The sequence below is a fragment of the Telluria sp. PB2R4 genome (assembly GCF_059685695.1).
This window is the reverse complement of the sequence record NZ_JCASIC010000010.1, coordinates 1-114,545: the sequence shown is the minus strand read 5'-3', so window position 1 is coordinate 114,545 and position 114,545 is coordinate 1. Positions and strand designations below refer to the sequence as shown.

The window sequence follows — 114,545 nt, the reverse complement described above, 5'->3', positions numbered from 1 at the left end:
GACAAGAAAAACCCGAAGCCGCTCGACGTCAACGCCTTCAACACCCTGATCAAGACCGCGTCGGAAGTCATCCGCCGCCACGAGCAGCACCTGCACGCCATCCTGCACAAGAACACCACCGTCTCCACCGAACATGGTGAGCTGAAGGTCACGCTCGACATCGTGCCGGACGACGACGATCCCTACGCCATCCTCGCCGCGACCGACGAGATGGGTGAGCAGGTGGCCAAGGTGCGGGTGTCGGCGGGCTTCAAGCTGACGCCGGCGTCGGCCCATGCCTGGATCGAAAACAACTTCCGCGCCCCCCGCGGATAAGAGCGCCCAACAAATCCCCCGATGGCTGCGTTGCATCGTCTCGCCGTACTAGCGTACTGTTCGACGATGCGCCTTGCCCTCGGGGTTTTGTTAGGCGCTCCGGGTGGAAAAGCCACAACCGACGTAATAGGTCTTCGGCCGCCGGCCCCGAGCTGCTAATATTTCCCTTGTGTATTAATTACTCTGGGGAATCAATGGAACGTCTCGAACGGCTGGAAGCGGTCCAGTCGATGTTGCTTGAAATCGGGGAGCTCTCGACCACCTGCAGCGACATCACCGACTTCATCGGTGCCGTGCACCGTGCCATTGGCCGCATCATGTATGCAGCCAACTTCTACGTGGCGCTGTGCGACCGCGAAGAAGGCTTGATCTGGTTCCCGTACTTCGTCGACGAAGCCGATGACGAAGTGCCGGTGGCCGGCCAGAAAGTACCGCTGGCGGCGCCGGAACAGTCGCCGACCTCCTGGGTGGTGGTCAACAAGCGGCGCCTGATGATCACCGCCGACGACTTCGAAGCGCGCGAGCGCGAAGGCATGCAGTGGGGGCACGGTTCCGCGGCCGAGCACTGGATGGGTGCGCCGCTGCTCGACCGCCACCAGCAGGCGCTGGGCGCCATGGTCATCCAGAGCTACACCGAGGGCGTCACCTACAGCGAGGAAGACCAGGCGCTGTTCTCGCAGATCGCCAACCACGTGTCGAATGCCCTGCAGGGCCTGCAGAGCATGGATCGGCTCGAGCGCGCGGTGCACGAACGCACCGCGGCGCTGGCGATCGAAGTGGCCGAGCGCCGCCGCGCCGAGCAGGTGCAGCATGCGCTGTACCAGATCGCCAGCCTGTCGGCGCAGGCGCTGGATACCGCCACGCTGACCGCCAGCCTGCACGACATCATCGGCGAGCTGATGGTGGCGAAGAACTTCCTGATCGCGCTGCACCACCCGGATACCCAGGAAATCAGCATTCCCTATTTCGTCGACGAGAAGGATGGCGTGGCGCCGGTCGCGCGCTTCCCGGTGGGGAAGGGCATGTGTTCGTATGTCCTGGCGAGCAAGCAGGCGCAGCTCCACGACGCGACCAGCTTCCGCCACCTGGCCGCCAACGGCCTGGTGGCGGAGCCGTTCGGGAACCTCGACATCGCCAGCTGGATGGGGGCGCCGATGCTGGTGCACGACCAGCCCTACGGCGTGCTGGTGGTGCAGAGCTACGATCCTTCGGTCACCTACACCAAGGCCGAACTGGACCTGCTGGCCTTCATGGCCAGCCACGTCGCGGTGGCGCTGGCGCGCATGCAGGCCGACCGCAAGATCCGCAAGACCAAGGAAACGCTGGAAGTGCAGAACGCGGCGCTGAACCAGGCGCTGCACCAGCTGCAGGTGGCGCAGGGCGAACTGGTGCGCCAGGAGAAGATGGCGTCGCTGGGCGGCCTGGTGGCCGGCGTGGCGCACGAGATCAACACCCCGCTGGGCATCTGCGTCACCGCCACCAGCCACCTGGTGCAGGAACTCAAGCTCACGCGCGAAGAGCTGGCTCTAGGGGAGCTGACCGAGGAAAGCCTGAATTCCTTCCTCGACATCATCGACCAGTCGCTGCGCATCATGACCACCAACACCCAGCGCGCGGCAAGCCTGGTGCGCAGCTTCAAGCAGGTGGCGGTGGACCAGTCCTCGGGCGACATCCGCAACTTCAGGCTGTGCGGCTACCTGCAGGAAGTGCTGCTGTCGCTGCAGCCCAAGCTCAAGGGACGGAAGGTAGCAGTGGAAGTGGACTGCCCGCCGGACCTGACGCTGGACAGCTCGCCGGGCGCGGTGTCGCAGATCGTCACCAACATGGTCATGAACTCGCTGCTGCACGGTTTCGAGCGCGACCAGCCGGGGAAAATCACGATCCGCGCTGCGCTGGAGGGCGAGCAGGTGCTGTTCGAGTACGCGGACGACGGCGTGGGAATGGACCGGGAAACGCTGGGCAAGCTGTTCGACCCGTTCTTCACCACCAAGCGCGGCACCGGGGGCAGTGGGCTGGGGGCGCACATCCTGTACAACCTGGTGACGGGTGCGCTGGGCGGGACGGTGCAGGCGGAGAGCGCGCCGGGGGAGGGCTTGCGGTATCAGCTGCGCTTCCCGCGCTCGCTGAAAAAGTAGGGTGGTCGGCTTCGCCGACCGCGCGTTCAACCGCCGCGTGAACCATACGCGTCGCAACGATTCATATTGGATTTGAACGCGTGGGCGGCATAGCCGCCCACCCTACGAATATCAGTCAGGCCAATGCGCATTGATCTCCAGCGCCTTGTCCATATTCTTGATGAGCAGATCCACGTAGTACGGATCCAGGTGATGTCCCGCCACCTCGCGCAGGTGCTCGGTCACCTTCGCGGCCGGCCAGGCGTCCTTGTAGCAGCGCTTGTGGCTCAGGGCGTCGAACACGTCGGCCACCGCGACGATGCGGGCGTAGGGGTGGATCGCGTCGCCGCGCAAGCCCTGCGGGTAGCCGCTGCCGTCGAACTTCTCGTGGTGCTGGTGGGCGATCACGGCCGCCGCCTTCAGGATCGGGCGCTGGGAGCCGTCGAGGATCTGCAGGCCCACCGTCGGGTGCTGCTTCATGATTTCCCACTCTTCCTCGGTCAGCTTGCCCGGCTTGAGCAGCACCGCGTCCGGCGTGGCGATCTTGCCCACGTCGTGCATCGGCGCGGCGTGCATCAGGGTCGCGGTCTCTTCCTCCGGCATGCCGGCGGCCTGGGCCAGCAGGTGGCAGACCTGCGCCATGCGGCGCACGTGGTTGCCGGCTTCGTTGGAGCGCGATTCCACCACGTCGCCAAGGCGCAGGATCAGCTCCGCCTGGGTATCGGTGATCTCCTGGTTCAGCAAAATGTTGTCGAAAGCGACCGCCACGCCCGAGCAGAACACCTCGAGCAGCTGGGCGTCGATTTCCGCGATCTCTTCCACGCCCTTGAGCACCAGCAGCGACGCCTTGCCGGTGCGGTTCGGGAAGTAGCCGACATAGGTGTCGCCGTGCAGGCGCGAGATGCGGTTGTGGCGCGCGTCATCCAACTGGGCCACCAGCTCGGGGCCGATCTCGTGGCCTTCCATCTCGCCGATTTGCGCCAGCACCTCGTACTGGCTTTCTCCCGCGATCACGCTGGCGCCCTTCAGGCGCAGCAGCATGCTCTGCTCCAGTCGCAGCAGGGCCACCACCTGCTGCAGCAGGCCGTTGGCGAAATCCTTCAGGTTGCGCTGCTGGAAGATGTGGGTCGAGGCGGCGATCACGCGCTCCAGGCCTTCGCGGTAGGTCTGCTGGGCGCGGCGCGCATCTTCAACCTTCATGATGTCGCGGTAGGCGCGCAGGGCGGCGAAAGTGGTGGTGAACAGCTTGGTGCGATCGAGCTCGGTCTTTTCCTTGTAGTCGTTGATGTCGTAGTCCACGATCACGCGTTCTTCCGGCGCCTGGCCCGGCTGGCCGGTGCGCAGCACGATGCGGGTGAACTGGTTGTCCAGGTCCTGGCGCATCCAGCGCGCCACTTCCAGGCCGCTGTCCTCGCGTTCCATCACCACGTCCAGGAACACCAGGGCGATGTCCTTCTCGCGCGCCAGCACTTCCTTGGCTTCTTCGCCGCTATAGGCGTGCAGGAACTGGATCGCACGGCCGTCGAGGCGGAAGCGCGACAGCGTCAGCTTGGTGATGTCATGGATGTCCGGCTCGTCGTCGACCAGCAGGACTTTCCATGGAGCCAGCTTTGGCGCCGCGTTGGAGAGAAAGGACATAAGCTTACCGTTCGCTTGGGTTGATTATTCGCAACATGGAGCGGCAAAAACGCATAGGACATAGCCGCAAGTCAAATCGATTGTAGTACGACCATCAGCCATTAACAACAGGCAACATTAAAAGTGTTGGGGATTGATGTCACAAAGCATCATTCCGTGAACAAGCCGTTAATTCAATATGAATAGACGGGTTCAGTGATAGCGCTTCTGGCAGCGTTCGCAGTAGAAGCTGCGGCGCTTGCTGAGGCCGAGTTGGGCCTTGGAGAAGGGAATGTTGCAACGCGGGCAGATGCGCTTGGCATGCGCGAGCCAGTGCTGCTTGAGGACGTACTGGCGCTTCCAGGCCAGGAAGTCGAAGGAGTACTGCCGCGCTTCGTCGACGAGAAGCCGCAGCTTGGGGGCAGGCAGGGCGCCGACGGTCGACAGCGGATGCACCCGGATCCGGAATAGCACCTCGTTCTTGATGATATTGCCGACGCCGGAAAAGATGTCCTGGTCGAGCAGGGCGTCACAGGCCAGCATGTCGGGCCGGGCGCGCAGCTTCTTGCGCGCCTTCTTCGGATCCCAGGTATCCGACATGACGTCGGCGCTGAAGTCGTAGGCCTCGTAGGTGGCGCGGTCGATCTCGCGCACTTGGCAGGCATAGAGGTTGAGCGCGTCGCCCTTGGCCGTTTCGATCGACAGGCGCGGCATCTTGCCTTCGCGCCGCTCGTTGATGCGGTAGGTGCCGAACAGCAAGAAATGCACGCGCACCACCATGGCCGGGGTCTCGATCAGCAGGTGCTTGCCCCAGGTATGGATCGCTTCGATGCGCTGCCCGACCAGGCGCGCCGGATCGATGGCACGGACGTTGCCGTCGGCACGGACGATTTCCTGGCCGGTAAAGTCCCCGACCAGTTCCTTCAGAATATAAAGCGATGGTCCTTCCGGCATGCTCGGCCTCCTCGCCATGATTGTCGGTCGAGTCCGGAATATGCCCCGTGCGTAATCTAACGTCCGGATACAACTTTTCGATAAAAAGGAAGAGCGAAAGTCGGTTCAAGGCGCTATATTTGACGCTGGGTAATCTTGAACGACAACAGGGAGAGACAGATGAAGTCCATGCTTTGCAAAGCAGCCGTGGCAGCCGTGTTCGTGCTGGGCGCCGGCGTCGCCTCGGCCGAGGTTACCGTCAACTACGTCAACATGGAACAGTTCGCGGACCTGCCGAGCGGCGACTGGGAGCGCAAGGAAGTCCTGAACGGCATCGCCGACTATATCAAGAAGCTTGGCGCCGACCTGCCGGCCGGGCATGACCTGACCATCAACATCTATAACGTCGACCTGGCCGGCCGTGAATACCCCGGCAACCGCGCCAGCGGCGACATGCGCGTGCGCGAGGGCAAGACCGACTGGCCGCTGATCGAGCTGCAATACAGCCTGAGCGCCAACGGCCAGGTGATCGACAGCGGCACCGCATCAATCTCCGATGTGCGCTACATGAACCGCATGATGAAGCGTTCCCAGGAAACCGACATCCTGCGCTACGAGAAACGCATGCTGGGCGACTGGTTCAAGAAGACCATCCTGACCAGGAAGGCCGGCTGAATCCGGCCGATCGACAAGCGGCGCTGCGGCGCCGTTTTTTTTCGTCCCGCCCCTAACAATTGGATACAAAACTTCGACAATGGCGCACTCGAAAGGTGACGCAAAAGGCGTATATTCGGATAGTGAACCAGTCCGGAAGAATGAAAGGAAAAGCGATGAAAACGATAATTGGCAAGATGGCCTTCGCGGGCCTGCTCGCGCTGGGTGCCGGCGCCGCCTCGGCGGGCGTGACCGTCAATTATGTGGAGTCCGACAAGTTCGCGGACCTGCCATTCGCGCCGTGGGACCGCAAGGAAGTGCTGGACGACCTGGCGGCTTACTTCGCCGAGCTGGGCAAGTCGCTGCCGGCCGGGCAGGAGTTGACGGTGGACGTCACCGAGATCGACCTCGCCGGCCGCGAATACCCGAACACGCGCGGCCCACGCGACCTGCGCGTGCTGCAGGGAGGCGCCGACTGGCCGATCATGGAGCTGCGCTACACCCTCAGCGCCAACGGCCAGGTGCTCACCAGCGGCAACGCCAGGCTGAGCGACATGAATTACCTGGGCCGCATCAACCGCATGACGGACGGCGACCGCCTGCGCTACGAAAAGCGCATGATCGAGGAGTGGTTCAAGAAGACCATCCTGCAGACGAAGTCCTGATTCGCCTGCTTGTGCATGAACGAAAAACCGGCGCCCGGGTGAACCGAGGCGCCGGTTTTTCTTTGCACTGCCGGAAATCAGCCGTTCTTGTCAGCCTGTGCGCGTGCACTCGCCGCCTTCTCGGCCGCGGCCTTGGCCAGCGCCGCCGTATCCTTGACGGTGTAATCCGAAGGCACGGTGAACAGGGCGGCGGCCGGTTCCTCACGCTTCAGGCTCTCGGCGCGGAAGACGAATTCGCCGCTGCGCGGGTCGCTGCGCTTCTGGTACAGCACGGCCTGTAGCTCCGGCGAGGTCCAGGTCTCGGTGCTGACCACGATCGGGTTGCGGTTGCCGATCTCGCCGGCCGGTATCTCGTAGCTGCGCTGGACGCCGGTCGCCTTGACGCCGCTGAATTCGCGGGTGCCGAGGTCCTTGGTTTCCGCCTTGGCCGCCCACTTGCGCTCGCCGAGCGCGCCCGCGATCATCGGCGCCACGCGCGCCGCCGGAAGCGCCCCGGCCATCTGGGCGATGCGAATCTGCACGTCCTTGTGCGCGCCTGCGGCATTGCCGGAACGCTCGACCTGCTTGATGATGAAGCGCTCGCCCTCCGGCAGCTTGCCCTCGCGGCGCAGCTCTTCGATCTTGATGCGCGCCTGGTCGGCGGCGATGCGGGCGTGGCTGCCGGCGGCGCGTGCATCGGCGGCGGCAGCGCGGGCATGCTCGCGCATGGCCTTGACGTCGGGCGTCCTGATCTTGATCGCCGTCTTTTCTTGCGGACGCAGGACGTAGCGCACAGCTTCCACCGGGTCGTGGATCGTGACGGTCACGACCTCGCCGCTCTCGTTGCGCACTTCGGTGCGGGTGCGCCCGGCGCTGTCGCGGTAGCTCATCGAGCTGGTCTTGCGCACGATCTGGTTGCCGTCACCCAGGGTCTGGGTGCGTTCCGACACCATCTCGGCGCTGTAGGGGGCGTTCTTGACCATGCGCGCGCCGGACATGTGCACGATGGCGCCGCCGCCCATGGCGTCGACGAAGTTGATGCCGTCAAGGTGGCCGGCATGGATCTCGCCGCCGCTGCGGGTGACAATGCGGCGCTCGACGCGCGGCTCTTCTTCGAAACCCATTTCCTCGGCCAGGGCCGGGGCAAAGGCGCAGGCCAGCAGTGCGGCAATCAGGATCTTCTTGTTCATCATTGTTTCCTCTTCTGGTTGGATGGGGTGGACCTAGTTGGTGGAACTGAGCCGCACGGCCAGCGGATGGCCGTCGGCGGCGACAAGCATTTCGGCGCGCACGGTGTCGGCCGCGTTTTCCGGACTGACCGGCACGCCGAGCGAGGCCAGCGCGGTGCGCGGCATGTCGGCCTCGACCAGCTGCGCATCCGGTTCGGCTTCGATGCGCTCGAGCGAATCGAGTGCGACGAAGGCGCCGCCATTGTCGAAGCTGACCAGCGGCTGGCCACCCACGCTCACCGCGTCATGCGGCGACTGTGCCAGCAGCAGGACCACGGCCGTCAGCGAGCACAGGGCGCCGGCGGTGCCCCACTGCGGCAGGCTCAGGGCCTGGTACCAGCGGCGCTTGGGCTGGAACTGCCGCCCAAAGGCTTGCAGCAGTTCCTTCTCCACGCAGCGCGGGGTGTCGATGCCGGCCAGTTCGCTGCGCAGCGCGGCAAAGCAGGGGGCGAGATCGGGACCGGTTGCGTCCAGGTTGTCTTTGGTATCCATCATTGACTCCATCAATTCGCGAGGCATGCAGGGGCATGCGCCTGGAGGCGCTTGGCCAGGGCCGCCCTGCCGCGCGACAGGCGCGAGCGGACGGTGCCGATGTCGACCTGGCAGATCGCGGCGATCTCCTGGTACGACAGTTCATGCAGTTCAAACAGGATGACGACGTCGCGGTAGTGCGGCGGCAGCAGGCTGAGTGCGCGCCGTACCTCCTCGGCTGCCTCGTTGCCCAGCAGGCGGGTGAGCGGACCGGAACCCTCGCAGGTGATATCGAGATCCAGCTCCTTGTCCTCGTCGGATTCCGGCAGCGCCACCTGGCGCCGGCGCGCTTCTTCCAGCTTGAGGATCAGATTGCGCGCTACCCCGAACAGGAAGTGCTGCAGCTGGCCGCGCAGCGGGTCGAAGCCGAAGCGCCCGGTCAGCAGGCCCATGAAGGCGTCCTGCACCACATCGGCCGCCATTTCCGGCGCGCCGCAGCGCATCAGCGCGTAGCGGTACAGCGGACCCTGGTGGCGCCGGTACAGCGCCGTGAAGGCGTCGGCGCGGCCGGCATGCGTCTGGCGCAGCAGTTCGTGGTCGGCGGTATCGAGGAAATTGGCGGTCATGGTCGTCATCTTTCACCGTATTCCGCCCGAGCGAGCGAAAAGTTCCAATTATTTTTGGAACCGGTGAAGAACCATGCGCAGAGCGGCCGAAGAAATCGGCCTGCCCGAACTTCTCAGTCGATCCAGTTCACCCGGTCGAACTTGCTGCGGAATTCTTCCGGCATCATTACGACCTGGCTGGTCTTGTAGTTGAAGAAGACGAAGCCCGACTTGGCCATGGCGATCAGCTTGCGGTCGCGCGGACGGGTGATGCGGAAGATGATGTCGCCGCCGTATTTGTTGAAGTCCATGACCCCCACTTCGAACAGCAGCTGGTCGCGCGCATGCGCCTCGGCGCGGTAGGTGGTGGCCAGGTCGGTGACGATGATGCCGGTACCGTCGCGCTCGGTTTCAGCGACGCCGAACTCGAACAGGAAGCGCGCCCGCGCCTCGGAGATCATGGAGATCATCGAGTCGTTGCCGAGGTGGTTGCCGGCATTGATGTCGGTGACGCGCACCGACATCGGGGTGGAATAACAGAACTGGTCTTCGGGGAAGGAGAGTTGTAAGCGTGCCATTTCTCTATTCTAAGGCCTAGGGAGTGGTCGAACGACTTATTCTATAGACGATCCCGCGCGACGTCATGAGGTACAACTCACCCTGTCCGTCCTGCCCGAAGGACAGCACGTTGCCGATGCTGCCTGCCTCCCAGTCGCGCTGCTCGGTGACGGCGCCGGCGCCGGCCAGGAAGCTTTTCAGGAAGCCGCGGCAGAAGTCCGAGTAGAAATAGCGTCCTTGCAGCCCGGGAATCGCGCTGCCCCGGTAGACGAAGCCGCCGGTAATCGAGCAGCCATTGGTGTCGTTGGTCCCGTGCTCGTACTCGAAGGCGGGCAGGGTCAGGCCGCTGCGCTCGCAGGTGGCGGCGTTGTAGCACAGCGTGCCTTCCATCGTGTTCCAGCCGTAGTTGAGCCCAGCCGCATTGGCGGCGCCGATGTTGACCTCTTCGCGCTGGTCCTGTCCGACGTCGCTCAGGTAGAGCTGGCTGCCGTCGAAACTGAAGCGCCACGGGTTGCGCAGCCCGGCGGCCCAGATCTCGGCGCGCCGGCCGGCCTGGTTGGCATAGGGATTGCCGGCCGGGATCGCGTAGGGCTGCGTGGCGCTGGCATTGCGCACGTCGATCCGCAGCAGCTTGCCGAGCAGGGAATTCAGGTTTTGCGCGTTGCGGTTGGGGTCGCCCGCACCGCCGCCGTCGCCGGTGCCGAGGTAAAGGTTGCCGTCCGGGCCGAAGGCCACCTGGCCGCCGAAATGGTTGGTGAAGCCCGGGTGCGGGATGCGCAGGATGACGAGGCCTGAGGTCGGGTCGGCCAGGTTGGGATTGGCGCCGGCGCTGAAGCGCTCGATCACGATGTTCTGCTGCGGGTCGGTGTAGTAGACGTAGAAGTAGCGGTTGTTGGAAAATTGTGGGTCGAACGCCATCGACAGCAGGCCGCCTTCGCCGCCCGTGAAGACCAGGCCGCTGATATCGAGGAAGGGTGCGCTGCGCGTAGTGCCGTTCTCGACAATGCGGATGCGTCCCGCCCGCTCGACGATGAACAGGCGCGTGTCGCCCGGCGGCGCGGTGAGGTAGGTCGGGTTGTCGAGGTTGACCACCACCTCGCTCAGCGTGATGTTCACCGGGGCACTGGCATAGGCCACGGTGACGCTGGCGGTGACGCCGGCACTGACGACCGCGCTCTGGGTGGCGGGCGAGGGCGTGTAGGTGATGCCGCCGGCGGTGACGGGCGCCGCGGCGAGGTTGTAGCTGCCGGGCGCCAGGCCCGACAGGGTTTGCGTGCCAAGCAGGTCTTGCTGGTAGTTGGAGGGGCCGTTGATGCGCACCGAGGCGTTCACGCCCGTGGGCAGGCCGCTGGTGGTGAGCGCCAGCGCGCCGGTGGTGGCGGCTGGTGGTGGCGGTGTGGTCGGGCCCGTCGTGCCGGGGTTGCCGCCGCCGCCGCCGCAGGCGCTCAAGCAGAAGCAAACAACGATCATACACATCGCCCACGTACGCATGGCTGCCTCCGGTTTTCCACTTGTCCTCGGCACATCGGTACTCGCATTGTGCAGCGAACCGGCAGGCTTTGCCATTGGAATTCGCCAGCCGTGCGGGGTGCCTATCTCGTCAGGCGGTACATCAACAGTGCGGCGCGGATCGCCGAACGCTCCAGCGACGTCAGGTCCACACGTTCGTCCGGCGAATGCGCCGCGCCGCCGCTCGCGCCCAGGCCGTCGAGGCTGTCGACGATGGGCGCCACGAACTGGATGTCGCCGGCGCCGCGCGCGGTCGCCGGCACCGCGCCCACCGTGCCCAGGCCTGCATCCTGGCTGGCCTGCGAATACAGTGCGAGCAGCTTCAGGTTGCCGGGCGTGACCGCCATCGGCGGATAGGAGTCGCGGAAGGTAATGCTGGCGCTGGCGCCGGGCAGGCTCCGGGCGACGATCTCGCGCATGCGCGCGTGGGCGCGGTCGCGCTGGGCATAGTCGAGGTAGCGCAGGTCGCCGCGCACGGTCACCGTATTGGCGACGACATTGGTCTTGCCGGCAGCCGTGCCCCTGGAATTGGCTTCATCGATACTGACGTCGGTGCCGCCCAGGATCACGCCCGGATTGAAGCTCAGGCCCGGCTCGACCACCTGCTGGCGGAAGCCGTCGAGGATGCGTGCGGCCTCGTACACGGCGCCGTAGCCTGAACGGCCGAACACGCTGGAAGAATGACCCTGCCGGCCCTTGACGTCGAGGTCGAAGAAGGCGGTGGCGCGGCGTCCCACCGTCGCCATCGGCTGGCCGTCCGGCCCGCTGACGGCGCCTTCGAAGCTGAGCGCCACGTCGCTGAGCTTGGCCAGCTCGACCATGTCGCGGCGCGACACCTCGCGCGGGTGGCCGGCTTCTTCCTCGTCGCCCGTGAAGACGACGGTGATCGTGGCGCCGTCGAGCGCGCCCGCCCGGTGCAGCGCGCGCAGGGCGGCGATCGCGACCACGTTGCCGCCCTTCATGTCGGCGACGCCCTGGCCGCGCGCCGTGCTGTCGTTCTCCCGTTCCCACAACGGGGCGGGGGCGTCGGGTTCGAACACGGTGTCGAGGTGGCCGAGCAGGAGCAGCCGCTTTCCTTGCTTGCCCGTCCGGTTGGCGACGAGATGGCCGGCGCGCCCCATCTCGCGCGGCATGTCGATCCATGCGGTCTTGAAGCCGAGTGCCTCCAGTTCCTTGCGATAGACCTCGCCCACGGCGCGCACGCCGGGCAGGTTGAAGGTGCCGCTGTTGATGCGCGCGCTACGCTCGAGCAGCTTGATCGCATCAAGCTGCCAGGCCTTGACCTCGTCGGCGATGCGCTGCTCGGTAGGCGACAGGTTCTGGGCCTGGGCGGTGGTGGCGAGCAGGGTGGTCAACAGGGCTGGCAACATGAAGGAAAGGGAAAACGGGCGCGGCATGTCGGCATCCTGGCGTGGTGAAGACCAGGACTTTACTATTCCTGGCGGAGGTCAACAATGCCCTTGCCAAAATTGCTTGACATTAATTTTAGGTGATCTTAAAGTGATATCACTTTGATGTTACTGCCACGGAGGAGACAAACATGAATACAGCACACACTCGCCACGAGAAAGCGTTTTCGTCCGCAAATGGCTACTTGGCAGCCGGTGCCGGGATCGTTTTGCTGCTGGGCGCCGTCTACCTCTTTGCAACCGGGGTCGATACGACGGATGGCTTCCCCGCCATCATGGGCAGTTTCCTGATGGGGCTGGCCGGTGTCGTGTGCCTGGCCGGCCTGTTCATGCTCCAGCCGAACGAGAGCGCGATCCTCACCCTGTTCGGCAAGTACATCGGCACCGACCGCAACGAAGGCCTGCGCTGGGCGTTCCCCCTGTACGTCAAGCGCCGGCTGTCGCTGCGCGCCCGCAATTTCAATGCGCCGACGCTCAAGGTCAACGACAAGCGCGGCAACCCGGTCGAGATCAGCGCGGCCGTCGTCTGGCGCGTGCGCGACACCGCCCAGGCCGTATTCGAGGTGGACGACTTTGAACGCTATGTGTCGATCCAGGCCGAAGCCGCGCTGCGTCACCTGGCGTCGCAATATGCCTACGACGAAGGCGAGGATTTACCTGAAGGTGAAACCACGCTGCGCGCCGGCATGGACGTGGTTGCCGACGCACTCCAACGCGAACTGCAGGCGCGCTTCGAAGCGGCCGGCGTGGAGGTGCTCGATGCAAAGCTCACCCATTTGGCATATGCTGCCGAGATTGCCCAGGTCATGCTGCGTCGCCAGCAGGCCGAGGCGATCATCAGTGCCCGCTCCAAGATCGTGCACGGCGCCGTGAGCATGGTCGAAGCGGCGCTGAAGGGCTTGTCCGAGCGCGGCATCGTCGAGCTCGACGACGAACGCAAGGCGGCGATGGTCAGCAACCTGCTCGTCGTGCTGTGTTCGGACAAGGAAACCCAGCCGATCGTCAACACGGGCACCCTCTATAACTAGCACTCGACGAGCATGGCAAGCCCTGGCAAAAAAGCGTTTCCCCTACGAATAGACCCGACATTGTGGGAGGAATTGCAGCGTCTCGCCGCGCGCGACCTGCGCAGCGTGAACGCGGAGATCGAATTCCTGCTGCGTGAGGGGCTTGCCAGGCGCGGCATCAAGCATGTCGACACCAGGACCCAAAAGGACGGCGAGGAGGAGTAGCAATTATTTCTGACTAAATATTGCTCTGTTTCGCAATCGAAGTCATCAATACGAAACGCGGCAGCGCCAATGAAAACGGCCCGATCATCCATCGGGCCGTTGTGTACAGTCGGGTATCAGGCGCGGCGACGGGTCGCCATGAAGCCAAGCAGCCCCATGCCCAGAAGGGCCAGCGATGCCGGCTCCGGAACCGAACCAGTGCCGCCTTGGCCACGTTCGACCGAGGTGCTCAGAATTGCTCTGTCAAAGAAGAACTCGCCGCTCGTCGCCGAGATCGAACCGCTGATGATGCCGTCGGCCTTCAGGTCGGTCAGCGCATTCGGAAGCAACGTGACCATCTTGATATCGAAGTTTTGGCCATTGTTGACTTGGTTATTGCCACTGCCGGACGCGGTCTGGGTGCCGAGGGCGAGCGAGAATGCGATTTGATAGGCTTCCTGGCCTTGGTTCGTGTCGTAGAGGTATACATTCAGCGTCGACGAAAGGATATCGGCGAGCGTGTAGCCGTTCGTGCTCAGCAGCGAGTTGATGTCGAAGGTGAAGTTGATCGAACTGGTGCCATTAGCGCTCAGCTGAACATCGGTTGGGTTAAAGGTAGAGTCGAGTGGGATCGGGGCAGCAGATGCGGTCGATGCTAAGGCGAAAGCGATGCTTGCGGCAATCAATTTCAGGGTCTTCATAAATTATCCTAAATAAGTTTTGGCAATATCTCCTAAGCATAATTCGTACCACAGTAAATACGTCTTATAAATCAAAGAGATAAGCATGCTATGCAGGATAATTGAATAAAAGTGTAATCAAATCCGACATTAATTGTTAAGTTAAAAAATAACACATTTAACAAAACTTCATTGAGATTTTCCAGTTGAAATTTCACATTTACCACATGGCAATTATTTATATTTGAGTGGTGCAACTTATTTTTTGTTTTTACTCTTACTGCCGTCAATACCCGCTTCCGCCCATCGCATTGAGATATAGTTCCTGACAATATTGTGCTTGAATATTTTTATGAAATAAGTAATGCCGCGGGCGATGCAGTGGAATTTTGGAAAAAAAGGCAGTGTAAGAGAATTCGACACGCGCGCCTGACAAAGCGCGGAATCAACCCGCATTCAGGGTGACGTGCGCGACTTGGTGACAATGCCTGCAGGGTTGATGAGCACGACAAATTCCATGAAGCGTCCGTTGCCTGTAGGCGACTGGTAGACCCAAGTCTCATAGCCGCTATCGAACACCATTTTCTTCGTCGGTCCGAACGCAGCCAGCAATTGCGCCCTGGTCGTTGAGCCGGGGATGACAGATTGTTGGAAGCGCCCAGCCGCCACCTGCGTTCCCGGCGGCGCAGAGCTGGTAGCGCAGCCGGCGAGCAGCAGGGCTGCGCACAAGGCCGTCGACAGGCTTGTCAACCGCACCCGCGTCATGGCGCATCCTCCATGTACTCGAACTCCACCAGCGTATCGTCCGGCCAGGACCGGTCCCAGATCGGCGCATAGAAGGTGCGGTCGAGCATGACCTGGCAGTCGCAGAACTGCAGGTCGGCCTTGCTCAGCTCGCCACCCGCATACAGCATGTTGAAAGGCAGCGTTTCCACGCGCTCGCCGGCGCGCAGGCTCACCGAGAACACCGGCCGCTCGGCGAAGAACAGGTAATTGCCGTTCGGGCTGTTGCACACCTGCTCAGGCGAAGTGAGCGCATTCGATATCCAGCCGAAGAGCGGGGAACTGTTCGACACCAGGCCGGCCTCGACCCCGACCAGGCATTCCAGGCGCATGTCGCCCAGGCGGCGGGTGCCGGCGGGCAAGCCGGGCGTGATGATCCGGGCGCGCCAGGTCATGCTGGTGGTCTTGCGGTTGGCCACCACGGCCGCGTCTTCGCGCAGGGCCACGTCATTTCTTGGCAGGACGAAGCTGTTGTCCGGCGCTACCTCGACAGGCACGCTGACGCTGTCGCCGGCAATGCGCAGCGTAACGCCGCGCATGTCCACGCCCGGCAGGCGCGGTAAAAGCTGGAAGTGCAGGAGCGCGTTCGGCGCCAGCTCACGCTCGCGCGCGAAGCGTTCCATGCCCTTGATCATTTTTCTGTAGGATTTGTCGACCGGATCGCGGGTGGATTGCACCTTGACGGTCGCCGGCTGCCCCGGGCCTTGTGCCAGGGCAGCGGATTGCCCGGCCAGCGACATTGCGCTGGCCAGGACGAACATGACGCGGACCGGGAGCCGCATCATGGTGTCACCAGTAACGGACGCGGCCGGTGTCCATGTGGACGAACTGCGAGCTGGCGTAGTAGCCGACGCCGCCGCCCTTGAGGGACATGGCTGCCTTGTGCAGCATCTTCAGGTCCTGGCCCGGCAGGCGAATGTCGATCGCCTTCGCGTCCATGTGCAGGCTGCGCTTGGCGACACCGCCGCTGGCGGAGTGCAGCTTGGCGTTCGATTCCGGCGAACGGTAGCCGGAAATGATGTGCAGTTCGCGGCTGTTGTCCAGCTTGTCGTTGAGCTGGGTGAGCAGCAGCAGCAGTTCCGGGTCCATCTGCGCGATCTTGTTGCTGCGGTGGTCGCGCAGCACCTTGTTGATGTCCTTCATCGCATCGGGGATGAAATCGCCTTCTGCCCAGAACGTGGTCTTCAGCTTCTCGCCGGTGTGCGTGTTATACAGGCGCAGGACACGTTCGCCGGAGGCAGGTTGTGCTGTTTTGGCAAGTGCTGGAATGCTGAGGGAGGGTGCTGCAAGGAGGAGGGAGGACTTCAGGAATGCGCGTCGTTGCATCATCGGATGGGATCCTTATGGCTGGTTCGCTCAAATGTGAATTCTACGCCTCTTGTGTTAAACGTGCAGAGAAAATGCTGGAAAATGCGGTAAAAACACCACTTTATTAACGATTTAACCAATCTTGGGAGATATTTTCATGACGAGTAGTCAACGAATTGCTTCGGTTGTTGCCGCCTTGTTCACGCTCAGCCCGCTTGCGCTTGCCCAGGTCGAACCGGTGGCCGAACCGCTCGCTGCGAAAGGCTGGAAAGTCGAGACCGTCGTGGACAGCCTGCCGCAACCCTGGGGCATGGCCTGGCTCGCCGACGGCCGCATGCTGGTTACCGGCAAGAAGGGCAGCCTGCACCTGGTGGACGGCAAGCGGGTCCAGGACATCGCGCTCGAAGGCTTGCCCGCTCTGGTGACGAGCGGGCAGGGCGGCCTGCTCGACATCGCCGTCCACCCGGCGGACAAGGGCCCGAACCCGCGCGTCTACATGACCATGGCGGGCGGCACCGAGGACGCCAACCATACGGTGCTGGTACAGGGTGTCTTCGACGGCAAGCGCGTGCACGGCATCAAGACCCTGTTCACGGCCTCGCCCTCGAAGAGCGGCGGCCAGCACTTCGGCTCGCGCATCGCCTTCATGAAGGACGGGACGATCGTGATGAGCATCGGCGACGGCGGCAACCCGCCCGCGCGCGTGGGCGGCATGCTGGCGCGCGACCAGGCCCAGAACGTCAAGAGCCACAACGGTTCGATCCTGCGCCTTACCGCGGAAGGCAAGGCGGCGCCGGGCAATCCGCTGGCGGCGCAGCAGGGCGCGCTGCCCGAGTTGTGGAGCATCGGCCACCGCAACATCCAGGGCATCGTGGTCGACCCGAACGGCCGCGTGTGGGCCAGCGAGCACGGCCCGCGCGGCGGCGACGAGATCAATGTCATCGAAGGCGGCAAGAACTACGGCTGGCCGCTGCAGAGCTATGGACTGGATTACAAAACCCGCGAACCTGTCGGCAAACGGGTGGTCGCCGGCATGGTGCAGCCGGTGGTGGTGTGGACGCCGTCGACCGGCGCCTCGGGCCTGGCGTGGTACACCGGCCCGGCCTTCCCGGCCTGGCGCGGCAGCCTGTTCTCGGGCGGCCTGGCGACCGAAGACATCCGCCGCGTGGCCTTCGACGCCCAGGGCAGGGTGGTGAAGCAGGAACGCCTGGCGATCGGCAAGCGGGTGCGCGACGTGCGCCAGGGGCCGGACGGGCAGCTGTACGCGCTGACCGACGAGGCCAAGGGCAGCCTGCTGCGGATCGTACCGCAGTAAAAAATCCACAAGCTGATGCACCGCGCATGGATTCTTCCTCCATGCGCAATTTTTACTATGTTGCAATAACAAAAGCTGCCTAGAATGCAAGGATCGGCAACCCGCCGTTACCTTTGGAGGAGCAGCATGGCAGAATCTCTTCGTCACAGTCTCCGCCTGGCCGTAGCGCTCGCGCTCGCCACTGGCGCATTGAATACCATTCCCACCGCCAGCGCGGCCACGGCCTCGGGTAAATCCTCGGCCAGCACGCCGGACATCCCGATCCCCGACGTCAAGTACACCAGGTTCACCTTGAAGAACGGGCTGACGGTGCTGGTGCACGAAGACCACAAGACGCCGGTGGTGGCGATCAACACCTGGTACCACGTCGGGTCCAAGAATGAAAAAGTCGGCAAGACCGGCTTCGCGCACCTGTTCGAACACCTGATGTTCAGCGGCAGCGACAACTTCAAGAAGACCTACCTGAATGCCATGGAAGGCATCGGCGCAACCGACCTGAACGGGACTACCAACCAGGACCGCACCAACTACTTCCAGAACGTGCCGACCTCGATGCTGGACTACGCGCTGTTCGCCGAGAGCGACCGCATGGGCCACCTGCTCGGCACCGTCGACAAGAAGAAGCTCGACCTGCAGCGCGGCGTCGTGCAGAACGAGAAGCGCCAACGCGAGAATCAGCCCTACGGCCTGGCTTACGAGCTGCTGGTGACCAATACCTATCCGGTCGGCCACCCGTATTCCTGGACCGTGATCGGCAAGATGGAAGACCTGGACGCGGCCACGATGACCGATGTGCAGGACTGGTTCAAGACCAACTACGGCCCGAACAACACCGTGCTGGTGCTGTCCGGCGACATCACCCCTGAAGTGGCGCGCCAGAAGGTCGAACAGTACTACGGCCACATTCCTCCGGGCCCGCCGCTGGCCAAGCACGACGCCTGGATCGCCAAGCGTACCGGCACCCACCGCACGGTGGCGCAGGACCGCGTGCCGCAGTCGCGCATCTATCGCACCTGGAATGTGCCGGGCGCGCACACGCCGGAAGAAGCGCAGCTCGACCTGGCGGCCCTGGTGCTGGGCGGCGGCAAGACCTCGCGCCTGTACAAGCGGCTGGTGTACAAGGACCAGCTGGCCACCAGCGCGAGCGCCAGCGACGACGCCGCGGAAATCGGCGGCCAGTTCGACATCACCCTGACCGCGCGTCCGGGCGCCGACGTCGCCAGGATGGAGCGCATCGCGGACGAAGAGCTGCAGGCCCTGATGAAGAACGGCCCGACCGAATCCGAACTGCGCCTGGCCAAGACCACCATCCTGGCCCAGTACACCCGCATGATCGAACGCGTCGGCGGCTTCGGCGGAAAGAGCGACCTGCTGGCCTCGTGCCAGACCTACACCGGCAACCCGCACTGCTACAAGGTTTACCTGGAACGCATCAAGGCAGCCACCCCGGCAACGGTGAAGAAAGCCATGAACGACTGGCTCAGCACCGGCGACTTCGTCCTGCAGGTCGATCCGTACCCGACCGGCCTGGCTGCCTCCAAGCCCGGCGTGGACCGCAGCGCGGAGCCGGCGCTCGGCAAGCCGATGGCGCTCAAGCTGCCGGAAATGCAGAAGACCACCCTGTCGAACGGCCTGAAGGTGGTGCTGGCGGAGCGCCATGACGCGCCGGTGGTGAACTTCCAGCTGCTGGTGGACAGCGGCTACGCGTCGGACGCGGCCGACAAGCCCGGCGTCGCCAGCCTGGCCATGCGCATGCTCGAAGAAGGCACAAAGACCCGCAAGTCGCTCGAGATCGGAGAAGCATTCGCGGGCCTGGGCGCGCAGTTTGGCGCCGGCGCCAACCTGGACAGCGGCATCGTGTTCATGAACACGCTCAAGGCCACCATGCCGCAGGCGCTCAGCCTGTACTCGGACGTGGTGCTGAACCCATCCTTCCCGCAGAACGAATTCGAGCGCCTGCAGAAGGACCGCCTGGCCGCCATCGCGCGCGAGAAGACCGTGCCGCAGACGATGGCCCTGCGCGTGCTGCCGAGCATCCTGTACGGCCAGGATCACCCGTACGCCAAGCCCTTCACCGGCACCGGTACCGAAGAGGCGGTGCAGCGCATGCGCCGCGATGACCTGGTCCAGTACCACGCCACCTGGTTCAAGCCGAACAACGCGACCCTGCTGGTCGTGGGCGACACCACGATGGCCGAGGTCAAGCCGATGCTGGAGAAAGCCTTCGCCTCTTGGCGTGCGGGCGAGGTGCCGAAGAAGGTGCTGGCTGATGTGGCCGCACCTGCGAAGAGCGTCGTGTACCTGGTCGACCGTCCGGGCGCGCTGCAGAGCGTGATCGTCGGTTCCCAGCTGGCCGTGCCGCGCAAGCATGCGGATGCGCTGCCGCTGGAAATCGTCAACGACGTGTTCGGCGGCACCTTCAGCTCGCGCATCAACATGAACCTGCGCGAAGACAAGCACTGGTCCTATGGCGTGTACAGCCAACTGCAGCCGGCCCTGGGCCAGCGTCCGTTCATGAGCATGTCGCCGGTGCAGACCGACAAGACGCGCGAAGCACTGCAGGAACTGGTGCGTGAGTACCGCGACATCGCGGGCGGCAAGCCGATCGCGGCTGAAGAGCTGCAAGCCGCGGTCGCCAACAACACGCTCGGCCTGCCGGGCGGCTTCGAGACGGCCGGCCAGCTGACCAGCGCCTATACCAACATCGTGCAGTACGGCCTGCCGGACGACTACTACAACTCCTATACCCAGAAGGCCCTGTCGCTGAGCCCGGAACAGGCCAACGCCCTGGCGGCGCGCAGCTTCACGCCGGACCGCCTGGTGTGGGTCGTGGTGGGCGACATGAGCAAGGTCGAGTCGGGCATCCGTTCGCTGAATATCGGCGAAGTGCGGAAGATCGACGTGGACGGCAAGCCCGTGCAGTGATGCGTCACATGTCCTGCAGCAGCGCGGTCGCGATCTTCGCCTGCTCCGACTGCAGCATGTCGGTGTTGTTCAGCAGGACGACGGCCCGGCCATCCGCCGGGTCGTAGGCGAGCAAGGTCTTGTAGGCGCCGATGGCGCCCGCTTCCCAGGCAAGGGAGCGGGCGCCTTTTTTCGTGGTGATGGTTTTTACTTTTCCGCCCAGCGCGTAGTCTTCGGAGGCCACCACCACGGTGGACAGCTCCTTGCGCGCCTTGTCCGACAACAGCTTGGTGGCGTAGACGGTATCCGCGATCTTCACCAGGTCGCTGGCCGTGCTGTACAGGGTGCCGCTGGCCGCGATCATCGGCGGCACGGAAGAGGTCTTGCGCTGGCCCTCGGCGTTGTAGGCCACCGCCATGCCCACCTCGTCCTCGTAGCCGGTGGCGGCGAAGCTAGTGTCCTTCACGCCGCTCGGCGCCAGCACCAGTTCTTCCACGGTCTCCGTGAACGGCTCCTTGCGGGCGCGCTCGACGACGGCCGCGACCAGGATCCAATTGGTAAATGAATAATCCCAGCGCTCGCCTGGCGCGGACGTCGGCGCCCCCGCGGCGAAGCGCAGGGCTGCCTCGACCGGCCCGATCTCGAGTTTTTCGACTGTCCGGTCTTTCTTGAGTGCCTCGGCCAGGCCGTTGGGAATGCCGCTGCGGTTCGACATCAACTGGCGCAGCGTGACCGCGCCGTTCGCCGCCGGCAGTTCCGGCAGGTGGCGCGAGATCGGTGCGTCGAGGTCGAGCGTGCCCATGTCGGCCAGGCGCAGCACGGTGACGGCGGTGATCCATTTCGTCATCGAACCGACCAGGAAGCGCGTGTCCTTGGTGATGGGCTGCTTCTCTTCGCGCAGCGCCAGGCCGCTGGCGTGGACTACCAGCGGCGCGCGCGCATCCTTGCGCACGGCGACCACGCCGCTGTAGTCAGGGGGCACGTGGCGCGCGATCAGGGGGCCGGTGCTCAGGTTGGCAATGGCGGCGCAGCCGGACAGCAGCGCGGCGCTTGCTGCGAGCGAGGAAAGGCGGATGAACTGGCGACGTTGCATGCTTGCTCCAGAAAGAGGGTTCAGCGCATTGTAGCGGTGTGCGCCGGACTGGGCGCGATTCGGGAATACTGGACGCGCTTACTTCACAGGAACGCCGCAGCAGGAGAATGCCATGACTGAACCATCCCTGAACCTGGCGCGCACGGCGCTGGTGCTGATTGACTTGCAAAACAGCAATGTCGGCCGCGATCTGGCGCCCTATACCGCCGAGCAGGCCGTGGGCAGCTGCGTGTTGCTGGCGCAGGAAATGCGCGGCCGCGGGGCGATGATCGTTTATGTGCGGGTATTGCTGAACGAGCTGTCCACGCCCCTGGCCGACGCACCGATGCGTGCGCCCGGCGCCGCGGCGCCGCCCTACGACGCCTCGGAGCTGTCCGCGATGGCGGGCGTGGAGGCGACCGATATCGTGGTCGCCAAGCGCCAGTGGGGCGCCTTCTACGGCACCGAACTCGATCAGCTGCTGCGGCGGCGCGGCATCGACACCCTGGTATTGGGCGGCATCGCGACCAACTTCGGCGTCGAATCGACGGCCCGCGCGGCCTTCGACCGCAACTACAAGCTGGTGTTCGTGGAAGACGCGATGAGCAGCTTCGATGCCGAGGCGCACCGCTTCGCATGCAAGCACATCTTCCCGCGCATGGGCAGGGTACGCTCGACGCGGGCCGTGATCGATATGCTGCAGGCGGGGACCGGCGACGCGTGAATGACCGCGGCGCCGGGCGATATCGGTGGCGTATGCATTACCGAGGCACGTAGGGTGGTCGGCTCCGCCCGGCAATTGGATCAGCCTGTGACAACCCCGCCGCCCACGCGGTCAAGCGCAATGTGAATAGCCGTCCCGGCTGCTCTACGGGGATTTGAACGCGTGGGCGGCATTTACGACACGACGTCCCAACCGGTCAGGTAAAGCCGCCCACCCTACGGGTACATCAGCCTTTGCGGTGGATCTCGGCCGTGATCTCGTACGCGCGCAGCCGCGCCGCGTGGTCGAAGATCTGCGAGGTGATCATCAGCTCGTCCGGTTTGGTGCGCGCGATGAAGCTGCGCAGCTGGCTTTCCACCGTGGCCGGCGCACCGATCGCGGTGCAGGACAGCACACTATCGAGCATCATGCGCTCGGCCGTACCCAGGCTTTCCAGGTAACCCGGCACGGGCGGCTGCAGCTTGCCCGGACGGCCGCTGCGCAGGCTCACGAAGGCCTGCTGCATCGAGGTCGCCGCCAGCTGCGCTTCGGCGTCGGTGTCGGCCGCAAACACGTTAAAGCCGAGCATCACGTAGGGCTTGTCGAGCTGCTTCGAAGGCCGGAAGGTCGAGCGGTACATCTCGATCGCCTGCATCATCATCTGCGGCGCAAAGTGCGAGGCGAACGCATACGGCAGGCCGAGCGCCGCCGCCAGCTGGGCGCCGAACAGGCTCGAACCGAGGATCCAGACCGGCACGTCCAGGCCCGCACCCGGCACCGCACGTACCTGGCGTCGCGGGGCGTCGGCGAAGTAGTCCATCAGCTCGACCACGTCCTGCGGGAACTCGTCGGCATCCGAGGCCAGGTTGCGGCGCAGGGCGCGCGCGGTGGTGTGGTCCGAGCCCGGCGCGCGGCCCAGGCCGAGGTCGATGCGTCCCGGGTACAGCGATGCGAGCGTGCCGAACTGCTCGGCGATCACCAGCGGAGAGTGATTCGGCAGCATGATGCCGCCGGCGCCGACACGGATGCTGCTGGTGCCGGCGGCCACGTGGCCGATCAGCACCGCGGTGGCGGCGCTGGCAATGCCCGGCATGCCGTGGTGTTCCGCCAGCCAGAAACGGTGATAGCCCCAGCGCTCGCCATGCTGGGCGAGGTCTAGTGAACGTTGGAAAGAAGTTGCCGCATCGCTGCCTTCGACGATGGGCGAGAGGTCGAGGATTGAGAATGGAATCATCCATTTATCATACGCCGATGCGAATGTTCGCGTGCTCGGCCAGTCGGAAATTGCCTAAGCGTACGCAATCAGCGTAAAGATTGACCCGTAGCGGACCCGTCCTTATGATCGGTCGCACAATACAAACCACTCTCCCCCCGTCCATGTCCCGATTCCCAGCCCTGCCATGCCGCCGCACGACCTTCCTCGCCACTATTTGCGTCGCACTGCTGGGCGCCGGCTGTGCCCAGCTGCCGGGGCAGGGGAACGCCATGCGCGCTGAAGTGCTGCTCGATGCGGCAAGGTTGGCCGAGATCGACCGCGCCATCCTGGACAACATCGCGGCGCGCAAGCTGCCCGGCGCGGTGTTCCACCTGCAGCGCGACGGCGCGGTCTACCAGAAATCCTACGGACGCTTTACCTACGACGAGGGCGCCGCGCCGGTCACGCCGGACACGGTGTTCGATGCCGCTTCGCTGTCCAAGGTACTGTCGACGGCGCCCTCGGTGCTGCTGCTGGCCGAGGAAGGCAAGCTCGACCTGGAAGCGCCGCTGGTGCGCTATTTTCCGGAATGCGCCAACGGCGGCAAGGAAGCGATCACGGTGCGCCAGCTGCTGACACATTCGTCCGGATTGCCGGCGGGCCTGCCGGCCAAGCCGGCCTGGCAGGGCATCGAAGCGGCGCACAGGCTGGCCTGCACCCAGGTCGTGACCCATGCGCCAGGAAGTTTGTTCCGCTATTCAGACATCAATTACATCCTGCTCGGCCGGCTGGTCGAGCGCATCGCCGGCATGCCGCTGGAGCGCTTCGCCCAGCAGCGCATTTTCGCGCCGCTGGGCATGGTGGATACCGGCTACCGGCCGCTCGAACGCACGGCGGCTGCGCGTATCGCGCCGACCCAGCGTGGCGCGTCCGGGACCGGCGCCGAGGCGGAGGTCTCGCTGCATGAGGACCTGGCGCCGAACGCGTTGCTGGCCGGCGTCGTGCACGACCCGACCGTGCGGCGCATCGGCGGCGTGGCCGGTTCCGCCGGCGTGTTCTCCACCGCGCGCGACGTGGCCCGCTTCGGCCGCATGCTGGTCGGCGGCGGTCAACTCGACGGCGTACGCATCCTGAGCAATGATTCCGTGCGCCTGCTCACCACCGCGCAGTCGCCAAGCGGCCTGGCCCTGCGCGGCATGGGCATGGACATCGACTCGCCTTACGCGCAGCGTCCGCGCGGTACGGTGTTCCCGGTCGGCTCGTATGGGCACACCGGCTTCACCGGGTGCATCCTGTGGGTCGACCCGCAATCGCGGACCTTCTACGTGTTCCTGTCGAACCGCGTGTACCCGGACGACAAGAGCAATGTGCTGGCGCTGTATACGCAGCTTGGCAGCTTGTCGGCGCGGGCGGCTGGAGTGGTGCCGGCCGCAGCAGCGGAGACCGCCGCGCCAGTGCCGCGCTAGCCTGCGCCGATTCATTTGCCGGGAGGCTACCGTGCGCCTCCCTCGATGCGCCCTCTCTAAACTCGGACGCCTAATTCAATATCTTCTTGATATTGTTGAGCATTCCCGCCCCGAACCATTGAGGAGATCGACATGAAACTGAACAAACTACTGAAAGGCTTGCTGAGCGCCTCCGTTGTTGCTGCCATGTTCGGCGCCACCACCGTGCACGCTCAATCCTCGGACGGCACCCAGAATACCCGTGGCGCAGGCACCGCCACCAGCCAGAGCGGCAGCATGAATGACCAGAGCAGCGGCAGCTCGTCGTCGAGCGCGACCGGCAGCTCGGACAAGAAGAAGCAGAGCAAGAAAGGCGCCGACCACAGCAAGACCGGCACCAGCAGCGCGGGCGACACCGGCAGCCCGACGGGCGGCCAGAGCGGATCGAGCAGCTCGGACAGCACCAGCGGTTCGTCGGGCACCAGCGGTTCGATGGGCACCAGCAGCTCGGGCAGCATGAACGATAGCCAGAGCGGTACCTCGGGCATGGAAGCCGGCCGCACCAACTCCGGCCGTTCGAGCGAGCCGGAAACCCGCAGCTCGACCAGCGGCAGCAGCGGTTCGTCGGGCACCAGTGGTTCGATGGGCACCAGTGGCTCGTCGGGCACTACCGGTACTACCGGCACCACCGGCACCACCGGCACCACCGGCACCACCGGCACCGGCACCACCGGCACCACCGGCACCATGGATGATGCCGGCAGCATGGGCACCACCGGCACCGGCTCGAGCAGCGCCAGCGGCAACGTCGGCACCAGCGGTACCCGCGGCACCGGCGCCAGCGGCACCACTGGTACCACCGGCACCACTGGTTCCAGCACCACCAGCGGTGGCACCGGCACCGGCACCACCGGCCGCGGTTACTGATCCGCGCCGGCCGGCGGCACCGGCCGCAATACACCTGCCGCCCGCGAGGCGGCAAACGACGACACCAGCCTTCGGGCTGGTGTCGTCGCTTTCAAGGCCGGGGCGCACTTCAGCGCACGCTGCGCCCGCGCATGCCGGGGCGGGGCGAACGTGGCGGCGGCGTGTCCTCGGCAAGGTCGATCTTTTCCAGCGGTTCCGGCGCGGGACCGTGCAGCACATTGCCCTCGATGTCGAAACGCGAAGCGTGGCAGGGACAGTCCCAGGAGCGTTCGGCCGAGTTCCAGTGCACGGCGCAGCCGAGGTGGGTGCACTTGGCCGACACCGCGTGCAGGCCGCCCTGGGCGTCGCGGTAGACCGCGATCTTGCGCAGGCCGTCGCGCACCACCGCACCTTCGCCGGCGGCGATCTCCTGGACCGAATCGACGTCGCCGCCGGTCAGCCATTCGCCGTAGCGCGCCATGGTGTTGGCCTGCTCGTGCGCGAAATCGGCCAGACCGTGGACCGGCTTGCGCGACGGGTCGTACAAGTCTTTCCACGGGTTGTCGCGGCCGCCGATCAGGTCGGTCACCAGCATGGCGCCGATGGTGCAGTGGGTCATGCCGTTGCCGGAGTCGCCGGTGATCAGGTAGACGTTGTCGTCGTCCATCGGGTTGCGGCCCAGGTAGGCCAGGCCGTCGGACGGTTCCATCACTTCGCCCGACCAGCGGTAGGCGACCGCCTGCGCCATCGGGAAATGCGCGCGGGTCCAGCGTTCGATCTCGTCGTATCGGTGCTCGGGGTGGTCGTCCTGGCCGGTCTTGTGGTCGGCGCCGCCGACGACCAGGATGTCGTGGTCGACCGCCACGTCCGGCGCGCTGTTGGACGATTCGAGCCGCACGTAATAATACGGGTCGCCGGTGTCCCACAGCAGGATGCGCGGCAGCGCCCCGCGCGGCACCCGCATGCCGATCACGTAGGTACGGTAGCCGGCCTGCTTGGTGTGCATCACCACGCGGTCGTTGAAGGGCGTATGCGTGGCCAGCACCACGTGGCGGGCGCGAATCTCGCCGCGGTCCGTGAAAACGGTCTGCTGCTGCTCGCCGCCGCGCACGCGGTGCGCATGGGTGCCGCCGTGGATGCGGCCGCCGTGGCGTTCCACCGCTTGGGCCAGCCCGGCCAGGTACTTGAGCGGATGGAACTGGCCCTGGTTCGCGTAGCGCACCGCGGGACCGGTATCGAAAGGCAGGCCGGGCACTCCCGGCAGCAATTCCACCGCCACGCCGGCGCGGCGGGCGCTCTGGTATTCCTTCTCCAGGTCTTTCAAGCCGTTGCCGGGCAGGGCATACAAATAGCCGTCGAGGCGCTCGAATTCGCAGTCGATGTGCTCGTCGGCTGCGATGGATTCGACCAGGTCGATGGCGCGGGCATAGCTGTCGGCCACCAGCTGCGCATTGGCGGCGCCGAACTTGTCTTCGATGAAGGCGTACCACTCGTCCGGCGGAAACAGGTGCGCGGTGGTGCGCCCGGTCTCGCCGGCGCCAATGCCGAGCGCGTCGATCACCGTCACGCTGCGGCCTTCCGTGGCGAGCAGGTAGGCGGTGGTCAGGCCAGCGATCCCGGCGCCGATCACGCAGACCTCGGTATCGAGGTCGCCGGACAGGGGAGGAAAGGTGGGCAGCGCCGCGCTGTCCATCCAGACCGACAACGAAGCGCCATTCGTGGAAGCAGTCATGTCGCATCCTTTCTGTGCAGGGGCGCCGCAGGAAGGAATAGGTCGGCGCGCGTCCATCTGTTCTGGGGACAGTCTACTGTGACGCGCAAAAGGCGGGAGCACGATGGCTCCGGGGGTTTGTGGCAGCCAAGCCGCACCGTCCCGCAAAGCCGTCAGTTTGATCTTGCAAAGCATTCCACGTGGCGTAGAATCAATTCAAATTGCCGATAGGAATTCTTTTCCGTGGACCTCGCCATTCCTCCCGAAGTGCGCGCGCCGAGCGCGATGAAGCTGTCCGAACTCATCGGCTCGCTCAGCTATGCGCTCGACATCACCGAAGGCCAGCCGCCCGGCCATTGCGTGCGCGCCTGCTGGATCGGCATGCACATCGGCCGCGCCGCCGGGCTTCCGGAAGAGCAGTTGTGGGAGCTGTATTACACCCTGCTGCTCAAGGACCTCGGCTGCAGCAGCAACGCCGCGCGCATCTGCGCGCTCTACCTGACCGATGACCTGGATTTCAAGCGCGACTTCAAGCTGGTGGGCGACAGCCTGCCGCAGGTGCTCTCCTTCGTCCTGACCCACACCGGCCTCAAGGCCGGCCTGGCCGAGCGCTTCCGCAGCGTGATGACGATCCTGCGCGACGGTCCCGCCATTGCGCAGGACCTGATCGCGACCCGCTGCCAGCGCGGGGCCGAAATCGCCCGCCTGCTGCGCTTTCCGGTCGGTGTCGCCTGCGGCATCTATTCGCTCGACGAGCATTTCAACGGCAAGGGCAAGCCGGACCGCCTGGCGGGCGAGGCGATTCCGGTGTATGCGCGCATCGCGCTGCTGGCCCAGGTGATCGACGTGTTCCACACCGCGGCGGGAAGCGACAGCGCGCTGCGCGAAGCGCGCGCCCGTGCCGGCAGCTGGTTCGACCCGCGCCTGGTGCGCGCCTTCGAAGAGGTGGCCGCGAATCCCGGGTTCTGGACGGTGCTGGCTTCGCCCGGCGTCGACCGCGCCGTGGCCGCGCTCGAGCCGTCCGGGCGCGAAGTGCAGCTCGACGACGACTACCTGGACGACATCGCCATGGCCTTCGGCCAGGTGGTGGACGCCAAGAGCCCGTACACCAGCGGCCATAGCGCGCGGGTGGCGCTGTACACCGACATGATCGCCGAAGCCCTGGGCCTGGACCCGCAGCGCCGGCGCTGGCTCAAGCGCGGCGCGCTGCTGCACGACGTCGGAAAACTCGGCGTCAGCAACAGCGTGCTGGACAAGGCGGGCGCGCTCGACCGCGACGAGTGGGAGGCGGTGCGCCTGCACGCCGCCTATACCGAGACCATCCTGGGCCGCATCAATGCGTTCTCGGAACTGGCGGCCATCGCCGGTGCCCACCACGAGCGCCTCGACGGCAGCGGCTACCCGCGCGGCTTGCAGGGCGATGCGATCAGTCTCGAAACCCGCATCATCACCACCGCCGACATCTTCGATGCGATCACGGCGGAACGCCCCTACCGCGGCGCAATTCCGCTGGAGCAGGCGCTCGGCATGATGGAAAAGACGGTCGGCAGCGCGCTCGACCCGGCCTGCTTCGCGGCGCTGAAGGCTGCAGTCGCGCGGGTACCTTTCCCGTGATTTCAGCCGTAGATTTCTTTTTGTCATAGCAAGATTTGACAAACATGGCCTGAAAAGTAAAGACACAATGCCTCCCACACAACACCAACAGTTTTGGGAGATGACATGGACGAGCAGACGGCAGGGCAGCAGATCAGGCGCACCGCAATCTCGGCGGGCGTAGCGGTATTCGTGATGGGCCTGGGCGGGCCCGCCTTCGGGCAGACGGCACAAGAGCCGGTGGAAACCCAGACCGTGGTGGTGACCGGCGTGCGCGCCGCCCTCGAACAGTCGCTGCGCCAGAAGCGCAACGCCGACGCGGTGGTCGAGGTGGTGACCGCTGAGGACATCGGCAAGATGCCGGACAAGAACGTGGCCGACGCGATCCAGCGCCTGCCGGGCGTGAACACCCAGTCCTCGGCCGGCGGCGAAGGCGGCTTCGGCGAGAACGACCGCGTCAGCCTGCGCGGCACCAGCCCCAGCCTGCAGCAGACCCTGTTCAACGGCCACGCGATCAGCACCGGCGACTGGTTCCTGCTGAACCAGATCGGCGGCAACGTCGGCCGTTCGAGCAGCTTCTCGCTGCTGCCGTCCGAACTGGTGGGCTCGATCGTGGTGCAGAAAAGCCCGACCGCCGACCTGGTCGAAGGCGGCGTCTCGGGCGCCATCAATGTCATCACCCGCCGCCCGCTCGACTTCACCAAGCAGTTGACGGTGGAAGGCTCGGTCCAGGCCAACTACAACGACTTGTCCGAGAAGACCGAGCCGCACTTGTCCGGCCTGGTGAGCTGGAAGAACCCGGCCAATACCTTCGGCGTACTGGTGCAGGCCTTTTCCGAAAAAGCCACCGTGCGCCGCGACGGCCAGGAGATCCTCGGCTACACCCCGATCAGCCCCACCAGCGCGGCCGCCGTCGCCAATCCGGCGCTGCGCGGCGTGGTGCTGCCGACGTTTATCGGCGCCAGCCTGTTCGAGCAGACCAAAAAGCGCCAGGGCGGCGCCTTCGATATCGAATTCCGCCCGCAGCGTGGCACCAGCATCGACCTGAACGGCTTCTACTCCAGGCTCGAAGCGCCGCACCTGAACACCAACTGGCTGGCCGCGCCGGCCAACTCGATCAACAGCCTGAACCTGATCCCGCAGAACCCGGTCGTCAAGAACGGCACCCTGGTGGGCGCCGCCTTCACCCGCAATGCGGGCGAAGTCGACAACATCTACCGCCCGGACGCCGGCGGCGAATCCTGGTACCTCGACCTGAACGGCAAGACCCGGGTCAACGACCGCCTGACCCTGTCCGGCAAGCTCGGCAAGACCCACGGCGTGGGCTGGGACCGCGACGACGTCTTCTACCAGAACAACGTCGACGGCGGCATGGTCTACGCCCTGAACGGGCTGTCGCCGGCCAGCGTCAGCTACCCGGGCGGGAACACCACGTCGCCGGGCAGCACCGCCTGGGCCGGCGGCGGCGAGGCGCAGTCGGTCGACCAGGAAAAATACGCCCAGGTGGACGGCGAATGGCGCATGCAAGATTCCGGTATCTCCGCCCTGCGTTTCGGCGCGCGCTGGACCGACCACCACCGCACCGCCGAACACCCGCTCGAAACCCGCCCGGGCCCGAACGGCTTCAGCGCGCCGGGACCTGCCTGGAGCGGCCAGATGTACCCGTCCGACTTCGCCAACGGCCTGGGTGGCAACCTGCCCTCGAACTACTTCAAGTACGACGGCGCCGCGCTCGGGGCATGGGGAGCGGCCCCGGGCAACCGCCTGCTCGACTACACCCTGCGCCACAACTGGATGGACGAATTCCAGGTCGGCGAGAAGACTTTCGCCCTGTATGCGATGGCCGACTTCGGCGGCGACAACTGGAGCGGCAACGTGGGCTTGCGCGCCATCGAGACGCGCCAGAACACGGTCGTCAACCTGCCGGGCGGCCCGAACGCCATCACCGGCTCGGCCTTCGGTCCCTACACCCCGACCACCTTCAAGCGCACCTACCGCGATTACCTGCCGAGCGCGAACCTGAAGTACGACGTCTCGCCTTCGCTGGTGCTGCGCACCGCACTGGCCAAGACCATCGCGCGCCCGGATTATTCGGCGCTGGGCGGCTCGGTCTCGCTCAACGACGACGCCCTGAGCGGCAGCGGCGGCAACGTGAACCTGGATCCGGTGCGCGCCACCAACTTCGACGTCGGCGTCGAGTGGTACTACGCACCCAAGGCCTTGCTGTCGGCCGGCTTCTTCTACATGGACTTCCGCTCCATCGTGGCCCAGGGCACCTCGACCGGCACCTATTACAACAACAAGCGCAGCGCCCAGACGGCGTACCAGATCACCTCGCCCTACAACACCACCGGCAGCAACAAGGGGCTGGAGCTGAGCTGGCAGCAGCCAATATGGAACAACTTCGGCACCCTGGTGAACTACACCCATGCCGACGGCGAACTGGATGACGGCGGCGAGCTGCTCAACTCCTCGAAGAACACCTGGAACCTCACCGGCTACTTCGAGAACGAGCGCTTCTCCGCGCGCCTGGCCTACAACTACCGCTCCAGGTACAAGGCCGGGGTGGACCGTGGCGCCAGCCAGCACGTGGACAGCCAGCCCTCGCTGGCGGCCTCGCTCAACGTCAAGCTCAGCGAGCAGCTGACACTGACCTTCGACGCGCTGAACCTCACCAACGAGACGATCAAGATGTACGCCGAAAACGAGGACCGCCCGCGGGCGTTCTACTCGAACGGCCGTACCTTCTATATCGGCCTGCGCGGCAAGCTATAAGCATCAACCCCGGGGGCGGACGGCAGGTTCCGTCCTCCCCCGGCAGCGGAATTCACACATGATCCCCATCACGGACCGGACGCCGGGCGGCCCGGCGATTGCCATCGCCTGGGAATGCCTGAGCAACTTCACGCGCGACGACGCCTTCAGCGCGCGCCTCGAGCTGCGCAACGACCTGCCCGAGCCGATCGCGCCCGGCTGGGCGATCTGCTTCAATACCTGCCGCAAGGTGATCGCCGGCAGCGTCAGTGCCGGCTATGCGATCGAGCACCTCAATGGCGACCTGTTCCGCCTGACGATGCTTGACGCCGGCCCCTGGCTGCCGGGCGTGAGCCTGACGGTGGAATACGAGGCCCTGCACTGGGCCATCAGCATCACCGACGCGCCGCTCGGCTTCTACCTGCTGCCCGCCGGCGGCGGCGCGCCGCTCGACCTGGGCGACCCCGACATCGCGCCCTTTGCGCGTCCCGAGCAGCGCCACCGCATGCGCGGCGACCTGCTGCCGACCGCCGATGCGGCCTGGCGCTTCGAGCAGAACGCGGCGCTGCATTTGCTGCCGGAGCGGGAGGTCGGCCGCATCACGCCGCGTCCGCAATCGGCCCGCTTCAATGACCGCCGCTGCCTGCTGTCGCGCCATGCGCCGCTCAGCTATGACCGGGCGCTGTGGAATGAAGCCTCGCTGCTGGCGTCGATGCTGGCCGGAATGCCGGGCGTGGTGTCCGGCGGCTCGTCCGCCATTGTGCTCGAGCTGGGTGAAGTCGACGGCGCCGCCGGGCCGGAAGCCTATTTGCTCGACATCGAACCCGGCCGTGTGCGCATCCGCGGCGCCAGTGCGCACGGCGTCTTCAACGGCATCCAGAGCCTGGCCCAACTGCTCCCGTCGACCGGCGAGCTGCCTGCGGGGCAGGTCGTGGATGCGCCGCGCTTCGCCTACCGCGGCATGATGCTCGACGTCGCCCGCCATTTCGCCGGCGTCGACACGGTGCTGCGCCTGCTCGACTGCATGGCCAGCTACAAACTGAACCGCTTCCACTTCCACCTGACCGACGACGAAGGCTGGCGCCTGGCCATTGGCGCGCTGCCGGAACTGACGGCGGTCGGCGCGCGGCGCGGCCTGGCCCTGGACGGCAGTGCCAGCCTGCCGCCGTCCTTCGGCTCGGGCGCCGACATCGATGCCTCGGCCGGCAGCGGTTTTTATACCGCCGCGGAGTTCATCGCCATCCTGCGCCATGCGCATGCGCGCCACATCGAGGTCATCCCCGAGTTCAACATGCCGGGCCATGCGCGCGCCGCGGTGGAAGCCATGCGCGAGCGCCACCGGCGTTTTTCGCAGGAAGGCGATCGTGAAAAGGCCGAACAGTACCTGTTGAGCGACCCGGACGACAGCTCTACGTATGAATCCGTGCAGCTGTGGCACGACAACGTGATCTGCATTGCGCTGCCTTCGGTCGACCGCTTCATCGACACCGTGGTGGGCGAGGTCTGCATGCTGTACCGTGAAGCCGGCGTGCCGCTGCGCGTGATCCATACCGGCGGCGACGAAGTACCGCCCGGCGCCTGGCTCGGCTCGCCGCGCTGCCGAACCCTGATGGAAGAGCGGGGGTGGGACAGCGTGCAGCAGCTGCACGACGACTTCCTGGAGCGCTGCCGTACGATCCTGGCGCGTCATGGCGTGGAATTCGCCGGCTGGGACGAGACCGCGCTGATACGCGAGGGCGAACGCCTGCTGCCGAACCCGCGCTTTGCGGGACCGGATTTCCACGCCTACGTCTGGAACAATGCGTGGGGTTCGGGCCAGGAAGATTGCGCCTACCGCCTGGCCAATGCCGGCTACGACGTGGTGCTGTCGAACGCCGCCAACCTGTATTTCGACCTGGCCTATGCCAAGCACCCCCGGGAACCGGGCTACTACTGGGCCGGCTTCGTCGGCACCCGCAATGCCTTCGGTTTCTGTCCACTGGACGTAGCAGCGATGGCAGGCACCGACCCGATGGGACGCATACCCGCAGCCGTCACGCTGCAGCCGTTGGACGGCGCCGGGCGCGGGCGCATCGCAGGGCTGCAGGGGCAATTGTGGGGCGAGAATGCGCGTTCGCGCGCGCGCCTCGAATACCTGGCCTTGCCGCGCCTGATCGGGCTGGCCGAACGTGCCTGGGCGCAGGACCCCGGCTGGCAGGACATCGCCGCACCGGAGGAACGCGCCGCCGCGGCGCTGCGCGACTGGAACGAATTCGCCAACCGCCTCGGCCAGCGCGAGCTGCCGCGCCTCGACCGCGCGCTCCGTCCCTGGGACTACCGCCTGCCGCCGCCGGGCGCCGTCATACGCGAGGGCCGGCTGCATGCGAATGTCGCCCTGCCGGGACTGGCCGTGCATTACACTCTGGACGGTGTCGCTCCCTCGGTGCACAGCCCGCGCTACGACCTTGCAACACAGGCGCCGGTGCCGCTTGGCGGCGCCCGCGAGGTGAAGCTGGCCAGCTTCGATACCCGCGGCCGTGCGAGCCGCATCGTGACCCTGAACCTGGACCAGCCATGACCGCCATGAACGATTTCAGCAAGGCCGCGCCTGGCGCCGCGACCCGCCATCCGCTGGCCTGGGTGCCCACGCTTTACCTGGCGCAAGGCCTGCCGTTCTACGCGGTGGCGCTGGTGGCCGGCCTGATGTACAAGTCGATGGGCGTGCCCAACGAGCAGATCGCACGTTGGACCGGGCTGCTCGGCCTGGCCTGGGTGTTCAAGGCGCTGTGGAGTCCTTTCCTCGAACTGGCGCGCAGCAAGCGCGGCGTGGTGGTGTGCTTCCAGCTGGCCGGCGGCCTGGCAATGGCGGCGATGGCGCTGGCGCTGCAGCTGCCGGGCTGGTTCACGGCATCGCTGGTGCTGTTCGCGGTGGTGGCGCTGGCGTCGAGCACGCACGACATCTGCGCCGATGGCATTTATATTTCCAGCCTGAGCGAGCGCCAGCAGGCCGCCTATGCCGGCTGGCAGGGCGCCTTCTTCAATGCCGCCAAGTTCCTGTCGATGGGCGGCCTGGTGATGCTGGCCGGTTACCTGGAAGACCGCATGGGGCCGGGCCCCGCTTGGGCCACGGTGTTCGGCCTGCTCGGCGCCCTGATGGCGGGCCTCGGCCTGTATCACCTGTGGGCACTGCCCGCGACGCCGGGCACCGCGCGCAGGGAAGACGGCGTACGTGGCGTGGCCGGTACGCTGGCGGACGTGATCCGCGCTTTCTTCGCCAAGCCGGGCATCTGGATGGCGATCCTGTTCATCATCCTGTTCCGCGCCGGGGAAGGGCAGATCCAGACCATCGGGCCGCTGTTCCTGCGCGACGCGCGCGACGTCGGCGGCCTTGGCTTGAGCACGGCGCAGGTGGGCGCCGTGTACGGAACCGCCGGGACCATCGCCTTCCTGGCCGGCAGCATCGCCGGCGGCTACTTCACCGCGGCACTCGGCCTGCGGCGCGCCATGCCGTTCCTGATCGTGGCCATGAACCTGCCGAACGCGGTGTTCTGGTACCTGAGCGTGGCGCAGCCGGCCTCGCTGGGTGTGATCGCGCTGGGGCTCGGTGTCGAAATGTTCGGCTACGGCTTCGGCTTCGTCGGGGTGATCCTGTTCATCATGCAGGTGGTCGCCAGCGGCCCCTACCAGACCGCGCACTACGCGCTCGGCACCGGCTTCATGCAGCTCGGCTTCGTCGTGTTCAAGATGATCAGCGGCGACATCCAGACGGCGCTGGGCTACCGCCATTTCTTCCTGTGGGTGCTGGTGGCGGCGCTGCCGGTGCTGGTGCTGAGCCGTTTCGTATGGCGCGATGTGCACAGCACCCGGGACGCCCCTAGCGCTTCTTGACCGGCAGCGCCAGCAGGCCGCGCCACTTGCCGGCGCAGCCTGGCGCGGTGCGGTCGCGCTCGACCTTCTGGATGTGCGGACGCGTGCTGTCGAAGCGCCAGACCGACTGCTTGTCGAGCCAGTCCTCGTACATCGAGCGGAAGCGCGGCCACTCGTGGCGGAACTCGAGGCAGGCATAGGTGCCGGCCGGGAGCACGCGCATGCCGAGGCTCGCATCCGTCGCGGCGCCGGTATGGCCGAAGTCGTAGCAGTATTCGCTCTCGCCGGTGAAGCCCGGATCTTCGTCGAACACCCCGTACCAGGGCGCGCCGTGGGCGATGCCGTCCAGGCGCTCGCGCTCGCAGATGAAGGTATTGCAGGCGATCGACAGCGCGGCGCCCGACTGGCCGAAGAAGCGCTGATAGCGCAAGCTCACCGCCGGCAGGCTGCGCACGTCGATGCGGGCGGCGATGCTGCCCGGCTCGGGCGGGCAGTAGGGCGCCAGGATCGCGTCCAGGTTGGAGGGTTCGGCCACGAAGAAGCTGACGTCGCTCTCGCGCCCGACCTGCTGGTCCATGTAGGCGCGCCAGCCGCCTTCGCGCCAGGTCTTGGCCGACATCGCGAACTGCTGCTTGAAGGCCTTGGCGAAGGCCGCGTTCGAGGGGAAGCCGCAATCCTGGGCGATGCGCACGATCGGCACGTCGGGTTCGTGGCGCAGCTGGTGGGCGGCGCGGCGCAGGCGCCGCTTGCGCTGGTACTCCACGGCCGAGAAGCCGGTGAGCTCGCGGAAGATGCGGTCGAAGTGGTAGCTGGAATAGCTGGCCGATGCGGCCAGGCCGTCGAGGGCGAGCGGCTCGCCGACCGAGTCGAGCATCAGGTCCATGACCTCGTACAGGCGCGAAACACGCGAAGGCGCCTTGACGGTCATGACAGGGGAAGAGCAAAACGACAGGACATTGCGTGACGAGCTTGCTGTTATTACAGCGATTATGCGGCCAAACCTGATGTCATGGCGAACTATGTGCCGCGCCGGTGCAACACCGGCGCAACAGGTTCATCCATTTATCCGCCGAACGGCTGGTAAGCCACCCCATTGGCAATCAGCTCGGCCACCGCCCAATAGTTCTCGCTGCTCTGGCTGAACATGCCCAGCATCGTGGCCACGTCGATCACCTTGTTGTCGAGGGCCGCCAGCCAGTAGTCGTAGCCGGCCTGCTCCGGCGCGCGGTCCAGGATATTCGTATACATCCGGGTCACGATCTGGGCATTGGTCGGCGCGGCGCCGTACAGGTCGATGAATTCCTGCGAGCGCACGAAGCCGCCGGCGATCTCGGCCAGCGTGCTGCCGCCATCCATCATCGCCATCCAGAAACCCAGGCCGGCTTCGTCGGCGGGACGGTCGAAGGCGGCGCGGTAGATACGGTAGGCCTGGCCGGCCACCCCGTCGAAGCCGGTGTCCAGCGCGAGCGCGGTGTCGGCGAACACCAGGCGCTCGACCTCGATCAGCCTGTCCTTGCCGTCGTGGGCGCCGGCGCGCAGGTCGGCTACCAGCATTTCTGCGGGCGACCAGGATTGCAGGCTGTACTGGCTGCGCGTGCCGCTGAATACCGCGCTGTCGTTGCCGGCGCCGCCCTGCAGCAGGTCGTTGCCGGCGGCGCCCACCAGCACGTCGTTGCCGGCGCCGCCGCGCAGGTCGTCGGCGGCCGCGCCGCCCTGCAGGCGGTCGGTCCCTGCGCCGCCTTCGATCAGCGGCCCGAGCGCCACCGGGGTGCCGTCCGGCGCGTAGCCGTAGCGCATGTTGTCGGCTGTGAGCGTGGCCTTGTCCACATTCTTCAGGGTCACCAGGCCGGTGAACGTGGCGGGACCATTCACGCCGTCGCTGTCGACCAGCACCACGGTATCCGGGCCGCGCTGCTCCAGCCGCATGAAGCCGCTGGCGAAGGGATTCTGGCGCACAAAGCCGAGCGACTCGAAGATGTCGAGCACGTCGCCGCCGCGGCCGGCCTGGAAGTCGGTGATGGTCCAGCTGCCCAGCTGGGGCGGGGCGCTCAGCTCGAAGGTGTCGCTGCCGGCGCCGCCGCGCATGCTGATGTCGGGCGAGGGCTGGAACGGAACCTGGACCCGGATGCGGTCGTTGCCGTCGCCGCCGTCGAGCACCAGCTTGAAGCCGGTCGCCTGGCCTGGCGTGTACCAGCCGCGCGAGCCGACACTCAGCAGGTCGTCGCCCAGGCCGCCCAGCAGCGTGTCGTTGCCCCAGGACGTGCTGAGGGTGTCGTTGCCGGCGCCGCCGTCGAGCACGTCGTCGCCCGGCGGGTCGAGCGGCCATTCGCGGCCGTGGTAAAGCGGGAGCGCAGCGGTCTTGTCGCCGTCGAGCTGGTCGTCGCCGTCGCCGCCTTCCAGGCGGTCGTTGCCCATCGAGCCGGTCAGGATGTCGTTGCCGGCGCCTCCGGTCATGGTGTCGTCGAGCCAGCCGCCATCGAAGCGGTCGGCTGCGGCGCTACCCACGAAGCTCAGCCCCGTCGACGAGCCGTCGGGGTTGAAACCGTAGAGGAAGTTATCCGCAGTCAGCGCGTCCTTGCTGACATTGCGCAGCACCAGCACATCCTGGAACGGGTAGCTGTCGTTGGTGCCGGTGCGTGCCTGCAGCACCGCATCCGGCCCGCGCTGGACCAGCCGCACGCTGCCCGCGGCGAAGGCGCCGTAGGGACCGAAGGGATTGCCGACGGTCGGGAAGGCGACGTTGGCGACATCGATCAGGTCGCCGCCCGGACCAGTGGCGAAATCGGTGACGGTGACGGCGACGGCCGAGCCGGCCGTCGGTACGCTCATCGGCGCGTAGGTGTCGCGGCCGCTGCCGCCACTGAGCGTGGCGGTGAGCTTGCTGCTGGTGGCGACCTGGATGACGAATTTGTCGTTGCCATCCCCGCCGCGGGCCTCGATCGCCTGCGGCTCGTTGTCGTACCAGCTGCCGATCACCAGCCGGTCGTTGCCGGTGCCGCCGTCGAGCAGGGCGGTGCCGCCGCTGTGGGAGAGCTGGTCGTCGCCGGCGTCGCCGTACAGCTGGCTGTTGCCGCTGGACGAACTGGAGATTTCATCGTTGCCGTCGCCGCCGCGCAGGATATTGTTGCCTTGGGTCTCATCGAAACGGTCGTTGCCGGCGCCGCCGAGCAGTTCGTCGTCGCCTTCTCCGCCGTTCAGGTAATCGTTGCCGATACCGCCCTCCAGGCGGTCGTTACCGAGGCCGCCGTTCAGGCTGTCGTTGCCGTCCTCGCCCTGCAGCAGGTCGTTGCCGAGGTTGCCGTACAGGCTGTCGTCGCCGCCATTGCCGCGCAGTGTGTCGTCGAGGCGGCCGCCCTGCAGGGTCTCGGCAGCGGCACTGCCCACGATCGTCAGGCCGCCCGGCTGGCCGTCGGGACGTGCGCCTTCGGTGAAGTTGGCGCCGGTGAAGTCCGCCGCGCGAGCGTTCTCGAACACGATGCGGGTCGTCATGGCCTGCGGGCCGGCGGCGCCGTCGGTGTCGAACTGGAACAGCACCCGGCTTCCGTCCTGCACCAGGCGCGCCTGGCCGGCGGCGCCGAAGGGGTTGCCGCCCCCATGGTTGTTCATGAATGAGAACACGTCGACCACGTCGCCGCCCGCACCGGCCTGGAAATCGGTGATGGTCACCGCCGGCGTCCGGTCGCCGGTGCTGAACGAATAGGTGTCCATCCCGGCGCCGCCGCTGATGCGCACCGCGCGCATGTCGGCGTAGGCATAGCCGATGCTGACGCGGTCGTTGCCGTCGCCCAGGTCGACTTCCATGGTCACCGCATTGGCCGCAGTGGCGCGCGCATCGATCGACACCAGGTCGTTGCCGGCGCCGCCGAGCACGGTCTTGACGGTGTTGCCGGCGTCGATGGTGTCGTCGCCGCTGCCGCCGTCGAGCGTGCTGGCGGCGGGCAGGTCGGCGTAGCCCCATCGGCTGTTCAGGACGTCGTTGCCGGCGCCGCCGCTCAGGTAGTCGCTGCCCTCGCTGTCGGTCAAGGTGTCGCGGCCGTCGCCGCCTTCCAGCCGGTCGTTGCCCCTTCCGCCTTCGAGATGGTCGTCGCCGCTGTCGCCATACAGGAGGTCGTTGCCGTAGCCGCCGTCGAGCCTGTCGCTGCCGGCCCCGCCGCGCAAGGTGTCGTCGCCGCCGCCGCCCAGGATGCGGTCGCCGGCGCCGAGCACGCTTTCGTCACCGCCATTCAGGAGGTCGTCGCCGTCGCCGCCGTCGATCGTGTCCGAGCCATCGCCGCCGTCGATGGTGTCGTTCAGCGATTCGCCGTTGAGCACGTCGGCGCCCGGGGTGCCGGTCAGGTTCAGGCCCTGGCTGGAGCCGGTCGGGTCGAAGCCGCCCGCGAAGGCGGCTGCGGTGAGGCTGCCCAGCTGGGTGTTGTCGAGCGACAGCGCGAGGCGGAAATCGCTGGCGCTCCCCTGGGCGCCGTCGGCGTCGACATAGATGCCTACCGCGCCGCCTTCCTGCACCGCCTTCATGTAGCCGGCGGCGCCGAAGGGATTGCCGCCGATCGGCAGCGGCCCCAGCAGGGGACGCAGGTCGAGCCGGTCGCCCAGGGCAAAATCGGTGATTTGCATGGCGGTGTAGCTGGACACGACCCAGGTGTCGTTGCCGGCTCCGCCGCTGGCGACGATGGTGACCGGGTTCGCCGCGTAGCCGATGCGGAAGGTGTCGGCACCGTCGCCACCCGCCATGCTGACGGCTTGGCCGGTGCCGCTGCCGAAGCCGGAGTAGAAGTTCAGCTCGTCGTCGCCGGCGCCGCCCAGCAGCGTGTCCTTGCCGGCGCCGCCGTACAGGCGGTCATTGCCGCTGCCGCCGTCGAGCAGGTTGGTGCCGGTAGAGGAGGTGGTGAGGTGGTCGTCGCCGTCACCGCCGCGCAGTACGTTGTTGCCGAGCCCCCCGTCCAGCATGTCGTTGCCGGCGCCGCCCTCGAGCGTGTCGTTGCCGCCCCAGCCATACAGCGAATCGGCGCCCTCCAGGCCGAGCAGGGTGTCGTCGAGCAGCATGCCGTTCAGGGTGTCCGCAGTGGCGCCGCCGGTCAGGGTAAGGCCCACGGTGCCGCCGCGCGGGTCGATGCCGCCGCTGAAGTTGGCCGCCACCAGCTGGGACGGCTGCACGCCAAGCAGCGTCACCACGGTGGTGTAGCCGGCGGGAACGGCCGGGTTGCGCATTTGCAGCAGGGTGTCGGCGCCTGAGGCCAGCAGGCGCAGGTGGCCGCTGTCGAAGGGATTCACGCCCTGCTCGAGGCCGGCCATCTGCAGCAGGTCGAGTACGTCGCCCCCGAGGCCCGGGGTGAAGTCGGTGATGCTCAGCGCCACGCCGCCGTCGGGGACGTTGTAGGTCTGCAGCGCGAAGGTATCGGCGCTGGCGCCGCCGGACATGCTGACCGCCGCCTGCGAATACATGGAAAAGTCGACACGAATATGGTCGTTGCCGTCGCCGCCGCGCACCACGGTCGAGCCGGCGTTCTGGCCGAAGATCCGGACCGTGATGTCGTCGTTGCCGATGCCGCCATCGTAGTCGATGGCGCCGGCGTAGCCGGCCAGCCTGTCGTTGCCGGCCCCGCCGTCCAGCCGTCCGCTGCTGCCGCTGTCGGCGCTGAGGGTGTCGTCGCCGTCGCCGCCGAGCAGGGTGTTGTTGCCGGCGCCGCCGGACAGCGCGTCGTTGCCGCTGCCGCCTTCGAGCACGTCGTCGCCGTCCTCGCCCCACAGGGTATCGTCGTCGGCGCCGCCGAGCATGCGGTCGTTGCCGGCGCCGCCCCACAGCATGTCGGTGCCGGCACCGCCGTCGAGCAGGTCGTTGCCGGCGCCGCCGTTGATACGGTCTCCGCTGCGATAGTACTGGCCCACGGTCTCGTCGCCGCCGCGCAGGATGTCGTCGCCGCCGTAGCCATTGAGCTCGTCTTCGCCGCCCAGGCCGTCAAGGGTGTCGGCCAGGTCGCTGCCCTCCAGCGTGTCGGCGCCGCTGGTACCGGTAAGCGTGAGCGCGACCGGGCTGAGTCCGGATAAGAAATGGTGATAGATCATGCTGCCGCCCTGCGCCGCATTGCCGGCCAGGTCGAGCACCGCGCCGGCGCTGATCTCGACCGTGTACCAGGTGGCGTAGGCCAGGCGCTGCGGCGGATCGAAGCTGAGGGTGTTGCCCGACACCGTGACGTAGGGACTGCCGGCCAGGGTCTCGGTGTACGTCGATCCGTTGTTCGTGCGCAGCGTGATGGTGCCGGCGCCCAGTTTGACGGGTTCGCTGAAGACGAAGACCAGCGGCGCATCCGCGCCTTGCCCGTTCTCCGGGAGGGATGTCAATACGGGTGGGGTGCTGTCACCGGTTGCGGCTGACTGGCGCGACTGGTTGCCGGTGTGGATCGGGTCGTTGTGCAGGGGCTGGGACATGGCGGTAAATCATGATCGGTCGTCGGGGCCCCAACTATCACCGACTCATCAGTTCGTGTCCACGGGCGCACGCAATTTCATGCCGTTCAAATAATGGGGTCGACGCGCTGTACGACAATACTGTTGTGGCAGCGCCACGCAGTGCGGTGCCGGTTGGAAATAGACCCCACACCGTGTGCACGATGGCTATTTTTATCCGCCAAATGGCTGGTAGGCGACACCGTTGGCGATCAGTTGCGCTACCGCCGTGTAGTTCTCGTTGCTCTCGCTGAACATGCCCAGCATCGTGGCCACGTCGACCATCTTGCTGTCGAGGGCCGCCAGCCAGTAGTCGTAGCCGGCCTTCTCCGGTGCGCGGTCCAGGATGTTGGTGTACATCCGGGTCACGATCTCGGCATGGGTCGGCGCGGCCCCGTACAGGTCGATGAATTCCTTCGAGCGTACGAAACCGCCGGCGATGTCGGTCAGCGTGCTGCCGCCATCCATCCTGGAGATCCAGAATCCCAGGCCGGCCTCGTCGGCGGGGCGGTCGAAGGCGGCGCGGTAGATGCGGTAGGCCTGGCCGGCGATGCCCGTGGCACCGGTATCGAGGGCGATGGCGCCGTCGGAGAAGGCCAGGCGTTCGATGTCGAACAGGCGGTCCTTGCCTTCATTGAAACCGGGCTGCAGGTCGGACACGACGATGTCCTGCGGATCCTGGGAGTTTTGCACCACGCGCTGTACCGCGTACTGGCTGCGCGTGCCGCTGAACACCGCGGTATCGATGCCGATTCCGCCATCGAGCACGTCGTAGCCGGCGCCTCCGACGAGCACGTCGTTGCCGGCGCCGCCGCGCAGCGTGTCCTCGTACACGGTGCCGGCCAGCATGTCCGCGCCGTCGCGCCCCTGGGTGCTCAGCCCGAAGCTGCCGCCCTGGGGATCGAAGTCCAGTACGATGTTTTCTCTCGTCAGCGCCGTTTTGGCGACATCGCGCAGGACCAGCACGTCCTGGAAAGAGGAGCTGCCGTCCCTGGTCACGCGAACCTGCAGCACGGTGTCGGCGCCACGTTGCACGAACTGCAGGCTGCCGCCCGGTGCGAACGGGTTGCCGGACGGGATCGCGACCAACTGGTCGACGCGGAGCAGGTCGCCCTCGGCGCCGGCGGCGAAATCGGTGATCGTCACCGTTGCACCCGGCACGGCGGTGGAAAGGGTGTATCCGTCGCGTCCCGCGCCGCCGGTCAGCTGCAGGGGGGCCGTCGAGGTGGCGTCCAGCGATACGAAGAAGCCATCGTGGCCCTCGCCGCCATCGAAGCGGCCAGCGCCCGCGATGAACAGCAGGTCGTCGCCGGCCTCACCGAACACCTGGGCGCTGCCGCTCGCGCCGGTGTGGATCTGGTCGTTGCCTTCGCCGCCGCGCAAGATGTTATTGCCGAGACGGTCTTCCATCGTGTCGTTTCCAGGACCGCCAAGCAGCTCGTCGTCGCCCGCTTCGCCGTTCAGGACGTCGTTGCCGGCGCCGCCCTCGAGGCGGTCGTTGCCGTCGCCGGCGAACAGGAAATCATTGCCGGCGTCGCCGAACAGCTGGTCGGCGCCGCCATTGCCGCGCAGGGTATCGTCGCCGTCGCCGCCGCGCAGGATGTCGTCGAGCGCGGCGCCGGCCAGTACGTCACCCGCGGCGGTTCCGGTCAGGGTCAGGCCGGGAGAGCCGCCGCCGGGCGACTCGGTCCCGGGACGCGCACTGTCGGTGAAATTGGCGGCAGTAAAGTCGGCCACGCGCCGGTTCTCGACCACCACCCGGGTTGCCCAGGCCTGGGCGCCGGCAGCGCCGTCCGCGTCGACCTGCAGCAGCACGTGGCTGCCGTCCTGCACCAGGCGCGCGTGGCCGAGTGCACCGAAGGGATTGTCGCTGCGGTTGCCGTTGTAGAAGGAATACACGTCCAGCACGTCGCCGCCGGCGCCGGTCTGGAAGTCGGTAATCGTGAGCAGCGGCCATTTGCTGCTGCCCCAGACGAACCCGTAGGTGTCGCTGCCGGCGCCGCCGCTTGCCTGCACGGGGCGGCCATCGACGCCCAGGGAGCGGACGGTCAGCCGGTCGTTGCCGTCGCCCAGCTCTACCACGAGCGGCGCCCCGTTGTTGGTGCTGCCGCTGGCGTCGACCGTCACTTCATCGTCGCCAAGGCCACCCAGCACGGTCTTGACCGCGCTGCCGGCAATCAGGCGGTCCTTGCCGTCGCCGCCGTCGAGCGTGGTCCCGGCCGGGCGGTCCGTCTGCGGCCGGGTGGCGTCCAGCAGATCGTCGCCGGCGCCGCCGCTCAGGTAGTCGTCGCCCCACTCGTCCTTCAAGGTGTCGTTGCCGGCGCCGCCCTCGAGCCGGTCATTGCCGTCGCGGCCTTCCAGCAGGTCGTCGCCCGCGTCCCCGTACAGCAGGTCGTCGCCGGCGCCGCCGATGAGCCAGTCGTTGCCGGCGCCGCCGCGCAGCGTATCCTGGCCGTCGCCGCCGTCGATCTCGTCGCCGGCGCCCGGCACGCTCTCATCGCCCCCAGACAGCAGGTCGTTGCCGGCCCCGCCATCGATGCGGTCGGCGCCGTCGCCGCCGTCGATGGTGTCGTCCAGCGCGCCGCCCGTGAGAATGTCGGCGCCCGGGGTGCTGGCCAGGTTCAGGCCCCTGGTGCCGCCGTGCGGATCGTATCCGCCCAGGAAGTTGGCGGCCGACAGCGAGGCAAGCGACAAGTTGGCAAGGGTGATGGCCAGCCTGGCTTCCTCGGGGCCGGCGGCGCCGTCACGGTCGACATGGATGGTGACATCGGTGCCTTGCTGCACCGCCTTCAGGTCACCGGCCGCGAACGGATTGCCCTTGAATCCCGAGGTCAGCAGTTTGCGCAGGTCGAGCTGGTCGGCCGCGCTGAAATCCAGGATCGTGAGCGCCGCCCCTTGCGAGAAGTAACCGAGTTCGAAGATGTCGGCGCCTTCGCCGCCGCTGGCGATCACGTCGACCGGTTGCGAAGCCCTCGCGATGACGATGGTGTCGTTGCCGGCATCGCCGGACAGGATGACGGTATGCCTGGCGCCTGCGCCGCCAGAGTAATCAAGGGTCAGGGTATCGTTGCCGGCGCCGCCGTACAGGCGGTCGTTGCCGCGCCCGCCGCTGGACAGGCTGTCGTTGCCGGCGCCGCCTTCGAGCAGGGCGTTGCCCGAGCTGCCGGCCTGCAGCGTGTCGTTGCCCTCCCCGCCGCGCAGGATGTCATCACCGCCGCCACTGCTGAGCGCGTCGTCGCCGTCACCGCCCTCGAGCAGGTCGTGGCCTTCGCCGCCGGAGAGAATGTCGTCGCCGCCGAATCCGCGCAGGGTGTCGTCGAAGCGGGTGCCGTTCAAGGTGTCGGCGCCGGCCGAGCCATCCAGTGCCAGGCCCACGGTGCCGCCGAGCGGATTGGAATAGTCGACGAAATTGGCCTGGACCAGTTGCGCAGGCGCCACGCCAGCCAGCGTCAGCACGGTGACATACGTGCCGGTGATGGCGTGGCGCATCTGGAGCAGGGTGTCGGCGCCGTCGGCGAGCAGGCGGACGCTGCCGTCATCGAAGGGATTGCGCGCAGAATTAAGGGCGACGATCGAGCTCAGGTCGATCAGGTCACCGCCAGCGCCCGGGGTGAAATCCGTAATGCTGACCTCGGGGAGGGTGGCGCTGCCGCCGACCGGAATGAAGGTATCGGTATCGGCGCCGCCAGATACCGTGGTTTTTCCGGTCTGCAGAGCGGACAGGCTCAGGGTGATCCGGTCCTTGCCGTCGCCGCCGCTGACGTGGGTCGGCCCGCTGGTCCGCACGCGATAGTCGACCTTGATGATATCGTCGCCCGTGCCACCAAGGTACTCGTTGCCGGCATAACCGCGGATCCAGTCGTTACCGCTGCCGCCGTCGAAGATGCCGCCGGTGGAGGTGATGGTGTCGGCGTCGGCGAAATCGTTGAACAGTCGGTCGTTACCTGCACCGCCGAGTAGCGTATTTGCGCCTCCTCCTCCGTACAGCTCGTCGTCGCCGTCACCGCCGTCCAGCAAGTCGTCGCCCTCGTCGCCTTCCAGGTGGTCATCGCCGTTCTCGCCGTACAGTCGGTCGTTCCCCTTGTTACCGTGGAGCTCGTCGTCACCGTCGCCACCCCACAGGCCATCGTTGCCGTCGCCGCCGAATATCTGCTCCTGTGACCCGCTTCCGCCCTCGTTGCTCCCGCCATGCAACAGGTCGTCGCCGCCATAGCCGTATATCGTGTCGAAACCGCCGCCGCCATTGATGGTATCGGCCAGGTCGCTGCCGTGGAGGATGTCGGCATCGGCCGTGCCGGTCAGGTTCAGCGCGACCGGGCTGACGTACAGGAAGCCCCTGACGAACGGAGCGCCGCCGTTGGCAAGGTTGCCGGACAGGTCGGCAACGGCGCCGGCGCTGAACAGGACCTCGTAGTACTTGCCGTAGGCTAGTGATTGCGGCAACTGGATGCCAATGCTGGCTCCCGAATGACTAACGGCGGGATTGCCCACCAGCGCGATCGTCGCGACCTGCTGGCCATTGCTGCTGAAGGTCAGGCTGGCGTCGCCTGCCAGCTTGATGGTTTCGCTGAAGGTGTAGCTCAGCACCCCGTTCACGGCCTTACCGCTCTCCATCGATATGACCAGCGTGGGGGCGGTGGTGTCGGCCGTGTCGGCGGCGCTGCCCGACATCGATCCGGTTTGCAGACGCGGGGACGGGCGGGCAGGAAGGCGCATGGCTCGATGTTCAAGATGTAAAGCGCCAAATATGGATGAGTTGACAGTGACTGTCTACAGGGTATGCATAACTTATGCGGGGCGGATCGCCTTCCCTTGCGTGCGCGGTTTGCTATGCTAGCGGCTTCGCCGGACGGTGCAGTGCCGCCCGCATCCCATGTCATCAAGGAGTACAACGATGGTCTCGCTGCAGGAGCAGTTGCTGAAAGCCGGCCTGGTGGACAAGAAAAAGGTCCAGAAGGTCAACCAGGACAAGAGCAAACAACAAAAGATCGAGCGCCGCACCGGCCAGGAATCGGTCAACGAATCGCGCGAGGCCGCGCTGGAAATGCAGCGCAAGAATGCCGAGCGGGCGCGCGAACTGAACGCTCAGCGCGATGCCGCGGCCGCCGAGAAGGCAGTGAAGGCGCAAATCGCCCAACTGGTCGAAGTGAACCGCCAGCCGCGCGGCAAGAATGGCAAGGGCGACATCGCCTACAACTTCACGCACGGCAGCAAGATCGAGCGTATCTACGTGTCGGAACAGGTGCGGCAGCACCTGGTGGCGGGACGGCTGGTGATCGTGTTCCTGAAGGGGAACTACGAGCTGGTGCCGAAGGTCATCGGCGAGAAGATCGCCGAGCGCGACCCGGGCAGCGTCATTCAGGTCAAGCAGAACAGTAACGCGGTCGATGCGGACGATCCTTACGCCGATTTCAAGATTCCTGACGATTTCACTTGGTAAATAAGCATTCAGTACCTTATTCAAGCCTGTGAATCGCTATTGAACAGCTATCTTTGACGATATTGAGTTACACTTGCGATGTCTCGCATTTGTAGCGAGAAGTGTCCTTGATAACTGGTTCAATGGCGGTTCATATGAATGACAGAATGGATGAAGTGCAGGGCGCGCAGCGCGAAGTGAGCTACCGCAGTGGCGTCGCGGCACGTCTGGCTGGCTTGCCGGTGGAAACCCTGCGCGTGTGGGAACGGCGCTATGCGCTCTCCGATACCCAGCGCTCGGCCCACGGGCAGCGTTTGTACACGGCCGAGCAGGTGCGGCGCCTGGGCCTGCTGAAACAGCTGGTCGACCTGGGCCACCCGATCGGCGTGCTGACCGGGCTGCCGGTCGAGCGGCTCGAAGAGATGCTGGCGCCGAACGCGGCGCGCGCGGCCGAAGTCAGCGGCCCGATGCGCGTGCTGGTGGTCGGCGACAGCCTGGTGCGCCGTATTGCCGCGAGCGGCCGCGACGGGCGTGCCCTGCAGGTGCAGCGCCATTGCGCCCGGCTGGACCAGGTATCGTCGGTCGCGGACGGCAAGGCGTTGGACGTGTTGCTGATCGAATCCTCGGAGCTCGACGAGGCCGCGGTGGCGCAGGTGGTGGCGGCGCGCAGCGCCGCGCGTGCGCAAGCGACCGTGGTGCTGTACCGCTTCTGCGGCAGCGCCACCATCCGCACGCTGCGCGCCCAGGGTTGCCTGGTGGCGCGCGTGCCGGCCGAGATCGGCGAGCTGGTGCTGCTGTGCCGTTCGGCGCTGGCGGGGCAGGGGCTGCCCGTCCTTGACGAGCCGGGTGACAAGGTGGCGCCGCGCCGCTTCGACGACCGCGCGCTGGCGGCCATTACGGCGGCCGGCAACCGCCTGTCCTGCGAATGCCCGCGCCACCTGTCGGAGATCCTCATGATGGTCTCCAGCTTCGAACGCTACAGCGCACAGTGCGCCTCGCGCAACCAGGAAGATGCGCGCCTGCACCACGAGCTCGAGCTGGCCTCGGGCCGTGCGCGCATGGTGCTGGAAGCGGCGATGGAAAAGCTGGCGCTGGCCGAAGGACTGCCCATGCCTGGCAAGGCCGACTGAATCCTGGCGTGCGTGGGAGGGCGGGGATCCGTGTTCCAATACGGATCCCGGTTCAAAGGAGCCCAGCATGACAGACACGTTCAAAGCCGGCGACAAGGTGCAATGGCAGTCGTCGCAAGGCACGGTGCACGGCACGGTCAAGAAGAAACTCACCTCCCCCACCGAGATCAAGGGCCACCACGTGGCCGCCTCCCGCGAGCACCCGGAATACCTGGTGGTCAGCGACAAGACCGGCGCCGAGGCGGCCCACAAGGCGGACGCGCTCAAGAAGACCTGAGGCTGGCGACGTCCGCGCCGTCGATGTAGATGGCCCGGAAGTCGTTCACATTGGTCAGCGTCGGGCCGCATACCACCGCATCGCCCAGCGCCCCGAAGAAGCCGTGGCCGTCGTTATCGGCCAGGCTGGCCCGCGCGCGGATGCCCTGCGCGTAGGCGCGGGCCAAACTGTCCGGGGCCAGCAGCGCGCCGGCGATCTCCTCCTGTCCATCCACGCCGTCGGTGTCGCAGGCGATCGCATGCACGCCAGGAAGGCCGTCGAGCGCCACCCCGAGCGACAGCAGTAACTCGACATTGCGTCCGCCGCGGCCGCCGCCGCGCACCGTGACCGTGGTTTCGCCGCCCGACAGCAGGATGCAGGGCGGCGCGAACGGCTGGCCGCGCGTGGCCACCTGCCGTGCGATCCCGGCCATGACGATGCCGACGTAGCGCGCTTCGCCTTCGATGCTGTCGCCGAGAATATGCGCCGGCACCCCGGCCTCGTGGGCCACCGCGGCTGCCGCCTCCAAGGCCATCTGCGGTGCGGTGACCAGTCGGATCTCGTGACCGGCAAGGCGCGGGTCCCCCGGCTTGACCGACTCGCCGCTGCCGCTTTCCAGCACCGCGCGCACATGCGGCGGCACCGCGATGCGGTAGCGCTCCAGCACGGCCAGCGCATCGGCGCAGGTGCTCGGGTCGGCGCAGGTCGGGCCGCTGGCGATATCGACCGGATCGTCGCCCGGCACGTCCGAAATCAGCAGGCTCACCACCCGCGCCGGGTGGCAGGCGGCAGCCAGCCGGCCACCCTTGATGCCTGACAGGTGGCGCCGGACGCAGTTCATCTCCTTGATGCTGGCGCCGCTGGCCAGCAGCGCGGCGTTCAGGCGCTGCTTGTCGGCCAGGTCGAGCCCGGGCGCGGGCAGGGGCAGCAGCGCCGAGCCGCCGCCCGAGATCAGGCAGATCACCAGGTCGTCCGGGCCCAGGCCGGCCACCAGGTCGAGCATGCGGCGGGCCGCTTCCAGGCCGGCGCTGTCGGGCACCGGATGGGCTGCCTCGACGATCTCGATGCGCTCGCACGGCACCGCATAGCCGTAGCGGGTGACGACCAGGCCGGTAAGTTCGCCCGGCCAGTGCTGTTCGAGCACGCGTGCCATCTCGGCCGACGCCTTGCCGGCGCCGACCACCAGGGTGCGGCCGCGTGGCGGCGCCGGTAAGTGCTGCGGCAGGCACAGTGACGGCTGGGCGGCCGCCACCGCCGCATCAAACATGGCGCGCAGCAGCGCGCGCGGAGCGGTGGCCGGCTTCATTGCGGCACCGTGCCGCCGATGTCGAAGTTGGCCATGATCTCCAGCGCGCGCACCAGGGCCGAGTGGTCCCAGGCCTTGCCGCCATTGGCCGCGCAGGTGCTGAAGAGCTGCTGGGTGGTGGCGGTGTTCGGCAGCGACAGGCCCATTTCGCGTGCGCTGGACAGCGCCAGGTTCAGGTCTTTCTGGTGCAGCTCGATGCGGAAGCCCGGATCGAAGGTGCGCTTGACCATGCGGTCGCCATGCACTTCCAGCACGCGCGAGGCGGCGAAGCCTCCCATCAGCGCCTGGCGCACCTTGCCGGCGTCGGCCCCCATGCGCGAGGCGAACAGCAGCGCTTCGCCGACCGCTTCGATATTCAGCGCCACGATGATCTGGTTGGCGACCTTGGTGGTCTGGCCGTCGCCGTTGCCGCCGACCAGGGTGATGTTCTTGCCCATCAGGTCGAACAGCGGCTTGACCCGGTCGAACGCCTCCTGCGAGCCGCCGACCATGATGGTCAGGCTGGCCGCACGCGCTCCGACTTCGCCGCCCGAGACCGGCGCATCGAGATAGTCGCAATCGAGTGCGTTGATGCGTGCGGCGAACTTCTTGGTCTCGATCGGCGAGATCGAGCTCATGTCGACCACGATCTTGCCGGCCGAGAGTCCCTCGGCCACGCCGTCCTGGTCGAACAGCACGGCCGCCACGTGCGGCGTGTCCGGCACCATGACGATGACGATGTCGGCCTGCTGCGCCACTTCGCGTCCCGAGCCGCAGGCGTGCGCGCCTTTCGCGGTGAGTTCCTCCGGCAGCGGTTTGACATCGTGCAGGAACAGCTCATGGCCGCCTTGCAGGAGGTGTCCCGCCATGGGGGTGCCCATGATGCCCAGGCCGATGAATCCGATTTTGCTCATGTTGACTCCTTCGATTGAATAGTAGCGAGATGCGGTGTTAAGCGGCGTTCTTGAATTTGGCAGCCAGCTGTTCGGCGCCGCGTGCGAGGATGCCCGCATCGCTGCCGACGGCGACGAAGCTGGCGCCGACTTCGATCCAGTGGCGTGCCAGTCGTTCGTCGCCGGCCAGGATGCCGGCCGGTTTGCCGCAGGCACGGATGCGGCGGATGGCGTCGTCGATGGCTGCCACCACCTCGGGGTGGCCGATCTGGCCGATGAAGCCCATCGAAGCGGCCATGTCGCCGGGACCGATGAACAGGCCGTCCACGCCGTCGACTGCGGCGATGGTTTCGATGTTGGCCAGTGCCACCGGACTTTCGATCTGCACTAGCAGGCACAACTGGTCTTCACATGCTTGCGGATAGTCCTTGATCCGGCCAAAGTCCGAGGCTCGCGCCGCTGCGGCATAGCCACGCACGCCCAGTGGGGGATAGCGGGTGGCGGCCACCGCCTGGCGCGCTTCCTCGGCATTCTCGACAAAAGGAATCAGGAGCGTCTGCACGCCGATGTCAAGGTAGCGCTTGATGTTGACAGTATCGTTCCAGACCGGCCGCACGATCGGATGGGTGGTGCCGCGCGCGATCGCCTGTAACTGGCAATGCACCATCGGCAGCTCGTTCGGCGAGTGTTCCGTGTCCAGCAGCAGCCAGTCGAAGCCGGCGTTGGCCAGCAGTTCGACGGTTACATGGCTGGACAGGCCGGACCACAGGCCCAGTTGCATCTCGCCCTGGCGCAGCTTGTTCTTGAAATGATTGCTCGGCACCTGCATGTCTTCCTCCTGTTGTGGCCTTCAAGGCCGGTGGGTGGGATGCGGCAAATTATAGACTAAGTCATATGACGTCATACAACCTAATGCGCAACTAAACTTCAGTCAAATCTCTTTCTACGTCGTCTTACGCGCGCTTGTAAGCGAGTTTCAGATGCTATTGAAGCAGAGATTGAATCGAAAACATAACATGTTTTCGCAAGTTGTCATACAACTTAACGTAAATACTTGGATGGGTTCTGCTATTTTTCCAACAGTGCAGCCATCGTAAAGATTGAAGGTAGGCAGTTTTAAAAGTCATTGCGCAAGATATACTTTCGGCATCTTATTTCAAGAACTGCGTGATGCCGAACTTGCTGCCCGACGGTCTCTATGACCAACTGCTCACGCACGAGCTATCGGAACAAATTGCACATCATCGTGCTGACCAGCTGACGCTTGGCTTTCTGGGGCCGCAGGCAGCGCCGCAGAAGCTAATCGATGCCTTATCCGAACAACTCGGCAAGGTTCTGCAAGACATACCGATAGACCTTGACGATCATGAGGAGCAGGCCGGCCGCCAGGCACGTGTTGACGCGCAGCTTGAGCTCATCAATGGATTGCTGACCAGCCTGCGTAAACAAATGGATCAGCGCTATCCGGACGGCGACCATGCTGACAAGATCCGACTGCTGACCAGCCCTGCGCGACATCTGACATCCATCCACCGCGAGCGGCTAGCGCCTGCCTTGCCGGATACTGGCGTGGCGACACCCTGGCTGTTTGCCGCGTCAAAATCATCGCCGTCGCTGCTGAATGAGTTGCGCCACGAGTTGAGCAGTAGCGATCGCGTGGACATTCTGATGAGTTTCATCACGGTCTCGGGCGTGCGCAAGATTCGTGACATCCTGCAGAGCATTACCGCTGTGGGAGGGCAGGGGCAGTCCAAGACAAAGCTGCGGGTACTGACCACTACCTATATCGGCGCCACCGAAGCGCAGGCGCTGGATGAGTTGGCGCGACTGCCGGGTTGCGAGGTGCGAGTATCGCTCGACGGCCGCCGCACGCGGCTGCATGCGAAGGCATGGATTTTCGAACGCGACAGCGGGTTTGGTACAGTGTATGTCGGCAGCGCCAACCTGACCCAGGCCGCGATGGCCGGGGGACTGGAGTGGACGGCCAAATTTACCGAGCGCGGACAGGCAGAGATGTACACGCAGGCCCAGGCGCATTTTGAAACGCTTTGGCACGACAGCGAGTTCGTTCCCTACCACCCGGACAGCGAAGGCCATCGTGCCGCACTTGACGGGGCGATTGCACGCGAGCGCGGCACCTACAAGGATGACAGCACGCCGCAGGTACTGAGCTTTTTCGATCTGCAGCCGAAAAACTACCAACGCGAAATGCTGGAGCAGCTCCAAACTGAACGCGAGCACGGCCGCAAGCGCAATCTGGTAGTGGCAGCCACCGGGACCGGCAAGACCGTGATCGCGGCATTCGACTATCAGCGTAGCTGCGCCCAACTGGGCGGCCGCCCGCGTTTGCTGTTCATTGCGCATCGAGTTGAGATCTTGCGGCAGGCAGTACGCACTTATCGGGAAGTGCTGCGGGATCCCAGCTTTGGACAGCAACTGGCGGGCGGCATCACGCTGGAAGGTCCGGATCACCTGTTCGTGACGATCGACAGCCTGCACACGCAGGATCTCGTCAGCCGGTATGGCGAAGATTATTGGCATACGGTTGTGTTCGACGAGTGCCACCGTATGGCCGCCGCCAGCTTCGACAAGGTAGCGACACGCATCCAGCCAGAGATCTTGTTGGGATTGACCGCGACACCGGAACGCAGCGACGGCAAGCCTATTCTCAAGTATTTTGACAGCCGTCCCGACGGTAGTCCGGCAGTAGAAATGCGTCTGTGGCATGCGCTCGATTTGCAATTGCTGGCGCCGTTTGAGTATTTTGCCTGCGATGACGATACCGACCTGCGTGAGGTTCCATGGAATCGGGCCGATGAGCACAGGGCATTAGATAAACTCTTTACGGGCAACCATTTCCGCGCTCGTCTGATCGTGAACGAATGGCACCGCTTGTGCGCCAATCCACGTGACAGCCGGGCTATCGCGTTCTGTGTGAGCGTCGATCATGCACGTTTCATGACAGAGCAATTTATCTCTGCCGGTCTGCCGGCGATTTGCCTGACCGGACAATCGAGCCGTGAGGAACGCGAGTCTGCTCCGCGCAAGCTAGATAGTGGCGAGGTCTGCGTGTTGGTGACGGTGGATCTCTACAACGAAGGCGTTGACCTGCCGATGGTCGATACCTTGTTGATGCTGCGGCCGACCCAAAGCCCGGTGCTTTTCCAGCAGCAGATTGGCCGTGGACTGCGACTGTTCAAGGGCAAGGAAAGCTGCCTGGTCCTCGACTTTGTCGGCCAGCACCAGAAGGAATTCCGTTTCGATCATTTACTCGGTCAGTTGACGGGGCTGAGCCGGCGTGAGCTGCTGGACGGGGTGGAGAATGGTTTCAGCCGGCTGCCGACAGGCTGTTACCTGCAGCTGCAAAAGCGCACGCGCGACCAGGTGCTGGCCAGCCTGCGCAATCTCATCCAGCAAAACTGGCGTCGCCTGGTTCGCGAGTTGCAAACCTTTGTCAGTTTGCATGGCCGCAATCATCTCAGCCTGCCCCGTTTTCTGCACGAGCAAGCGCTGAGCGTGGCCGAGGTGTATCGCAGTTCTGGCCGGAGCGGATGGACGGCGCTCCAGCGTTCTGCTGAACTGCTGGTGGGGCACGAGGGCCCGGAAGAGGAATACTTCGGACGCCGCTTCAGCGCGCTGCTGCACATCGATGACCCGGAGCAGATTGCGTTGATGCAGGCGCTGGCGCTTCCAGGCCCGGAAAAGCTGCAGGAAGACCCGCGTAGTGCGCTACGCCTGCAGATGCTGGCCTACCAGGTCGACGGGACTGCCAGCCGCGTAGGAAGCGGGGCTGATTTTCTGAAGCGTCTGCAGCAGAATCCGTGCAGCCTGAGCGAATTGGCAGAATTGGCCCAGGTGCTGGAAGTGAATGCCCTGGCGCGTGGGACGCCAATCCCTGGCATGGAGGATGTGCCGCTTTGCTTGCATGCACATTATCGGATTAGCGAAATCCTGACAGCGGTTGGCTACCTGACTGCGGAGAAGCGGCCGCGCTTTGGTGAGGGTGTTCTAAGGCTCAAGGAGCGCAAGACCGAGCTGCTATTCGTCACGCTCGACAAGCGCAGCGGTTATCACGATGCGATTTCTTACCATGACTACGCACTCAGCCACGACTTGTTCCATTGGCAGACGCAGAATAGCTGTAGCCCGGACAGTGTTAGCGGCCAGCGATATTTGCAAAGCGTGGGAGCGCAGAGCAATGGCTGGCAGTTCCAGCTATTCGTACGTTGCGACAATGATGGCGCTTACCTGGCTTGCGGCCCCGTCATTCTGAACGGCGCGCACGGGTCTCGTCCGATGAATATCACCTGGGGATTGGAAAAAGCATTGCCGGCTGCCGCATTTGCCCAATTCAGCATTTTACGTGCGGCTTGAAGCAAACAATGCCATCGAAAAAAGACCCACCCTGCAAATACGCTCAGATCACGCCCTGGGCCAGCATGGCATCGGCGACTTTCACGAACCCGGCAATGTTCGCCCCGTCCACGTAACTGATGCTGCCGTCGGCGCGCGTTCCGTACTTCAGGCAAGCCGAATGGATGCCCTTCATGATCTGCAACAGGCGGGCGTCGACTTCTTCGCTTGGCCAGGACAGGCGTTCCGCATTCTGGCTCATCTCCAGGCCGGAGGTGGCGACACCGCCGGCATTGCTGGCCTTGCCGGGAGCGTACAGCACGCCCGCGGCCTCGAAGGCTTTCGCGGCCTCGATGGTCGAAGGCATGTTGGCTCCTTCGGCCACGCACAGCACGCCGTTGCGGATCAGGAGGACGGCGTCGTCGGCGTCCAGCTCGTTCTGGGTGGCGCATGGCAGCGCCACGTCGACCGGCACGTGCCACGGGCGCACGCCGGCTTCGAAGCGGCTGCCGGTGCGTTCGGCGTAGTCGCTGACGCGCCCATACAGGTGGTTCTTCACCTCCATCAGGATGGCCAGCTTCTCGGCCGTGAATCCCTCGGTATCGATCACCGTGCCGCTCGAATCGGACACCGTGACCACCCTGGCGCCCAGGGACATCGCCTTTTGCACGGCATACTGCGCCACATTGCCCGAGCCGGACACGCTCACACGCAGGCCCTCGAACGAACGGCCGCGCGTCCGCAGCATTTCTTCGGCAAAGTACACGGTACCGTAGCCGGTGGCTTCCGGCCGCATCAGGGAACCGCCGAAGCTCAGGCCCTTGCCGGTAAACACGCAATCGGCCCGATTGCTGAGCTTTTTCATCATGCCGGCCATGTAGCCGACTTCGCGCGCGCCGACGCCGATGTCGCCTGCCGGAACGTCGGTGTCGGAACCGACATGACGGAACAGCTCACTAACAAAAGCCTGGCAGAAGCGCATGACCTCGCCCGGACTCCTGCCCTTCGGGTCGAAGTCGGAGCCGCCCTTGCCTCCACCCATGGGCAGGGTGGTCAGTGCATTCTTGAACGTTTGTTCGAAGGCGAGAAATTTCAGCACCGACAAGGTAACGGAGGGGTGGAAGCGCAAGCCACCTTTATAGGGGCCGATCGCCATACTATGCTGGATCCGGTAGCCGCGATTGACCTGGACCTGTCCGCTGTCGTCCACCCACGAGACGCGGAACATCACCACGCGCTCGGGCTCGACGAGGCGGTCGAGCAGGCCCTGCTCGGCATACCTGGGGTGCTGTTCGATGAACGGCCACAGGCTTTCCATGACTTCGGTGACCGCCTGCAAAAATTCACCCTGGCCGGGATTGCGGTCGGCAACGTGCTGCAAGAACGCATGTACAGATTGGTATTTCATGGTGAATCCTAAAATCGAAGAATGTCGAGATTCCGGCAACTCGCCACAACGCCGGTTGTCGACGCCAATGGGGAGCAGGGCGGGCGTCACCTTGTGGGATCGGCGTCGCCGTATTGAAAGGGTGGAATTGCTACCCGAAGACAGAAACGCCAAGCTCATGGGTTGGCGTCTCGATTGAATTGTTTTCTAAGAACGATGTTAGCAGAAGCACCGGTGGTGAGCGGATACTGGCTCAGATGGTTTTTCCAGTGGTAAGCTATTCATGTTGTCACTTCCACCCTGAAGGATTCTTATGAAACCGCTGTTCTCCTCCGACGACGAAGCGAACGCAGCATCCACGGCCCCTGCAACGCCGGCGTTTCCGCCCTTGCTGAATCCCGCCCCGACGCCGGACATGCTGCCGGCAGCGCGTCCGGAGGCGAGCGCGGCCCCGCTGGTGCGGGTCGACATCTCCGGTATCGACGACAAGGCCATCGAAGCCCTGGGCAGTTCCACCGGCGCCGGCGTGGCGAAGGTGTCGGCCAAGCTGCTCGGCACCGTGCGGGCGTCGGATGCGGACGTGTTCGGCACGCAGCTGAACGAACTGATTGCCACTTCCAAGGGCCTGGACCCGGCCAAGCTCCGCTCGGGCGGCCTGCTGTCGCGGGTCACGAACATGTTCGGGTCGGTCAAGGAAAAGATGCTGTCGCAGTACCAGGTGGTCGAATCGCGCATGGACACCCTGGTCACCGAAATGACGCGCCATGCCAACGTGCACCGGGGACGCATCCAGGATTTCGACGAGATGTACAAGGGCCTGGAACTGTACTACCAGGGCCTGGATGCCGACGTGAAGAAGGGCGAGGCCTGGGCGGACAAGCTGCGCCAGGCGGTCGCGCAACAGGGGGCGGCGGCCAATGCCTTCGAGGCGCAGCAGGCGACCGAGCTCAAGCGCCGTCTCGAGCGTCTCGAAAAACGCATCGACGACCTGAAGCGCGCCATGCTGATGGCCACCCAGATGGTGCCGCAAATCCGCCTGTCGCAAGACAATGCACGCGCGCTGACGGATACGTTTACCGATATCGTCAACGTCTCGATTCCGGCCTGGCGCAACGTGTTCTCGCTCTACCTGCTGCAACTGGAGGCCAAGCAGAGCGCGGCGGTCGCCAATGCGGCCTACGACGCCACCGACGCGGCCTTCCGCGCCCAGGCCGACATGTTGCTGGAGAATACCGAGACCGTGGCCCGCGCCAAGCAGCGCTCCCTGGTCAGCCTGGAAACCGCCCAGCACGTGCAGACGCAGCTGATCACCGCTTTCGACAAGCTCGAGCAAATCTCGAACGAAGGGCAGCAGCGCCGCAAGGACGAACTGCCGAAACTGCAGGAACTGGAGCGCGAACTGATTGCGCGGTTTTCGGCCAACGGGTCGCCAGGCGCAGTGTAATCGCGCGAACATACCATTTTTACCTTGGAAGGAAAGTCTATGTCGACGACGCTTGCAACCGGTCACCGCATTAACCTCGAAAAAACCGCCCCGGGCTTGAAGCGCGTGCGTATCGGCCTCGGATGGAAGGTCAACGCGGCCGACGGCCAGCCCTTCGACCTCGACTCGTCGGTATTCCTGTGCAAGCATAATGCGGACGGCCACCCGGTCATGCTCAGCAACGCCCACTTCGTCTATTACAACCACACCACCTCGCCGGACGGCGCCGTGGTGCACTCGGGTGACAACCGCACGGGCGACAAGGATGGGGACGACGAAGTCATTACTGTCGACCTCGGCAAGGTCGAGGCGGATATCGTGGAAATGCCGATCGTGGTCACCATTCACGAAGCCGAGGCGCGCAAGCAGACCTTCGGCCGTGTCAATGACGCCTACGTCAAGGTGTACAACGACGAGACCGGCGAAACGCTGGCCGAATACGACCTCGACGAAGACTATTCGGACAAGACCGCGCTGCAGTTCGGCTCGCTGTACCGCAAGGATGGCGAGTGGCGCTTCCAGGCCGTCGGCGCCGGCTTCAAGCTGAACCTGGCGACCTTCATCCGTAAGCTCGGCGGCACCGTCTGAGAGGCGCCGCGCGATGGCTCCCGGCACCGAGTAGCCAATGACACACCAGACGCCCAAGGCATTCGACTTCGGCGGGGAGCCCGATCCCGATCCGGTGCAGCGCCCGGCTGTGCCGCAGGCGCTCGACTTCAGCGACCTTCCTCCGGCCCCGGCAGCGTCCAGCATGACCGCCAAAACCGTGACGAAAGCCTTGTTCGAGAGCGATGACCATCCCGCGGTACGCGATGCCCTCGAGAGCACCAGGGCCGACTACCCGGAACTGTTCGCGCAGGCCGAGCAGCGCCTGGCCGCGCTGTTTCGCCGCCTCTTGCCGGTCAGGCTGTCGCTGGTCACGGAGTGGGCGGAAGGGCCCTTGATGGAGCAGGCCGCGCTGCTCCAGCCGATTACTGAGCTGGTGCTGAAGTTCGCGCAAATGGCAGTGCCCGCACTGCTGGACGCTGCGCTCGCGAGCACCAGGCCCCCAAGCGGTGTGCTCGGAAAGCTGTTCCGCCGTCCGGCATCGCCTGCCGAGTACAAGCCGGCGCTGACCTCGAGCCGTGCGCAGCTCCTGCAACTGATGGCGGACAGCGAGGCCGCCGTGCGCAATATGGAAGCGTCGGCGCAGAACCTGAGCTTGCACGGGGCAGCGCTCGCCGTGGCGTCGAAGCTTGTCGGCGGCGCGGCGGACGCGGCCTTGCTGGACGCGCTCGTGCAGCGCCGCACGCTGATCCAGCAGGCGGTTCGCCAGGCAGAGCTGTCGATACTGCAGATGGGGCAGGTGCGCCAGCAAGCTGCCGACCTGATCGGCCAGGTGTCGTCCTTCCTGACGGTTACCTTGCCTGCGCTCGAGATGGCGCAGGCGCAGGGCGGTAATTAAGGAAGGCTTGCCACGCGTGCGGGCTGGGGATTCCGTCGGGATGCCACCAGTCCCGCGCCACCAGCGACCAGCAGCAGCAAGGTAGCCGGCACCGGTACGCCGGCCGGCGGGTTCACCTCGTCTGCCGTGCCCTGCACGCCGACGGTGAAGCCGTTCCAGTACTCGCCTGTCATGCTGCGCCACGTCAGTGCGTCGAATTCGCCGGTAAAGCGGATGGCGCCGTGTGGCTCGCCACTGCCGATCAGCCGGTATTCGACGTTGCCGCCGCCAAGATCGACCACCTGCTTGGACACGCTGCCGCAGCCCCAGTAGCCGCAGCTGTTGTTGCCGGGCTCGGCGGCGCCGAGCCCGGCGCCGTAACTGAGGATCTCGAAATCCTGGTTCAGGAAGGCATAGCCGTTGCCGTTCAGGCTGACGAAAGCGAAGACCGGATTGGCGACCGTCTGCGAGAAGCTCAGCGTCTGGTTACCTGCGTACGTCAGCCCGATGATATCGGTGCCGGTAGGCGGATTGTCGACCTGGCCGCTGGTGAAAGGCGAGTTCCCTGCCGGCGTGCGTGGACCCCAGTAGTCGTTGCCGCCACTGGGCTGGTAGAAGCCGACGCCCGCGGCATTGGTGTAGGTAACGCCGAGGGTCGTGGTCGGGGTGGTGATGCTGCCGTTGCCGGTGAATCCGGTGCCGGGGTCGGTGTCGTTACCGGTCCAGTCGGTCCAGTAAACCGGAGCGGCATTGGCTGCGCCGGCAGCCACCAGCAGGATCAGCGGGGCGATTGCGCGAAACAGTAAAGCAGGACGTTTTTTTGTGGTCATGTTAGCTCCTCGAAGTTTTAGACTGCCGAAGTAATATTCGGTATCGAACGCCGAGCAACCTTTATGCCATCATCTCAAGTGATTGATTTTTATAGAAAAGCTGAGGGAGTGCCTGACGAAGCGTCAATTTTTTCGACAGGCGAATGCACTTGGTTGCGCCCTGCGTTCTTGGCGGCATACACGGATGCGTCGGCAACGGCGAGCAGGTCAACCACGGTCTGGTCAGGTGCTAATGTAGCGACGCCAATGGATACCGTCACGGCGACCTTCGGGGTCTGCAGAAGGGGAGACTGCGCCACACCCAGGCGTAAACGCTCAGCCACTTCGCGCGCTTTTTCCAGCGTTGTCCTGGGCAGGACTACGACAAACTCCTCACCGCCGAAACGCGCACACACATCGCCGGGACGCAGGTACTCGCGCACCCGCTGGGCGAAAGCACGCAAGACATCGTCGCCGATCATGTGGCCGAATCGGTCGTTGATGGTCTTGAAGAAGTCGATGTCGAGCATCAGGATGGAAAAGGATTTGCCGCTGGACGCGTAGAGCTCCGCTTGCTGTTTGAGGAGTTCGTCCAGTGCCCGGCGGTTGCCTTGCCCTGTCAGCGCATCGGTGGCGGCGTCCAGTGCCACCTTTTGCAGCGCCACATGCAGCCGCTCGGCGAGCAGGGCATTGGCACGCTGCAGTCGGATGCCTTCAAGCAGGCGCTTGGCAATCTCGCGGGTGTAATAGGTGATGATGACGATGAAAACGCTGATGCCGGCTGCATAATCCATTGCACCCTCATCGCCGGCCACACGCCACAACAAGCCTGTGACCGAGAACGCCCAGATCGTGCCGATTTGTCGATAATACGCCGATACATAGGTTCCATATACCTGCGCATTGACCGCAATAACACCACACAACAGTGCCATGAGCGTCGCGTCCAGGATAGGGTCGTGGCCTATGAGAAACCAGGCCGTGAGACCCCAGGCAAAGCCGTCCAGACCGGCGATCCAGTGAATGCGCGTGCGATGACGCTCAAAGCGTGAGCCTTCGCCAATGATGATCTGCAAGGCCCACAGGCTGCCCGCCCACACGACAGCCGCCGTACCCAGCCAGAGCGCAATCGAGGTTCGAGGGACGATGTCCCAGCAAAACCAGACGGTAAGCACCCAGCCGGCAGGCGTGGTCGTCAGTGCGCGACGCAGCGCAAGCACGCACTCCGAAAAACCTGTCGCACGTGCAAGAGTTTGGTCAGTAACACTGACAGGCAGAGGCAGACTCATGCCAGCAAAGCGCGATGGTCTGGGCAGCTTCGAAATTGTGCGCGAAGCATTAAATGTGGCCCTGGGGAAATTAAATCGAAGTGGAGAGCTTATCGTAAAAACTGGTCATCATCAACGCAGTACTGCTGGAAACCGCATGGAAAGCGGGGTGCTGTTAAAATTTGCGACAGTCTTCCGAACCTCATTGCAGGAGTACAGATATCCTAGGTTTTCTCGTCAGGGCCGCGATCCGCAGGCCCAAGCTCACGTTCGTTGTTGCCTTATGCTTGCTGGCAACCTTGGCCAGCACGATGACCTACACGGGTTTCCTTGTCATTGGCGTGTTGGCCGATCATCTCGGCACGAGCCGGGTAGTGGCGGGCTTGCTGCTTGCTGCTTTGTTGGCAAGGTTTCCCTGGATACGCAACGGCAGGCCGCGCATTGTCGGTCTGTTACCGGGGCCTGTGCGCCGCCCATTCATCGTGAGCTTGCTCGCACTCTGCTTGTTGAGCCTGCTTTCGCGCGGCGACTACGTGCCCGCACTGTTCGCAGGTTTCACCACGGCGTTTGTTCTTTTCTTCCCCTGGTTGAGGCGGACCGTATTCGATCGGCTGTTTTCGTCGGTCTTCAAATTCAGCCCTGGCCGGAGCGCGCGTAACAGCGCTGACGACGGGGTGATCGAAGGTGAGTTCAGAGAGAGGAAAGAGTAGGGGCGCGATCGCCGGGACAACAACGCCAACCTGCAGGGGTTGGCGTTTTAAAGCGAAGCGCCAGGGCGCAATAATTCCGGCAATTCGTTGACGCGTGGTGTAATCTGGTTATTGCAACACAGTCGTCAACTGTCAGAATTGGGAGGTCATATGCCCTGCGTTGATCATGACTACAGGAACTGCCCCGCCTATATCGAACTGCGCAATGGCGAGCAATGCAAACAGACTGGATGCCAGCGCAGGAAGGCAGCTTTTCAGACTTCCCCAGCCTTGTTCGAACACGAGAACAATGATTTGGACAGCCTTGTGATTCCAGGTAAAACCGGCGGCAGGGAGGGAACGATCTGACATTCCTGGCGGCCCGGGCGGAATCGAAGCACCGATGCAGGATGTTCAATCCGCTGCGCGATGACCTGCCGTGAGCGCCTTGGCGGCATACATCGCCTGATCCGCGTGCGACATGAGGTTCTGCCGATTGTCGCCATGTTCAGGATATTGCGCGATGCCGACGCTGACGGATACCTGCAGTTGGCGGCCTTCGCCAAGGTCGACTGGCAGCGCCATTGCCAGATGGATCTTTTCCATGACCAGCACCGCGTCCGAGGGTAGGGCGATACTTTCCAGCAGGACGACGAACTCGTCACCGCCCAGGCGCGCCAGCGTGTCGGTGTCGCGCAGGCAGGAAGTGATGCGGGACGCAACTTGCTGCAGCAAGCGGTCACCGGATGCGTGACCGTATTGATCGTTGACTTGCTTGAACCGGTCCAGGTCGATGAACAGCAGGGACAGCCCCGTTTGCTGGCGTCGGGCGCGGGCGAGGGCGGCGTCGAGCCGGTCATGGAACAGGCGCCGATTGGGCAGGCGGGTCAGTTCGTCGTGCATGGCCATAAAATGTATTTGTGCATGCATCCGCTTGCGCTGGATGGCGGCGGCGAGCTGGTCCGCCACGAACGACAGCAAGTCGCGGTCGCTCACCGTGCAGCAGGCGCCGTCGGTCCTGCCGCGCAGCGCAATGACGCCTACCATGCCCCGGGAAGTCGTCATCGGGACCGCCAGCGCACCTCCCTCCAGGCTGTGCGCCATCGCCTGCAATGGCGCAGGCAGGACTTCGGTAGTGCCGCGCTCCAGCAGCAGCGGCGCAGCGCGCTGCACCACTTCCTCGCACAGCAGCCGCAGCAAGGACGCATGGGGCGGCGCGCTGTCGTCCTCGTAATACGCGAAATGCAAGTGCCGATCAGGCGTGTCGAACAGGGCGACGCCGAAACCCGAGGCGGGCAGCAGCTCGCCGATGATCGTGCGGCTGCGCTTGAACAGGTCTGGCAGGTCATCGCTTGCATGGGCTGCCTCGGAGATGGCGTAGAGCACCGCCTGCATGGCCTGGGCTTGCTTCAGGGCCGTGACATCGCGGGCGACCGCCACACGCAGCCGATCGGCCGCGGACCAACGGGCCGACCACATGATATGGACGATGCTGCCGTCCTTGCGCAGGTACCGGTTCTCGAAATTGATATGGGATCGGCCGTTCATGACGTCCTGCGCCGCGGCCAGCGTACGCGCGCGGTCGGCGGGGGCGACCAGATCGATCATGCGCTTGCCAATCATTTCTTGGGGGGTATAGCCGAAGATGCGCTCGCTGGCGGCACTGACGAATACAAAGTATCCGTCAGCGTCAACCATGCAGATCGCGTCAAGCAGCAGGTCAGTCAAGCTGGCAATCGGGGCACCGATCTTATGTTCCATGGGCACATCTTGCCATATCCCATTGAACTTTTCTTGGGTGAATACTGCCGATCCCGGTGCGAATAACACATGGAGAGCGGACACGTGCACTTCACGTTATGGAAACAAAAAGCCAACCAGCATGGGCTGGCGTCCTGGAAACGATATGCTTGGTGACCCGGGGCGAAATCGACGTATGCCAATGCGCTCGGATTGTTCGGCGGCGCTGATGTCTTGCGTCCTGGATCGTTGTCGATACGTTCGGAAATTTCCCCGACCGCAACCTGACGTTGAATAGCACTAACGCAACAGTGGACATCGAAGGTGCAGTGGTGCCGGAACCAGGAACAATCGCGTTGCTGGGCTTGGGCTTGGCCGGATTGATCTCGCGCCGTCGTAGGAAAGAGTAGGGCATTACCGAGCACATTGGGGGCGAACGAGGCGGCAGGGCTCTCGCCTGTCTCAGGTTTCGGGCCCCATCTAGACCGTAAATAATGCGCTACCCGCACTCAATGCCGTTCAGCTGAGGCTGACCGGCACTTTTTTTGCGCAAAGGGAGGACGAGGTGGCAACCGTGTGCCGTAGGAAAAGAGACCGACACGAGGATCCAGACCCCAAAAACAAAAACACCAACCTGCATGGGTTGGCGTTCGATTCGACACTGTTCTTGGTGGCCCAGGGCGACATCGGGCCACCGACACAAGGATTTTCTATCCTTTGCGCCAACAAATGAGCCGCCGCTTTCCAGCCGCTGCTCACCTATCCGTTGCGCTCAATGCGGCAGTGGCGAGGTGACCGGGCTCAGCGCTGCGGGAATGGCATCGCACTGGAAGGCGTTGCCTGCGGCGCGCGTGTCCAACAAATCCCGGAAAGCTACGATGCGGCCGTCCTTGATCGTGAATATGTCTACCCAGTCGCTCTCGAAATTCAGACCGGTGGCTTTCACCGTCCACGCCCCATGGCCGAGCACCACGACCTTGTCTCCTTGGGCGATAAATTCGTTCACGGAAAATTCCCGCACTTCTAACAATTGTTGCTGCATCCGGAAGACTTCGGCGACCGATCCGCAGCCCCGGCGCTTGCCAGTGAAAGGAACGCCGGGAGTTTCTGGCAGTTCCCACTCGACTTGGTCATCCAGAAATGCGAGGAGCTGCTGTGTGTCGCCGCGCTTGTAGGCCTCGTAGGCCTGCCTGGTCAGTTCGATATTGCTCTGCTCATTCATGGCCGTCTCCTGTATTTGCAATTCTGAATTTCCAGTATGTCCTACGACGTCAGCTCGTCAAGGTGAATGTGCTAGTCCAGAAGAAGGGCTTGTGCGGACGTGTATCCATGGCAGACTAGGAAGCCGGGATGCCTGAATGCCATGGAAGGATCTCGCATGCGACCATTGCCCATACGCACAAGGGTTCCCGATCTACCTTGAGGAGTCCTGTTTCTGTTCTGCAGAAGGGGAATCGATATGCGTATGAGAGGGCCCGATCCCGGTCCCGCCGTCGTGGGCATTGTCTTTTCGATCGTGGCGAACGCTGCCTTGGCGCAGGCGCAAGCACTCAGTCCCGACCAGACGCCCGCCAGCGACAACGAGGTCGTGCAGCAGATTTTCGTGACGGCGCAGCGCCAGTCCCAGTTGCTGCGGGATGTGCCGATGGCGGTGAGCGCGCTGACCGCGAGCGACCTGGCTGCGCGCCAGATCAATAATGCGCTCGACCTGCAATTCAGCGTTCCGAACCTAAACTTTACAAAGGCACAGTTCGACGGCGCCAGCTTCACGATCCGGGGCGTGGGCGACCTGTGCGTCGGCATTTCCTGCGACCCGGCGACCGCCATCCATGTCAACGACATGCCGGTGCTTCAGCCGCGAATTTTTGAGACTGAATTTTTCGACCTGCAGCGTGTCGAAGTCCTGCGCGGACCCCAGGGGACGCTGTACGGTCGCAATGCCACCGCGGGGGTGATCAACTTCATCACCGCGCGCCCGAGCTTCGACAAGAAGCACGGCAGCATCCAGGTCGAGGCTGGCAGCTACGATACGCGCCGGGTCACCGGTATGCTCAATCTCCCGTTCAACGAAGCCCTCGGCCTGCGGCTAGCCGGGACTGCCCTGAAGCGCGAGGGGTACACCAGGAATCTGTTCGACAACAGCCGCATTGATGGACGAGATCTTTATGCGCTGCGAGCCACGCTGCGCATCAGGTCCGGCGCATCGACCACCCTCGACCTGATCGGCTCCTACTTCCGCGAAGACGACAATCGTAGCCGCTTCACCAGACACTTGTGCGCCCGAGACGAGGTGGGCATCATGGGCTGCCGGCCGGATCGCCTGGGATTCGACAGCCCGAATTTCCATGGCAATGTCGGCGGCTTGCTCGCCTCGCGCGAATTTCTTGCGATTGCAAGCGGCGGTAATCCGATAATCGCCGGCCTGGGCCTGTCGAGCGTATATGGTCCGGACCCGTACTATGGTGGCCAGGCGCCAGTCACGAACCCGCGCGAGGTACGTTCCGACATGGCGCCATCCTACCAGGTCGAGAACGCCCAACTGGTGTTGCGGCTCGAGCACAAATTCGGAGAGAACTACGCGCTGACCGTTACGGGAGGCTATGTTCGCGACCGCAGCGACCAGCGATCCGACCTCAACCTGTCGGCAGCGAATGCATTGACCAATAATGCCGGGCTGCAGAACTTCGCGGCGCTTGCCAGTGCGCCGGGAGCGGCGTTCCCCGCCGGCCTTAATCCATTCACGCCGGCGGCCCAGGCCTTGTTCCCCAATGGTCTTGCAGGAGGGCTGTGTACTTCGACAGCGAACCGGCAGCACACCGGGATCTTCGGCGGATATGTCAACAGCTGCTCGCAGCGCGGCTCCGAATTCGAAATCTTTCGGGACAAGTTTACCCAGCGCACGGTCGAAGCGCATCTGGACAGCAAGCTCGATGGCCGATGGAATTTCCTGGTAGGTGCCACCTACCTCGACTACGTTCGCGACAATAATTATTTCGTGAACCTGTTTTCCCTGGACTATGTCGGAGGAATACTGGGAGGACTCACCAGCCTTGGCCAGCGCGCGGCCGGCAATCTGGCCTACCCCAATGTGTTCATCGCCCCCTCGTACTACGATGCCGAACTCGCCGAGCTGACGCTCGATAGCTACGGGGTGTTCGGCGAGGCCTACTACGACATCAGCAAGACCCTGAAGCTGACGGCCGGTCTGCGCTATTCGCATGACGAAAAACGCCAGCTGCAGCGCGCCATGCTGCTCTCGGTACCGGTGCCGTTCGGCATCAGGGATGCATTCGACTCTCCCTACGCCGGGGGCTTCGATGCGGATGCTGCCCAGTCGGGCGCCCAGCCATTCGCGGACCAGCGCACCAGGTCCAATGCCTTGACTGGCCGCCTGGTGGCCGATTATCGGCCGCGCTCGGAAAGCCTGTACTACGCCTCGTACGCGCGCGGCTACAAGGCGGGAGGCATGAACCCGGCTGCCCAGGTGGAGTTTGAGGCGGCAACGGAATTCAGGAAGGAGGTGCTGGATGCTTTCGAGCTGGGCGCCAAGAACTCGCTCCTGGGAGGAAAGCTCAGTCTCGGCGCGAATGTCTTCGCGGTTCGCTACAAGGATTTGCAGATCAGCCGCCTGCTGGCCCGGACAGTCGTGAACGACAACGCAGATGCGAATATTCACGGGGTGGAGCTCGAGTCTGTCCTGGTTCCCGGGAGCCGCTTCCGGCTGAATATGTCGGCCAGCTTCCTCAAGACCCGGCTGAAGGACATGCCGCTGATCGATCCGCGCGACCCGTCCGGCGGGCGGTCGGACATCGTGGTCATCAAGGACATTGGCACTGGATCAAACTGCGCCGTCATTCCTGCGACCGCGGGAGACGGCGCTGGCGCCAACGCGCTGGTGACCGCAGTGAATGCAGCGCTGGGCCTGAGGGGGCCGGTTGCCCTGCCCGGAACCGCTGCCACAGGTGCCTTCAGTATCTGCGATGCGCTCAGGGCGGCCGGAGGAAGCCGATATGCGGTGAACAACGGGGCAGAGGTAAATATTGGGGGGAATGAACTGCCGCTGTCGCCACGTTTCAAACTGTCGGTTGGCGCCGAGTACAGCTTCCATCTGACCAAGGGCATGACGCTGGTGCCGCGGATCGATGCGCATTACATGGGAAAGACATTTTCCACCGTATTCAACAAGCCACTCGACCGCATTAAAGGCTACGCCAACGTCAATGCCCAGCTAGAGCTGTCCGGGCCCGGAAAACGCTGGTTCATCCGCGCTTATGTGCAGAACCTGAACGGCAACGATGCCACCACTGGACGCTGGGCCTCTACCCAGGCGGCCGGTTCGTATACCAATGTTTTCTTGCTGGAGCCGCGCCGCTTTGGCCTGAAAGTCGGCTTGCCTCTGGAATAGAGGAAAGAGAAAGAGGAAAGTCTTCTCTTGAACGAAGAACGCCAACCGGTGCGGGTTGGCGTTTTTGCTTGGAATTCTTGGTGGCCCGGAGCGGAATCGAACCACCGACACGAGGATTTTCAATCCTCCGAGCGATTAGTGGTGCATCGGTGCCGCGCTCGATACGCGGCCTGATTCCTCAGGAAGGAATGCCCGTGCAGTCGCCAATGTGTCCCAATAGCTCTCGAACCTGGCCACCTTCCCATCGCGTACGGTGAATACATGGACCCATGGACTGTCATAGCTGCGGCCAGTCGGCTTCGCGAGCCAGCTTGCGAAACCCGTCACCACGACCTTGTCGTTTTCCGCGATGAACTGCGTGGGCTCGAAGCGGTTGGCATGTACCGAAGCATCGAGATTGGCAAAAAACTGGGCGATCTCCGACTTGCCATGGAAAGCGCCGGAAAATGGCACGAACTCCAGTTCAGGACTGATCCATTCAGCATCATCGTGGTAGCGACTGAGCAATTCGCTGATTTTCCCAGTCTGGAATAGTCGATATCCCTCCATCACTAGTTGCTTGTTCTCTTGTGCGTTCATGATCTCTCCCAATAAGGTTCCTCATCCGATGGCAGTCGCGGAAGTGTGTGCCGGATTCGGCCCGAGAGTACCTCCAGAAACCGTCATGGGCGGAAACCCCAAGCGGGAAGCGCCGCTGTATTGGTTCATGGACGGAGCGCCGCTGTGGATTGGCGGCATCGAAAAAAGGCGCAGCAGCATTCCGAGGTGCTCTCATGTAGCCTAGCGCCCCAAGATGGGAAGTCAAGCAGCTCTTTTTGCGGCTGTCTCTGAAAGCTCGAGCATGGATTTCTTGCCGCGCATTGCCAACGACGGCGGGATATGGCCGGAAAATCAGGAGCCCGGAAACGACAACGCCCACTTGCATGAGTGGGCGTTGCATGAGGCATGTTCTTGGTGGCCCGGGGCGGAATCGAACCACCGACACAAGGATTTTCAATCCTCTGCTCTACCAACTGAGCTACCAGGCCAAGGGCTCGCATTCTAGCACAAGGCTCGGCTCAGCGGTAGTGCTTCCGCGAAACCTGCTTCCACGAAACCGCGCGGCAGCCTCATTCGGCCTGCTTCGTCGGCACCAGCCGGTTCATGTCCAGGCCCTGGGCGCGCAGACGCCCCAGCAGGGCATCGTAGGCGGCCGGCTCGACTTTCGGCGTGCGCGACAGGATCCACAGGTATTCACGCTTCGGCTCGCTGACCGCGGCCAGTTGATAGTCCGGATCGAGGTCGATCACCCAGTAGTCGCCCCAGACCATCGGTAGCCAGGACACGATGGCGGGCGCAAAGCGCACTTCGAGCTTCGGCGAGGCAGGGCCGCCCAGCTGGCGCGCTACGCCCTCGGCGGTGTCGGTGCTGCCGTCGGCGTGCCGGCAGCGGTTGACGACGTCCACGCGGCCGTCGTCGCGCAATCCGTAGGTGGCGGTGGTGAAGCCTGCGCACTTTTTCTGAAATTGATTGGGGAACTTCGCGATTTCGTACCAGGTTCCCACGTAGCGCTTGACGTCGAGCGAGGGGATGGTGACGAGCGGTTTGGCGCCGTCCGCCGCCTGGCCGGCGGCCTGCGACGGGGCCGTGGATAGCAGCAAGGGCAGCAGGGCTGCAAGCAGGGCGGTCTTCATGCGTGCTCCGTGAATGGACGAGCTTCGATGGTAGCCGCGCTCGCCACAGCCCGACGCACGGCAGGAATCAGGCGCGCAAGCTGGCGCGTTCGGCGTGCCGGCGCTCGAGTTCCAGGCGGGCGGCCTTGCGGCCCTTGGCTTCCTCGAAGCGGCGTTCCTCTTCCGGCGACGCGGGCTGCAGCGGCGGCACCGCGACCGGCTTGCGGTCGTCGTCCACCGCCACCATGGTGAAGAAGCAGCTGTTCACGTGGCGCACCACCTGCGAGCGGATGTCTTCGGCGATCACCTTGATCCCGATTTCCATCGAGCTGCGGCCCGCATAGTTCACCGAGGCCAGGAAGGTCACCAGTTCGCCGACGTGGATCGGCTGGCGGAAGGTGACCTGGTCGACGCTCATGGTCACTACATAGCGGCCGGCATAACGGCTGGCGCAGGCATAGGCCACCTGGTCGAGCAGTTTGAGGATGGTGCCGCCGTGGACGTTACCGGAAAAGTTCGCCGTGTCCGGGGTCATCAGGACGGTCATCGACAGTTGATGGGAAGGCAGGTTCATGCAAGGCTCGACTTGGTTAAGATAGTGTATGGTGCTTCAGAATTGCCGGGCCGGCAATGCCAGCCGGCGCGACGGTCAGAATTCCTCCCACTCCTCCTCGGCGGCCTTCCGTCTGGCAGGCGCAGGCGGCGGCGCCTTGGCAATGCGTGGTGCCTCTGCAGGCGCATTCTCCTTGCGCGCTGCGGTCTTGTGCGGTGTGAGCTCCCGTGTTCCGGCCTTGCCTGGCGCCATACGCGCCGTACGCGCCGGGCGGCCAGCCAGCTTGAAGACCGCCACCAGCTGGGCCAGGCGCGCCGCCTGTTCCTTCATCGATTCGGTCGCGGCGGCCGATTCCTCCACCAGGGTGGCGTTCTGCTGGGTCACGCTGTCCATGTCCGCCACGGCGCGGTGCACCTGCTGGATGCCGCAGGCCTGGTCCTTGCTCGAGTCGACGATCTCGCCCATGATCGCGGTCACCCGGCCGATGCTCTCGACGATGCCGTTCATGGTGGTGCCGGCGCGGCCGGCCAGGTCGGCGCCCTGCGAGACGCGGCGGGTCGAATCGTCGATCAGCTCCTTGATTTCTTTGGCCGCCGCCGCCGAACGCTGGGCCAGGCTGCGCACCTCGCCGGCCACCACCGCGAAGCCGCGCCCCTGTTCGCCGGCGCGCGCCGCCTCCACCGCCGCGTTCAAGGCCAGGATATTGGTCTGGAAGGCGATGCCGTCGATGACCCCGGTGATGTCGACGATGCGCGCCGAGGAGGCATTGATCGAGCCCATGGTATCCACTAGTTGCCCGACCATGGCGCCACCCTGCTGCGCCACCGTCGACGCGGTCAGCGCCAGCCCATTCGCTTCCTCGGCGCTGGCGGCGCTGTGCTGGACCGCGTGCGCCAGCTGGTTCATCGAGGACGCGGTCTGTTCCAGTGCGGCAGCCTGGCTCTCGGTACGGCGCGACAGCTCCTGCGCTTCGCTCGCCATTGCTTCCACCGAGGCGCCGATGGTGGCGGTGCCGTCGCGGACCTGGCCGACGATCTGCGCCAGGCTGTCGCGCATGCGCTGCAATGCGTGCAGCAGGCTGCCCTGGTCGCCCGGCCGCAGCGCGACCTGCACATCGAGGTTGCCGGCGGCGATCTCGCCGGCCACGCGGGCCGCCTCGGCCGGCTCGCCGCCCAGGCGCCGGAACAGCGCGCGCGCAAACAGCATCGAGGCGCCGATGCTGCCGGCAAGGCTCAACAGGCATAGCGTCACCAGCATGCCGGTGCTGTCGCGGGCGCCCTCGAGTACCGCTTTCGCGCCGGCGTCGATCGACTGGTGCTGTAGCACTTGCAGTGCGGACACCTTGTCCAGGTAGAGCTGGGTGGCCGGCACGAATTCGCGCTCGTACAGGGCCGCCGCCTCGGCCGACTGGCCCCCGGCCTTCATGCCCATCACCCGGTCGCGGGTGTCGATGTAGCGCCCGCGCGCCTCGCCGATGGCGGCGAACAGCGCCTGTTCTTCGGGCGTGTCGAGCAGTTCGCCGACCTTGTTCTGCAATACGCTGGTGCGCTGGCTCGATTCCGTGCTTTCGGCCGCGAAGGCCTTGGCCAGTTCGGGATCCAGCGAGCGCGCGACCGCGGCGGTGCGCTTGGCCGACACCGAGGTATTGAGCAGCCACTGCGAGGCCAGCCGCTCCTTGGCGAGCGGACGCTGGGTGAGCGCCTTGGTTTCCCAGGAAATGACCTGCAGTCGCCAGATGGCGACCGCGGTCGCCAGGAAGGAAATCACGATAACGAACGCGAAAGCGACGCGTAGTTGGGCACGGACACTGGACATGGCGTTGAACACTTCGGCTCCCGGTGTGGATGATGGGCTTCATGCTGGTGCGGCCTGCCCTGGGGTGGGGCAGCCGCATGCATGTCGATGCTGCGATTCCTGGTGTCAGGGCGCAGTCCATTACCATAAAGCAAAATGTAGACCAGAAGTAATGAAGCCGATCAAGGTATGCGCGGCCAATGGTTCAAAACGGTTTGCAACTACCGATTTGTGATGTAAATCGTTCTCCGGCGCGGCCAAAACGGTTAGGCTCGGCACATGAACAGCGACTTCCCGACCTCTTCCGGCTCCGTGCACTGGCACCTGGGCCCCATCATCGACGCGCTGCGCACTTCGCGCGAATCGACCCACAACATCCGTCACCAGGGGCGCGTGCGCGAACTGCCTTCGCGCGAGGTCCTCGGTCAGGTTGTCCACGGTGTTTCGGCGGCGCTGTTCCCGACCCACTACGGACGCCCCGACCTGAACGACGAAAGCATCGACTACTTCGTCGGCGACACCCTCAACGTCACGCTCGACCGGCTGGTGGGACAGGTGCGGCGTGCGCTGCGCTTTACTCCCCAGTTCGAGGAGGCGAACGAGGCGCTTCTGTCGGAGCGCGCGCAGGCGCTCACGCGCGAGTTCGCCGCCGGCCTACCGGCCATCCGCGCGCTGCTGGTGTCGGACGTGCAGGCCGCGCTCGCGGGCGACCCGGCGGCCAGTTCGGTAGCCGAGATCATGCTGTGCTATCCCGGCACCATCGCCATCCTGTACCACCGGCTGGCGCACTGCCTGCACCGCCTCGGCGTGCCCTTCCTGGCGCGCATCGTCGCCGACATCGGCCATTCGCTGACCGGCATCGACATCCATCCGGCGGCGCACATCGGCGGCAGCTTTTTCATCGACCACGGCACCGGCGTCGTCATCGGCGAGACCGCCATCATCGGCGAGCGCGTGCGCCTGTACCAGGCGGTGACCCTGGGCGCCAAGCGCTTCCCGGTGGATGCCGGCGGCGCGCTGGTGAAAGGTGCGCCGCGCCACCCGATCGTCGAGGACGACGTGGTCATCTACGCCGGGGCCACGGTGCTCGGACGCATCACGGTGGGCGCCGGATCCACCATCGGCGGCAACGTCTGGCTGACGCAGAGCGTCCCGCCGGGCAGCAACGTGTCGCAGGCACAGTCTCGGAACACCTGACAGGCTCAGCAGCGCCCGGGGCGCCTTTGTTATCATGGCGCGATGTCCATCCTGCTCATACCCGGCTACATGGCCGACGAAACACTCTGGGACGACGTGCTCCCTTCGCTCGCCAGGTTCGGCCCGGCGACGCACGCGGACCTGCGCCACGATGCCTCCATCGAAGCGATGGCCGGCCGCGCGCTCGCCAACGCACCCTGCAGCTTCATCCTGGTCGGCTTCTCGATGGGAGGCTACGTCGCCCGCGAGATCGCGCGCCTGGCGCCCGAGCGGGTGCGCGCGCTGGTACTGATCGCCACGTCCACCCGTCCCGATACGCCCTCGCTGCGGCAGAGCCGCGGCACGGTCGGCAAGGCTGCGGCCTCGGTCTCGTTCTCGGGCTTGAGCAGGACCGCCATCGCCACCTCGCTGCACCCGAAACAGGCCGGCAACGAGGCGCTGATCGAACGCGTGCGCGCGATGGGTGTGCGCCTGGGCGGCGAGGTGTTCCGGCGGCAGTCGTCGATCGTGCGCGCCGGCGACCTTGAGCGCTTGCACGGAATCCGCTGCCCGACCCTGATCGTCGCGGCGGAACAGGACCGGCTGCGTTCGCGCGAGGAATCCGAGGAGATGCAGGCCGGGATCGCCGGCGCCGAGCTGGCCGTCGTCGAGGACAGCGGCCACATGCTGCCGATCGAGGCGCCGCAGGCGCTGCTCGCGGTGGTCGAACCCTGGCTCGACAAGGTTCTTTAGCTAGGCGCCGAGGCCGACCAGGCACGCAGGCCGCGGATCGCTTCTTCCTTGAGCTTTGCCTCGATCTCGATGTAGGGCGCGGCCAGGTAGCACGAGGGCATGGTCTCGATCAGGTCGGAATGCTGGCGGTCGTTGAAGCCTGCGCGGCCGTTCGAGATGTGCACCAGCTGATGTGCCGGATTGGCCCAGGTTTCACGTGCCTTCAAGAGCATGGCGCCCACGCTGGGATCCTCGTAGCTCGACAGCTTGTCGTGCACCACGTGGTGGTGGGCGTCGAACACCATCGGCACGCCGGCGCGCATGCAGATCGCGTGGATCTCGTCGGCGCCATAGGCATATTCGTCGTTCTCCAGTCCCAGGCGGCAGCGGATCGCCTCCGGCAAGCTGGCGATGCGCTCGACCAGTGCATCGGCGCGATTGCCCTTGCCGCCGTGGATCTCGAGCAGGGCCCAGGGCGAGCGCGGCTGCTCGAGCAGGTCCATGATGTCGGCGTGCATTTGCAGGATCTTGACGCTGTTCGCCACCACCCCTTCGGAATCCGAATTCAACACCACGAACTGGTCCGGGTGCATCACCAGCCGCAACCCCCGTTCGATTGCGCGCCGGCCCGAGCGGGCCAGGGTGGCGGCGAAGGGTGCCAGCACCTCGCGCCCGATGTCTTCGTCGGCGAAGGGAAAAATCGAGGACGGCAGGCGGTACAGGCGAATGCCCTCGGTTTCGCAATAGCGCAGCGCATTGTCGAGGGTCTGGATGTTGTCGCGGTACAGGGCTTCGAGCAGCCTGCGCTGGGCGTCGAGGCTGTGCTCGAGCAGGCGCTTGCGCGTGACGGTGCGATAGCGGACGTCTTTCGAGACGGTGATGCAGACGAGGCCGAGGTTCGGTTGCATGGTTTCCTAGGTTCTGGTGCACTGGCAACCAGTCTAACCAAACCAGGTCCTGTGGAGCGTTCGCTTAGCTTCAGCGCGGTTTGCCGAACACCTGGGTCCAGTAGACGATGCCGCTGCGCTTTTCCGCCGTCACGCCGTAGGCCGCTCCCATCTCGGTAAAACCGGGGTTCATGATGTTGGCGCAGTGTCCCGGGCTGTCGAGCCAGCCGGTCATGGCTTCGTCCGGCGAGCTCTGGCCGAAGGCGATGTTCTCGCCGACCCGCTGCCAGAAATAGCCGGCGCGGGTCGCGCGGTCGGCCGGCATGCTGCCATCCTTGGCCTTGTGGCCGAAATAGCGCCGTGCCGCCATGTCGCGGCTGTGGGACAGCGCGGCGTCGCCCAGTTGTGGGTTCCAGCTGAGCGGTGGCGCCGCTGCGAACTGCCGGTTGCCGCAGCTGCGCGCGCTGGCGCGCGCTGCATTCACGCTGGCCAGGATGGCCTTGCCGGCCTCGCGCCAGTCCGGAAAGGACTCGGACGGCAACGGCGGCGCGGCGCGGGCCAGGATCACGGTCCATTCATTGCCGTCGCGGTAGCTGCCGACGGCCGAGAAGCGGGTGTCGAGCAGTGTGCTGCAATATTTTCCCTGCAGCACCGTCATCGCTTCCGCCGGGGTGTGCGGGCCATTGACGCTGACCATGACGGCACGCTCGGCGGTATAGCCGGCGTGTTCCAGCGCCAGCTCGATGAAGGTGCCGGGCCCGATGCGCACGCGCGCCAGCGCCGGGTGCTGCACCAGCGCGGCGACCGGCGCGGCGGCACGGCCTGCGCAACTGCCCGGAGCCAGGCGATAGGCATTGACGAGCGTGGTGAGCTGCTCGGCGCCGTAGGCCGGCACCGGAACCGCCGCCGCCAGGCCGGGCCAGGCGACGGCCAGCGCAAGCAGGGCGGACGAGGCGTTGCGCCTCGCAGCAAGTAAGCGGAATGGCAAGGTCGAGATTGTCGGTAGCAAGATCATCAATTGACAGGAAACCAAGCCGGTCCCAAAGCAAAAACGCCGACCGGGAGGTCAGCGTTTTACGAGGCCGGACAGCGAGAATGACGCGTGTAGCGCGAACTTCCACTATAGCAGTGTGCTGGAGGCCTGCAAAGCAGCTTGCTGTAACAAGCCGCTACAGGCGCATCAGCGGCGGCCCCTCCGGCGCGCCCAGCCAGGTCGTCTCGAAGCGCTTGCGCGCCGCCGCCAGTGCGGGCTTGTCGCCGCGCTTCTGGTAGACCTCGACCAGGCCGCGCAAGGCCCAGCCGTTGCTGGGCGTACGCGCCAGCGAGTCGCGGAACACCTGCTCGGCGGCGTCGAGCTGGCCGGTGCGCAACAGCGCCGCGCCCAGCGACTGGCGGACCGGGTAGTACCAGTAGGGCGGCTCCATATAGGGCAGGGCGTCCTGCACGGCGATCGCTTCGCGGTAGGCGCCGATCGCTTCGGGCACATTGCCGCGCGCTTCAAGCAGCCGGCCGCGGGCGACCGCGCGCGCCGTCTGCACGATCTCGCGGGCCGGGATGTTCCATTCGGCGATCGGCTTGAAGTCGGCGGTGCGCTCGATCCGTTCGAGCGCCGCGATTTCGCGCGCGCCTTCGGCTTGCATGCCTTTGCGCGCGAAGCCGACTGCCCGGGCATAGTGCCACATCGCCTTGACCAGCACGGCATCGGGTCCGGGGTTGGGTAGGGCCAGCAGCGTGTCCGGCGAGCTGAACTGGACATGCGAGAAATAGGGCGCCGCCTTGACGGGCTGCAGGCTGGGGAAACCCTTCAGCAGCTCGGGGCTGATCGACTTGTCGAGCTTGCCGGCGGCCTCGAGCGCCGTGCGCCCGTCGCCGCCCATCAGGGCCGACACCATGACGAAATGGATGTTGTGCGGATAATAGGCGCCGCGGTAGACCGGGTCGCTCGGTGAGCGCGCGAAGTACTGTTCGTCGACGGCGATCGCCTCGCGGTTCGACTGCAGCGCCTCGCGGTACATGCCGAGCCGGTAGTAGATGTGCGAAGGCATGTGGACGACATGTCCCGCGCCCGGGATTTGTTGCGCCAGCAGCTTGGCCGCCGGCAGCGCCCGTTCCGGATGGCTCGACGCTTCGACCGCATGGATATAGTAGTGGGCGGCGCCCGGATGGCTGGGATTGCGCTCCAGCACCCGCTCGAGCGCGGCTACCAGGTCTGCGGTGCGGTTCTTGGGTTCGGTACCGCCGGCCTGCCAGTAATCCCAGGGCGACAGGTCCATCAGCGATTCCGCGTACAGCACCTGGATGGTGTCGTTGTTGGGAAAGGCGCGCGCCGCTTCGCCCATCGCTTCGGCATAGGCTTGGTCGAGGCGCGTCCGGTCCGCCGGAGGCGCGGGCAGGTAGCGCCGCGCGACCGCGCGGATCAGGGCCTGCTCGGGCGGTGTGCTCTTGCCGGCCAGTGACTGCGCTTTCGCAGCCGCAGCCGCGGCCGGGACACCGGCTTCCGGAAACATCGGCGCATTGATGTTGGGCCCCAGCACCAGCGCTTCGCCCCAGTAGCACATGGCGCAGTTCGGATCGTGCTGCTGCGCGGCGCGGAAGGCGCGCGCCGCCTCGGCATGGTTGAAGGAGAAGGTCAGGCGCATGCCCTGGTCGAAATAGGCCTGGGCGCGCCGGCTGGCGGTCGTGACGGGGACGTGCAGGCTGCCGAGGTTGGCGTACAGGGGAGGGGCGGCGCCGTCGGCCGCGCCCTTGCCTTGCTGTGGCGCGACCTGTCCCGGCTTGAAGGGCGCGGTTTCGGCCTGCGCCAGCACCAGGCGATCGAGCAGCGGCGGCCGGCCGGCGCGCGCCGGGGTGCAGACGGCGCCCTGGGCGAACAGGGGATCGAAGGACACGGCGTCCGTGCCGCGTGCGCCGGCAGCGGGATCGCCCGAAGCCAGGGCGGCGAGTGCTGCGGCGCCCGCAGTTGCCGTCACTACTGTGAGGATGCGCTTGGTTTTCATCCTTCCCTCCCGGATGCTGTCCGGTTGCTGGCGCTACCGGCGTTTTGATTAGAGCCGGACCGGCGCTGCAAGTTCGATGTGTGCCAGTAGTTCTTTGATTTTTTCCAAAGGGTTTGCCTTTTGCGGCGGACAGCGACACAATGAGATTCCTGCAATAAACACCATGACGCAAGCCATGCCCCTGTACAGGAATCATGTCCTCCTGTTGTCGCAGAGTTTCTTCATCAAGGACAACCGGGCCGAACTGCTCCTGCACGCCCACAAGTATGACTTCGACATCCTGTTCTTCGACGACGTGTCGCGCTTCGTCGAGGCCGTGGCCGGCGACGGCGGCGACAACCTGTACGTGATCGACCTCGACGCCCTGCACAACATGCAGGCCGACATGCCGGACGGGCGCCGCACCCTCATGCTGGGCGAACTGCTGCAGCGGCTCCCGGGCGACCACAGCTACGTCTACCTGCAGAGCGCGCGCCAGGGCAGCCGTTTCCTGCTGCAGCAGCGCCTGGTCGACAGCAACTGCCTGGCCTATGCCGAAAAGCCGATCGCCAACGACGTGTTCGTCGACAAGCTGTTCAACCTGTTCATGCAGAAGAAGCGCGGCGACCCGGTACGCATGGTGGTGCTGGGCGAGGCGGCCGGGCTGGACGACGCCGGGCTCCTGCAGCGCAGTGTGGAGGTGATCCGCCATGCCGAGGCGCAGACCCTGCACCTGCGGGTCAATGAACTGCAGCCCGACCTGGTGCTGGTGACCGATGCCGAATACGCGCGCACCGAGGCCATCGTGCGCGTGCTGAAAAAGAACATCGAGGCCGATCCGGTGCGTGAGATTGCCCTGCTGCAATGTCGCCCGGATGCGGCCCTGGCCCGGCGCGCGCTGGCGGACGGCTTCGACGCCGTGCTGGCCACCGGCGAGCCGGGGCTGCTGGAAGCCCAGCTGGTGAACCGCGCCGACAAGATCCGCATCAACAAGGACCTGATCGGGAAAGACCGCGCCACCGGCCTGCTCAACAAGATCGGCCTGCAGCGCAAGACGCAGGGCCTGATCCGCCGCGCGGCCCAGGAAGGCTGTGGGCTGGCCTTCGGCATCATCGACATCGACAAGTTCAAGACCATCAATGACACCTGGGGGCACCACTTCGGCGACATCGTGATCAAGCGCCTGTCGCTGAGCCTGGCGATGCAGCTGCGTGAATGCGATCTGCTCAGCCGTTTCGGCGGCGAGGAATTCGTTGTGGTGTTCTGGGATTGCACCCAGGAACAGGGCCGGCGCCGGCTGGATGCCATGCGCCAGGCGTTCTGCGCGATTCCTTTCGAGGTGGGACCTGGCGACGTGCGCCATTTTTCGTTCAGTGGCGGGGTCGCGGCCTATCCCGCGTGCCGCAGCGAGAACGACTTGTTCCTGCACGCCGACGCGATGCTGTACGCGGCGAAGCAGGGCGGGCGGAATAGGGTTTGTGCAGAGGAAACCGGCGCGCAGTGCGCGTGAGAAAAAAAACGCCAGCGGAAGCTGGCGTTCGGGCCGATCCGGCGCCGGCTTACTCGGCGGCTTTGGCCTGGTGGGCCTGCAACTGTTCGCGCAGCTGCTGCGCGCTGGAGTGCGTGTAGTCCTTGTTGAATTCGGACGTCACCAGCTTCTGGACCTGCGGATCGAGCTTGGTGCGCAGGACGCCCAGGAAATCCGGCGATGCGGAAATGACCAGCTGCTGGAAGCGGCCCTCGTTGTGCGCCTTCAGCAGGTAGGTCGCGACATCCTTTGCGAACAGGTCGGCTGCGTGCTGGTCGGGCGTCTGCGCGGGCTGGTACAGTTTGTTGGGCGCCCCGGCCTTGGCGTTGTGGGCCATGCCGGCGCCCTCGTTCCCGCCGATGCTGTGGCGGCTGCCCGCTGCGGCTGTTGGGCTGAGCCTGTCGGTCTCGGTGTCGGTGGTGCGCAGTTGCGCGGCTGGACTGACCATGTCTTCCACTTCCTGCAACGGCTTGGCCGGATCAGCCTCGGAAAATACCCGCGCGCGGCCTGCGTTGGCCGAAAGAATCCAGGTTGTTGGCATGCTACCCCCTGTCAAAATAGTTCGTTGGTATGGGTCGGTCGCGCAGCGTGGCGGACCGACGATCGCATTGTCGATCTGGCTATGACCGAGTATAGCCTCGGTTCCAGATACCCGGCGCACCGACGCCTTCCTACCGTGCGCACCGTTCTCAACCTGGACACATGATCTTTTTGGCGCCGGATTGGTCAAAGCTGATCCCGTCCGGGATTCCCTTGGAGACTGTCATGAGCCAACCCAGCACTTCCACACCCGCGTCACGCCCGCCGCCCGAGGCCGCCGCACCGGGCGCCACGCCCGACTACGCGGCGATCAAACAGCGCCAGCAGGCCACCTGGGCCAGCGGCGACTTCGCCATCATCGGCGTCACGCTGCAGATCGTCGGCGAAGCGCTTGCCGAAGCCGCCGACATCCGCGCCGGCGAGCGCGTCATCGACATCGCCGCCGGCAACGGCAATGCCACGCTGGCCGCGGCGCGCCGTTTCGCGCGCGTGACCTCGACCGACTATGTGCCGGCCCTGCTCGACAAGGGCCGCGCGCGCGCCGCCGCGGAAGGCTTGCCCATCGATTTCCGCGAAGCGGACGCCGAGGCCCTGCCGTTCCATGACGGCAGCTTCGACGTCGCCCTGTCGACCTATGGGGTGATGTTCGCCCCCGACCATGCGCGCTGCGCCGGCGAAATGTTGCGCGTGGTGCGCGGCGGCGGCCGCATCGGCATTGCCAGCTGGACCCCGGAAGGCTTCGTCGGGCAGATGTTCAAGACGGTCGGCCGCCATGTGCCGCCCCCGGCCGGCCTGGTGTCGCCGGCCATGTGGGGCAAGGCGGACTATCTGCGCCAGCTGTTTGGCGCCGAGGCGGCCAGCATCCGCGCCCAGTCCAGGATCTTCAACTTCCGCTACGCGTCGCCGGCGCACATGATCCAGGTGTTCCGCGACTTCTACGGGCCGGTGCACAAGGCCTTCGCCGCGCTCGACCCGGCCGGCCAGCAGGCCCTGGAGCAGGACCTGACGGCCCTGATCGCAGGCGCTAATATCGCCGGCGACGATTCGCTGGTGGTGCCGGCGGAATACCTCGAAGCCGTCATCATCAAGCGCACGCCGGACGTCCTGCATTGACGTCCATGCCACCAACCGCCGCGCACGCGCGGCGGTTGGTGGCAGGCCGGCCCGGCAGTACAATCGGATGCATTCATCCGAGAAAGCTTGCCATGCGATTTGCCGCCGCCGTCGTTTCCACCCTCCTGCTGGCCAGCGCGTTGGCCACCGTATCGGCCAGCGCCCAGACCGAAGTAAAAATCGGCACCGCCTCGCCGCTGTCCGGTCCCGGCGCCCACCAGGGCAAGGACATCGAAAACGGCGCCCGCATGGCGATCGACGACCTGAACGCGAAGGGCATCGCGATCGGCGGCAAGAAGATCAAGTGGGTGCTGCAGGCGGAAGACGATGCCAGCGACCCCAAGACCGGAACGGCGGTGGCCCAGAAGCTGGTCGACGCGCGCGTGGCGGCCGTGGTCGGCCACCTGAATTCCGGGCCGACCGTGCCGGCCTCGAAGATCTACGCCAGCGCCGGCATTCCGCAGATCTCGCCGGCCGCCACCACGCCGGTGTACACCAGCCAGGGCTACAAGACCGCCTTCCGCGTGGTGGCCAACGACGAGCTGATCGGGCGTACGCTGGCGCGCTATGCACTCGGCACGCTCAAGGCCAGGCGGATCGCCGTGATCGACGACCGCACCGCTTTCGGCCAAGGCCTAGCGGACCAGTTCGCGCGCGAAGTGCGCAGCAGCGGCGGCGCCACCATCGTCAGCCGCCAGTTCACGCACGATAAGGCAACCGACTTCAGCGCCATCCTCACCCAGATCCGTGGACAGCGGCCGGACGTGGTCTTTTATGGCGGCATGGATGCGGTGGCCGGCCCCATGCTCAAGCAGATGAAAACCCTGGGGCTGCCGGCCAGGTTCGTGGCCGGCGACGGCGTGTGTTCCGAAAAGCTGCCGCTGCTGGCCGGCGATGCGCTTGGCGACGACAAGCTGTTCTGCGCCGTCGCGGGCGGCGTCAGCGGCGCCCAGGAAGCGAACTTCCATGCCTTCACCGAGCGCTTCCGCCAGCGTTATGGCACACCGGTCGAAACCTACGCCCCCTATGCCTACGACGCGGTGATGGTGTTCGCGGCCGCGATGCAGAAAGCGAACTCCACCGAACCCGCACGCTTCCTGCCGGCGCTGGCGGCCATCCGGCATGAAGGCGTGACCGGCAGCATCGCCTTCGATCCCAAGGGAGACTTGCGCGACGCCGCGATGACCCTGTACACCTACCGCCAGGGCAAGAAGGTGAAGCTGCAGGTGGTGCGCGGCAAGTGATCCCGGCAGGGCAGGGCGCCTGTATTGACGGGCGCTATTGAAACAACATGCATACAAAAATGCCCTTGGCATTGCTCCTCCAGTTCGTTTAGGATCGTTTGGTTCCCAACACCAACAACCTGGACATCTGGAGAGAGACATGAAACGTCAACTGTGCAGCACCCTGATCGCGGGGCTGTTCGTCGTCGCGGCCGGAGCCGGCGCCCATGAGGCGGCCCCGGCCCCATCGGCGGCGGTCGCCGGCGCCGCATCCGGCATCGACGTCGGCGCGATGGACCGCAGCGTGCGCGCGCAGGACGATTTCTTCCGCTACACCCAGGGCAAATGGCTGAAGGACGTCGACATCCCGTCGGACCGTTCCAGCTGGAGCGCCTTCAGCATCGCGCAGGAGCGCGTCGAACAGCAGGTCAGCGCCATCATCGGCGCCGCCGCGGCCCAGAAGGATGCCAGGGCCGGCTCGGAAGCCCAGAAGATGGGCGACTTCTACACCAGCTACGTGGACGAGAAACGCCGCAACGAACTCGGGCTGGCTCCCTTGAAGGCGGAACTGGAACGCATCCAGGCGCTGAAGGACAAGCGCGCCATGGCCGGGCTGATGGCGCACTTCGAGCGCATCGATGTCGGCGGCCCGCTGGGCATGGGCGTTGGCCAGGACAACAGGGATTCGACCCGCTACATCCTCGGCATCTCGCAGTCGGGCCTGGGCATGCCCAACCGCGACTATTACCTGCAGGACGAAGCGCGCCTGAAGGACATCCGCGGCAAGTACCAGCAGCACATCGCCCGGATGCTGACGCTGGCCGGCCACCAGGACGCCGCCGCCAAGGCCGAGCGCATCGTGGCGCTGGAGACCGACATCGCGCGCGCCCAGTGGAGCGCGGTCGAGAACCGCGATCCGGTCAAGCGCTACAACAAGCACACGCCGGCCCAGCTGCGCAGCCTGGCCCCCGGCATCGACTGGGACGCCTATCTCAAAGGCGTGGGCGCGGCCGGCAAGGCCGACGCCGTCATCGTCAGCCAGCCGAGCTACGTGGCTGCCCTGGACAAGCTGATCGCCGCCACCCCACTCGAGACCTGGAAGTCCTACTTCGAATTCCGCCTGCTGAGCTCCTACGCCCCCTACCTGTCGCAGGCTTTCGTGGATGAAGGCTTCGCCTTCCGCGGCGGCGTGCTGGGCGGCGCCACCGCCAACCGCCCGGTCGAGAAACGTGCGATCGCCGAGATCAACCGCAACCTGAGCGAAGTGGTGGGCAAGGCCTACGTGGCGCAGCACTTCCCGCCCGAGCGCAAGCAGCAGGTGCTGGACATGGCGAAGAACTTCATCACCGCCTTCGGCGAAGGCATCGAGCAGCTGGAATGGATGTCGCCGGAGACCAAGAAGCAGGCGCAGGTCAAGCTCTCCAAGATCAACGTCAAGATCGGCTACCCGGACAAGTGGCGCGATTACTCGGGACTGAAGGTCGTGCGCGGCGACCTGGTCGGCAACGTGATGCGCTCGCGCGAGTTCGGCCATGCCTACATGATCAACCGTCTCGGCAAGCCGGTCGACCGCAGTGTCTGGAGCATGTCGCCGCAGACCGTCAACGCCTATTACAGCCCGACGCTGAACGAGGTCGTGTTCCCGGCGGCGCGCCTGCAATACCCGCTGTACGACGCGAACGCCGAACCGGCCGTCAACTACGGCTCGGTCGGCATCTCGATCGGCCACGAAATCAGCCACGCTTTCGACGACAAGGGCTCGCAGTACGACGGTGACGGCAACCTGCGCAACTGGTGGACCGAAGAAGACGCGAAGCAGTTCGCGGCGCGCGGCAAGGTGCTGGTGGCGCAATACGCCGGCTACAGCCCGCTGCCGGGCTACAACCTGAACGGCGAGCTGACCCTGGGTGAGAACATCGCCGACAATGCCGGCGCCATCATGGCCAGCCGCGCCTACCAGATCTACCTGAAGGGCAAGCCGGGCCCGGTGATCGACGGCTTCACCGCCGAACAGCGCCTGTTCATGGGCTTGTCGCAGGCACGCAAGGGCAAGGCGCGCGACGCGGCGCTGATCTCGCAGGTCAAGTCCGACCCGCACTCGCCGTCGGAATACCGCGTGAACGGCAGCCTGCGCAACCACCCGGGCTTCTACGAGGCCTTCGGCGTCAAGCAGGGCGACAAGATGTACCTGGAGCCGAAGGATCGAGTGATCTTCTGGTAAGACGAGCGCCGTCCGACATGCAAACGCCACCTTCCAGGTGGCGTTTTCTTTGGGTGCGCCGTTTCTTTTCAGGCGCCTGCGGCTTCGATGAGTTCGACACGGTTGCCGAACGGATCTTCGATGCCCGCGCGGCGCCGCCCATAGACCTGGGCTTCCTCCCGCACCTCGACCCCGCGTTCGCGCAGGAGAACGCAATACGCATCGAAATCCGCGATGACAAAGGCCGGATGCGCCTTCTTGGCCGGTACGAAGCCGGCCTGGCCGCCGATGTGCAGCTGGCTCGCGCCGGTCTGGAACCACAGGCCGCCGGACGCGTTCAGCGGGGCCGGCTTGGAAATCTCGGTCAGGCCGAGCACGCCGCCATAGAAGGCGCGCGCCGCCTCGTCGGCGCCGGGGGGAATGGCAACCTGCACGTGGTCGATACCGGCGATATGGGGCATGGCGTTCTCCGTGGTTGTGGACGCGGCAATTATCGCATCCGCTCGCGGCGGCTGCACGCCATGAAAAATGCCAGTCGCGGGCGACTGGCATCGGCCTGGGGGAGGCGCGCTTACTTCGGCATGATCACCGAATCGATGACATGGATGACGCCATTGTCGGCTTCCACGTCGGTCTTGACGACCTTGGCCTTGTCCACCGACACCGTGCCGCCTTCGGCGCTGACCATCAGGCTGCTGCCTTCGACCGTCTTGACCGCGCCTGGCTTGACGCTGGCGGCCATCACCTTGCCCGGCACCACGTGGTAGGTCAGGACCTTGGTCAGCGCGGCCTTGTCTTTCAGCAAGGCATCGAGCTTGGCCTTCGGGATCTTGGCAAAGGCTTCGTCCGTCGGGGCGAACACGGTGAACGGGCCGGGGCCCTTGAGCGTATCGACCAGGCCGGCAGCCTGCACGGCAGCGATCAGGGTATTGAAACTGCCGGCCGACTTGGCCGTATCCACGATGTCCGCCGCCTGTGCTGCCGACAGGGAAAGTGCCATCGCTACGCCGAGTACCATCTTCTTCATGTCGAGCTCCTTTGTTGGGTGTGAACCGATGTTCGATACTCAATCTAGGTAATTGTTTTGGCCTTGTCCATGGATTTACGCTATTTGTCCCGCTATTATCGGTTCATCTGCGTGTCATGCAAGGATCTGAGCAGATCTCTGCACTTACTTTGAACCGGGGTGGGATAAGAAGAAGTTGGGGTTTTGCTGCTGAGCTGCTGTGCTACCCTTGACGTTTGTCCAATCAACCTGGGAGCACCATGAGATTTCTGCTTTCCGCGCTCGCCGCCACCTGCCTGCTTGCCGGCTGCACCACGACGCCGGCTCCTGCCGACACCCGCGACGGGTTCATGGCCACGCTGCAAAGCATGTGCGGCCAGCGCTTCGAAGGCGGGCTGTCATATGCGATCGACCCGAACAGCGAGTTCGCCGGCAAGAAGATTTCGACCCAGGTCGTCTGCTCGGCGGAAGGGGTGCGCATGCCGGTGCAGGTCGGCGAGAACCGCTCGCGCACCTGGATATTCACCCGTACGCCGGCGGGGCTGGAACTGCGCCATGACCACCGCCACACGGACGGCACGCCGGATGCGGTGACCATGTACGGTGGCATGGCGAAAGAGGGCGGATCGGCCCGTTCCCAGGCCTTCCTCGCCGATGCCTACACGGCCAGGATCGTGCCGGGTGCCGAGACCAATGTCTGGACGGTCAGCTTCAGCCCGGATGGAAGCGTGCTGACCTATCGCCTGGAAAGGCATGACAAGCCGCGCGCCGAATTCGTGCTGAAGCGCGTGGCCGGCTGAACGTCACGAATCTTTATCTATCGTCTGAACACAAGGGTATTCCATGGCTGAACACACGCAAGCACCTGCCGGAAAAACTGGCGCACTGAACCGAATCCTGAATGCGATCGAAGTGGTCGGCAACAAGCTGCCCGATCCGGCGGTCCTGTTCGCCTTACTGCTGGCCGTGGTCTGGCTCACCTCGTGGGCCATGTCCGGCATGGTGTTTACCGAAATCGATCCGCGTTCGGGCCAGGCCATCCAGGTCAAGAACCTGCTGGCGCCAACCGCGCTCACCGACTTCACGTCGCGCATGGTCAATACCTTCGTCACCTTCCCGCCCCTGGGCGTGGTGCTGGTGGCGATGCTGGGACTGGGCGTGGCCGAATACACCGGCTTCATCAATGCCGGCCTGCGCAAGATCCTGTCCATCACGCCCAGGATGTTGCTGACGCCGGTGCTGGTCGCTGTCGGCGTGCTGAGCCACATCGCCGTCGATGCCGGCTACGTGCTGGTCATCCCGCTGGGCGCCGTCATCTTCTATGCCGCCGGACGCCACCCGCTGGCCGGTATCGCCGCGGCTTTCTTCGGCGTGTCCGGCGGCTTCTCGGCAACCTTCTTCCTGCCCTCCAGCCTGGATCCCTTGCTGTCCGGCCTGACCCAGGTCGCGGCGCGGCTGTCGTCCGATCCGGCTGCCGCCTCGATCGTCATCAATCCCCTGAATAATTTCTACTTCACGACGGCATCGCTGTTCCTGGTGGTGTCCGTCGGCTGGTTCCTGACCGACAAAGTCATCGAGCCGCGCCTGCAAAAGACGGCGGCCATCGACGCCGATCCGGCAGACTTGCCCAAGATGGATGCCCTGCAGCCCAACGAACACAAGGGACTGCGCTGGGCCGGCATCGCGATGGTCGCCAGCCTGGCGCTGCTGGTGTGGTCGATCGTGCCGGAAGGCTCGGCCTGGCGGGCGCCGGACACGCGCCAGATCACGCATGCGTCGGCGCCCCTGATGCAATCGATCGTCCCGCTCATCTTCATCTTCTTCCTGATTCCGGGCGTGGTGTACGGCTACGTCGCCGGCACGGTAAAGAACCACCGCGACATCGTCAAGGGCATGAGCCATGCCATGAGCGGCATGGGCTACTACATCGTCATGGCTTTCTTCTGTGCGCTGTTCATCTTTGCATTCGGCCAGTCCAACCTGGGCGCCCTGATCGCGATCAAGGGCGCCCTGTGGCTGAAGGAGATGGCCTTCCCGATGGCCGTCACGCTGGCGGGCATCGTGTTGCTGACGGCGACGGTCAACCTGTTCGTCGGCTCGGCTTCCGCGAAGTGGGCGTTGATCGGCTCGGTGATGGTGCCGATGCTGATGGAGCTGGGCGTGTCGCCGGACTTCACCCAGGCGGCCTACCGTGTGGGCGATTCCTCGACCAATATCATCACCCCGCTGCTGCCTTACTTCCCCCTGATTATCGTGTTTTGCCGAAAATACGTGCAGACAACCGGCATCGGCACCCTGATTGCCTTGATGCTGCCCTATTCGGTCGCGATGCTGGTGCTGTGGACCTCCTTCCTGCTCGGCTTCTGGGCGCTCGACATCCCGCTGGGTATCGGTTCCACTTATACCTATCCGGCAGCGCAGCCTGTGCTACCGTAACCATGTTGCATTCATTACGACGATGGAGACTGCCTTGAAACACGCTACGCTGGTCCTGATGGGCCTTGCCGCGCTCAACGCGCATGCGGCCGACGCGCCTAAATTCGATCCCAAGCGCCTGGCGCAGGACGTGAAAGTATTGTCCTCGGACGAATTCGAGGGCCGCGGCCCGAACACCGCGGGTGAGACCAAAACGGTCGACTACCTGATCCAGCAATTCAAGGCTGCCGGCCTGCAGCCGGGCGGCGATCTGGCCGGGGGCAAACGCGCCTGGACCCAGGACGTGCCGCTCGGCCGTTTCGAAATCAAGGGGCCGGTCAAGCTGACCCTGACCGAGGGCGGCAGCAGCCGTGAACTGAAGCAGGGGCCGGACATGGCCGTGCGCGCCTCGATGAGCGGCCTGGAGCGCGTCTCGTTCAAGAATGCGCCGCTGGTCTTCGTCGGCTACGGCGTTACCGCGCCCGAGCGCAAATGGGATGACTTCAAGGGCATGGACCTGAAGGGCAAGCTGGCGGTGGTCCTGATCAACGATCCGGATTTCGAGACCGGGCAGGGCGAGTTCGGCGGCAAGGCCATGACTTATTATGGCCGCTGGACCTATAAGTACGAAGAAATGGCGCGGCGCGGCGCGCTCGGCACCATCATCGTGCACGAGACCGCGCCCGCCTCCTACGGCTGGCCGACGGTGCAGAACTCGAATACCAACGTCATGTACGACGTGGTGCGCAAGGAGCCGCGCAAGTCGCACGCGCCGATGGAAGCCTGGATCCAGCGCGATCTCGCGGTCGCCATGTTCACCGCGGCCGGCCTGGATTTCGAGGCGCTCAAGAAGCAGTCCCAGACGCGCGCCTTTAAGCCGGTCGAGTTGAAAGGCGTCAAGCTGTCGGCCGATTACGCGATGGATTCCCAGGTCATCAAGTCGAAGAACGTGGTCGCGATCCGCGAAGGCAGCAAGCAGCCGAAGCAGGTCGTGATCTATAGCGGCCACTGGGACCACCTCGGCGTCGGCCAGCCTGACGCCACCGGCGACAAGATCTATAACGGCGCGGTCGACAACGCGACCGGCATTGCCGCGATGCTGGAACTGGCGCGCGCGTACGCCAAGCAGCCGGCGCCGCAACGGAGCGTGGTGTTCCTGGCGGTGACCGCGGAAGAGAAGGGCCTGCTCGGCTCCGAATACTATGCGTCCAACCCGCTGTATCCGCTGGCCTCGACGGTGGGCGTGATCAATATGGATGCGCTCAACCCGCGCGGTCCCTCCCGCGACTTCAACATCTCGGGCAGCGCCAAATTCGAGCTGCTGGACCGCCTGGTGGCCAAGGCCAAGACCTGGGACATGCGCTACTCGCCGGATCCGAAGCCGGAAGCGGGCTACTTCTTCCGTTCCGATCACTTCCCCTTCGCCAAGCGCGGCGTGCCGGCGCTGTCCTTCGGTTCGGGCAAGGACTGGGTCGAGGGCGGCACCCAGGCCGGTCTGGCGGATGAAGCGGCCTACACCGAAAAGAATTACCACCAGCCGTCGGACGAATTCGACCCGGCCTGGACCTTCACGGGCATGGCGCGCGACCTGGAACTGCTGTACGCGCTCGGTTCCGAGCTGGCCAATTCGACCGCCTGGCCGAACTGGGCGCGCGATTCGGAATTCCGCGTGACGCGCGACAAGTCCGCCGCCGAGCGCAAGTAAGAGAGGGCGCTAGCTGCGGCAGGCCGGAACCAATGGCCCTGCCGCAGGTCCTAATTTCTATTGCGTTCGATGTAGACATGCTCAGGCCGGCATGTCTGGAAGGGCTAGGGAACATGGGTCCCGGTGTGCGCGACGACACCATTCCGGTGGAGCTGGAGCAATCCTGTGCACAGGAGCCGATCCATCTGCTGGGCACCGTGCAGTCCTACGGCTTCCTGATGGTGGTGGACCTGGCGAGCCGCTGCATCGTGCAAGTCTCCGCAGGAATCGTGCATCATTGGCCGGGCTTGCCGGATGCGCATGCGCTGATCTCCAGGCCCTTGTCCGACTGGATCCTTGCCGTGGACGGGCCGGATGCGCTCGATGTCGCAGCGCTGCCTCCATTGCCCCCGGTAGCCTTGCCCTGGCGCCCCCGCTTCGAGCGAACCGGTCTCACCCGGGAACAGGTCTCTCCCCTGCACTGGGAATGCCTCGGTCACCGCACCGGAGACGTGGCCGTGCTCGAGTGGCTGCCCGTGAACGGCAACGGCGACGAATTGCGGCGCCAGACCCAGATCGTTGCCGGTTTCGCTGAAGTGATTGCCCGCTTGCGCCGCGCCGAAGGACTCGACGATTTCTTTCGCGAATGCGTGAAGGTCGTCCAGGAAGTCAGCGCCTTCGACCGGGTGATGATCTACCGCTTTCTCCCCGATGGCTGCGGAGAGGTCGTCGCCGAGCATACCGCCAGGGGCTACCAGCAGAAATACCTGGGCTTGCGCTTCCCGGCATCCGACATTCCCAGCCAGGCGCGCGAGCTGTATCTCACCAACAAGCTGCGCGTGCTCGCCGATGTCGAAGCCGCGATGGATGCGCTGGTGCCGCCTGTCCTGCCGGATGGAACCGTGCTCGACCAGAGCCACTGCATGTTGCGCGGCCTGTCCGAGGTGCACCTAGTCTACCTGCGCAATATGGGCGTGCGCGCCACGATGACCCTGTCCATCGTGTGCGACGGCAAGCTTTGGGGACTGATCGCCTGCCATCACCACCAGCCCAGGACGCCGCCGTACCAGATCAGGGAAGGCATGCGGCAGTTGTCCGAACTGCTGGCGGAAATCGCCAACATGCGCATCGAGGCGCTGTCCAACCTCGAAGCGGTGCGCCATCGCCTGGCGCTGGACCGGTTGCTGAGCGAGTTTCACCAGGCGCTGATCCAGGAGGGCGATATCCCCAACCTGCTGGAATCTTGGATGCCCAGGTTGCTCCCGGCATTCAATGCGAGCGCCTTGGGCGTGCAGATCGGCACGCTCGCCTGCATCGGAGGACCGGGAAAGCGGCAGGGCTCCACGCACCAGATACTCGACGAAGTCGGGGCTCGGCTGGATCCTGGGAACCTCAGCCCGCAGGTCGCCATGTGGGACGACCTGTTGACCTCGAAAAAACGCGCGCTGGCCTTCCAGCCCGAAGCGGCGGGACTGTTGCTGGCGCAACGGCATGACGAGGACATCATTTTTTGCTTCGTGACCCGGCAGGAAGTGGTGCAGCAAGTGTGCTGGGGCGGCGAACCCGTCAAGGACATCGTCCCCCTGCCGAACGGGCGTGTACGCCTGGAGCCGCGGCGGTCCTTTGCTAAGTGGCAGCAGTCGGTGCGGGGCCATTCGGATCCCTGGCTGCCGACGGATGCGGAAGCGCTGCAGAACCTGCTGCGAATCCTGAGCGAAGTGAACAAGCTGCAGGTCAACCGGAAAATGCAGGAAACCTTGCACTACCGGGCCCACCATGACCATCTCACCGGTCTGTATAACCGGCGCGCCATGGAGGACGAGGTGTCGCGGCGCCTGGAAGACGGCGAATACAACACCGCACTGATGTTGCTGGACCTGGATCATTTCAAGAAGATCAATGATACCTATGGTCACGAGACCGGTGACCTGGTGCTGCAGCAATTGGGTTCCAGGCTGAAGGCGGTGATGCGGGACTTCGACCTGCTGGCACGCCTGGGCGGCGACGAATTCATGCTGCTGTTGCAGATCCCGCATCCGAATGCCGCCACGGCACTGACCTTTGCCGAGCGCCTGCACCAGGCGATCGCGACGCCGTTTGACATTCTAGGGCAACAATTTCGCTTGGGTATTTCGGTGGGAATTGCCATCCCGCCCGGTCATGGCCGTACGGTCAGCGAGCTGCTGCGGCATGCGGACCTGGCCCTGTACCAGGCCAAATCCGAGGGCCGCAGCCGCAGCGTGGTGTTCGAACTGGCGATGGCGGCGAACCAGCGCGACCACTACCTGCTGGAACGCGACCTCGACGAAGCGGTGGAGGGCGACCAGCTGTCGCTGGTGTTCCAGCCCAAGGTGGATCTCATCAGCCGCAAGGTGGTCGGCCTGGAAGCACTGGTGCGATGGAACCATCCGACCCGGGGACAAAACAGCCCCGGCGCCTTCATTCCGATCGCCGAGCACAGTGACCAGATCATTCGCATCGACCGCTGGGTCATGCGCAGCGCTATCGCGGAACAGGCGCGCTGGCGCGCCGGCGGCCAGGCCCGGCTGCCGATCGCGGTCAACCTGTCGATTGCCGACATCCTGTCGCCGAACCTGGTCGGCTACCTGTCCGACCTGCTGGACGAATACGGGGTACCGCCGGACGCCCTGGAAATCGAGGTGACCGAATCCTGTTTCATGCGCCAGCTCGATGACACCCGGAACGTGTTACGGGAACTGAACGAAGCAGGCATCTCCACCTCGCTGGACGATTTCGGCACCGGCTTTTCTTCGCTGAGTTACCTGCGCCATCTGCCTCTGCAGTGCCTGAAGATCGACCAGTCCTTCACCCGGAGCATGTTGCAGGACGCGAACGCCGAAAAGCTTACCCAGGCCATTGTCGCCATGGGGATCGCCTTGAAGATGACCATCGTGGCCGAAGGCGTGGAAACCAGGGAGCAGATGAACTGGCTGCTCGCCCATGACTGCCACATCGGTCAGGGATATTTTTTCAGCCCGCCAGTGCCGCCCGAAGACGTGCACCGGGTGATCGAGCGCATCGAGGTGCGCCTCGGCGCCTGACCCTCAAGCCTTGCGCACGAACTCGGATTTGAGGCTCATGGCGCCGAAACCGTCGATCTTGCAGTCGATGTCGTGGTCGGCGTCGACCAGGCGGATGTTCTTGACCTTGGTGCCCTGCTTGATCACGCCGCCCGAGCCTTTCGGTTTCAGGTCCTTGATGACGGTGACCGTATCGCCATCCTGCAGAACATTGCCGGAAGCATCGCGCCAGACCCGGGCCGCGTCAAGCGCCGCGGCCTGCACCGGCCACTCGTGCGCGCATTCGGGGCAGACGTACTGGCCGGCTCCGTCCTCATAGGTGTAGGTGGACTGGCATTGGGGGCAGGGTGGCAGGGTATGCATGAAAAGACCTTTGAAAGCAAAAACGCCACCCGAGGGTGGCGTTTTCTTTATTCTTGGTGGCCCGGGGCGGAATCGAACCACCGACACAAGGATTTTCAATCCTCTGCTCTACCAACTGAGCTACCAGGCCAAGAGAGGCATGATTATAGCCAGCGATTTTCATCCGCGCAAGCCCTCTTGCGCGCGGATGCACAGTTGACATCTCGCTATAATGTGTTTCATGACTACCACCACCGCCCAGCACCGCAGCGACGTCTGCATCGTCGGCAATGGCGCCATCGCCAAGACCGCCGCCCTCGGTTTCGCCCAGTCGGGGTATAGCGTCACCCTGCTGGTGCCGCCATCGCGCCCGGCACCGGACGGGTCGGGCAACCCGACCTCGTCCGCCGCCGACAGGCCTTGGGACGTGCGCGTCTACGCCCTGAACCACACGGCGCATGACCTGCTGGCTTCGCTCAAGGTCTGGGGCGCCCTCGACCTGGCCCGGGTGCAGGCGGTCGACGCGATGGATATCAATGGCGACGGCCAGCAGGGCGGCAAGCTCGGTTTCGACGCCTTCGGCGCCCATGTCGGCACGCTGGCCTGGATCGTCGAGGACAGCAACCTGAACGGTGCGCTGGATGCGGCGCTCAAGTTCGCCGCCAACGTCCAGCTGGTATCCGGCTGCGCCTGCGACCTCACCTGCAGCGAATCGGGTGCGGCGGTGCTGCTCGAAGACGGCACGAAAATCGCCTGCGAACTGGTGGTCGGCGCCGACGGCCGCGAATCCTGGGTGCGCGGCCAATGCGACATCGGCGTCGATTACCGCATGTACCACCAGCGCGCCATCGTCACCAACTTTGCCTGTGACAAGCCGCACCACGGCGTGGCCTACCAATGGTTCACCTGCGCCGACGGCATCATCGCGCTGCTGCCGCTGCCGGGCAACCGCGTCTCGCTGGTGTGGTCGGCCCCGGAAACCCTGGCCGATACCCTGATGGACGAGTCGCTCGGCGAAATGGCGATCCGCCTGGCCGAATACGCCGATGAAAAACTCGGCCCCCTGCGCCCGCTGCAGCCGGAAGCAGTCAAGGCGGTGCCGCTGGCGCTGGTGCGCCCGCATTCGCTGGTGGCGCCGCGGGTGGCGCTGGTGGGCGACGCCGCCCACGCCGTGCATCCGCTGGCCGGCCATGGCATGAACCTGGGCTTCGGCGACATCGTCGACCTGCTCGAGGTGTTGCGCGACCGTGAAGACCGGCGCGGCATCGCCGACGAGCGCGTGCTGGCGCGCTATGCGCGCAAGCGCAAGGAAGACGTGCTGCTCATGCAATGGGCAACCGACGGACTGGAGCGTTTGTTCGGCGCCAACCTCGAACCGGTACGCGTGGTGCGCAATTTCGGATTAAACTTGCTCAATAAATTGCCTTCGGTAAAGCGTCGCCTGATGGCGCATGCGATGGGCAAGTAAATTTTTAGGGATTTGTCATGTTGAAAACCAAGGTCGCCGTCCTGCTGGCGACGGGCCTGCTTGCATCCTGCGTGGAAGCGCAGAACACCACCGAAGCCACCATCAAGAAGGCGCTAGAGCCGCGCCTGGGCGGCGCCAAGATCGAATCGATCCGCGAGACGCCTTACAGCGGCCTGTACGAAGTGCGGGTCGCCGGCGATATCCTGTACACGGACAAGAAGGGCGACTACCTGTTCATCGGTCACGTCTACGATACCAAGACCTCGACCAACCTGACCCGCGCCCGCGTCGACGAGGTCAACAAGATCAAGTTCAGCGACCTGCCGCTCGAGATGGCGCTGAAACAGGTCAAGGGCAACGGCAAGCGCGTCATCGCCGTGTTCGAAGACCCGAACTGCGGCTACTGCAAGCGCCTGCGCCAGACCACGCTCAAGGAAATCGACAACGTCACCATCTACACGTTCATGTACAACATCCTGTCCGAGGATTCGTTCGTGAAGTCGAAGAACATCTGGTGCGCGCCGGACCGCATCAAGGCCTGGGACGACTGGATGATCAATAACAAGCTGCCGCCTGCCGCACCCGCCGCTTGCGAATCGCCGAACGAGCAGGTGGTGGCCCTCGGCCAGAAGTTGCGTATCCAGGGCACGCCGGCCATCTTCTTCAGCGACGGTTCCCGCATTCCGGGCGCGATCGACCTGAAGGGACTGGAAACCAAGCTGCAGTCGTTGAAGTAAAAACAACAATTACGTAGTCCAGACAGGGAGCAGTACATGGTCACCTTGAACATCAACGGGCGCGACCTCCAGGTCGACGCCGACCCCGGCACGCCCATCCTGTGGGCCTTGCGCGACAAGCTCGACATGACCGGCACCAAGTTCGGTTGCGGCGCGGCGCTGTGCGGCGCCTGCACCGTGCACCTGGACGGCAACCCGATCCGCTCCTGCGTCACGCCGATATCGAGCGCGCAGGGCATGAAGATCACCACCATCGAAGCGATGGAGAACGACAAGGTCGGCAAGGCGGTGCAGGATGCGTGGGTCAAGCACGACGTGCCGCAGTGCGGCTACTGCCAGAGCGGACAGGTGATGAGCGCCGTGGCCCTGCTGCGCACCAACAAGCGCCCCCTCGATGCCGACATCGACAATGCGATGAGCGGCAACATCTGCCGCTGCGGTACCTACCAACGGATCCGCGCGGCCATCAAGGATGCCGCCGAGACCCTCGCCTGAGGAGGCCGCATGCGTACTGAATGGTTGAATGGCGCAGCAGCGGCTGTGCTCAAGGACGGCCTTGCCTCCCGCCGCGGATTCCTGAAGGCCGGCGCCGGCGCGACCGGCGGGCTGGTGCTGGGATTCCTGCTGCCGGCGGGCGGACGCCTGGCGATGGCCAGTGTCCCTCCCAGGGTGGTCGAAGCGCCGAACGCCTTCCTGCGCGTGGCGCCGGACAATACCGTCACCGTCATGGTCAACCGCCTCGAATTCGGCCAGGGCGTGCACACCGCCTTGCCGATGCTGATCGCCGAGGAGCTCGATGCCGACTGGACGCAAATGCGGGCCGAACTGGCGCCGGCGGCCGACGTCTACAAGGATGCGGGTTTCGGCATGCAAATGACTGGCGGCTCGAGCTCCGTCCCGAACTCGTTCGCGCGCTACCGCGAAGTCGGCGCCGCCGCCCGCGCGATGCTGGTCGCGGCTGCCGCGGCGCAGTGGAATGTCGGTCCCGAGCAATGCCGCACCGCGCGCGGCGTGGTGACCGGGCCGGCCGGGCAGAAGGCGACCTACGGTGCGCTGGCCGAGGCCGCGATGAAGCTGCCCGTACCCAAGGCTGTCGTGCTGAAAGAGCCGAAGCAGTTCCGCTATATCGGCAAGCCGGTGCGGCGTCTCGACGCGCGCGCCAAGTCCAGCGGCCGCCAGCAGTTCGGCATCGACTTCAAGCCCGAAGGCGCCAAGCCTGCCGTCGCCGTGGTGGCACATCCGCCGGTGTTCGGCGCCAGGGTGGCAAGGTTCGACGCGTCCAAGGCGAAAGCCGTGCGCGGCGTGATCGACGTGCTGGAAGTGCCGCTCGACCGGGGCGGCCGCGGCATCGCCGTGATCGCCGACGGCTACTGGCCGGCGAAACAGGGCCGCGACCTGTTGCAGGTCGAGTGGAACACCGATGGCCTGGACAAGACCAGCAGCGCGGCGCAGCTGGCCGAATTCGTCGCGCTGTCCAAGACCCGCGGCGCAGTCGCGCGCAAGGCCGAGGTGCTCACGCCGGGCAGCGCGACGAAAACGATCTCGGCGGTCTATGAATTCCCCTACCTCGCGCACGCGCCTATGGAGCCGATCAACTGCACCGTCGACTTGAAGAGTGATTCCTGCACCTTGTGGGTCGGCTCCCAGTTCCAGACCGCCGACCAGGCCGCGGCAGCGGCCGCGGCGGGCCTGAAGCCCGCACAGGTGACCCTGCACACGATGATGGCGGGCGGCGGCTTCGGGCGGCGCGCCGTACCGACGTCGGACTACGTGGTCGAGGCGGTCAATATCGCCAAGGCCTGGAGGGCGGCAGGGCATGTCGGTCCGGTGAAGCTGGTCTGGAGCCGCGAGGACGACATCAAAGGCGGCTACTACCGCCCCTCGCACGTGCACCGCGCCGAGATCGGCCTGGAACCGATGGGGAATATCCTCAGCTGGGACCATGTCATCGTCGGCCAGTCGATCGCCGCCGGCACCCCGTTCGAGGCCTTCATGATCAAGGGGGGCGTGGACGGCACCATGGTCGAAGGAATGGGCGCGCCCTACGACGTGCCGATGAACCTGAGTGCGCACATCGCCAAGGCCAATGTCCCGGTGCTGTGGTGGCGCTCGGTGGGCTCGACCCACACCGCCTTCGTGATGGAAACCCTGATCGACGAAGCCGCCCACCTCAGCGGCGAAGACCCGGTAGCCTACCGCAAGCGCCTGATCGATCCGAAGCACAAGCGCCATCACGCGGCACTGGACCTGGCGGTCGCCAAATCCGCCTACGGCAAGAAGACCCTGCCGAAAGACCGCGCCTGGGGCGTGGCCGTGCACGAATCCTTCGGCACCGTGGTTGCCTACGTGGTCGAGGCCTCGGTGGTCGACGGGGTGCCCAAGCTGCACCGTGCGGTGGCCGGCGTGCATTGCAATATGGCCGTCAACCCGCTCACCATCGAGGCGCAGATCCAGGGCGCGGCGCTGATGGGCCTGGGCATGACGCTGCCCGGGGCCGCCATCACCCTCAAGGATGGCGTCGTCGAGCAGCAGAACTTCGGCGACTATACGGTGGCACGCATGACTGACATGCCCCGGGTCGAAGTGCACATCGTTCCATCGAACGACCGGCCGACCGGCATCGGCGAGCCGGGCCTGCCGCCGCTGGCGCCGGCCTTTGCCAATGCCTTGTTCAGGCTGACCGGCAAGCGCCTGCGCAAGCTGCCCTTCGACCTGGCCACGGCCTGAACGGAATGTCGCAGACGCGCATGTCGCCGACGCGCATGTCGCCGACGCGCACCTCCCTGACCGGCGTCCTGCTTGCCGCCGGCCGGGGCCGCCGCTTCGACCCCAGCGGCGTGCGCAACAAGCTGCTCCAGCGGCTGCCAGGCGGCGACCTCGTGGTGGCCGCCAGCGCGCGCCTTCTCCTGTCCTGTGTGCCGCGCGTGGTCGCGGTGGTGCCGCCCGATGATGGGGGCGTGGCCGCCGCCTTGCGCGCGCTCGGCTGCGAAGTCACCGTATGCCTTGATGCCGACAGCGGCATGGGCGCCTCGCTGGTCCACGCGATCCGGCATTCGCTGCCCGCCGAAGGCTGGCTGGTGGCGCTGGGCGACATGCCCTTTGTCGCGGCGTCCACCATGGTGGCGCTGCGTGCCGCGGTGGATGACGGCGCAGGCATTGCCGTGCCGGTGCATGCGGGGCGGCGCGGCAACCCGGTTGCCTTTGGCGCCGCGCATCGCGACGCCTTGCTGGCGATGTCGGGCGACCAGGGCGCGCGCCGGCTGCTGCTGGCCCATGCGGTGCGGGAAGTCGCGGTGGACGATCCCGGCATCCTGCGCGACATCGATACGCCCCCGGACCTGCCGGCATGACCCATGCATGCCATTCTTTCCAGCCGTGATCGAATCCGATTACACTAGGGAGCATATTCCGGCCGCATGAACACGAACCCACCATGAAAAAACCTTCCCAGAAAAAGAAGCCAGAGCAGCCCGCCATTCTGTACACCATCGTGCCGAAAGACCTCGCCGGCCACTTGTTCAACGTCACCGTCACGGTCGCAGCCCCCGATCCGGACGGGCAGGTGTTCGTACTGCCGGCCTGGATCCCGGGCAGCTACATGATCCGCGAATTCGCGCGCAACATCGTGCGCATCCGCGCCGAGAGCGGCGGCCAGGACGTCGTCCTCACGAAACTGGACAAGCACGCATGGCGCGCCGCCAGAGTGTCTGGCTCGCTGACCCTGCACTATGAGGTGTATGCCTGGGACCTGTCGGTACGCGCCGCCCACCTCGACCAGACCCACGGCTTCTTCAACGGCACCAGCGTATTCCTGCGCGTGGCCGGCCAGGAAGCTTTACCTCACCAGGTGGATATCCAGCGCCCCGGCGATCCGCTTGCCAAGGGCTGGCGCGTCGCCACGGCGATGAAGGAGCTGGGCGCCAAGCGCTACGGCTTCGGCACCTACGTGGCAGGCGACTACGATGAACTGATCGACCATCCGGTCGAGATGGGCGACTTCGAACTGGCAAGCTTCAAGGCGCACGGCATCCCGCACGACATCGTCGTCACCGGCCGCGTGCCGAACCTCGACATGGCGCGCCTCCAGGCCGACCTGAAAGCCATCTGCGAAACCCAGATCGCCTTCTTCGAGCCGAACACGACGCGTGCGCCGATGGACCGCTACGTGTTCATGACGATGGCGGTCGGCGACGGCTACGGCGGCCTCGAGCACCGCGCCTCGACCGCCCTGATCTGCGCCCGCGCCGACCTGCCCAGCCTGGCCACCGCGAGGAGTGCCGAGCCGGGCGAAGGCTACCTGCGCTTCCTCGGCCTGTGCAGCCACGAGTACTTCCACACCTGGAACGTCAAGCGCATCAAGCCGGCGGTGTTCGCGCCCTACGACCTGCAGACCGAGAACTACACGCCGCTGCTCTGGCTGTTCGAAGGCTTTACCAGCTACTACGACGACCTGATGCTGGTGCGTGCCGGGATCATCGGCGAGGCGACCTATTTCAAGCTGCTGTCCAAGACCATCGGCGGGGTCCTGCGCGGCAGCGGCCGCACCAAGCAAAGCGTGGCCGATTCCAGCTTCGACGCCTGGAGCAAGTACTATCGCCAGGACGAGAACTCGCCGAACGCGATCATCAGCTACTACAGCAAGGGTTCGCTGATCGCGCTGGCCTTCGACCTGACCATCCGCGCCAGGACCAATGGCGCCAGGTCGCTCGACGACGTGATGCTGGCGCTGTGGGAGCGCTTCGGGCGCGACTTCTACGACGGCGCGGGCCGCGGCGTGACGGACGCGGAAGTCGAGGCGATCTTCGACGAAGTGGCCGGCACGCGCCTGCGCACCCAGTTCGAACGCTGGGTGCGCGGAACCGAAGACCTGCCGCTGGCCAAGCTCTACGCGCCCTTCGGCGTCAAGCTGGTGGACGAGCGCAAGGGCGGCAAGCCGTCGCTCGACGCCGCCATCGGCCGCGACCCGCTGGGCGCCAAGCTGACCCAGGTGCACGAGGGCGGCGCCGCGCACCGCGCCGGCCTGTCGGCGCACGACGTGCTGATCGCGATCGACGGCCTGCGCGTCACCGGCAATCCGTCGAATGTCGACACGCTGTTGCAGCGCTACCGCGTCGGCGACAGGTTCAGCGTGCACGCCTTCCGCCGCGACGAGCTGATGGCCTTCGACGTGACGCTGCAGGGCGAGCGCGTGCCGTGCATCACGCTGTCGCAAGCGGTCGCCGGCAAGAAGTCGTCGGCCCTCAAGCGCCCCAGCGGCGTCTAAGGCTTTCGTAGCGTGGGCGGCTTTGCCGCCCACGCGTTCAAACAGTGTCAGCAATGAGGTCTACTTGAAAACTGCCCTGAACTGCATCGCCACCTCCATCTTCTCCCTCGCCATGGCGCCCGCCCTGGCCCAGCTCCCCACCCCACTCAAATCCGACATCACCACCCGCGTCAACGCCATGTACCCCTGGCTCGACACGGTCTACAAGGACCTCCATGCCCATCCCGAAATCGCCTTCCAGGAAGTGCGCACCGCCGGCAAGCTGGCTGAGGAGATGCGCAAGCTCGGCTTCGAGGTAACGGAGAAGGTGGGCAAGACCGGCATCGTGGCGGTGCTGAAGAACGGCGCCGGCCCGACGGTGCTGGTGCGCACCGAAATGGACGGCCTGCCGATGGAAGAAAAGACCGGCCTGCCGTACGCCAGCCGCGCCAGGGCGGTGAGCAACGGCAGCGAGAGCTTCGTCACCCACAGTTGCGGCCACGACGTCCACATGGCCGGATGGCTCGGCACCGCGCGCACGCTGGCCGAGATGAAGCAGAAATGGAAGGGCACCCTGGTGTTCATCGCCCAGCCGGCGGAAGAGATCGTGTCCGGCGCCAGGGCGATGCTGGACGACGGCCTGTTCAAGCGTTTCCCCAAGCCCGACTACGCGTTCGCGCTGCATTCCTGGCCGCTGGCGCACGGGACGGTCGGTTTCAACCACGGCCCGGTCTCGTCCAATTCGGACGCGATCGAGATCGTGTTCAAGGGCCGCGGCGGCCACGGCTCGGCGCCGGACAAGTCGCTCGATCCGATTACCATTGCGGCGCGCTTCGTGGTCGACGTACAGACCGTCGTCAGCCGCGAGAAGGACCCGAAGGAATTCGGCGTGGTCACCATTGGCGCGATCCAGGGCGGCACGGTCGGCAACATCATTCCGGACAGCGTGCAGGTGCGCGGCACCATCCGTTCGTACAGCCCGGCCGTGCGCGCCAAGCTGCTCGAGGGCGTGCGCCGCGTCGCCAACGCCTCCGCCGCCATGGCCGGTGCGCCGGCGCCCGACGTGCAATTGATCAGCGGCGGGGCGGCCATCGTCAACAGCGAAGCGCTGGTCGCCAGGACCGAAGCGGTGTTCAAGGACGCTTTCGGGGCTGCCAACGCCCAGCGCATGCCGGCCATGACCGCCAGCGAGGACTTCTCGCTGTTCGTCAACGAAGGCGTGCCCTCGATGTTTTTCTTCACCGGCGTGTACGACCCCAAGGCCGTGCGCGATGCCGAGCGCGAAGGCGGCAAGCCGATCGCCTTCAACCATTCGCCGTTCTACGCGCCGGTGCCGGAACCGTCGATCAAGACCGCCGCGCAGGCGATGAGCCTGGCGGTGCTGAACGTTCTTGGCAAGTAAGCGGCAAGTAAATGGCTGGGGTGCCGGCGTCCTGGCTTTCATAGATCGGCGCCACCCCAGGGGCCCCAATCCTGCGGGCCGGCAATGGTGCGCAGCTGGAAGCGATAGTCCTCGACGAACAGGAAAGTCTCCGAGAAGGTCATCGCGTTGCTGTTGGCGGCGAGCAGGCCTTCGGGGCGAGGCAGCAGCGGGCCGCTGCGCAGGATCGACTCCAGCGCCACCCGCGACGCATTCGGATCGCGCGAGCGCTGCACCTGCACGTCGGTCATGTGGCCGTCGCGGTCCACCGTGATATTGACCACCACGATCGCCGGCAGCATCGGCGGCAGCGGTCCGCTGAAGCTGCGCTCGGCATTGCGTGTATAAACGTGCCGCGCCACATTGGCCTTGTAGTCTTCCAGGCTGAGCGAGGGCTGCGGCACCGGGGCGAGGGTCAGCGCCGGTTTGGGCGGGACGGCGACCGTGCTGCGTTCTTCGACGGCGGTAGGTGGAGGAGGGCTGGCGCAGCCGGACAGGATCGCCAGCAGGATCGGGTAAAGCGCTTTACTGCGAAGAGAAATGTTCATGGTGGATGTGTGAGCGTCGCAGGTTGGCGCCTCGGGGGCGCTTAACTTCGACGCTGCTCATCAACCAGAGTTCCGTTGGCCTTTAGCCGAACAAGCGCTGCAACTCCACCCCCGGCTCCGGCGCCCGCATGAAGGCCTCGCCCACCAGGAAGGCATGCACGTTCGCTTCCCGCATCCGCGCCACATCCGCCGGCCCCATGATGCCCGATTCGGTCACCACCAGGCGCTCCGCCGGAATCCTTGGCAGCAGGCCGAGGGTCGTGTCGAGCGATACGTCAAACGTGCGCAGGTTGCGGTTGTTGATCCCCACCAGCGGCGTCTTGAGCTTCAGCGCCGCAGTCAGTTCCTCGCCATCGTGCACTTCGACCAGAACGTCCATGCCCAGGTCGAACGCGCAGGCTTCCAGTTCGGCCATCAGGCCGTGGTCCAGGGCCGACACGATCAAGAGGATCGCATCCGCGCCCATGTCGCGCGCCTCGTACACCTGGTAGTGGTCGACGATGAAGTCCTTGCGGATCACCGGCAGTGCGCAGGCCGTGCGCGCCTGGCGCAGGTAGTCGACGGAGCCCTGGAAGAACTGTACGTCGGTCAGCACCGACAGGCAGGCCGCACCATGCTCCGCGTAGCTTTGCGCAATCGCCGCCGGCTGGAAGTTCGGCCGCAGCACACCTTTTGACGGAGAGGCCTTCTTCACTTCCGCGATGATGCCGGCATGACCTGCGGCGATCTTGTTGCGCAGGCTGTTCTCGAAACCGCGGATGGCGCGGCGCGCTTCCAGGTCGCTCTCCACGTCCCGGCGCAGGCTGGCCAGGCCGCGTGCTTTCCTGGCGGCGGAGACTTCGTCGGCCTTGACGGCCAGGATCTTGTTCAGGATGTCGGACATAAGAATCTCAATGCGTTCGCTGGCTGGTTTGTTCAGGCATGGCCGCCGAGCTGGCGCGTGACAGTGACGAATTGCTCGAGCTTGGCCACCGCCGCGCCGGACGCGATCGTGGCGCGCGCTTTCGCCAGGCCTTCCTCGATCGACGCCACCACACCGGCCGCATACAGCGCGGTGCCGGCGTTCAACGCCACGATGTCGGTGGCCGGGCCGGCTTCGCCGCGCAGCGCTTCCATCACGCGTTCCTTCGACTCGAGGGTGTTGGCAACCTTCAGGTTGCGGCTCGAGATCATCGACATGCCGTAGTCTTCCGGATGGATCTCGTACTCACGGATCTCGCCGTTCACCAGCTCGCCCACCAGGGTGCCGGCGCCCAGCGAGACTTCGTCCATGTTGTCGCGGCCCCACACCACCATCGCATGTTGGGCGCCGAGGCGCTGCAGCACGCGCACCTGGATGCCGACCAGGTCGGGGTGGAATACGCCCATCAGGATGTTCGGTGCGCCGGCCGGATTGGTGAGCGGCCCCAGGATATTGAAGATGCTGCGCACGCCCAGTTCGCGGCGTACTGGCGCCACGTGCTTCATGGCTGCATGGTGGTTGGGCGCGAACATGAAGCCGATGCCGGTCTGGGCGATCGATTGGGCGATCTGTTCGGGTGTCAGGTCGATGTTGGCGCCCAGCGATTCGATCAGGTCGGCGCTGCCGGAAGACGAAGACACGCTGCGCCCGCCATGCTTGGCGACGCGCGCGCCGGCGGCTGCGGCCACGAACATCGCGGCGCTCGAGATGTTGAAGGTATGGGCGCCGTCGCCACCCGTGCCGACGATGTCGAGCAGGTTGGTGGTGTCGGCCATCGGCACCTTGGTCGAGAATTCACGCATCACCTGGGCGGCGGCGGTGATCTCGCCGATGGTTTCCTTTTTCACGCGCAGGCCCATGGTGAGCGCCGCGACCATGGTCGGCGACATCTCGCCCGACATGATCTGGCGGAACAGTGACAGCATCTCGTCGTGGAAGATCTCGCGGTGTTCGATACAGCGCAGCAGGGCTTCTTGTGGGGTGATCGGCATGGCGGTTCCAGTATTGGTAAGAGGTACTCTGCAGCGTATTTCTAGGATTTTCCCTCCGCACCGTCATTCCCGCGAAGGCGGGAATCCAAGTTCGTTGCGTACCACATCATTCAAACGTAGTCGTGACGCTGGCAAAATTGGGTTCCCGCCTTCGCGGGAACGACGACTCATCGGGCGGGGGTGATGCTCAGCGCGCCAAAAAATTCTTGAACAGCGCGTGACCGTGTTCCGACAGGATCGACTCGGGATGGAACTGCACCCCCTCGATGTCGTATTCCCGGTGGCGCACGCCCATGATCTCGCCGTCGTCGGTCCAGGCCGTCACTTCCAGGCAGTCCGGCAGCGATGAACGTTCGATCGCCAGCGAGTGGTAGCGGATCACGGTGAAGGGGCTGGGCAAATCCTTGAACACGCCTTCGCCGGTATGGGCGATGAGCGAGGTCTTGCCGTGCATGACCTGCTTGGCGCGGATGACGTTGCCGCCAAAGGCTTCGCCGATCGCCTGGTGACCCAGGCACACGCCCAGGATCGGCAGCTTGCCCTTGAATTCGCGCAGGATGTCGAGCGAGATGCCGGCATCCTTCGGCGCCTTCGGGCCCGGCGAGATGCAGATGCGCTCGGGCGCCATGGCTTCGATTTGCGCCAGCGTTATCTCGTCGTTGCGCACGGTGCGCACATCCTCGCCCAGTTCGCCCAGGTACTGGACGATGTTGTAGGTGAACGAGTCGTAGTTGTCGATCATCAGCAGCATGTCAGAACTCCCCATCCAGGCCGTCTTGCACCTGTTCGGCCGCGCGCAGCACCGCGCGCGCCTTGTTTTCCGTTTCCTGCCATTCCATCTCGGGAATCGAGTCGGCCACGATGCCGGCCGCGGCCTGCACGTACAGGTTGCCGTCCTTGATCACGCCGGTGCGGATCGCGATCGCCACGTCCATCTCGCCGCCGAATGACAGGTAGCCGCAGGCGCCGCCGTAGATGCCGCGCTTGACCGGCTCGAGCTCGTCGATCACTTCCATCGCCCGCACCTTCGGCGCACCGGTGAGCGTCCCGGCCGGGAAGGTGGCGCGCAGCACGTCGAGGTTCGACATGCCGTCTTTCAGTTTGCCTTCGACGTTGGAGACGATGTGCTGCACGTGCGAGTACTTCTCGATCACCATGCGGTCGGTCACCTTGACGCTGCCGGTTTCCGCGATGCGGCCGATGTCGTTGCGCGCCAGGTCGATCAGCATCACGTGCTCGGCGATTTCCTTCGGGTCGGCCAGCAGTTCGGCCGACAGTTCGGCGTCGCGCTCCGGCGTGGCGCCGCGCGGACGGGTGCCGGCGATCGGGCGCAGGGTGACCTTCTTGCCACCGTCGGGGAGGGACTCGTTGCGCACCAAAATCTCCGGCGAAGCGCCGACGATCTGCATGTCGCCGAAGTTGTAGTAGTACATATAGGGCGAGGGGTTCAGCGAGCGCAGCGAACGGTACAGCGACAGAGGCGAATCCACGTAGGGCTTGCGGATGCGCTGGCCGATCTGCACCTGCATCAGGTCGCCCGCCATCACGTATTCGTGGGCCTTGGCCACCGCCTTCAAATAATCTTCCTTGCTAAAGTCGCGCACCGCTTCGGTACGTACCGAGCTGGACGTCACCGGCGCATCGACGCTCCGGCGCAGCATCACGCGCAGGTCTTTCAGGCGCTGCCGTCCTTTGGCATAGGCTTCCGGCTGGGCCGGGTCGGCGTAGACGATCAGGTACAGCTTGCCCGACAGGTTGTCGATCACCGCCAGCTCTTCGGTCAGCATCAGCTGGATGTCCGGCAGGCCCAGCTCGTCCGGCGGGCAGGTGGCTGCCAGCTTGCGCTCGATGTGGCGCACGGTGTCGTAGCCGAAGTAGCCGGCCAGGCCGCCGCAGAAGCGCGGCAGGCCCGGGCGCAGCGCTACCTTGAAGCGCGACTGGTAGGCCTCGATGAATTCGAGCGGATTGCCCTCGTGCGTCTCGACCACTTCGCCGTGCTTGACGACCTCGAGGCGATTGCCGCTGCTGCGGATGAGGGTCGAGGCGGGCAGGCCGATGAAGGAATAGCGGCCGAAGCGCTCGCCTCCGACCACCGATTCGAGCAGGAAGGTGTTCTTGCCTGACCCCTGCGACTGGGCCAGCTTGAGGTAGAGCGTGAGCGGGGTCTCTAAGTCGGCGAAGGCTTCCGCGATCAAGGGAATGCGGTTGTAGCCCTGGTTGGCCAGCGATTTGAATTCGAGTTCGGTCATGCTTGTCTCCAGACCGCCCGGGAGAGGGAAGGGCGGTGGTTCACTTCAAAAAACCTGCCGCTGGACGAACGCAAGCGGCAGCAATCGGGACGGGTCAGTTAGCCCAGGATTGCCAGCGTCGCCACAGCCAGGCCTCAAGGGCGCCGGTTTGCTTGACAGTGTGTTTTTTGGTGAAAAACATGTATAGATGACTTATTTTGCGGTGAGGTTGTGCGCAGTTATCAGCTTGGCTGCTTCTAGCAGCGAGGCCACTATACCATCAGAATTAATTTCTTGTATAGGCCGTCCGTGGTTATAACCATATGGGACTGTGAGCACAAAACACCCCGCGGCACGCGCCGCTTCCGCATCGTTGGATGAGTCGCCGATCGCCACGATCTGCGATGGCGGCAGGTCGAATGCGGTGCAGACGCCCAGCAGCGGCATCGGGTCCGGCTTCTTCTTCGGGAAGGAGTCGCCGCCGTAGACCAGCTCGAACCAGGGCGCGAGTCCCTTCTGCGCCAGCAGCGGCGTGGTGAAGGCGACCGGCTTGTTGGTGACGCAGGCCAGGCGCAGGCCCTGTTCCTTCATGGCCGCAAGGCCTTCGAGCACGCCGTCGAACAGCGTGCTGCGGTCGCCATTGATGGCCAGGTAGTGGCGCTGGTAGCCGGCCAGCGCGTCATCGAATGCGGCATCGACGCGCGCCGCATCCCAGTCGAGCAACAGCGCGTCGCGCACCAGCTTTTCGGAGCCCTTGCCGACCAGCGGCTTGATTGAATCCTGCGTGATGGGCGCGAGACCCAGGTCGGCGCGCATGCCGTTCAGGGCCGCCTCGAAGTCGGGCACCGTATCGAGCATGGTGCCGTCCAGGTCGATGATGGCGGCCCGAATGCTTGCTGCGCCGGCCCGCATTACTTACCTACTTTCGCCAGCTCGCCGCGCATGGCGTCGATCACGGCCTTGTAGTCCGGCTTGCCGAAGATGGCCGAGCCGGCAACGAAGGTGTCGGCGCCGGCGGCGGCGGCTTCGGCGATGTTGTCGGCCTTGATGCCGCCATCGACTTCCAGCATGATGTCGCGGCCCGATTCGTCGATCATGCGGCGCGCCATGGCGATCTTCTTCAGCGCCTGCGGGATGAAGGACTGGCCGCCGAAGCCGGGGTTCACCGACATGATCAGGATCATGTCGATCTTGTCCATCACGTGCTCGAGGTAGTGCAGCGGGGTGTGCGGGTTGAACACCAGGCCTGCCTTGCAGCCGTTATCGCGGATCAGCTGCAGGGTGCGGTCGATGTGCTCCGAGGCTTCCGGGTGAAAGGTAATGATGTTGGCGCCGGCCTTGGCGAAGTCCGGGATGATGCGGTCGACCGGCTTGACCATCAGGTGCACGTCGATCGGCACCTGCACGTGCGGGCGGATCGCCTGGCACACCAGCGGGCCGATGGTCAGGTTCGGGACGTAGTGATTGTCCATCACGTCGAAGTGGATGATGTCGGCGCCGGCGGCGACGACATTGCGCACTTCCTCGCCCAGGCGGGCGAAATCGGCGGACAGGATGCTGGGGGCGATGCGGTAGGTGGTCATGGGCGGGCGTGCAAACGAAGTGAATATGATTTCGGAATCCGCTATTTTACGCTGAGGAAGCGCATGCCCGCTGCGCCTGAGGCGACCTTGGGCCGCGCCGCGCGGTATGATTGTCGTTTGCGCCACAGGTGGCGCTTCCACCAATATTGACGATCACGCAAGGAATCCCCATGCCCGCCTATGAATTCGCTGTCAAGGTCAGGACCCAGTACCTGCCCGAGCAGTCCAACCCGGAACGGGACCAGTACGTGTTCAGCTACACCATCACGATCACCAACACGGGCAGCATCACGGCCCAGCTGATCTCGCGCCACTGGGTCATCACCGACGCCAACAACGCGGTACAGGAAGTGAAGGGCCTGGGCGTGGTCGGCCACCAGCCGCTGCTGCAACCGGGCCAGCAGTTCGAGTACACCAGCGGCACCCAGTCGTCGACGCCACAGGGCTCGATGAAGGGCGAATACTTCTGCGTGGCCGAGGATGGCCACCGCTTCGAAGTGCCGATCCCCGAATTCGTGCTGGCGCAGCCTGGCGCGCTGCACTGATTACTGCTCGCCCGCGTCTTTCTCTTTGTGCGCGGGTTCGTCGCCCGGCACGTCCTTGCGGCCCGCAAACATCGTCCACCAGACGATAAAGACGAGCAGGAACAGCGCCACGCCGGCTTCCACCATCAAGATCCACATATTGGCCCTCACGTCCTTATGCTTTCAACACGCCGCAGTGTAACCGCTTCGCTTGCCCTCGTCGCCTTTTTGGCGGCTTGCTCGACCACGCCGCCGCAGCCGCAGCAGCAGGCGCCCAAGCCCGCCGGGCCGGTGACAATGCCGCCGCCGGTGGGCCCGGTGTATGTGCCACCCCAGCCGGTCCAGCCTCCCGCGCCGACACCCTTGATGACGCCGACCACCTTCAGCGCCTTGCCGGGTTGGGAGCAGGACGACCTGCGCCAGGCCTGGCCGGCCATGCTGCAATCCTGTCGCGGCCTGAACGGCAAGGCCGACTGGAAGGCGGTCTGCACCGCCGCCCGCGCCCTTGACGCGAGCGACGGCATGGCGGTGCGCCGCTTCTTCGAGACCCGGTTCGTGCCCAACCTGGTGCGCGCCGCCGACGGCGCCGACACCGGCCTGATCACCGGCTACTACGAAGCGATGCTGCATGGCTCGCGCAAGCGCGGCGGCGCCAACCAGACGCCGCTCTACCGCGTCCCCGACGACCTGTTCACGGTCGACCTGGCCAGCGTGTATCCGCAACTGAAGGGCATGCGCCTGCGCGGCCGCATCGAAGGCAAGACTGTGGTTCCGTACAGCAGCCGCGCCGAGATCGCGCGCGCACCGCTCAACGGCAAGGAACTGCTGTGGGTAAGCGATCCGGTGGAGGCTTTCTTCCTCGAGGTGCAGGGCTCCGGCCGGGTAGAACTCGACAGCGGCGAGACCGTGCGTGTTGCCTATGCCGACCAGAACGGCCATCCGTACAAGGCGATCGGCCGCTGGCTGGTGGAGCAGGGCGAGCTCACCGCGGAGCAGGTCACGGCCCAAGGCATCCGCGCCTGGATCGCCGCCAACCCGGGGCGGCGCCAGGAGCTGTTCAACGTGAACCCCAGCACCATCTTCTTCCGCGAAGAGAAGCTGCCGGATCCGTCGCTCGGCCCGAAGGGTGCGCTGGGCGTGCCACTGACGCCGGGGCGTTCGGTGGCGATCGACCCGGCCTTCGTGCCGCTGGGCGCGCCGCTGTTCCTGGCGACGACCGAAGCCGGCAGCGAGGTACCGATGCAGCGCCTGATGATGGCGCAGGACACCGGTGGCGCCATCCGCGGTGCGGTGCGGGCCGACTTCTTCTACGGCTTCGGAGCCGACGCCATGGACCGGGCCGGCAAGATGAAGCAGCGCGGCCAGGTCTGGGTGCTGCTCCCGCGCAAGACGCCATAAGAAGCGCTTTACGCTTTCGCGTCCTTCAGGCGGGTGCCGAATACGCTGCCGGCGGCCAGCAGCACGGCGCCGGCGGCGATGCAGCCCAGGCCCGCGCGCACGCCGAATCCTTCACCCAGCGCGCCCGCCAGCAGGGCGCCCAGCGGCGCGGCAGCCACGGTGAGGGCGCGCATCGTCGCCACCATGCGGCCCAGTACCGCATCCGGCGTCACGCGCTGGCGCAGCGCGATGTAGGGGACGAAGAACAGCGTCGCACCGCAGTCGATCCAGAACACCACGAGGGCATAGGCGGCGACGGTCCATACTGCGCTGCCGAACAGCGCCGCCGGGATCGCCGGCACCAGGGCGAAGCCGAACGCCGACACGCAAAGCCCGATCAGGATGCCGCCGCCGGTGCCGAAGCGCTTCGAGAGCGGCTTGACCAGCAGCGAGGCTGCCAGCACGCCCAGGCCGCCGAGCATGTTGGCCATGCCCATGGTCCCCGCCGTCATGCCGAGCACGCGCGTGGCGAAAATCACGTGCAGGGCGGTGTAGCCGTAGAACAGCAGGTGCCAGCAGGCCGAGACCCAGGCCAGAGTGCGCAGCAACGGCTGGTTCCAGACGAAAGCCAGGCCTTCCTGGATGTCGCGCAGCGGATGGGAATTCGACGGCGGCGGCTGCGGTTCGCGCGCGCGGATACGGCGCAGGTTGAGCAGCGAGACGATGAAACCGGCGACGTTGCACAGGATGGCGACCGGGGCGCCCAGCAGTTGCACCAGTCCGCCCGCCATGCCGGGTCCGATGACGCGCGCCGCCGATTCCGTGGCGGCGAACTTCGACTGGGCATCGACCAGGCCGTCGCGCCCGACCAGGAAGGTCAGGAATACCTGTTCGGCGCTGCCACCCACCACGTGGCCGGCCCCGATCACGAAGCCGACCGCGTACAGCCAGGGGATGGTGAGCATGCCGAACCACCAGGCCAGCGGCACGCTGGCGAGCGCGATCGCGACCACGGCATCGCTGGCCATGATCACCGGCAGGCGGCGGCTGCGGTCCAGCAGCACGCCCGAGGGCAGGCCGAACAGCAGGAAGGGCAGGGATTCGAAGGCGGCCAGGGTGCCCATCTGGGCGGGCGTCGCATGCAGCATCAGGACCGCGCAGATCGGCAGGGCCAGCAGCGTGATCTGGGCGCCGAATTGGGCCAGGATGCTGCTGAACCAGAAGCGGCGAAAGTCCGGGGCGTGCATCACCGAGTCGGCGGGGATGCGTTGGCGGAGCCAATTGTTGAACCAATGTGTGCCGAACTTACGAATGGTGATCTCGCACAGAATATTGCTGAACAAATAATCATACCGTGATTGCTGGGGCGTGAGACGTTACAATCCGGGCAATCCTTCCAACCTACGATCCGTCTCACTTGAAAAAGGGAAGCCACATGGAATATGCAGATCTGCTGATCGAAAACCACGGCAAGGTCGTCGTGATCCGCCTGAACCGTCCGAAGGCGATGAATGCGCTGAACGACAACATGATGAACGAGCTGGGGGCCGCGCTGCACGCGTTCGATGCCGACCCTGCGGTGAACGTGATCGTCCTGACCGGCAGCGACAAGGTCTTCGCCGCGGGCGCGGACATCGCCGCCATGGCCAACTACACCTATGCGGCAGACACGTATCCGGGCAATTACATCGGCCGCAACTGGGAGCACATCCTGAATATCCGCAAGCCGGTGGTCGGCGTGGTGTCGGGCTACTGCCTGGGCGGCGGCTGCGAACTGGCCATGATGTGCGACTTCCTTATCGCCTCAGAGACCGCCAAGTTCGGCCAGCCGGAAATCAAGGTCGGCGTCACCCCGGGCGCCGGCGGCACCCAGCGCCTGCCGCGCGCGATCTCGAAGTCGAAGGCGATGGACATGCTGCTGACTACCCGCATGATCGATGCGGCCGAGGCCGAGCGCACCGGTCTGGTGTCGCGCGTGTACTCGCTCGATACCGTGATGGAAGAGGCGCTCAAGGTCGCCCAGGGCATCGCCGAGATGCCGGTGTCGGTAGCCATGCAGATCAAGGATTGCGTCAACCAGGCCTACCAGATGCCGCTCACCGAAGGCGTGCGCTACGAGCGCCGTTACTTCCACGCGGGCTTCGGCACACCTGCGCAAAAAGAAGGCATGTCGGCCTTCCTCGAGAAGCGCAAGCCGAATTTCGAAGGCATGTAAGCGATGAGGGCGGCGTCGTTCCCGGCATGTCGTCGAGGAGCGGCGGCGCTCGCCATGGTCTCCCTGGTCGCCGTGGCGGCCTACGGCTGCACCTCGCTGCCGCCGCTCGGTCCCCGCATCGACTCGGTGGCGCTGGCCGGCACCGAGGGCACCCTGCTGGGGCAGGCGATCGCGCCGCTCGCGGCCGCCCATCCGGGACATTCCGGGGTCTATCCGCTGATCGACGGGCGCGACGCCTTTGCGGCGCGCGTACTGCTTGCCCACAGCGCCGAGCGCAGTCTCGACGTGCAGTACTATATTTGGCGCGGCGACCAGACCGGCACGCTCATGCTGGATGCCCTGCGCCGCGCCGCCGCACGCGGCGTCCGGGTGCGGCTGCTCCTCGACGATAACAACACCGCCGAACTCGATCCCGTCCTCGCCGCCCTCGACCGCGAAGCGAACGTCGAGGTACGCCTGTTCAATCCCTTCGGCATGCGCCGCTGGCGCGCGCTCGGCTACCTGACCGACTTCCGGCGCCTGAACCGGCGCATGCACAACAAGTCCTTCACGGCCGACAACCAGGCCACCATCGTCGGCGGCCGCAATATCGGTGACGAATACTTCGGGGCGGCGGGCGCCATGCTGTTCGTCGACCTCGACGTCCTGGCGGTCGGCCCGGCGGTGCCCGCAGTGTCGCAGGACTTCGACCGTTATTGGAACAGTGCCTCGGCTTATCCCGTGACGTTGCTGGTCGACCCGGCCCAGGCCGAAGCTCCGGGCGCATTGGCCGGACGTGCCGAGGCCCTGCGCGGCCCGCCTGAAGCACAGCGTTACCTGGAAGCGGTGCGCACCTCGCCTTTCGTCGAGCATCTGATCGGGGGCACGCTGCCGCTGGAGTGGAGCCTGGCCCGTCTCGTCAGCGACGACCCCGCGAAGGTGTTGGGCCAGGCCCATCCGGACGGACGCATGGCCGTCGGCCTGCGCAAACTGCTGGGGGAGCCGCGGCGCCAGCTCGACCTGGTTTCTCCCTATTTTGTCCCCAGCCCGGATGCTGCGCATGCGCTGGGCGACTTCGCCCGAAGCGGCGTCAAGGTGCGCGTGCTGACCAACTCGCTTGAAGCGACCGACGTGGCGGCCGTGCACGCGGGTTACGCGAAATGGCGGCGCGAGCTGGTCGAGGCGGGCGTATCCCTGTTCGAGCTGCGCCGCAGATGGGGCCCGGAATTGCCGCATACCGGGAAGGGTCGTTTCGGCAGCTCCGCCTCCAGCCTGCATGCGAAGACCTTCGGCGTGGACGGCCGCAGCGTGTATATCGGCTCCTTCAATATGGACAGGCGCTCGGTCGACCTGAATACCGAAATGGGGCTGGTCATCGACAGCCCGCAGCTGGCCGGGCGGCTCAGCCAGACGCTCGACCGGGACATGCCGGACCGCGCTTATGAAGTACGTCTCGACGAAAACGGCAAACTGTTTTGGCTGGAACGTTCGAATGGCACGACACGCCGCCACGACCAGGAACCGGGCACCACCATTTGGAAGCGCACTGGCATACGGCTACTGTCTTTGCTGCCGATCGACTGGCTGTTGTGAAAATTCACGGCAGGGTCTTGCGCGGTAGGGCAGGGGTTTGCTATAGTTCGCCTCCGCTTCGGTGTGAGCAAAAAACGTTAACGTAATCAAGTGCTTACGGTAACAAGCTCAACAGGAAAATCTGAAAAACGAAGCGGACGAGGGGTTGACGAGTTAAGCGAAACACTGCATAATCTCACTTCTCTGCTGCTGACGAACACAACGCTTCGTACGGTACAGCAAGGTAGTACAGAACAAGTTCTTTAACAATCAACAGTCGATAAGTGTGGGCGTTTGATGAAGGTGCCAGTGACTTCGGTTACTGATTACTTAAATTATCAAATGTTCACAAAAGTATTAACGTTGCCCAGCA

The 114,545-nt window shown here is 65.1% G+C and carries 92 protein-coding genes and 2 tRNA genes (1 of these 94 running past the window's edge); 46 read left to right on the top strand and 48 right to left on the bottom strand.

The window, feature by feature from the left end; all coding sequences use genetic code 11:
- Positions 1-315, top strand: the 3' portion of a protein-coding gene (locus AC56LU_RS16995; protein ID WP_497176795.1) for a hypothetical protein. Its footprint begins 201 nt before the window's first position; 315 of the gene's 516 nt are visible here — the last part of the coding sequence; the start codon falls outside the window, past its left edge; it ends in the stop codon at positions 313-315.
- A 194-nt stretch (positions 316-509) separates the two neighbouring features.
- Positions 510-2,450 (top strand): GAF domain-containing sensor histidine kinase, encoded by a 1,941-nt coding sequence (locus AC56LU_RS16990; RefSeq protein WP_497176794.1) that lies wholly within the window; start codon positions 510-512, stop codon positions 2,448-2,450.
- A 111-nt stretch (positions 2,451-2,561) separates the two neighbouring features.
- Here AC56LU_RS16990 and AC56LU_RS16985 read toward each other — a convergent pair whose 3' ends face one another.
- Both AC56LU_RS16985 and AC56LU_RS16980 read right to left on the bottom strand, forming a co-directional pair.
- Positions 2,562-4,067 (bottom strand): HD domain-containing phosphohydrolase, encoded by a 1,506-nt coding sequence (locus tag AC56LU_RS16985; protein WP_497176793.1) that lies wholly within the window; start codon positions 4,065-4,067, stop codon positions 2,562-2,564.
- Positions 4,068-4,259: 192 nt separating this feature from the next.
- Positions 4,260-5,000 carry a DNA-formamidopyrimidine glycosylase family protein gene (locus tag AC56LU_RS16980; protein ID WP_497176792.1) on the bottom strand — a complete coding sequence of 247 codons (741 nt, stop codon included), beginning with the start codon at positions 4,998-5,000 and terminating at the stop codon, positions 4,260-4,262.
- Positions 5,001-5,159: 159 nt separating this feature from the next.
- On the opposite strand from AC56LU_RS16980, the gene AC56LU_RS16975 reads away from it, so the two are divergent.
- Both AC56LU_RS16975 and AC56LU_RS16970 read left to right on the top strand, forming a co-directional pair.
- Entirely contained in the window at positions 5,160-5,654 is a 495-nt protein-coding gene (locus AC56LU_RS16975; protein ID WP_497176791.1) for a DUF3016 domain-containing protein, read from the top strand.
- A 155-nt stretch (positions 5,655-5,809) separates the two neighbouring features.
- Positions 5,810-6,298 (top strand): DUF3016 domain-containing protein, encoded by a 489-nt coding sequence (locus AC56LU_RS16970; RefSeq protein ID WP_497176790.1) that lies wholly within the window; start codon positions 5,810-5,812, stop codon positions 6,296-6,298.
- A gap of 77 nt (positions 6,299-6,375) precedes the next feature.
- Here AC56LU_RS16970 and AC56LU_RS16965 read toward each other — a convergent pair whose 3' ends face one another.
- The 6 genes from AC56LU_RS16965 to AC56LU_RS16940 all read right to left on the bottom strand — a co-directional run bounded on the left by AC56LU_RS16965 (position 6,376) and on the right by AC56LU_RS16940 (position 12,046).
- Positions 6,376-7,467, bottom strand: coding sequence for a hypothetical protein (locus tag AC56LU_RS16965; protein ID WP_497176789.1), 1,092 nt, complete (start codon positions 7,465-7,467; stop codon positions 6,376-6,378).
- 33 nt (positions 7,468-7,500) lie between these two features.
- Positions 7,501-7,998, bottom strand: coding sequence for a hypothetical protein (locus AC56LU_RS16960; RefSeq protein WP_497176788.1), 498 nt, complete (start codon positions 7,996-7,998; stop codon positions 7,501-7,503).
- Positions 7,999-8,009: 11 nt separating this feature from the next.
- Complete coding sequence (locus AC56LU_RS16955; protein WP_497176787.1) at positions 8,010-8,603, bottom strand: RNA polymerase sigma factor; 594 nt, start codon at positions 8,601-8,603, stop codon at positions 8,010-8,012.
- 113 nt (positions 8,604-8,716) lie between these two features.
- Positions 8,717-9,160 (bottom strand): thioesterase family protein, encoded by a 444-nt coding sequence (locus tag AC56LU_RS16950; protein WP_497176786.1) that lies wholly within the window; start codon positions 9,158-9,160, stop codon positions 8,717-8,719.
- A 16-nt stretch (positions 9,161-9,176) separates the two neighbouring features.
- A complete protein-coding gene (locus tag AC56LU_RS16945) occupies positions 9,177-10,610 on the bottom strand; it encodes a PQQ-dependent sugar dehydrogenase (protein ID WP_497176785.1) in 1,434 nt (477 codons plus the stop codon).
- 122 nt (positions 10,611-10,732) lie between these two features.
- Positions 10,733-12,046: a M20/M25/M40 family metallo-hydrolase gene (locus tag AC56LU_RS16940; protein WP_497176784.1), complete on the bottom strand. Its 1,314-nt coding sequence runs from the start codon at positions 12,044-12,046 to the stop codon at positions 10,733-10,735.
- A gap of 143 nt (positions 12,047-12,189) precedes the next feature.
- On the opposite strand from AC56LU_RS16940, the gene AC56LU_RS16935 reads away from it, so the two are divergent.
- Together AC56LU_RS16935 and AC56LU_RS16930 are read left to right on the top strand one after the other, a co-directional pair.
- Entirely contained in the window at positions 12,190-13,086 is an 897-nt protein-coding gene (locus AC56LU_RS16935; protein ID WP_497176783.1) for an SPFH domain-containing protein, read from the top strand.
- 12 nt (positions 13,087-13,098) lie between these two features.
- Positions 13,099-13,290 carry a type II toxin-antitoxin system antitoxin gene (locus tag AC56LU_RS16930; protein WP_497176782.1) on the top strand — a complete coding sequence of 64 codons (192 nt, stop codon included), beginning with the start codon at positions 13,099-13,101 and terminating at the stop codon, positions 13,288-13,290.
- Between the two features lie 116 nt (positions 13,291-13,406).
- Here the strand turns inward: AC56LU_RS16930 and AC56LU_RS16925 are convergent, their stop codons facing one another.
- From AC56LU_RS16925 to mepK, 4 genes are all read right to left on the bottom strand, one after another.
- Positions 13,407-13,970: a PEP-CTERM sorting domain-containing protein gene (locus tag AC56LU_RS16925; RefSeq protein ID WP_497176781.1), complete on the bottom strand. Its 564-nt coding sequence runs from the start codon at positions 13,968-13,970 to the stop codon at positions 13,407-13,409.
- 435 nt (positions 13,971-14,405) lie between these two features.
- Positions 14,406-14,714 (bottom strand): hypothetical protein, encoded by a 309-nt coding sequence (locus AC56LU_RS16920; RefSeq protein ID WP_497176780.1) that lies wholly within the window; start codon positions 14,712-14,714, stop codon positions 14,406-14,408.
- A complete protein-coding gene (locus AC56LU_RS16915) occupies positions 14,711-15,517 on the bottom strand; it encodes a hypothetical protein (RefSeq protein ID WP_497176779.1) in 807 nt (268 codons plus the stop codon). The genes AC56LU_RS16920 and AC56LU_RS16915 overlap by 4 nt, the downstream gene beginning before the upstream one ends.
- A 4-nt stretch (positions 15,518-15,521) precedes the next feature.
- Complete coding sequence (mepK, locus tag AC56LU_RS16910; RefSeq protein WP_497176778.1) at positions 15,522-16,061, bottom strand: peptidoglycan L,D-endopeptidase MepK; 540 nt, start codon at positions 16,059-16,061, stop codon at positions 15,522-15,524.
- Positions 16,062-16,197: 136 nt separating this feature from the next.
- Between mepK and AC56LU_RS16905 the strand changes: the two genes are divergently transcribed.
- Positions 16,198-17,355 (top strand): PQQ-dependent sugar dehydrogenase, encoded by a 1,158-nt coding sequence (locus AC56LU_RS16905; protein WP_497176777.1) that lies wholly within the window; start codon positions 16,198-16,200, stop codon positions 17,353-17,355.
- 126 nt (positions 17,356-17,481) lie between these two features.
- Positions 17,482-20,280, top strand: a complete 2,799-nt coding sequence (locus tag AC56LU_RS16900; protein WP_497176776.1) for a M16 family metallopeptidase — start codon at positions 17,482-17,484, stop codon at positions 20,278-20,280.
- A 4-nt stretch (positions 20,281-20,284) separates the two neighbouring features.
- On the opposite strand, the gene AC56LU_RS16895 is transcribed toward AC56LU_RS16900, so the two are convergent.
- Positions 20,285-21,352 (bottom strand): serine hydrolase domain-containing protein, encoded by a 1,068-nt coding sequence (locus AC56LU_RS16895; RefSeq protein ID WP_497176775.1) that lies wholly within the window; start codon positions 21,350-21,352, stop codon positions 20,285-20,287.
- Positions 21,353-21,464: 112 nt separating this feature from the next.
- On the opposite strand from AC56LU_RS16895, the gene AC56LU_RS16890 reads away from it, so the two are divergent.
- Complete coding sequence (locus tag AC56LU_RS16890) at positions 21,465-22,055, top strand: isochorismatase family protein (RefSeq protein WP_497176774.1); 591 nt, start codon at positions 21,465-21,467, stop codon at positions 22,053-22,055.
- Positions 22,056-22,281: 226 nt separating this feature from the next.
- Here the strand turns inward: AC56LU_RS16890 and AC56LU_RS16885 are convergent, their stop codons facing one another.
- Positions 22,282-23,268 (bottom strand): LLM class flavin-dependent oxidoreductase, encoded by a 987-nt coding sequence (locus AC56LU_RS16885; protein ID WP_497176773.1) that lies wholly within the window; start codon positions 23,266-23,268, stop codon positions 22,282-22,284.
- Positions 23,269-23,411: 143 nt separating this feature from the next.
- Between AC56LU_RS16885 and AC56LU_RS16880 the strand changes: the two genes are divergently transcribed.
- Positions 23,412-24,695: a serine hydrolase domain-containing protein gene (locus tag AC56LU_RS16880; protein WP_497176772.1), complete on the top strand. Its 1,284-nt coding sequence runs from the start codon at positions 23,412-23,414 to the stop codon at positions 24,693-24,695.
- 132 nt (positions 24,696-24,827) lie between these two features.
- Positions 24,828-25,601 (top strand): hypothetical protein, encoded by a 774-nt coding sequence (locus tag AC56LU_RS16875; protein ID WP_497176771.1) that lies wholly within the window; start codon positions 24,828-24,830, stop codon positions 25,599-25,601.
- Between the two features lie 109 nt (positions 25,602-25,710).
- On the opposite strand, the gene AC56LU_RS16870 is transcribed toward AC56LU_RS16875, so the two are convergent.
- Positions 25,711-27,312, bottom strand: a complete 1,602-nt coding sequence (locus AC56LU_RS16870) for an FAD-dependent oxidoreductase (RefSeq protein WP_497176770.1) — start codon at positions 27,310-27,312, stop codon at positions 25,711-25,713.
- 222 nt (positions 27,313-27,534) lie between these two features.
- Between AC56LU_RS16870 and AC56LU_RS16865 the strand changes: the two genes are divergently transcribed.
- From AC56LU_RS16865 to AC56LU_RS16850, 4 genes are all read left to right on the top strand, one after another.
- On the top strand, positions 27,535-28,905 hold the full coding sequence (locus tag AC56LU_RS16865; RefSeq protein ID WP_497176769.1) for an HD-GYP domain-containing protein: 1,371 nt from the start codon (positions 27,535-27,537) through the stop codon (positions 28,903-28,905).
- Positions 28,906-29,010: 105 nt separating this feature from the next.
- A complete protein-coding gene (locus AC56LU_RS16860) occupies positions 29,011-31,659 on the top strand; it encodes a TonB-dependent receptor (RefSeq protein ID WP_497176768.1) in 2,649 nt (882 codons plus the stop codon).
- 58 nt (positions 31,660-31,717) lie between these two features.
- Positions 31,718-34,195 carry a family 20 glycosylhydrolase gene (locus AC56LU_RS16855; protein ID WP_497176767.1) on the top strand — a complete coding sequence of 826 codons (2,478 nt, stop codon included), beginning with the start codon at positions 31,718-31,720 and terminating at the stop codon, positions 34,193-34,195.
- Complete coding sequence (locus AC56LU_RS16850; RefSeq protein WP_497176766.1) at positions 34,192-35,505, top strand: MFS transporter; 1,314 nt, start codon at positions 34,192-34,194, stop codon at positions 35,503-35,505. Before AC56LU_RS16855 ends, AC56LU_RS16850 begins: the two co-directional genes overlap by 4 nt.
- Here the strand turns inward: AC56LU_RS16850 and AC56LU_RS16845 are convergent.
- The 3 genes from AC56LU_RS16845 to AC56LU_RS16835 form a co-directional block, all read right to left on the bottom strand.
- Positions 35,492-36,412, bottom strand: a complete 921-nt coding sequence (locus AC56LU_RS16845) for a helix-turn-helix domain-containing protein (protein WP_497176765.1) — start codon at positions 36,410-36,412, stop codon at positions 35,492-35,494. The two genes, AC56LU_RS16850 and AC56LU_RS16845, sit on opposite strands and share 14 nt — an antisense overlap.
- A 134-nt stretch (positions 36,413-36,546) precedes the next feature.
- Complete coding sequence (locus AC56LU_RS16840) at positions 36,547-41,907, bottom strand: DUF4214 domain-containing protein (protein WP_497176764.1); 5,361 nt, start codon at positions 41,905-41,907, stop codon at positions 36,547-36,549.
- Positions 41,908-42,099: 192 nt separating this feature from the next.
- Positions 42,100-46,641 (bottom strand): DUF4214 domain-containing protein, encoded by a 4,542-nt coding sequence (locus AC56LU_RS16835; RefSeq protein ID WP_497176763.1) that lies wholly within the window; start codon positions 46,639-46,641, stop codon positions 42,100-42,102.
- A gap of 178 nt (positions 46,642-46,819) precedes the next feature.
- Between AC56LU_RS16835 and AC56LU_RS16830 the strand changes: the two genes are divergently transcribed.
- The 3 genes from AC56LU_RS16830 (at position 46,820) to AC56LU_RS16820 (ending at position 48,751) form a co-directional block, all read left to right on the top strand.
- Positions 46,820-47,365: a DUF2058 domain-containing protein gene (locus AC56LU_RS16830; RefSeq protein WP_497176762.1), complete on the top strand. Its 546-nt coding sequence runs from the start codon at positions 46,820-46,822 to the stop codon at positions 47,363-47,365.
- Positions 47,366-47,499: 134 nt separating this feature from the next.
- Positions 47,500-48,474 carry a MerR family transcriptional regulator gene (locus AC56LU_RS16825; RefSeq protein WP_497176761.1) on the top strand — a complete coding sequence of 325 codons (975 nt, stop codon included), beginning with the start codon at positions 47,500-47,502 and terminating at the stop codon, positions 48,472-48,474.
- Positions 48,475-48,541: 67 nt separating this feature from the next.
- Positions 48,542-48,751 carry a hypervirulence associated TUDOR domain-containing protein gene (locus AC56LU_RS16820; RefSeq protein WP_497176760.1) on the top strand — a complete coding sequence of 70 codons (210 nt, stop codon included), beginning with the start codon at positions 48,542-48,544 and terminating at the stop codon, positions 48,749-48,751.
- On the opposite strand, the gene AC56LU_RS16815 is transcribed toward AC56LU_RS16820, so the two are convergent.
- The 3 genes from AC56LU_RS16815 to AC56LU_RS16805 are packed head-to-tail and all read right to left on the bottom strand — an operon-like array spanning position 48,738 to position 51,737.
- Positions 48,738-50,036, bottom strand: coding sequence for a glycerate kinase type-2 family protein (locus AC56LU_RS16815; RefSeq protein WP_497176759.1), 1,299 nt, complete (start codon positions 50,034-50,036; stop codon positions 48,738-48,740). The genes AC56LU_RS16820 and AC56LU_RS16815 overlap by 14 nt on opposite strands.
- Positions 50,033-51,028: a 2-hydroxy-3-oxopropionate reductase gene (gene glxR / locus AC56LU_RS16810; protein ID WP_497176758.1), complete on the bottom strand. Its 996-nt coding sequence runs from the start codon at positions 51,026-51,028 to the stop codon at positions 50,033-50,035. The genes AC56LU_RS16815 and glxR overlap by 4 nt, the downstream gene beginning before the upstream one ends.
- Positions 50,967-51,737 (bottom strand): aldolase/citrate lyase family protein, encoded by a 771-nt coding sequence (locus tag AC56LU_RS16805; RefSeq protein WP_497176757.1) that lies wholly within the window; start codon positions 51,735-51,737, stop codon positions 50,967-50,969. Before AC56LU_RS16805 ends, glxR begins: the two co-directional genes overlap by 62 nt.
- A gap of 341 nt (positions 51,738-52,078) precedes the next feature.
- Here AC56LU_RS16805 and AC56LU_RS16800 point away from each other — a divergent pair, with 341 nt between their 5' ends.
- Entirely contained in the window at positions 52,079-55,282 is a 3,204-nt protein-coding gene (locus AC56LU_RS16800; RefSeq protein WP_497176756.1) for a DUF3427 domain-containing protein, read from the top strand.
- Between the two features lie 43 nt (positions 55,283-55,325).
- Here the strand turns inward: AC56LU_RS16800 and gdhA are convergent, their stop codons facing one another.
- On the bottom strand, positions 55,326-56,669 hold the full coding sequence (gene gdhA, locus AC56LU_RS16795; protein WP_497176755.1) for an NADP-specific glutamate dehydrogenase: 1,344 nt from the start codon (positions 56,667-56,669) through the stop codon (positions 55,326-55,328).
- Positions 56,670-56,961: 292 nt separating this feature from the next.
- On the opposite strand from gdhA, the gene AC56LU_RS16790 reads away from it, so the two are divergent.
- From AC56LU_RS16790 to AC56LU_RS16780, 3 genes are read left to right on the top strand one after another with little or no spacing between them, the layout of a single operon-like run.
- Entirely contained in the window at positions 56,962-58,092 is a 1,131-nt protein-coding gene (locus tag AC56LU_RS16790; protein ID WP_497176754.1) for a toxic anion resistance protein, read from the top strand.
- Positions 58,093-58,131: 39 nt separating this feature from the next.
- The gene (locus AC56LU_RS16785; RefSeq protein WP_497176753.1) at positions 58,132-58,719 is read left to right on the top strand and encodes a TerD family protein; all 588 of its coding nucleotides are present in this window, start codon (positions 58,132-58,134) and stop codon (positions 58,717-58,719) included.
- A 37-nt stretch (positions 58,720-58,756) separates the two neighbouring features.
- On the top strand, positions 58,757-59,575 hold the full coding sequence (locus tag AC56LU_RS16780) for a hypothetical protein (protein WP_497176752.1): 819 nt from the start codon (positions 58,757-58,759) through the stop codon (positions 59,573-59,575).
- Here AC56LU_RS16780 and AC56LU_RS16775 read toward each other — a convergent pair.
- On the bottom strand, positions 59,572-60,384 hold the full coding sequence (locus AC56LU_RS16775; protein WP_497176751.1) for a PEP-CTERM sorting domain-containing protein: 813 nt from the start codon (positions 60,382-60,384) through the stop codon (positions 59,572-59,574). The genes AC56LU_RS16780 and AC56LU_RS16775 overlap by 4 nt on opposite strands.
- 89 nt (positions 60,385-60,473) lie before the next feature.
- The gene (locus tag AC56LU_RS16770; RefSeq protein ID WP_497176750.1) at positions 60,474-61,583 is read right to left on the bottom strand and encodes a GGDEF domain-containing protein; all 1,110 of its coding nucleotides are present in this window, start codon (positions 61,581-61,583) and stop codon (positions 60,474-60,476) included.
- Positions 61,584-61,942: 359 nt separating this feature from the next.
- On the opposite strand from AC56LU_RS16770, the gene AC56LU_RS16765 reads away from it, so the two are divergent.
- On the top strand, positions 61,943-62,341 hold the full coding sequence (locus AC56LU_RS16765; protein WP_497176749.1) for an FxsA family protein: 399 nt from the start codon (positions 61,943-61,945) through the stop codon (positions 62,339-62,341).
- Positions 62,342-62,734: 393 nt separating this feature from the next.
- Here the strand turns inward: AC56LU_RS16765 and AC56LU_RS16760 are convergent, their stop codons facing one another.
- Positions 62,735-64,081, bottom strand: coding sequence for a sensor domain-containing protein (locus AC56LU_RS16760; protein WP_497176748.1), 1,347 nt, complete (start codon positions 64,079-64,081; stop codon positions 62,735-62,737).
- A 290-nt stretch (positions 64,082-64,371) separates the two neighbouring features.
- Between AC56LU_RS16760 and AC56LU_RS16755 the strand changes: the two genes are divergently transcribed.
- Positions 64,372-64,470 (top strand): PEP-CTERM sorting domain-containing protein, encoded by a 99-nt coding sequence (locus AC56LU_RS16755; protein ID WP_497176877.1) that lies wholly within the window; start codon positions 64,372-64,374, stop codon positions 64,468-64,470.
- Between the two features lie 362 nt (positions 64,471-64,832).
- Here AC56LU_RS16755 and AC56LU_RS16750 read toward each other — a convergent pair whose 3' ends face one another.
- Positions 64,833-65,282: a nuclear transport factor 2 family protein gene (locus tag AC56LU_RS16750; RefSeq protein WP_497176747.1), complete on the bottom strand. Its 450-nt coding sequence runs from the start codon at positions 65,280-65,282 to the stop codon at positions 64,833-64,835.
- Positions 65,283-65,525: 243 nt separating this feature from the next.
- On the opposite strand from AC56LU_RS16750, the gene AC56LU_RS16745 reads away from it, so the two are divergent.
- Entirely contained in the window at positions 65,526-68,465 is a 2,940-nt protein-coding gene (locus tag AC56LU_RS16745) for a TonB-dependent receptor (RefSeq protein WP_497176746.1), read from the top strand.
- 135 nt (positions 68,466-68,600) lie between these two features.
- Here AC56LU_RS16745 and AC56LU_RS16740 read toward each other — a convergent pair whose 3' ends face one another.
- The 5 genes from AC56LU_RS16740 to AC56LU_RS16720 form a co-directional block, all read right to left on the bottom strand.
- Positions 68,601-69,044, bottom strand: a complete 444-nt coding sequence (locus AC56LU_RS16740; RefSeq protein WP_497176745.1) for a nuclear transport factor 2 family protein — start codon at positions 69,042-69,044, stop codon at positions 68,601-68,603.
- A 373-nt stretch (positions 69,045-69,417) separates the two neighbouring features.
- Positions 69,418-69,493: transfer RNA gene (locus AC56LU_RS16735), tRNA-Phe, on the bottom strand.
- An 81-nt stretch (positions 69,494-69,574) separates the two neighbouring features.
- Complete coding sequence (locus tag AC56LU_RS16730) at positions 69,575-70,138, bottom strand: lipocalin family protein (protein ID WP_497176744.1); 564 nt, start codon at positions 70,136-70,138, stop codon at positions 69,575-69,577.
- A gap of 67 nt (positions 70,139-70,205) precedes the next feature.
- Positions 70,206-70,691, bottom strand: coding sequence for an acyl-CoA thioesterase (locus AC56LU_RS16725; RefSeq protein WP_497176743.1), 486 nt, complete (start codon positions 70,689-70,691; stop codon positions 70,206-70,208).
- Positions 70,692-70,766: 75 nt separating this feature from the next.
- On the bottom strand, positions 70,767-72,485 hold the full coding sequence (locus tag AC56LU_RS16720; protein WP_497176742.1) for a methyl-accepting chemotaxis protein: 1,719 nt from the start codon (positions 72,483-72,485) through the stop codon (positions 70,767-70,769).
- A 258-nt stretch (positions 72,486-72,743) separates the two neighbouring features.
- Here AC56LU_RS16720 and epsC point away from each other — a divergent pair, with 258 nt between their 5' ends.
- Both epsC and AC56LU_RS16710 read left to right on the top strand, forming a co-directional pair.
- Positions 72,744-73,661, top strand: a complete 918-nt coding sequence (gene epsC / locus AC56LU_RS16715; protein WP_497176741.1) for a serine O-acetyltransferase EpsC — start codon at positions 72,744-72,746, stop codon at positions 73,659-73,661.
- Between the two features lie 42 nt (positions 73,662-73,703).
- Entirely contained in the window at positions 73,704-74,393 is a 690-nt protein-coding gene (locus AC56LU_RS16710; RefSeq protein ID WP_497176740.1) for an alpha/beta fold hydrolase, read from the top strand.
- On the opposite strand, the gene uvsE is transcribed toward AC56LU_RS16710, so the two are convergent.
- The 3 genes from uvsE to AC56LU_RS16695 form a co-directional block, all read right to left on the bottom strand.
- Positions 74,390-75,280 carry a UV DNA damage repair endonuclease UvsE gene (gene uvsE / locus AC56LU_RS16705; RefSeq protein WP_497176739.1) on the bottom strand — a complete coding sequence of 297 codons (891 nt, stop codon included), beginning with the start codon at positions 75,278-75,280 and terminating at the stop codon, positions 74,390-74,392. The two genes, AC56LU_RS16710 and uvsE, sit on opposite strands and share 4 nt — an antisense overlap.
- A gap of 70 nt (positions 75,281-75,350) precedes the next feature.
- Entirely contained in the window at positions 75,351-76,247 is an 897-nt protein-coding gene (locus AC56LU_RS16700) for a CAP domain-containing protein (RefSeq protein WP_497176738.1), read from the bottom strand.
- Between the two features lie 181 nt (positions 76,248-76,428).
- Positions 76,429-78,255 (bottom strand): tetratricopeptide repeat protein, encoded by a 1,827-nt coding sequence (locus AC56LU_RS16695; RefSeq protein ID WP_497176737.1) that lies wholly within the window; start codon positions 78,253-78,255, stop codon positions 76,429-76,431.
- A gap of 163 nt (positions 78,256-78,418) precedes the next feature.
- Between AC56LU_RS16695 and AC56LU_RS16690 the strand changes: the two genes are divergently transcribed.
- Positions 78,419-79,744, top strand: a complete 1,326-nt coding sequence (locus AC56LU_RS16690; RefSeq protein WP_497176736.1) for a GGDEF domain-containing protein — start codon at positions 78,419-78,421, stop codon at positions 79,742-79,744.
- Between the two features lie 49 nt (positions 79,745-79,793).
- Here AC56LU_RS16690 and AC56LU_RS16685 read toward each other — a convergent pair whose 3' ends face one another.
- The gene (locus tag AC56LU_RS16685; RefSeq protein ID WP_497176735.1) at positions 79,794-80,303 is read right to left on the bottom strand and encodes a host attachment protein; all 510 of its coding nucleotides are present in this window, start codon (positions 80,301-80,303) and stop codon (positions 79,794-79,796) included.
- Between the two features lie 224 nt (positions 80,304-80,527).
- Here AC56LU_RS16685 and AC56LU_RS16680 point away from each other — a divergent pair, with 224 nt between their 5' ends.
- From AC56LU_RS16680 to AC56LU_RS16670, 3 genes are all read left to right on the top strand, one after another.
- A complete protein-coding gene (locus tag AC56LU_RS16680) occupies positions 80,528-81,415 on the top strand; it encodes a class I SAM-dependent methyltransferase (protein WP_497176734.1) in 888 nt (295 codons plus the stop codon).
- Positions 81,416-81,507: 92 nt separating this feature from the next.
- Positions 81,508-82,659, top strand: coding sequence for a branched-chain amino acid ABC transporter substrate-binding protein (locus AC56LU_RS16675; protein ID WP_497176733.1), 1,152 nt, complete (start codon positions 81,508-81,510; stop codon positions 82,657-82,659).
- 139 nt (positions 82,660-82,798) lie between these two features.
- Complete coding sequence (locus AC56LU_RS16670; protein ID WP_497176732.1) at positions 82,799-84,859, top strand: M13 family metallopeptidase; 2,061 nt, start codon at positions 82,799-82,801, stop codon at positions 84,857-84,859.
- A 68-nt stretch (positions 84,860-84,927) separates the two neighbouring features.
- Here AC56LU_RS16670 and AC56LU_RS16665 read toward each other — a convergent pair whose 3' ends face one another.
- The gene (locus AC56LU_RS16665) at positions 84,928-85,299 is read right to left on the bottom strand and encodes a VOC family protein (RefSeq protein WP_497176731.1); all 372 of its coding nucleotides are present in this window, start codon (positions 85,297-85,299) and stop codon (positions 84,928-84,930) included.
- Between the two features lie 110 nt (positions 85,300-85,409).
- Positions 85,410-85,865, bottom strand: a complete 456-nt coding sequence (locus AC56LU_RS16660) for a fasciclin domain-containing protein (protein WP_497176730.1) — start codon at positions 85,863-85,865, stop codon at positions 85,410-85,412.
- A gap of 239 nt (positions 85,866-86,104) precedes the next feature.
- Between AC56LU_RS16660 and AC56LU_RS16655 the strand changes: the two genes are divergently transcribed.
- The 4 genes from AC56LU_RS16655 to AC56LU_RS16640 are packed head-to-tail and all read left to right on the top strand — an operon-like array spanning position 86,105 to position 93,005.
- Positions 86,105-86,644 carry a hypothetical protein gene (locus AC56LU_RS16655; protein WP_497176729.1) on the top strand — a complete coding sequence of 180 codons (540 nt, stop codon included), beginning with the start codon at positions 86,105-86,107 and terminating at the stop codon, positions 86,642-86,644.
- A 43-nt stretch (positions 86,645-86,687) separates the two neighbouring features.
- The gene (locus AC56LU_RS16650; protein WP_497176728.1) at positions 86,688-88,280 is read left to right on the top strand and encodes an AbgT family transporter; all 1,593 of its coding nucleotides are present in this window, start codon (positions 86,688-86,690) and stop codon (positions 88,278-88,280) included.
- Between the two features lie 34 nt (positions 88,281-88,314).
- Complete coding sequence (locus AC56LU_RS16645; protein ID WP_497176727.1) at positions 88,315-89,964, top strand: M28 family metallopeptidase; 1,650 nt, start codon at positions 88,315-88,317, stop codon at positions 89,962-89,964.
- Positions 89,965-89,996: 32 nt separating this feature from the next.
- Positions 89,997-93,005 (top strand): bifunctional diguanylate cyclase/phosphodiesterase, encoded by a 3,009-nt coding sequence (locus tag AC56LU_RS16640; protein ID WP_497176726.1) that lies wholly within the window; start codon positions 89,997-89,999, stop codon positions 93,003-93,005.
- Positions 93,006-93,008: 3 nt separating this feature from the next.
- Here AC56LU_RS16640 and AC56LU_RS16635 read toward each other — a convergent pair whose 3' ends face one another.
- Positions 93,009-93,347, bottom strand: coding sequence for a zinc ribbon domain-containing protein YjdM (locus AC56LU_RS16635; RefSeq protein WP_497176725.1), 339 nt, complete (start codon positions 93,345-93,347; stop codon positions 93,009-93,011).
- 54 nt (positions 93,348-93,401) lie between these two features.
- Positions 93,402-93,477, bottom strand: a tRNA-Phe gene (locus AC56LU_RS16630).
- A 90-nt stretch (positions 93,478-93,567) separates the two neighbouring features.
- On the opposite strand from AC56LU_RS16630, the gene AC56LU_RS16625 reads away from it, so the two are divergent.
- The 7 genes from AC56LU_RS16625 to AC56LU_RS16595 all read left to right on the top strand — a co-directional run bounded on the left by AC56LU_RS16625 (position 93,568) and on the right by AC56LU_RS16595 (position 102,175).
- A complete protein-coding gene (locus tag AC56LU_RS16625) occupies positions 93,568-94,794 on the top strand; it encodes an FAD-dependent monooxygenase (RefSeq protein ID WP_497176724.1) in 1,227 nt (408 codons plus the stop codon).
- 17 nt (positions 94,795-94,811) lie between these two features.
- On the top strand, positions 94,812-95,531 hold the full coding sequence (locus tag AC56LU_RS16620) for a DsbC family protein (protein WP_497176723.1): 720 nt from the start codon (positions 94,812-94,814) through the stop codon (positions 95,529-95,531).
- A gap of 36 nt (positions 95,532-95,567) precedes the next feature.
- The gene (locus AC56LU_RS16615; RefSeq protein ID WP_497176722.1) at positions 95,568-96,026 is read left to right on the top strand and encodes a (2Fe-2S)-binding protein; all 459 of its coding nucleotides are present in this window, start codon (positions 95,568-95,570) and stop codon (positions 96,024-96,026) included.
- 9 nt (positions 96,027-96,035) lie between these two features.
- Positions 96,036-98,258 (top strand): xanthine dehydrogenase family protein molybdopterin-binding subunit, encoded by a 2,223-nt coding sequence (locus AC56LU_RS16610; protein ID WP_497176721.1) that lies wholly within the window; start codon positions 96,036-96,038, stop codon positions 98,256-98,258.
- 20 nt (positions 98,259-98,278) lie between these two features.
- On the top strand, positions 98,279-98,881 hold the full coding sequence (locus AC56LU_RS16605) for a nucleotidyltransferase family protein (RefSeq protein WP_497176720.1): 603 nt from the start codon (positions 98,279-98,281) through the stop codon (positions 98,879-98,881).
- An 83-nt stretch (positions 98,882-98,964) separates the two neighbouring features.
- Positions 98,965-100,794 (top strand): M61 family metallopeptidase, encoded by a 1,830-nt coding sequence (locus AC56LU_RS16600; RefSeq protein ID WP_497176719.1) that lies wholly within the window; start codon positions 98,965-98,967, stop codon positions 100,792-100,794.
- A 112-nt stretch (positions 100,795-100,906) separates the two neighbouring features.
- The gene (locus tag AC56LU_RS16595) at positions 100,907-102,175 is read left to right on the top strand and encodes an amidohydrolase (RefSeq protein ID WP_497176876.1); all 1,269 of its coding nucleotides are present in this window, start codon (positions 100,907-100,909) and stop codon (positions 102,173-102,175) included.
- A 38-nt stretch (positions 102,176-102,213) separates the two neighbouring features.
- Here AC56LU_RS16595 and AC56LU_RS16590 read toward each other — a convergent pair whose 3' ends face one another.
- From AC56LU_RS16590 to rpe, 7 genes are all read right to left on the bottom strand, one after another.
- Positions 102,214-102,741, bottom strand: a complete 528-nt coding sequence (locus AC56LU_RS16590) for a hypothetical protein (RefSeq protein WP_497176718.1) — start codon at positions 102,739-102,741, stop codon at positions 102,214-102,216.
- An 82-nt stretch (positions 102,742-102,823) separates the two neighbouring features.
- A complete protein-coding gene (trpC, locus tag AC56LU_RS16585; RefSeq protein WP_497176717.1) occupies positions 102,824-103,624 on the bottom strand; it encodes an indole-3-glycerol phosphate synthase TrpC in 801 nt (266 codons plus the stop codon).
- A 32-nt stretch (positions 103,625-103,656) separates the two neighbouring features.
- Positions 103,657-104,694, bottom strand: coding sequence for an anthranilate phosphoribosyltransferase (trpD, locus tag AC56LU_RS16580; protein ID WP_497176716.1), 1,038 nt, complete (start codon positions 104,692-104,694; stop codon positions 103,657-103,659).
- Between the two features lie 187 nt (positions 104,695-104,881).
- Entirely contained in the window at positions 104,882-105,445 is a 564-nt protein-coding gene (locus tag AC56LU_RS16575) for an anthranilate synthase component II (protein ID WP_497176715.1), read from the bottom strand.
- Between the two features lies 1 nt (position 105,446).
- Positions 105,447-106,943, bottom strand: coding sequence for an anthranilate synthase component I (gene trpE, locus AC56LU_RS16570; RefSeq protein ID WP_497176714.1), 1,497 nt, complete (start codon positions 106,941-106,943; stop codon positions 105,447-105,449).
- Between the two features lie 192 nt (positions 106,944-107,135).
- Positions 107,136-107,834: a phosphoglycolate phosphatase gene (locus AC56LU_RS16565; protein WP_497176713.1), complete on the bottom strand. Its 699-nt coding sequence runs from the start codon at positions 107,832-107,834 to the stop codon at positions 107,136-107,138.
- The gene (rpe, locus tag AC56LU_RS16560; protein ID WP_497176712.1) at positions 107,834-108,505 is read right to left on the bottom strand and encodes a ribulose-phosphate 3-epimerase; all 672 of its coding nucleotides are present in this window, start codon (positions 108,503-108,505) and stop codon (positions 107,834-107,836) included. Before rpe ends, AC56LU_RS16565 begins: the two co-directional genes overlap by 1 nt.
- Before the next feature lie 170 nt (positions 108,506-108,675).
- Between rpe and apaG the strand changes: the two genes are divergently transcribed.
- Positions 108,676-109,050, top strand: a complete 375-nt coding sequence (gene apaG, locus AC56LU_RS16555) for a Co2+/Mg2+ efflux facilitator ApaG/CorD (protein WP_497176711.1) — start codon at positions 108,676-108,678, stop codon at positions 109,048-109,050.
- Here apaG and AC56LU_RS16550 read toward each other — a convergent pair whose 3' ends face one another.
- Positions 109,051-109,200, bottom strand: a complete 150-nt coding sequence (locus tag AC56LU_RS16550) for a hypothetical protein (RefSeq protein ID WP_497176881.1) — start codon at positions 109,198-109,200, stop codon at positions 109,051-109,053. It lies immediately after the preceding gene.
- Between the two features lie 6 nt (positions 109,201-109,206).
- On the opposite strand from AC56LU_RS16550, the gene mltA reads away from it, so the two are divergent.
- Positions 109,207-110,427, top strand: a complete 1,221-nt coding sequence (gene mltA, locus AC56LU_RS16545; RefSeq protein WP_497176710.1) for a murein transglycosylase A — start codon at positions 109,207-109,209, stop codon at positions 110,425-110,427.
- A gap of 8 nt (positions 110,428-110,435) precedes the next feature.
- Here the strand turns inward: mltA and AC56LU_RS16540 are convergent, their stop codons facing one another.
- The gene (locus AC56LU_RS16540; protein ID WP_497176709.1) at positions 110,436-111,653 is read right to left on the bottom strand and encodes an MFS transporter; all 1,218 of its coding nucleotides are present in this window, start codon (positions 111,651-111,653) and stop codon (positions 110,436-110,438) included.
- Positions 111,654-111,841: 188 nt separating this feature from the next.
- On the opposite strand from AC56LU_RS16540, the gene AC56LU_RS16535 reads away from it, so the two are divergent.
- Positions 111,842-112,621: an enoyl-CoA hydratase-related protein gene (locus AC56LU_RS16535; RefSeq protein WP_497176708.1), complete on the top strand. Its 780-nt coding sequence runs from the start codon at positions 111,842-111,844 to the stop codon at positions 112,619-112,621.
- Positions 112,622-112,675: 54 nt separating this feature from the next.
- On the top strand, positions 112,676-114,193 hold the full coding sequence (locus AC56LU_RS16530) for a phospholipase D family protein (RefSeq protein ID WP_497176707.1): 1,518 nt from the start codon (positions 112,676-112,678) through the stop codon (positions 114,191-114,193).
- Positions 114,194-114,545 lie beyond the last annotated feature (352 nt).

What these genes read in the sequence shown, in the direction of transcription:
- AC56LU_RS16840 (WP_497176764.1), bottom strand. Translation starts at nt 41,907, where the DNA reads ATGTCCCAGCCCCTGCACAACGACCCGATCCACACCGGCAACCAGTCG.
- AC56LU_RS16720 (WP_497176742.1), bottom strand. Translation starts at nt 72,485, where the DNA reads ATGTCCAGTGTCCGTGCCCAACTACGCGTCGCTTTCGCGTTCGTTATC.
- glxR (WP_497176758.1), bottom strand. Translation starts at nt 51,028, where the DNA reads ATGCGGGCATCCTCGCACGCGGCGCCGAACAGCTGGCTGCCAAATTCA.
- AC56LU_RS16975 (WP_497176791.1), top strand. Translation starts at nt 5,160, where the DNA reads ATGAAGTCCATGCTTTGCAAAGCAGCCGTGGCAGCCGTGTTCGTGCTG.
- AC56LU_RS16960 (WP_497176788.1), bottom strand. Translation starts at nt 7,998, where the DNA reads ATGGATACCAAAGACAACCTGGACGCAACCGGTCCCGATCTCGCCCCC.
- AC56LU_RS16925 (WP_497176781.1), bottom strand. Translation starts at nt 13,970, where the DNA reads ATGAAGACCCTGAAATTGATTGCCGCAAGCATCGCTTTCGCCTTAGCA.
- mltA (WP_497176710.1), top strand. Translation starts at nt 109,207, where the DNA reads ATGCTTTCAACACGCCGCAGTGTAACCGCTTCGCTTGCCCTCGTCGCC.
- AC56LU_RS16965 (WP_497176789.1), bottom strand. Translation starts at nt 7,467, where the DNA reads ATGAACAAGAAGATCCTGATTGCCGCACTGCTGGCCTGCGCCTTTGCC.
- AC56LU_RS16750 (WP_497176747.1), bottom strand. Translation starts at nt 65,282, where the DNA reads ATGAATGAGCAGAGCAATATCGAACTGACCAGGCAGGCCTACGAGGCC.
- AC56LU_RS16665 (WP_497176731.1), bottom strand. Translation starts at nt 85,299, where the DNA reads ATGCCCCATATCGCCGGTATCGACCACGTGCAGGTTGCCATTCCCCCC.
- AC56LU_RS16980 (WP_497176792.1), bottom strand. Translation starts at nt 5,000, where the DNA reads ATGCCGGAAGGACCATCGCTTTATATTCTGAAGGAACTGGTCGGGGAC.
- AC56LU_RS16765 (WP_497176749.1), top strand. Translation starts at nt 61,943, where the DNA reads ATGACCTACACGGGTTTCCTTGTCATTGGCGTGTTGGCCGATCATCTC.
- AC56LU_RS16875 (WP_497176771.1), top strand. Translation starts at nt 24,828, where the DNA reads ATGAAACTGAACAAACTACTGAAAGGCTTGCTGAGCGCCTCCGTTGTT.
- AC56LU_RS16950 (WP_497176786.1), bottom strand. Translation starts at nt 9,160, where the DNA reads ATGGCACGCTTACAACTCTCCTTCCCCGAAGACCAGTTCTGTTATTCC.
- AC56LU_RS16900 (WP_497176776.1), top strand. Translation starts at nt 17,482, where the DNA reads ATGGCAGAATCTCTTCGTCACAGTCTCCGCCTGGCCGTAGCGCTCGCG.
- AC56LU_RS16785 (WP_497176753.1), top strand. Translation starts at nt 58,132, where the DNA reads ATGTCGACGACGCTTGCAACCGGTCACCGCATTAACCTCGAAAAAACC.
- AC56LU_RS16745 (WP_497176746.1), top strand. Translation starts at nt 65,526, where the DNA reads ATGAGAGGGCCCGATCCCGGTCCCGCCGTCGTGGGCATTGTCTTTTCG.
- AC56LU_RS16920 (WP_497176780.1), bottom strand. Translation starts at nt 14,714, where the DNA reads ATGACGCGGGTGCGGTTGACAAGCCTGTCGACGGCCTTGTGCGCAGCC.
- AC56LU_RS16855 (WP_497176767.1), top strand. Translation starts at nt 31,718, where the DNA reads ATGATCCCCATCACGGACCGGACGCCGGGCGGCCCGGCGATTGCCATC.
- AC56LU_RS16685 (WP_497176735.1), bottom strand. Translation starts at nt 80,303, where the DNA reads ATGCCAACAACCTGGATTCTTTCGGCCAACGCAGGCCGCGCGCGGGTA.
- AC56LU_RS16655 (WP_497176729.1), top strand. Translation starts at nt 86,105, where the DNA reads ATGAGATTTCTGCTTTCCGCGCTCGCCGCCACCTGCCTGCTTGCCGGC.
- AC56LU_RS16675 (WP_497176733.1), top strand. Translation starts at nt 81,508, where the DNA reads ATGCGATTTGCCGCCGCCGTCGTTTCCACCCTCCTGCTGGCCAGCGCG.
- AC56LU_RS16885 (WP_497176773.1), bottom strand. Translation starts at nt 23,268, where the DNA reads ATGATTCCATTCTCAATCCTCGACCTCTCGCCCATCGTCGAAGGCAGC.
- AC56LU_RS16915 (WP_497176779.1), bottom strand. Translation starts at nt 15,517, where the DNA reads ATGATGCGGCTCCCGGTCCGCGTCATGTTCGTCCTGGCCAGCGCAATG.
- AC56LU_RS16615 (WP_497176722.1), top strand. Translation starts at nt 95,568, where the DNA reads ATGGTCACCTTGAACATCAACGGGCGCGACCTCCAGGTCGACGCCGAC.
- AC56LU_RS16945 (WP_497176785.1), bottom strand. Translation starts at nt 10,610, where the DNA reads ATGATCGTTGTTTGCTTCTGCTTGAGCGCCTGCGGCGGCGGCGGCGGC.
- AC56LU_RS16860 (WP_497176768.1), top strand. Translation starts at nt 29,011, where the DNA reads ATGGACGAGCAGACGGCAGGGCAGCAGATCAGGCGCACCGCAATCTCG.
- AC56LU_RS16625 (WP_497176724.1), top strand. Translation starts at nt 93,568, where the DNA reads ATGACTACCACCACCGCCCAGCACCGCAGCGACGTCTGCATCGTCGGC.
- AC56LU_RS16730 (WP_497176744.1), bottom strand. Translation starts at nt 70,138, where the DNA reads ATGAAGACCGCCCTGCTTGCAGCCCTGCTGCCCTTGCTGCTATCCACG.
- AC56LU_RS16820 (WP_497176760.1), top strand. Translation starts at nt 48,542, where the DNA reads ATGACAGACACGTTCAAAGCCGGCGACAAGGTGCAATGGCAGTCGTCG.
- AC56LU_RS16535 (WP_497176708.1), top strand. Translation starts at nt 111,842, where the DNA reads ATGGAATATGCAGATCTGCTGATCGAAAACCACGGCAAGGTCGTCGTG.
- AC56LU_RS16775 (WP_497176751.1), bottom strand. Translation starts at nt 60,384, where the DNA reads ATGACCACAAAAAAACGTCCTGCTTTACTGTTTCGCGCAATCGCCCCG.
- AC56LU_RS16930 (WP_497176782.1), top strand. Translation starts at nt 13,099, where the DNA reads ATGGCAAGCCCTGGCAAAAAAGCGTTTCCCCTACGAATAGACCCGACA.
- AC56LU_RS16660 (WP_497176730.1), bottom strand. Translation starts at nt 85,865, where the DNA reads ATGAAGAAGATGGTACTCGGCGTAGCGATGGCACTTTCCCTGTCGGCA.
- AC56LU_RS16890 (WP_497176774.1), top strand. Translation starts at nt 21,465, where the DNA reads ATGACTGAACCATCCCTGAACCTGGCGCGCACGGCGCTGGTGCTGATT.
- AC56LU_RS16955 (WP_497176787.1), bottom strand. Translation starts at nt 8,603, where the DNA reads ATGACCGCCAATTTCCTCGATACCGCCGACCACGAACTGCTGCGCCAG.
- AC56LU_RS16940 (WP_497176784.1), bottom strand. Translation starts at nt 12,046, where the DNA reads ATGCCGCGCCCGTTTTCCCTTTCCTTCATGTTGCCAGCCCTGTTGACC.
- AC56LU_RS16815 (WP_497176759.1), bottom strand. Translation starts at nt 50,036, where the DNA reads ATGAAGCCGGCCACCGCTCCGCGCGCGCTGCTGCGCGCCATGTTTGAT.
- AC56LU_RS16540 (WP_497176709.1), bottom strand. Translation starts at nt 111,653, where the DNA reads ATGCACGCCCCGGACTTTCGCCGCTTCTGGTTCAGCAGCATCCTGGCC.
- AC56LU_RS16620 (WP_497176723.1), top strand. Translation starts at nt 94,812, where the DNA reads ATGTTGAAAACCAAGGTCGCCGTCCTGCTGGCGACGGGCCTGCTTGCA.
- trpD (WP_497176716.1), bottom strand. Translation starts at nt 104,694, where the DNA reads ATGCCGATCACCCCACAAGAAGCCCTGCTGCGCTGTATCGAACACCGC.
- AC56LU_RS16565 (WP_497176713.1), bottom strand. Translation starts at nt 107,834, where the DNA reads ATGCGGGCCGGCGCAGCAAGCATTCGGGCCGCCATCATCGACCTGGAC.
- AC56LU_RS16790 (WP_497176754.1), top strand. Translation starts at nt 56,962, where the DNA reads ATGAAACCGCTGTTCTCCTCCGACGACGAAGCGAACGCAGCATCCACG.
- rpe (WP_497176712.1), bottom strand. Translation starts at nt 108,505, where the DNA reads ATGACCACCTACCGCATCGCCCCCAGCATCCTGTCCGCCGATTTCGCC.
- AC56LU_RS16530 (WP_497176707.1), top strand. Translation starts at nt 112,676, where the DNA reads ATGGTCTCCCTGGTCGCCGTGGCGGCCTACGGCTGCACCTCGCTGCCG.
- AC56LU_RS16850 (WP_497176766.1), top strand. Translation starts at nt 34,192, where the DNA reads ATGACCGCCATGAACGATTTCAGCAAGGCCGCGCCTGGCGCCGCGACC.
- AC56LU_RS16650 (WP_497176728.1), top strand. Translation starts at nt 86,688, where the DNA reads ATGGCTGAACACACGCAAGCACCTGCCGGAAAAACTGGCGCACTGAAC.
- AC56LU_RS16605 (WP_497176720.1), top strand. Translation starts at nt 98,279, where the DNA reads ATGTCGCCGACGCGCATGTCGCCGACGCGCACCTCCCTGACCGGCGTC.
- AC56LU_RS16805 (WP_497176757.1), bottom strand. Translation starts at nt 51,737, where the DNA reads ATGCAGGTGCCGAGCAATCATTTCAAGAACAAGCTGCGCCAGGGCGAG.
- AC56LU_RS16610 (WP_497176721.1), top strand. Translation starts at nt 96,036, where the DNA reads ATGCGTACTGAATGGTTGAATGGCGCAGCAGCGGCTGTGCTCAAGGAC.
- AC56LU_RS16635 (WP_497176725.1), bottom strand. Translation starts at nt 93,347, where the DNA reads ATGCATACCCTGCCACCCTGCCCCCAATGCCAGTCCACCTACACCTAT.
- AC56LU_RS16780 (WP_497176752.1), top strand. Translation starts at nt 58,757, where the DNA reads ATGACACACCAGACGCCCAAGGCATTCGACTTCGGCGGGGAGCCCGAT.
- AC56LU_RS16710 (WP_497176740.1), top strand. Translation starts at nt 73,704, where the DNA reads ATGTCCATCCTGCTCATACCCGGCTACATGGCCGACGAAACACTCTGG.
- AC56LU_RS16590 (WP_497176718.1), bottom strand. Translation starts at nt 102,741, where the DNA reads ATGAACATTTCTCTTCGCAGTAAAGCGCTTTACCCGATCCTGCTGGCG.
- epsC (WP_497176741.1), top strand. Translation starts at nt 72,744, where the DNA reads ATGAACAGCGACTTCCCGACCTCTTCCGGCTCCGTGCACTGGCACCTG.
- AC56LU_RS16760 (WP_497176748.1), bottom strand. Translation starts at nt 64,081, where the DNA reads ATGGAACATAAGATCGGTGCCCCGATTGCCAGCTTGACTGACCTGCTG.
- AC56LU_RS16835 (WP_497176763.1), bottom strand. Translation starts at nt 46,641, where the DNA reads ATGCGCCTTCCTGCCCGCCCGTCCCCGCGTCTGCAAACCGGATCGATG.
- AC56LU_RS16640 (WP_497176726.1), top strand. Translation starts at nt 89,997, where the DNA reads ATGGCCCTGCCGCAGGTCCTAATTTCTATTGCGTTCGATGTAGACATG.
- AC56LU_RS16905 (WP_497176777.1), top strand. Translation starts at nt 16,198, where the DNA reads ATGACGAGTAGTCAACGAATTGCTTCGGTTGTTGCCGCCTTGTTCACG.
- mepK (WP_497176778.1), bottom strand. Translation starts at nt 16,061, where the DNA reads ATGATGCAACGACGCGCATTCCTGAAGTCCTCCCTCCTCCTTGCAGCA.
- trpE (WP_497176714.1), bottom strand. Translation starts at nt 106,943, where the DNA reads ATGACCGAACTCGAATTCAAATCGCTGGCCAACCAGGGCTACAACCGC.
- AC56LU_RS16830 (WP_497176762.1), top strand. Translation starts at nt 46,820, where the DNA reads ATGGTCTCGCTGCAGGAGCAGTTGCTGAAAGCCGGCCTGGTGGACAAG.
- AC56LU_RS16895 (WP_497176775.1), bottom strand. Translation starts at nt 21,352, where the DNA reads ATGCAACGTCGCCAGTTCATCCGCCTTTCCTCGCTCGCAGCAAGCGCC.
- AC56LU_RS16800 (WP_497176756.1), top strand. Translation starts at nt 52,079, where the DNA reads ATGCCGAACTTGCTGCCCGACGGTCTCTATGACCAACTGCTCACGCAC.
- uvsE (WP_497176739.1), bottom strand. Translation starts at nt 75,280, where the DNA reads ATGCAACCGAACCTCGGCCTCGTCTGCATCACCGTCTCGAAAGACGTC.
- AC56LU_RS16695 (WP_497176737.1), bottom strand. Translation starts at nt 78,255, where the DNA reads ATGAAAACCAAGCGCATCCTCACAGTAGTGACGGCAACTGCGGGCGCC.
- AC56LU_RS16690 (WP_497176736.1), top strand. Translation starts at nt 78,419, where the DNA reads ATGACGCAAGCCATGCCCCTGTACAGGAATCATGTCCTCCTGTTGTCG.
- gdhA (WP_497176755.1), bottom strand. Translation starts at nt 56,669, where the DNA reads ATGAAATACCAATCTGTACATGCGTTCTTGCAGCACGTTGCCGACCGC.
- apaG (WP_497176711.1), top strand. Translation starts at nt 108,676, where the DNA reads ATGCCCGCCTATGAATTCGCTGTCAAGGTCAGGACCCAGTACCTGCCC.
- AC56LU_RS16870 (WP_497176770.1), bottom strand. Translation starts at nt 27,312, where the DNA reads ATGACTGCTTCCACGAATGGCGCTTCGTTGTCGGTCTGGATGGACAGC.
- AC56LU_RS16725 (WP_497176743.1), bottom strand. Translation starts at nt 70,691, where the DNA reads ATGAACCTGCCTTCCCATCAACTGTCGATGACCGTCCTGATGACCCCG.
- AC56LU_RS16880 (WP_497176772.1), top strand. Translation starts at nt 23,412, where the DNA reads ATGTCCCGATTCCCAGCCCTGCCATGCCGCCGCACGACCTTCCTCGCC.
- AC56LU_RS16970 (WP_497176790.1), top strand. Translation starts at nt 5,810, where the DNA reads ATGAAAACGATAATTGGCAAGATGGCCTTCGCGGGCCTGCTCGCGCTG.
- AC56LU_RS16985 (WP_497176793.1), bottom strand. Translation starts at nt 4,067, where the DNA reads ATGTCCTTTCTCTCCAACGCGGCGCCAAAGCTGGCTCCATGGAAAGTC.
- AC56LU_RS16595 (WP_497176876.1), top strand. Translation starts at nt 100,907, where the DNA reads ATGGCGCCCGCCCTGGCCCAGCTCCCCACCCCACTCAAATCCGACATC.
- AC56LU_RS16740 (WP_497176745.1), bottom strand. Translation starts at nt 69,044, where the DNA reads ATGAACGCACAAGAGAACAAGCAACTAGTGATGGAGGGATATCGACTA.
- AC56LU_RS16670 (WP_497176732.1), top strand. Translation starts at nt 82,799, where the DNA reads ATGAAACGTCAACTGTGCAGCACCCTGATCGCGGGGCTGTTCGTCGTC.
- AC56LU_RS16845 (WP_497176765.1), bottom strand. Translation starts at nt 36,412, where the DNA reads ATGACCGTCAAGGCGCCTTCGCGTGTTTCGCGCCTGTACGAGGTCATG.
- AC56LU_RS16600 (WP_497176719.1), top strand. Translation starts at nt 98,965, where the DNA reads ATGAAAAAACCTTCCCAGAAAAAGAAGCCAGAGCAGCCCGCCATTCTG.
- AC56LU_RS16825 (WP_497176761.1), top strand. Translation starts at nt 47,500, where the DNA reads ATGAATGACAGAATGGATGAAGTGCAGGGCGCGCAGCGCGAAGTGAGC.
- AC56LU_RS16575 (WP_497176715.1), bottom strand. Translation starts at nt 105,445, where the DNA reads ATGCTGCTGATGATCGACAACTACGACTCGTTCACCTACAACATCGTC.
- trpC (WP_497176717.1), bottom strand. Translation starts at nt 103,624, where the DNA reads ATGTCCGACATCCTGAACAAGATCCTGGCCGTCAAGGCCGACGAAGTC.
- AC56LU_RS16680 (WP_497176734.1), top strand. Translation starts at nt 80,528, where the DNA reads ATGAGCCAACCCAGCACTTCCACACCCGCGTCACGCCCGCCGCCCGAG.
- AC56LU_RS16935 (WP_497176783.1), top strand. Translation starts at nt 12,190, where the DNA reads ATGAATACAGCACACACTCGCCACGAGAAAGCGTTTTCGTCCGCAAAT.
- AC56LU_RS16990 (WP_497176794.1), top strand. Translation starts at nt 510, where the DNA reads ATGGAACGTCTCGAACGGCTGGAAGCGGTCCAGTCGATGTTGCTTGAA.